Annotated in this window: 68 protein-coding genes and 3 pseudogenes; 39 read left to right on the top strand and 32 right to left on the bottom strand. The window is 74.0% G+C overall.

Going from position 1 to position 92,296, the window contains the following annotated elements:
- Positions 1-234 precede the first annotated feature (234 nt).
- Both AB0K43_RS11065 and AB0K43_RS11060 read left to right on the top strand, forming a co-directional pair.
- A complete protein-coding gene (locus AB0K43_RS11065; protein ID WP_363638184.1) occupies positions 235-381 on the top strand; it encodes a hypothetical protein in 147 nt (48 codons plus the stop codon).
- Between the two features lie 907 nt (positions 382-1,288).
- Positions 1,289-2,017, top strand: coding sequence for a GntR family transcriptional regulator (locus AB0K43_RS11060; RefSeq protein WP_363638182.1), 729 nt, complete (start codon positions 1,289-1,291; stop codon positions 2,015-2,017).
- Between the two features lie 29 nt (positions 2,018-2,046).
- Here AB0K43_RS11060 and AB0K43_RS11055 read toward each other — a convergent pair whose 3' ends face one another.
- Together AB0K43_RS11055 and AB0K43_RS11050 are read right to left on the bottom strand one after the other, a co-directional pair.
- On the bottom strand, positions 2,047-3,120 hold the full coding sequence (locus tag AB0K43_RS11055; RefSeq protein WP_363638180.1) for a zinc-binding dehydrogenase: 1,074 nt from the start codon (positions 3,118-3,120) through the stop codon (positions 2,047-2,049).
- A gap of 144 nt (positions 3,121-3,264) precedes the next feature.
- Positions 3,265-5,319 (bottom strand): alkaline phosphatase D family protein, encoded by a 2,055-nt coding sequence (locus tag AB0K43_RS11050; protein ID WP_363638178.1) that lies wholly within the window; start codon positions 5,317-5,319, stop codon positions 3,265-3,267.
- A gap of 388 nt (positions 5,320-5,707) precedes the next feature.
- On the opposite strand from AB0K43_RS11050, the gene AB0K43_RS11045 reads away from it, so the two are divergent.
- The 4 genes from AB0K43_RS11045 to AB0K43_RS11030 all read left to right on the top strand — a co-directional run bounded on the left by AB0K43_RS11045 (position 5,708) and on the right by AB0K43_RS11030 (position 10,487).
- A complete protein-coding gene (locus AB0K43_RS11045; RefSeq protein ID WP_363638176.1) occupies positions 5,708-6,622 on the top strand; it encodes a phosphate/phosphite/phosphonate ABC transporter substrate-binding protein in 915 nt (304 codons plus the stop codon).
- Positions 6,622-7,335 (top strand): ATP-binding cassette domain-containing protein, encoded by a 714-nt coding sequence (locus tag AB0K43_RS11040; RefSeq protein WP_363638174.1) that lies wholly within the window; start codon positions 6,622-6,624, stop codon positions 7,333-7,335. The genes AB0K43_RS11045 and AB0K43_RS11040 overlap by 1 nt, the downstream gene beginning before the upstream one ends.
- Positions 7,332-8,153, top strand: coding sequence for a phosphonate ABC transporter, permease protein PhnE (gene phnE / locus AB0K43_RS11035; protein ID WP_363638172.1), 822 nt, complete (start codon positions 7,332-7,334; stop codon positions 8,151-8,153). Before AB0K43_RS11040 ends, phnE begins: the two co-directional genes overlap by 4 nt.
- 1,176 nt (positions 8,154-9,329) lie before the next feature.
- Positions 9,330-10,487, top strand: coding sequence for an extracellular solute-binding protein (locus AB0K43_RS11030; protein ID WP_363638170.1), 1,158 nt, complete (start codon positions 9,330-9,332; stop codon positions 10,485-10,487).
- 595 nt (positions 10,488-11,082) lie between these two features.
- On the opposite strand, the gene AB0K43_RS11025 is transcribed toward AB0K43_RS11030, so the two are convergent.
- The 4 genes from AB0K43_RS11025 to AB0K43_RS11010 all read right to left on the bottom strand — a co-directional run bounded on the left by AB0K43_RS11025 (position 11,083) and on the right by AB0K43_RS11010 (position 14,262).
- Positions 11,083-11,469, bottom strand: a complete 387-nt coding sequence (locus AB0K43_RS11025) for an ATP-binding protein (RefSeq protein ID WP_363638168.1) — start codon at positions 11,467-11,469, stop codon at positions 11,083-11,085.
- Between the two features lie 156 nt (positions 11,470-11,625).
- Positions 11,626-12,867 (bottom strand): MFS transporter, encoded by a 1,242-nt coding sequence (locus AB0K43_RS11020; protein ID WP_363638166.1) that lies wholly within the window; start codon positions 12,865-12,867, stop codon positions 11,626-11,628.
- 121 nt (positions 12,868-12,988) lie between these two features.
- The gene (locus tag AB0K43_RS11015) at positions 12,989-13,894 is read right to left on the bottom strand and encodes a sugar phosphate isomerase/epimerase family protein (RefSeq protein WP_363638164.1); all 906 of its coding nucleotides are present in this window, start codon (positions 13,892-13,894) and stop codon (positions 12,989-12,991) included.
- Positions 13,891-14,262 carry a hypothetical protein gene (locus tag AB0K43_RS11010; protein ID WP_363638162.1) on the bottom strand — a complete coding sequence of 124 codons (372 nt, stop codon included), beginning with the start codon at positions 14,260-14,262 and terminating at the stop codon, positions 13,891-13,893. The genes AB0K43_RS11015 and AB0K43_RS11010 overlap by 4 nt, the downstream gene beginning before the upstream one ends.
- 158 nt (positions 14,263-14,420) lie before the next feature.
- On the opposite strand from AB0K43_RS11010, the gene AB0K43_RS11005 reads away from it, so the two are divergent.
- The 10 genes from AB0K43_RS11005 (at position 14,421) to AB0K43_RS10960 (ending at position 27,487) form a co-directional block, all read left to right on the top strand.
- A complete protein-coding gene (locus AB0K43_RS11005; RefSeq protein WP_363638160.1) occupies positions 14,421-15,341 on the top strand; it encodes a LysR family transcriptional regulator in 921 nt (306 codons plus the stop codon).
- A gap of 469 nt (positions 15,342-15,810) precedes the next feature.
- Positions 15,811-16,521 carry a GPR1/FUN34/YaaH family transporter gene (locus AB0K43_RS11000; RefSeq protein WP_363638158.1) on the top strand — a complete coding sequence of 237 codons (711 nt, stop codon included), beginning with the start codon at positions 15,811-15,813 and terminating at the stop codon, positions 16,519-16,521.
- Between the two features lie 22 nt (positions 16,522-16,543).
- Complete coding sequence (locus AB0K43_RS10995; RefSeq protein WP_363638156.1) at positions 16,544-18,442, top strand: amidohydrolase; 1,899 nt, start codon at positions 16,544-16,546, stop codon at positions 18,440-18,442.
- 75 nt (positions 18,443-18,517) lie between these two features.
- Positions 18,518-19,192, top strand: coding sequence for a hydrolase (locus tag AB0K43_RS10990; RefSeq protein ID WP_363638154.1), 675 nt, complete (start codon positions 18,518-18,520; stop codon positions 19,190-19,192).
- 18 nt (positions 19,193-19,210) lie between these two features.
- Positions 19,211-19,714 carry a DoxX family protein gene (locus AB0K43_RS10985; protein WP_363638152.1) on the top strand — a complete coding sequence of 168 codons (504 nt, stop codon included), beginning with the start codon at positions 19,211-19,213 and terminating at the stop codon, positions 19,712-19,714.
- 115 nt (positions 19,715-19,829) lie between these two features.
- Positions 19,830-20,651 (top strand): alpha/beta hydrolase, encoded by an 822-nt coding sequence (locus AB0K43_RS10980; protein ID WP_363638150.1) that lies wholly within the window; start codon positions 19,830-19,832, stop codon positions 20,649-20,651.
- 310 nt (positions 20,652-20,961) lie between these two features.
- Positions 20,962-23,688, top strand: a complete 2,727-nt coding sequence (locus tag AB0K43_RS10975; RefSeq protein WP_363638148.1) for a BREX system ATP-binding domain-containing protein — start codon at positions 20,962-20,964, stop codon at positions 23,686-23,688.
- Between the two features lie 209 nt (positions 23,689-23,897).
- Positions 23,898-24,863, top strand: coding sequence for a helix-turn-helix domain-containing protein (locus AB0K43_RS10970; RefSeq protein WP_363638146.1), 966 nt, complete (start codon positions 23,898-23,900; stop codon positions 24,861-24,863).
- Positions 24,864-25,125: 262 nt separating this feature from the next.
- Positions 25,126-26,115 carry an alpha/beta hydrolase gene (locus AB0K43_RS10965; RefSeq protein ID WP_363638144.1) on the top strand — a complete coding sequence of 330 codons (990 nt, stop codon included), beginning with the start codon at positions 25,126-25,128 and terminating at the stop codon, positions 26,113-26,115.
- Positions 26,116-26,479: 364 nt separating this feature from the next.
- Positions 26,480-27,487, top strand: coding sequence for a helix-turn-helix domain-containing protein (locus tag AB0K43_RS10960; protein ID WP_363638142.1), 1,008 nt, complete (start codon positions 26,480-26,482; stop codon positions 27,485-27,487).
- A 66-nt stretch (positions 27,488-27,553) separates the two neighbouring features.
- Here AB0K43_RS10960 and AB0K43_RS10955 read toward each other — a convergent pair whose 3' ends face one another.
- The 5 genes and pseudogenes from AB0K43_RS10955 to AB0K43_RS10935 all read right to left on the bottom strand — a co-directional run bounded on the left by AB0K43_RS10955 (position 27,554) and on the right by AB0K43_RS10935 (position 34,961).
- Positions 27,554-29,869 carry a helix-turn-helix domain-containing protein gene (locus tag AB0K43_RS10955; RefSeq protein ID WP_363638140.1) on the bottom strand — a complete coding sequence of 772 codons (2,316 nt, stop codon included), beginning with the start codon at positions 29,867-29,869 and terminating at the stop codon, positions 27,554-27,556.
- A gap of 192 nt (positions 29,870-30,061) precedes the next feature.
- Positions 30,062-30,283, bottom strand: a pseudogene (locus AB0K43_RS10950) (ATP-binding protein); the annotation flags it as partial.
- A gap of 306 nt (positions 30,284-30,589) precedes the next feature.
- Positions 30,590-32,308, bottom strand: coding sequence for a methyltransferase (locus AB0K43_RS10945; protein ID WP_363638138.1), 1,719 nt, complete (start codon positions 32,306-32,308; stop codon positions 30,590-30,592).
- Positions 32,309-32,402: 94 nt separating this feature from the next.
- On the bottom strand, positions 32,403-33,569 hold the full coding sequence (locus tag AB0K43_RS10940) for a 4-hydroxybenzoate 3-monooxygenase (protein ID WP_363638194.1): 1,167 nt from the start codon (positions 33,567-33,569) through the stop codon (positions 32,403-32,405).
- Positions 33,570-33,659: 90 nt separating this feature from the next.
- Positions 33,660-34,961 (bottom strand): helix-turn-helix domain-containing protein, encoded by a 1,302-nt coding sequence (locus AB0K43_RS10935; protein ID WP_363638136.1) that lies wholly within the window; start codon positions 34,959-34,961, stop codon positions 33,660-33,662.
- A 182-nt stretch (positions 34,962-35,143) separates the two neighbouring features.
- Between AB0K43_RS10935 and AB0K43_RS10930 the strand changes: the two genes are divergently transcribed.
- Positions 35,144-36,496: a lipase family protein gene (locus AB0K43_RS10930; RefSeq protein ID WP_363638134.1), complete on the top strand. Its 1,353-nt coding sequence runs from the start codon at positions 35,144-35,146 to the stop codon at positions 36,494-36,496.
- A gap of 58 nt (positions 36,497-36,554) precedes the next feature.
- Here AB0K43_RS10930 and AB0K43_RS10925 read toward each other — a convergent pair whose 3' ends face one another.
- The gene (locus AB0K43_RS10925) at positions 36,555-39,452 is read right to left on the bottom strand and encodes an AAA family ATPase (RefSeq protein ID WP_363638132.1); all 2,898 of its coding nucleotides are present in this window, start codon (positions 39,450-39,452) and stop codon (positions 36,555-36,557) included.
- A 286-nt stretch (positions 39,453-39,738) separates the two neighbouring features.
- On the opposite strand from AB0K43_RS10925, the gene AB0K43_RS10920 reads away from it, so the two are divergent.
- Positions 39,739-40,449 carry a helix-turn-helix transcriptional regulator gene (locus AB0K43_RS10920; RefSeq protein WP_363638130.1) on the top strand — a complete coding sequence of 237 codons (711 nt, stop codon included), beginning with the start codon at positions 39,739-39,741 and terminating at the stop codon, positions 40,447-40,449.
- A 29-nt stretch (positions 40,450-40,478) separates the two neighbouring features.
- On the opposite strand, the gene AB0K43_RS10915 is transcribed toward AB0K43_RS10920, so the two are convergent.
- The 8 genes from AB0K43_RS10915 to AB0K43_RS10880 form a co-directional block, all read right to left on the bottom strand.
- Positions 40,479-41,468, bottom strand: coding sequence for a lantibiotic dehydratase C-terminal domain-containing protein (locus AB0K43_RS10915; protein WP_363638128.1), 990 nt, complete (start codon positions 41,466-41,468; stop codon positions 40,479-40,481).
- Positions 41,465-42,964, bottom strand: a complete 1,500-nt coding sequence (locus AB0K43_RS10910) for a hypothetical protein (protein ID WP_363638126.1) — start codon at positions 42,962-42,964, stop codon at positions 41,465-41,467. Before AB0K43_RS10910 ends, AB0K43_RS10915 begins: the two co-directional genes overlap by 4 nt.
- A gap of 61 nt (positions 42,965-43,025) precedes the next feature.
- Complete coding sequence (locus AB0K43_RS10905; protein ID WP_363638124.1) at positions 43,026-45,008, bottom strand: YcaO-like family protein; 1,983 nt, start codon at positions 45,006-45,008, stop codon at positions 43,026-43,028.
- Positions 45,005-46,945 (bottom strand): hypothetical protein, encoded by a 1,941-nt coding sequence (locus AB0K43_RS10900; RefSeq protein ID WP_363638122.1) that lies wholly within the window; start codon positions 46,943-46,945, stop codon positions 45,005-45,007. Before AB0K43_RS10900 ends, AB0K43_RS10905 begins: the two co-directional genes overlap by 4 nt.
- Positions 46,942-49,551 carry a lantibiotic dehydratase gene (locus tag AB0K43_RS10895; protein WP_363638120.1) on the bottom strand — a complete coding sequence of 870 codons (2,610 nt, stop codon included), beginning with the start codon at positions 49,549-49,551 and terminating at the stop codon, positions 46,942-46,944. The genes AB0K43_RS10900 and AB0K43_RS10895 overlap by 4 nt, the downstream gene beginning before the upstream one ends.
- Before the next feature lie 61 nt (positions 49,552-49,612).
- Positions 49,613-50,698: an LLM class flavin-dependent oxidoreductase gene (locus AB0K43_RS10890; protein ID WP_363638118.1), complete on the bottom strand. Its 1,086-nt coding sequence runs from the start codon at positions 50,696-50,698 to the stop codon at positions 49,613-49,615.
- A 48-nt stretch (positions 50,699-50,746) separates the two neighbouring features.
- A complete protein-coding gene (locus tag AB0K43_RS10885) occupies positions 50,747-51,847 on the bottom strand; it encodes a hypothetical protein (protein WP_363638116.1) in 1,101 nt (366 codons plus the stop codon).
- Positions 51,848-51,999: 152 nt separating this feature from the next.
- Entirely contained in the window at positions 52,000-52,209 is a 210-nt protein-coding gene (locus AB0K43_RS10880) for a thiopeptide-type bacteriocin (protein ID WP_363638114.1), read from the bottom strand.
- Between the two features lie 439 nt (positions 52,210-52,648).
- Between AB0K43_RS10880 and AB0K43_RS10875 the strand changes: the two genes are divergently transcribed.
- The 6 genes from AB0K43_RS10875 (at position 52,649) to AB0K43_RS10850 (ending at position 60,052) form a co-directional block, all read left to right on the top strand.
- Positions 52,649-53,680, top strand: a complete 1,032-nt coding sequence (locus AB0K43_RS10875; RefSeq protein WP_363638112.1) for an ABC transporter ATP-binding protein — start codon at positions 52,649-52,651, stop codon at positions 53,678-53,680.
- The gene (locus tag AB0K43_RS10870) at positions 53,677-54,438 is read left to right on the top strand and encodes an ABC transporter permease (RefSeq protein ID WP_363638110.1); all 762 of its coding nucleotides are present in this window, start codon (positions 53,677-53,679) and stop codon (positions 54,436-54,438) included. Before AB0K43_RS10875 ends, AB0K43_RS10870 begins: the two co-directional genes overlap by 4 nt.
- The gene (locus AB0K43_RS10865; RefSeq protein ID WP_363638108.1) at positions 54,435-55,778 is read left to right on the top strand and encodes a pitrilysin family protein; all 1,344 of its coding nucleotides are present in this window, start codon (positions 54,435-54,437) and stop codon (positions 55,776-55,778) included. The genes AB0K43_RS10870 and AB0K43_RS10865 overlap by 4 nt, the downstream gene beginning before the upstream one ends.
- On the top strand, positions 55,775-57,142 hold the full coding sequence (locus AB0K43_RS10860) for a pitrilysin family protein (RefSeq protein WP_363638106.1): 1,368 nt from the start codon (positions 55,775-55,777) through the stop codon (positions 57,140-57,142). Before AB0K43_RS10865 ends, AB0K43_RS10860 begins: the two co-directional genes overlap by 4 nt.
- Before the next feature lie 259 nt (positions 57,143-57,401).
- Positions 57,402-57,833 carry a hypothetical protein gene (locus AB0K43_RS10855; RefSeq protein ID WP_363638104.1) on the top strand — a complete coding sequence of 144 codons (432 nt, stop codon included), beginning with the start codon at positions 57,402-57,404 and terminating at the stop codon, positions 57,831-57,833.
- Positions 57,834-57,907: 74 nt separating this feature from the next.
- A complete protein-coding gene (locus AB0K43_RS10850) occupies positions 57,908-60,052 on the top strand; it encodes a tetratricopeptide repeat protein (RefSeq protein ID WP_363638102.1) in 2,145 nt (714 codons plus the stop codon).
- Between the two features lie 298 nt (positions 60,053-60,350).
- Here the strand turns inward: AB0K43_RS10850 and AB0K43_RS10845 are convergent, their stop codons facing one another.
- Entirely contained in the window at positions 60,351-61,028 is a 678-nt protein-coding gene (locus AB0K43_RS10845) for a DUF6236 family protein (RefSeq protein ID WP_363638100.1), read from the bottom strand.
- A gap of 106 nt (positions 61,029-61,134) precedes the next feature.
- Here AB0K43_RS10845 and AB0K43_RS10840 point away from each other — a divergent pair, with 106 nt between their 5' ends.
- The 4 genes and pseudogenes from AB0K43_RS10840 (at position 61,135) to AB0K43_RS10825 (ending at position 63,992) form a co-directional block, all read left to right on the top strand.
- On the top strand, positions 61,135-61,887 hold the full coding sequence (locus tag AB0K43_RS10840) for a hypothetical protein (RefSeq protein WP_363638098.1): 753 nt from the start codon (positions 61,135-61,137) through the stop codon (positions 61,885-61,887).
- A 182-nt stretch (positions 61,888-62,069) separates the two neighbouring features.
- A complete protein-coding gene (locus AB0K43_RS10835; protein ID WP_363638096.1) occupies positions 62,070-62,804 on the top strand; it encodes a YcnI family protein in 735 nt (244 codons plus the stop codon).
- Positions 62,805-62,874: 70 nt separating this feature from the next.
- A pseudogene (locus AB0K43_RS10830) lies at positions 62,875-63,039 on the top strand (LacI family transcriptional regulator); the annotation flags it as partial.
- 254 nt (positions 63,040-63,293) lie between these two features.
- Positions 63,294-63,992 carry a polysaccharide deacetylase family protein gene (locus AB0K43_RS10825; protein WP_363638094.1) on the top strand — a complete coding sequence of 233 codons (699 nt, stop codon included), beginning with the start codon at positions 63,294-63,296 and terminating at the stop codon, positions 63,990-63,992.
- Here AB0K43_RS10825 and tsaD read toward each other — a convergent pair.
- Together tsaD and AB0K43_RS10815 are read right to left on the bottom strand one after the other, a co-directional pair.
- Positions 63,973-65,061, bottom strand: a complete 1,089-nt coding sequence (gene tsaD / locus AB0K43_RS10820) for a tRNA (adenosine(37)-N6)-threonylcarbamoyltransferase complex transferase subunit TsaD (RefSeq protein WP_363638092.1) — start codon at positions 65,059-65,061, stop codon at positions 63,973-63,975. The two genes, AB0K43_RS10825 and tsaD, sit on opposite strands and share 20 nt — an antisense overlap.
- Positions 65,062-65,261: 200 nt before the next feature.
- Positions 65,262-65,901, bottom strand: a pseudogene (locus AB0K43_RS10815) (YdeI/OmpD-associated family protein).
- Positions 65,902-66,141: 240 nt separating this feature from the next.
- Here AB0K43_RS10815 and AB0K43_RS10810 point away from each other — a divergent pair.
- Complete coding sequence (locus tag AB0K43_RS10810; protein WP_363638090.1) at positions 66,142-67,131, top strand: phospholipase; 990 nt, start codon at positions 66,142-66,144, stop codon at positions 67,129-67,131.
- 95 nt (positions 67,132-67,226) lie between these two features.
- Here AB0K43_RS10810 and pntB read toward each other — a convergent pair whose 3' ends face one another.
- The 5 genes from pntB to AB0K43_RS10785 all read right to left on the bottom strand — a co-directional run bounded on the left by pntB (position 67,227) and on the right by AB0K43_RS10785 (position 71,585).
- Positions 67,227-68,690, bottom strand: coding sequence for a Re/Si-specific NAD(P)(+) transhydrogenase subunit beta (gene pntB / locus AB0K43_RS10805; protein ID WP_363638088.1), 1,464 nt, complete (start codon positions 68,688-68,690; stop codon positions 67,227-67,229).
- A 5-nt stretch (positions 68,691-68,695) separates the two neighbouring features.
- Positions 68,696-70,264, bottom strand: coding sequence for a Re/Si-specific NAD(P)(+) transhydrogenase subunit alpha (locus tag AB0K43_RS10800; RefSeq protein ID WP_363638086.1), 1,569 nt, complete (start codon positions 70,262-70,264; stop codon positions 68,696-68,698).
- A 377-nt stretch (positions 70,265-70,641) separates the two neighbouring features.
- Positions 70,642-71,043 (bottom strand): hypothetical protein, encoded by a 402-nt coding sequence (locus AB0K43_RS10795; protein ID WP_363638084.1) that lies wholly within the window; start codon positions 71,041-71,043, stop codon positions 70,642-70,644.
- A complete protein-coding gene (locus tag AB0K43_RS10790) occupies positions 71,024-71,224 on the bottom strand; it encodes a helix-turn-helix transcriptional regulator (RefSeq protein WP_363638082.1) in 201 nt (66 codons plus the stop codon). The genes AB0K43_RS10795 and AB0K43_RS10790 overlap by 20 nt, the downstream gene beginning before the upstream one ends.
- 145 nt (positions 71,225-71,369) lie before the next feature.
- Positions 71,370-71,585, bottom strand: coding sequence for a hypothetical protein (locus AB0K43_RS10785; protein WP_363638080.1), 216 nt, complete (start codon positions 71,583-71,585; stop codon positions 71,370-71,372).
- A gap of 167 nt (positions 71,586-71,752) precedes the next feature.
- Between AB0K43_RS10785 and AB0K43_RS10780 the strand changes: the two genes are divergently transcribed.
- Entirely contained in the window at positions 71,753-72,925 is a 1,173-nt protein-coding gene (locus tag AB0K43_RS10780) for a protein kinase (RefSeq protein ID WP_363638078.1), read from the top strand.
- A 171-nt stretch (positions 72,926-73,096) separates the two neighbouring features.
- On the top strand, positions 73,097-75,316 hold the full coding sequence (locus tag AB0K43_RS10775) for a WD40 repeat domain-containing protein (RefSeq protein ID WP_363638076.1): 2,220 nt from the start codon (positions 73,097-73,099) through the stop codon (positions 75,314-75,316).
- Between the two features lie 96 nt (positions 75,317-75,412).
- On the opposite strand, the gene AB0K43_RS10770 is transcribed toward AB0K43_RS10775, so the two are convergent.
- Positions 75,413-77,215 carry a WD40 repeat domain-containing protein gene (locus AB0K43_RS10770; protein ID WP_363638074.1) on the bottom strand — a complete coding sequence of 601 codons (1,803 nt, stop codon included), beginning with the start codon at positions 77,213-77,215 and terminating at the stop codon, positions 75,413-75,415.
- Between the two features lie 384 nt (positions 77,216-77,599).
- Between AB0K43_RS10770 and lanL the strand changes: the two genes are divergently transcribed.
- From lanL to AB0K43_RS10740, 6 genes are all read left to right on the top strand, one after another.
- A complete protein-coding gene (gene lanL / locus AB0K43_RS10765; RefSeq protein ID WP_363638072.1) occupies positions 77,600-80,287 on the top strand; it encodes a class IV lanthionine synthetase LanL in 2,688 nt (895 codons plus the stop codon).
- Positions 80,281-82,119, top strand: a complete 1,839-nt coding sequence (locus tag AB0K43_RS10760; RefSeq protein WP_363638070.1) for a prolyl oligopeptidase family serine peptidase — start codon at positions 80,281-80,283, stop codon at positions 82,117-82,119. Before lanL ends, AB0K43_RS10760 begins: the two co-directional genes overlap by 7 nt.
- A 5-nt stretch (positions 82,120-82,124) precedes the next feature.
- Positions 82,125-82,250 carry an ALQxL family class IV lanthipeptide gene (locus AB0K43_RS10755; protein WP_363638068.1) on the top strand — a complete coding sequence of 42 codons (126 nt, stop codon included), beginning with the start codon at positions 82,125-82,127 and terminating at the stop codon, positions 82,248-82,250.
- 55 nt (positions 82,251-82,305) lie between these two features.
- Entirely contained in the window at positions 82,306-82,419 is a 114-nt protein-coding gene (locus tag AB0K43_RS10750) for an ALQxL family class IV lanthipeptide (RefSeq protein WP_363638066.1), read from the top strand.
- A gap of 66 nt (positions 82,420-82,485) precedes the next feature.
- The gene (locus tag AB0K43_RS10745) at positions 82,486-84,210 is read left to right on the top strand and encodes an ABC transporter ATP-binding protein (protein ID WP_363638064.1); all 1,725 of its coding nucleotides are present in this window, start codon (positions 82,486-82,488) and stop codon (positions 84,208-84,210) included.
- Entirely contained in the window at positions 84,192-85,982 is a 1,791-nt protein-coding gene (locus tag AB0K43_RS10740) for an ABC transporter ATP-binding protein (RefSeq protein ID WP_363638062.1), read from the top strand. Before AB0K43_RS10745 ends, AB0K43_RS10740 begins: the two co-directional genes overlap by 19 nt.
- 25 nt (positions 85,983-86,007) lie before the next feature.
- Here the strand turns inward: AB0K43_RS10740 and AB0K43_RS10735 are convergent, their stop codons facing one another.
- From AB0K43_RS10735 to AB0K43_RS10725, 3 genes are all read right to left on the bottom strand, one after another.
- Positions 86,008-88,896, bottom strand: coding sequence for an AAA family ATPase (locus AB0K43_RS10735; protein ID WP_363638060.1), 2,889 nt, complete (start codon positions 88,894-88,896; stop codon positions 86,008-86,010).
- Positions 88,897-89,000: 104 nt separating this feature from the next.
- Complete coding sequence (locus AB0K43_RS10730) at positions 89,001-89,312, bottom strand: transcriptional regulator (protein WP_363638058.1); 312 nt, start codon at positions 89,310-89,312, stop codon at positions 89,001-89,003.
- Positions 89,309-89,677, bottom strand: a complete 369-nt coding sequence (locus tag AB0K43_RS10725; RefSeq protein ID WP_363638056.1) for a hypothetical protein — start codon at positions 89,675-89,677, stop codon at positions 89,309-89,311. Before AB0K43_RS10725 ends, AB0K43_RS10730 begins: the two co-directional genes overlap by 4 nt.
- Before the next feature lie 231 nt (positions 89,678-89,908).
- Between AB0K43_RS10725 and AB0K43_RS10720 the strand changes: the two genes are divergently transcribed.
- Both AB0K43_RS10720 and AB0K43_RS10715 read left to right on the top strand, forming a co-directional pair.
- Positions 89,909-91,777: a protein kinase gene (locus tag AB0K43_RS10720; protein WP_363638054.1), complete on the top strand. Its 1,869-nt coding sequence runs from the start codon at positions 89,909-89,911 to the stop codon at positions 91,775-91,777.
- 110 nt (positions 91,778-91,887) lie between these two features.
- Positions 91,888-92,296 (top strand): hypothetical protein (locus AB0K43_RS10715; RefSeq protein ID WP_363638052.1); only part of this gene is annotated, 409 nt, incomplete at its 3' end.

The raw sequence follows: 92,296 nt of genomic DNA, 5'->3' as shown, positions 1-92,296 counted from the left end.
GGAGAAGCTGAAGGGACACCCGCTGTTCGCCCACATCACGCTGACCCGCTCCGAGCGCTCCCCGATCGCCGCACTCGTCACCGAGATGCTGGAGGGCCTCGAGATCTGACGGCAAGGCCTCTGCCCGCCCCCGCACCGGGGCTGCCGCGCCCTTGGCAGCGACAGTGCCACCCACTCCGGGAGGGGCCCGGCCCCGTACGTCGACCGCGTCCGACCACGCCCACCCACAACCCCATGGAGGAGGTGAGGACCGTGACGGCGGACCGCAACGCGCACATCCGCCGTGCCGGCTCTGCGTACGTCCCGTCGAGAGCCGCCGAGGAGCGGATCGTCGAGCGCCGGAACGATCTGGAGGTCTTGGAGGACGCCGAGCGCGCCTAGGTCCCGGGACATCGACCACCGGCAGATCGGCCACGGCCAGCGGGGTCCGCGCCCCGCCCGAACGTCGACGGCAGTCGCACGGGACGGCCGTGCGCCTCCAACCCTTCGAGCACGTCACCCAGCCGCACTGCTCGGCCCCTCCCCGGTACCGGGCACCTCCTCGAACGTGGCGCCAGCACATGCGCGCATCCGACATCTCTCCCGCGCCGCCGCCCGCCGCCTATCTGTGCAGTCCGCCGCAGAACCCGACGGCGGCCACACGGGACGACCCGGCGGAGACCGGCGGGCATCCCCCACAGGCACCGGACCTCTGAGGAGCACATCCGGCGGGGCACTCGCCCCGACCCGCCCTCCACCTTCGCCGGCTGATCGGGCATGGTCGCCGGTACCTCGCCGGGCCTCGGACTCCCTTTGCCGGAGCCGTTGCGGCCGACGACGGAGGGCAGAGCGCGTCGAGGGTGTCCAGCCGGGAGGGCAGGTCGGTGACGCCGTCCAGGACGTGGGTGTGGGGCACGGTGGCGAAGTCGGCGTCGCTGTGCGGTCGCGGGTGGCGGGGGGAGGGACCGGCCATGGTCTCGAGTGCGTAGGCGACGGCGGTGGTGTGGCCGGCGGTGCCCGTCGGGATGCCGACGGCGTCCAGCGTGAGAAGAGGGGTAGGAAGAGGGGTAGGAAGGGGGGCGGCAGCCGTGTCGGTCCACGGGGCCGGACTGGCCCGGTTGTGTCAGGCGCCGGGGCGACGGGTCCATACTTGTCCTTACAAGATGCCGATTGTTCACCTGGAATGCCTCGGCGCGTGGGTGGCCGTGCGGGCGGGGCGGGGTTCCTCCGCAGGTCATCTCATGTGATCGGAAGATGTCATGACAGGAGGTGGGGTGGGCGGTCCACGTCACCTGTAGGGTCAGGTCCCGTGAAGGAATCACTGCACGGTGTCGTCGCCGCCCAATTGCGCCAGCGGATCCGGAGCGGCTCGTTGAAGGTGGGTGAACTTCTGCCCTCGGAAGCCGAGTTGTGCGAGGAGTTCGCAGCCTCGCGCACTCCGGTGCGCCAGGCGCTGGCGACCCTTCGGGAGGAGGGGCTGATCAGCGGGGGGCAGGGGCGGCGGTCGGTGGTGCTGGATGCGGTGCCGTCGCAGCCGTTCGAGTCGCTGCTGTCCTTCACCACCCGGGCCCGGCTGACCGGGCACAGCCCGGGGCAGCGGTTGCAGGAGATCGCGCTGCGCAGGCCGCAGGCGGCTGTCGCGGCGGCACTGGAGGTGGACGCGGAGGCGCTGGTGGTGCAGTTGTTGCGGCTCCGGTTGCTGGACGGCCGGCCGGCGATGCTGGAGCGGATGACGTACACCGAGGCGGTGGGCCGTCCGCTGCTGGGCGCGGATCTGGACGCGGGCTCGATCTACGCGTTGCTGACCGAGAACGGGGTGGAGCTGGCCGCCGCCCGGCACACCTTCGACGCGGTCTCCGCCGACGAGGTCGACGCGCAGCTGTTGGACGTCGAGGTGGGCGCGCCGCTGCTGCGCGAGCGGCGGCTCACCAGGGACGCCCAGGGGGTGCCGGTGGAGTGGTCCGAGGACCGCTATCGGCCGGACGTGGCGAATGTGACGGTCACCAACACCCGCTCCGTGCGTTCGGCGCAGCTCTAGGCAGCGGCCGCGCCACCGGCCGGGCGTGGTCACCGCGGGTGCGGGGCGAGCGCCTGGCGCGGTGCGGTGCCGGTGCGGGCCGCTTCGATGGCCTCCTGGATCCGTTCCAGCGGGTGGGCGGCGGCGACCAGGGACGCGAACGGGTAGGTCTCGTGATGGGCCGCCAGGAAGCCGACGGCGGTGTCCAGGTCGCGGGGGTGGTAGTTGTGGACGCCGGTGACGGTGTGCAGGCCGCGCACCAGGCGTTCGGGGTCGAGGGCGACGGCGGGGCCGGGTGAGACGGAGCCGACCAGGACGGCCCGTCCGCCGACGGCCAGGGAGTCCAGGCAGCGCTGGACGGCAGCAGGATGGCCGGAGAAGTCGAGGGCGGTGTCGGCCTCGCCGGCGTCCTCGGCGGTGTCGAAGGCGGCGATCGCGCCGAACCGCAGGGCCTGGGCTCGCCGGGTGGGGTCGGGGTCGACCGCGCTCACCCGGGCACCGGCGGCGGCGGCCATCGCGGCGGCGGTCAGGCCGAGCATGCCCGCCCCGGTGATCAGGACCCGCTGCCCGGCCGGCGCGCCCGCGGCGGCGAGGGCGGCGGCGGCGGTGGCGGTGGCGCAGGAGGCGGGGCTGGCGACCTCGTCGGGCAGGTCGGCGGGCACCGCGACGACGGCGGTGCCGGGCAGCACCACGCAGTGGGTGGCGAAGCCGCCGTTCAGCGGGGCGCGGGGGGACCACGGCTCGTGGCCGTACTTACGCAGGCTCAGGCACTTGTGCGGCAGGCCGCGCCGGCACCGCTCGCACCGGCCGCACGAGGCGGCCACCGACCAGACCACCCGCATCCCCTCCTCGACCGGTGTGCCGTCCACGCACCGCACGCCGTCGGCACCCACGCCGACCACGGTGCCCACCTGCTCGTGGCCGAGCAGCGCGGGGACGGGCGAGGGGCGGCGGCCCTCGACCGTGTGCAGGTCGCTGCCGCACACGGTGGCCAGGTCGATGCGCACCAGCAGCTCGCCGCGGCCTGGGGTGCGGGCGGTGACGCCCTCCAGCAGGGAGAAGGGTCTGTCCACCCCCTCCCACCGGGCGATGCGGACCGGGATCGAGTCAAGGGAAACACTCATGCGTCGAACTTGTCATGGATATTCGCATCAATCAAGTACTTGTCATGATAAGTGAGGCGAAGATCGGGTGAACCCTGCTCCCGCGCCCATGTCCAAGGGCGGTGCGGGAACAGGGGTGCGGGAGCAAGGGCGCGGACGTGCGGATCAGGCCGGATGGCCGAGGTCGGTCGCGGTGCGGTGGACCTCGAAGAGGCGCCTGCCGTCGCGGTTGATCCAGGTCGCGGTGAGCGTGGCCGGGGAGACCGTGGTGTCCGCCACGAGCTTGAGGAACACGTACGGCTCGACGGCGCTGGCGACCAGGGCCGGATGCGGGGTGTTGAGGCTGGCGATGGTGCTGCCGTGCAGCGGGCTGATGATGAACTGCCACAGGTCGTAGCCGATCCGGGGCCCGTAGTTCAGGGCGCGGGAGACGTGGACGTCGCCGCTGACCAGGAAGCAGCCGGGGATCCGCTCGGCGGCGAGGAAGTCGAGGATCGCGTCCTTCTCGTACTGGTAGGTGGCCCAGTCGTCGGTCTCCGAGTTGCCTTTGTCGTCCCAGATCATCCCGGAGGCGATGGCCTTGAACGGGGCGGTACTGGCCCGCAGCGAGGCACGCAGCCAGTCCCACTGGACCTGGCCGAGGCAGGTGGTCTTCGTGTGGTCGGCCCAGCTGGGACCGGTGTTGCTGAACCACCGGGGATCGAGCAGGAAGACCTCCACGGGGCCACGGCGGAAGGAGGTGTAGACGGCCTGGCCGGCCGTTCTGGCGGTCAGACGGGTGCCGTCGTCGGCATGGCCGAAGGAGGCGTTGGCGCGGTAGTCGACGAAGGCGGTGCGGGTGTTGACCTTGCCGCCGAAGGAGCCGTTGACGCCGTTGCCGCCGAAGTCGTGGTCGTCCCAGGTGCCCCAGGTCGGCATGGCGGCGACCATGCGGGCGATCTCCGGCTGAGCGAGGAACGTGCGGTGCTTGGCCCGGGCCACGGCCAGGTCGCCGGAGTCGACGTAGGGAGTGTCGCCGAGCAGCACGAAGCTGTCGCAGCCCTCGTCGACGACGCGGGTCCACACCGTGTTCGGGGTGGACGGGGCGCACGAGCCCAGACCCATGGTCACCACGGCGGGCTCCCCGTCGGCCGGTGCGGTGGCGAAGGAGCCGCTCAGCGGGGTGAAGCCGGGGGCGGCGACCTTCGGGGCGAGGGTGAACTCGTAGCGGGTGCCCGGTCGAAGGCCGGGGACGTCGGCGAGCAGGGTGTTGTCGTTGGCGGTGGAGATCGACGCGTCGACACCGGTCGACCAGCCGTCGGCCCGGCGTACGGTGCAGCGCCACCCGGGGTGGACCGCCGGGTCGAGGCCGGGACGGGCCCAGAGGCGCGCAGTGGTGGTGCCGACGTGTCCGACCAGCGGGCCGACCGGGGCCTGCGGTGGCATCGGGGTGGGCGGGACGGCGGGGGCGGTGCCCGCGCGCACCCGGCCGACGTAGCCGGCCAGCGCGGTGAAGAAGGTGACGCTGTCCCGCACCGCCGCGGCGGGCTGGATCGCGACGCCGCTGCTGTTGAAGCACTTGTCAATGGTCAGGCTGCCCACCAGGAACCGGCCCGCGCCGTGCGCGCCCTCCAGCAGACAGGGATCGGCGTCGCCGGCGGTGCACGCCATCAGCACCCGCATCGAACGCCACGAGCCGACGGTCTCCCAGCTGACCCGGATGCCGGAGGCCCGCCCGGTGAACACCTTGCCGGAGCTGACCGGCAGCGCCGCGACGAGCGGGTGGTCGGCGGCGGTCGGCAGCACGGTGTCGTAGTCGGCATCGGTACGCACCGCGCCGAGTACGGGCGGCAGGTAGGTGACCGTGGCGCCGAGCTGGTCGGACTGGGCCAGGTCGAGGACCACGCCGCCGCCGGCCACGAAGTCGCGCAGCGAGGCCGCCTGCGCGGAGACGTAACCCGGGTACTGGGAACCGTTGTTGGTGAAGCTGCCGAAGGCGATCAGGTCGACGCCCTGGGCGGTCGCGGACCGGCTCACATCCAGCGGGACGACGGTGAAGCCGGCCCGGCGCAGCAGTTCGGCCAGGCCGGTGGCCCTGGTCCACCGGTCGGAGTACTCCAGTACCGCGGCGCGGGGCGACGCGGTGGTGGCGGCGTGGGCGGGAAGGGTGGCGACGGCGGTGGTCAGGGCGGCTGCGCCGCCGACCAGGAAGGACCGTCTGTGCATTCCGTCTGGGGTCATGGTGGTGTTCCTCCTTCGACGGCAACCGTCGCAGCGAGGATGGCTCATCAACAAGAACCTATAACTACAAGTCATGCAGTGTTCACCTGAACGGTTTCGGTGCCGGGTGGCTGCGATGACGCCCGCAGGTGCGCTCGTGCGGCGTCGGCGGGCCACCGGGACAGGTTCGCTGACCTGGGCGGTAGGGCGGCTGCGGCCACGTCGGCCGCCGGACGCACGAGGTCACGGGTGGGTGAACAGGAAATGACTTGTCACAACAAGTAGTTGACCTCGGCCCGCCGAAGCTGTCAGCGTTCCGGTGCCGGCCCCAGAGCGGCGCCCCGTCCGGTGATACCGGGCCGCGCACCCCGCCCCGGCTTCTCTCCCGCTGCTCACCCCGGAGCCCACCGTGCGTCCTCGTCCCCTCGCCCTCGTCGTCACCGGCGCCCTCCTCGCGCTGTCCCTCACCGCCTGCGGCAGCGACGGCGGCGCTTCCGCCGCCGGGAAGTCCGCCACCTGCCCGGGCGGAAAGATCCGCTTCGGCGTGGAGCCCTTCGAGGACCCCGCCAAGCTCACCCCGGCCGCCAAGGTCCTGGCCGACGCCCTCGGCGAACAGCTCAACTGTCCCGTCCAGCTCACCATCACCGAGGACTACTCCGCCGAGGTGCTCGCCCTGCAGAACGGCAAGCTCGACGTCGCCATGTTCGGCCCGCTCGGCTACGTCTTCGCCAGTCGGCGCGCCGGTGCCGAGGCCGTCGCCTCGTTCGGCGACAGCGGCGGCAAGGTCTCCAGCTACACCGCCGGCATCTGGGTGCCCGCCGACTCGGCCGTCCACGAGGTCAAGGACCTCGCCGGGCACTCGCTCGCGCTGTCCTCGGTCGGCTCCACCTCCGGGGACGCGCTGCCCCGCAAGGCCCTGCTCGACGCCGGCCTGAAGACCGCCGACGTCAAGGTCAACTACGCCGGCGGCCACGCCGAGTCGCTGCTCGCCCTGGCCAAGGGCACCGTCGACGCCGCCGAGATCAACTCCCAGCAGCTGGCCAGCGCCACCCAGTCCAAGGCCTTCGACCCGGCGAAGTTCCGCAAGGTGTGGGCCTCCGACGCCATCCCCAACGACCCCATCACCGTCCGCGGCAACCTCGACCCCGCGTTCAAGAAGGCCGTCGCCGACGCCCTCCTGCACCTGCCCGGCGACAAGGTCGGGCAGATCGGCGCCCTGCTCGCCGTCAAGCCCGCAGCGCCCCTGGTCGCCGTCGACAAGGCCACCTACCAGCCGCTGTTCGACCTGGCGGCCGCCCTCAACCTGACCGACAAGGACCTCTGATGCTGGTGCTCTCCGGCATCACGGTGCGGTACGGCCCGCGGGAGGTCCTGCGCGGGGTGGACGTCACCGTCCCGCGCGGCGAGTTCCTCGCGGTGCTCGGCGCCAACGGCTGCGGGAAGTCCACCCTGCTACGCGCCGCGGCCGGACTGGAACCGGTGGCGGAGGGCACGGTGACCGTCGACGGCAGGGCGGGCGACCCGCTCGCCCTCGCCATGGTCTTCCAGCAGATCCACCTGGTGCACCGGCGCACCGTCCTCGACAACGTCTGCGCCGGCGCCCTGGGGCGGTTGCCGCTGCGGCACTCGCTCCACCCCCGCCTGTTCCCGCGGGAACTGCGGGAGGAGGCGATGGCCTGTCTGGACCGGGTCGGCCTCGCCGACCGCGCCCACGACCGGGCCGACCGGCTCTCCGGCGGGCAGCAGCAGCGCGTCGCCGTCGCCCGAGCGCTCTGCCAGCGCCCCGAGGTGATCCTCGCCGACGAACCGGTCTCCGCCCTCGACCCGGCAGCGTCCGAGCAGGTGCTGGCGCTGCTCACCGAACTCGCCCACCAGGAAGGGCTGGCCGTCGTCGCCGTGCTGCACCAGCCCGTGCTCGCCGCCCGGCACGCCGACCGCGTCATCGGCCTGCGCGACGGCCGGGTGCTGCTGGACGGCCCGCCGGACCAGAACCTCGACATCCTGTACCAGCCCGCACTCGCCGAGAGCGTGTCATGACACCTGTACCCCGCGCCGTTCGCGGCCTCCCCGTCCCGCGCCGCCCCCGGCGGCCCCGCACCGTGGCCAGGGTGCTGGTCGTGGCCGCCGCCGTGGCCGCCGCACACGTGGTCGCGTGGAACACCACGGACATGTCGCTCACCGCGCTGGCCGAGGGCTGGCACGGCATGGCCGAGTTCCTCGGCGAGGCTTTCCCGCCCAAGCTCGACCGGGCCATCCTGCAGCCGAGCCTGTCCGCGGCCCTGGTCACCCTGTGGATCGGCCTGCTCGGCACCACGCTGTCGATCCCGCCGTCCCTGGCCCTGGCCCTGCTCGCCGCCCGCGAGGTGGCCCCGTCCGGCCTGGTCTACCAGGCGGCGCGCTCGCTGCTGTCCTTCCTGCGCTCCGTGCCGGACGTGGTCTTCGCGCTGATCTTCGTCACCGCTGTCGGCCTCGGCCCGTTCCCCGGCGTCCTCGCCCTCGTCTGCCACAACGTCGGTGTCATGGGCAAGTTGTGGGCCGAGGCGATCGAGGACGCGGACCCCGGCCCCTCGCAGGCGCTCAGGTCGGCGGGCGCCGGCCGCGTCCAGGTCGCCCTGCACGCCCTGCTGCCGACCGCCACCCCCCGGCTGGCCGGACTGCTGCTCTACCGCCTGGACGTGAACGTCCGCGCCTCGCTGGTCCTCGGGCTGGTCGGCGCCGGCGGCATCGGCTTCCTGATCAACCAGTCGATCAAGCTGTTCCGGTTCGACGAGATGCTCACCCACATCCTGGTGGTGCTGGTGCTGATCGTGGCGGTCGACCGTCTGTCCGCCGCCGTCCGCCGACGCCTGGCCTGAACCGCTTGCGGGGCGCTGCCTTCCACCACCCGACCGGGCACGCGAGGCGGTGCCGTACCCGGCGGAACCGCGACGCATCCTGAGCGGGGAGACGATCAGGGCCTCGGGTGGACCGGTCATCCGAATACCGGGCCGGCGTGCACAGGACTTCCAGCGGGGGTCCTGAGACCCAACGCTTCCGGTCGACCGCTCGGCCCACCGCCTACCGGGCCGCCGCAGAATGCGACCGTTCGCCGCACACCCGTGTTGGATTCCTGGCGGTGCGTGCCGGCGTGCGTTGGGATACGCCGTGGGAGCGAACCCTCTGGTGGGTGTGGGCGCCGATGGCTCGGGAGCCCCCGCGTCCGGGTGGGACCCCCGGACCGGCCGGCGCCTCGAACGAGTGCTCGGAATCCGTGCGGCCGTGACAGTCGGCCAGGCAGACACCCGCGTGAGCAGGACGCGGTCCCTGCGGGAGCTCGTCCTGGTCCGCGGCCGGCACCTGACGGATGGAGGACGCCCGGGCTGCCGCCGACGCGCTGCCCGACGACCCGACCCCCTGGGTGGTGCTGCTCGGGATCCTGCGCGAGCTGTTCGCCGTCTTCCGCGAGGTGATCTCATGTGCCACCTGGAACCGCGACGCGCACCTGCAGATGCTGCGCTACCTGTCGCCGGAGGCATGCGGTTCGCGCACCGGTCGACGAGCACGCCCGCATCACGGCGCGGGGGAGCATCGAGGCACTGCTTGTTCGCCGCCGATGGACGAACCAGCGCGCCGCCCGGGTGCTGGACGCGGCGCCGGCCGACTGGCCCCGCCCCGGCCACCTTCGCCACGCGGCCGCCCTGGCCGACCTGAACCTGCTCGCCTTCGCCCTCACCCCGGGCAGGCCTTCCCCAAGCCCCACCTGCCATCGGTCCGCCCCGCCCAGGTGTCGGGGAGTCTGCGGGCGACCGGACCGGGGCAGCAGTCGACGCTCTCGCGGAGGGCCTGGTCGGGATCGGCGCCGGGGACGCCCACGTTTCCTCACTCCGGCCACCGGCCCGCGCCGCGTACCGAGCCGCTCGTCCGCCATTCAGGCTCGCCGCCCCGACTGCATGCACCGGCCAGTAGTCTGGAAAGCCGCCAGTCCATGCAGCGAATGTTGATCCGCGGGTCCGGTCGACGGCCGCCCCCCCGGCTCCCTCCCTGGAGGCGCCATGGCGTCACTGCGAGCCCTCGCCATCGCCCTCTGCCTCGGCGTCGTGGCGCTCGGCAGCGCCGCCTGCGGGAACGAAAGTCACCCCGATCCAAAGGCACCGAACGTCGCAGCATCCGCCGCCGAGGCCGGCGGTATGGACGCGCTGGTCCGGGCGGCGCAGCAGGAGGGTGCTCTGACCGCCACCGCGCTGCTGCGGCACTGGGCGAACTACGGGGGTCTGATCGACGGGTTCGAGAAGAAATACGGGATCAAGGTCACCGTCGACAGTCCCGACAACGGCAGCCAGGACGAGATCGACGATGTGAAGCGCTACCGCGGCGAGGATCAGGCCCCCGACGTGCTTCAGCTCGGTGACTCCTTCGCGGAGGCCGCCGCCGAGGAGGGCTTGCTCGCGCCCTACCGGACCGCCACCTACGGGCAGATCCCGGCGAACCAGAAGGACCCCGAGGCCCGCTGGTACAACAGCTACGGCGGTTATGTGTCGATCGGCTGCGACGCGGCCCGCGTGAAGACCTGCCCTGTCTCCTTCGCCGAGCTGCTCGAACCGGAGTACAAGGGCATGGTCGCTCTGAACGGCATCAACCCCAACTTCGCCGGGTCGGCCTTCGCCGGTGTGTATGCCGCGGCCCTCGCGAACGACGGTTCGTTCGACGACATCCAGCCGGGCATCGACTTCTTCGGGCAGCTGGTGAAGGTGGGGAACCGGAACCCGGGCAACCCCGTGCCGGAGTCGATCGTCAAGGGTGAGACCCCGATCTCCATCAGCTGGGACTTCCTCAACCTCCAGCACGTCGACGCCCTGCGGGGCCAGGGGGTGGACTGGAAGGTCTCCATCCCCTTCGACGGCAGCTTCTCCCTGTACTACGCCCAGGCGATCAACAAGGATGCCCCTCACCCGGCGGCGGCCCGGCTGTGGGAGGAGTACCTCGCCAGCCCCGAGGGCCAGAACCTGCGGCTCGCGGGATTCGCCCGCCCGGTCCTGATGGAGGCCATGGCCAAGGACGGCACCCTCGACCAGAACCTCGCCGCCATGCTGCCCACCGTGGAAGGCGGGACACCGTCCTTCCCCACCCCGGCACAACTGAAAGAGGCGCGACAGGTCGTCAAGGAGAACTGGGACAAGGCCGTCCCGCCGCAGCCCGAGTCGCCGTCCTGACACCGCAAGCTCCCTGGCGAGCGGCGGAGGTTCCATGTCCACGGCGCGAACCCGGCGAATCACGTCCTCCGGGGCGGCCTCCGGCGGACTGACCTTGTCCGTCAGGTCCGAGAGACGAGGGCGCGACCCACACCGCCCGCCCCACGTCCTCATGGCCCCCGAATCTGCTGGTGATCCCCGGATGCCGGACGTGGCGTCCGCCGGCCTGGTGGGGCTGCGGTGACCGGCCGCCCCGCCTGGTGCGGGGCGCAGGCTACCTCCCCGAACGACACCGGAAAATCTGCGCCCGCCGAAGTAGACATTGCCGGGCGCCGAACGGCAGCACAAGAAGACATTCGGTCCTCGGCCCCGTCGTCCGCCGCTCCACATCACAGACCATGATCGCTATCGTGGTGGTGACACCGGCGGCAGGACCTCCCCGGTAAGTAGTCCTGCTGCCCTCGCCGCCAGAATCCGGCCGCCCGACCGAAGCGGTGCGCCGGCCACCTGCCCGCTGATCGTCCGTGACCACTGGTTCGATCGGAACCAGCGGTCACGTGTGGTGCCCCGTCGGGTTGCCCGCGCGGCTGACGAGGCGAGGCCGAGGAGCGGCCCGTCAACCGGCAGGCGGGAGGACACACCTCGCCCAGACCGTCTTTCCATCCGGGTGGCATTGCGCGCCCCACTCGTCGGCCAGGTGATCGACCAGGGCGAGGCCGTATCCGCCGTGTGCTCCCCGGCCGGCTGCGGGGCGCACGGCGGGGAGCGTCGCGCTGTGGTCGTCGACCTCCAGTGTCAGCACCCCGTCGTCCCAGCAAAGGCGCATCTCCATGACGCCGCCGGCGTGCCGCCAGGCGTTGGTCACCAGCTCCGAGGCGATCAGGATCGCGGCTTCCGCGCCGTCGCGGACTGCGGGGTCCGCAGCGGTGGACACCCCGAGTTCGGCCGTCACGCACCGCACCGCGGCACGGGCCCGGCGGGTGGGGGCGGCATCGCCCTCCATCCCGACACGACAGGTGGGTCTGTGGTCCTCGGCGCGCCGGGCGGGCGGCCGGGGGTGCTGAGTCCAAGACATGTGAATCACCGCTTTCGGATCCGGGCCCGGTGAGTTGGGCCGAAGGGAGAGGAAGAGGACCGGCCTACGGCATTGGCTGTGCGGCTAGGCCGGGGCCTCGTCCGTCGACAGGGGCTCGATGCGGTGTCCCCCGGCTCTGCGGTCACGCAGCCACACAGCGGTGAACACCAGTACGCAGACGGCAGGCAGCATGCTGACCGTGGCGAAGGTGCTCGCGGCACCACGTCCGTCGATCAGCCCTCCCATCCACGGCACCGTCAGCGCGGTGGCGAGCATGCCGCCGGAGCCCATGAGTGCCAGGACGAAGGAACCGCCTTCGGGGAACCGTTCGGCCACCACGCCGAGCATGGTGGGCCACAGCCGGCCGATCCCGAGGGCGAAGACCGCGGCTGCACCGTAGGCGACCGGGGCGCTGCGGGCGTGTGCCAGCAGTTGGAGTCCGACTGCGGCGAGCGCACATGAACCGGCCAGTACGGCGACCGGGCTCCGGCGGCCGATGAGTCGGCCGCCGATGGTCCGGGACGCGAACATGATGCCGTTGACGAAGGTCAGGACCAGGATCCCGGGCGCACCTGCGAGCTGGTCGAGGGTGTCGGGGATCCACTGGCCGGGCCCGAGTTCGGTGGACGCGGTGAGCAGCATGCAGCCCAGGAGGACCAGGAAGACGGGCCGGCCGGCGGTACGGAACACCTCCCTGCCGGTCACGGCGGCGGCGACCCGCTCGGTGCGGGGGAAGCGCAGGGGGAACAGGAGCGCTCCGTACGCGAGCACCAGCAGGAGGATCGCGCCGAGTTTCGCCTGCCAGCCCATGCCTGCGCGGGTGAATCCGAAGCCGACCACGCCGCCGGCGATGAGACCGGCGGCGAACCAGGCGTGGAAGGTGTTGAGCCGCGATGTCTTGTTCGCGGGGTAGAGGGTGGCGACGAGCGGGTTCGCCGCGGCCTCGATGAGTCCGTTGCCCAGCCCGACGACCAGCGTTCCGGCGAACAGGGCGCCGAACCCAGGTGCTGCGAGAGTCGCGACCAGCCCGGTGAGTTGGGCGACGAAGGCGCACGTGAGGATCTTCTTGGCGCCCAGCACGTCCACCAGCAGACCGCCGCCCAGGATGGCGCCGACGTAGCCGTAGAAGGCCGCACCGGCGATCAGGCCCAGGTGGTAGTGGTCGAGCGAGAAGTCGTGCCCCAGCGCGCCCATGATGTCCCCTCGTACGGAGAACGTCATTCCGGTGGCGGCGAGTGCGACGCAGCTGCCGGCGAACAGGCGGCGCAGGTGGAACGGGGCGGCCGTACCGGCCTCGGGTCTGGGGCCGGAATTGAGCGTGGTCATGGCAGGCTCCGGTTTCGGGGGGCGGGAGCATCAGGGCAACCGGGCGGCAGCCAGGGGGAAACGGCGCCCGGCGGAGGGGACAGCCGGGGGCGGACGACGCCCGGCGGAGAGGCGGCCGGGCTCAGTTGCCGGAGCCCGCCTGGGCGATGTGGTGCCGGAGGATCCGGGCGGACTGCGCGGTGTAGTCCTCGTAGAGCCTCTCGGGAAGCACTCCGGAGGCGTGGTCCCGCAGCCACTTGATCATGCCCTGGCTGAGGGGTTCGTCGGCGGCGTCGGCGATCTGCCGGTCGGAGACGGGCGTGCGGTCGATGGCGGGCATGAACTCCACCGACAGGTGACCGTCGTAGCCGACGGCGGCGAGTTCGGCCAGCAGGGCCGCCCAGTCGATCGCTCCCGACCCCGGTGGAAGCCGGTTGTTCTCGGCGACGTGGAAGTTCACCAACCGGTCGGCACAGCTGCGAATGGCGGATCTCCAGTCGGCTTCCTCGATGTTCATGTGGAAGATGTCCAGGCAGACGCCGCAGCCGTCCCCCACCTCCTCGGCCAGGCGCAGTGCCTGGTCGGCCCGGTTGATGAGGTAGGTCTCGTAGCGCGTCAAGGGCTCGATGGCGAGCCGGACGCCCCGGTCGCCGGCATGGTCCTGCGCCCTGCGGAGGGCCGTGACGTACCAGCCCCACTCGGAGGCCGCGTCCGCCATCGGCACCAGCTTTCCGACGGTGCAGGGTACGGTGACGAAGGTCCCGCCCAGCTCGGCGGTGAGGTCGATGGTCTCCATGAGGTAGGCCAGGCTGGCCTGCCGGATGAAGGAGTCCTCATGGACGAGGTCGCGGCCGCCCATGAAGAGCGCGAGGCCGCCCGCACAGGAGATGTCGTGTTCGGCCAGCAGCCGCCTGACCGTCGGGAGGTCCGTGCCGTGCGGGTCGGCGGAGATCTCGATGGCGTCGTAGCCGTACCGGGCCAGCCTGGGAACGGTGACCTCCAGCGGCTCCGGACGCATCCAGTTGTGCATGGACAGGCGCATGGTCATGGCGTGGCTCCTGGCGTGGTGGATGAGGAGAAGTCGTGTCCGGCGCGGTCGAGCAGCTCTACGGTCACGAAGCTGAGAGTGGTGTCGCCGTCGTTGTGCAGGTCGTGGATCACCGGCGCGTCCTTGTCGCGGGTGAAGTACTGGGTGTCGCCTACGGCGTACGAGCGGCCGTGCTGCTCCCACACACTTCCGGTGAGCCGCCACTGCCGTGCCGTGCCCGGCGCGGTGCACGTCCAGAAGTAGTCGAGGGCGTGGCAGTGGAGCGGCGCCCGGTCGCCGGGTTCGAGGCGGACCTCCCAGACGCGGACGGCGCCGTTCTCGAAGAGGAGGCGGGTGCCCACCTCGCGGTTCAGGGGTGCTGCCTCCACCTCCCGAGCGGGCGGCCCGACGGGGGCTACGGCGGGGTTCGTCGCTTCGGCGGTCTGTTGGATTCCCATACAGCGAGAATGAACCGTGCCAGGCCGTAAGTCTAAGATTTCTTTTCTATTGATTCACATAGGATTTCTCTATATGTAGCCTGGATGATGTGAGCCTCAGGCAATTCGAGTACTTTGTGGCGGTGGCCGAGGAAGGCACCCTGAGCCGTGCCGCCGCGCGGTTGTCCGTCGCCCAGCCATCCCTGTCCCAGCAGCTCAGGGCCCTCGAGCGCCGGGTCGGTGGTCCCTTGTTCGAGAGGCTGCCGCGCGGCATGCGGCTGACCCCGGCCGGCCGCGCGTTCCTTCCGCAGGCGCTCGCCACGTTGCGGGACGCCGAACGGGCCTACCGCTCCGCCCGGGCGGCGACCAGCGGCGAGACCGCAGAGCTCGAAATCGCCACCGTTTCGTCTATCGCGGCCGGCATCCTGCCGAACGTCATCCGCGCCTGGCACGACCAGCACCCCGGGTGTCCGATCCGGCTCGACGAGTTCAGCCATCGCGACCTCCTGGAACAGCAGGTGCGCAACGGCATGGGCGACCTCGCGGTGGGTCCGCGGCCCCGTGCCTGGGACGGCCCGGTGATACCGCTCGGACACGAGGAGTTCGTCGTGGTGCTTCCCCACGGCCATCCCTGCCTCGGCGACGGCCGGGCGACGCCCGCCACCGGAGTCGCGCTGCACGACCTCGCCGACCAGGAGTGGGTCCTGTTCGGCCAGGGACACGGTCTCAACGACCTGATCGCCGGATACTGCTCGACCGAGGGGTTCCGGCCGGCGGCCGCAGTACGCACCTGGCAGGTGGACGCGGCGGCGCGGCTGGCCGCTGCGGGGGTCGGACCGGCGCTCCTCCCGGACAACGCGCTGCCGGCGGGGCTCGACGCCGTCGTGGTGCCGTGCCGGCCCAAGCGCTTTCGCGCCCTCACCTGTTACCTGCGCAGCGAACCGCACGGGCTCGTGCGCCAGTTCGTCACGGCCCTCCAGGAGTCACCCCTGGGGCTGGTGCGGCACCCGGACGGCCCGGACGCCGGCTGACCGGCGAGGCCCTGCCGAGGGGCCGGCGCGGCTCGGGAGCGGGTAGGGCTCTACCAGCCGGGGTGGAAACGGCGATCGCCCGTCAGGAGTGGTTCCTCACGCCGCTGTGGCGCCCGCAGTACCTCAACCGGCGGCACCGGCCGCGCGCCCTTGTGCCACGACCTCCCACCCTGCCGGGGACTCCGGAGCAACGAGCCGATCGACAGGGCGGGACCCGTCGATCGCCACCTCCGCCTCCGGTCCCCACGGGTGCACCGGTGCCGCGCCGCCCGGCCGTGCTCCGCGGCACCGGTGCACCCGTGGGCAAGCCCGGTGCAGCCAGGGAGCACCCGGGCCCCGGCCGACTGGCTAGCGTCAGCCCTGTTCGCAGTCACTCCGGCAGACCTTGGCGACGGCCTCCCCGTGCCCCGGCGGGCCGGACCGGCACGCCCCGGACCGCACGTCTCCTCCACCCATCGGAACAGGGACCATGACGACCAGTGAGAGTTCCCCGGCCGGAGCGCCGGATGGCCGGCGCTTCGAGCCCGATCTGCGCGGCATGACCCGGATCAACCTGCGGCCGATCGCCTCGCCGATGCCGCTCGGGTTCTACACGGTCGGGATCGCCTCGGTGATGGTCGGCTGCTTCCAGCTCGGCGTCTTCGAGGACGGCGCGCGGCGGGCGGTGGGCCTGGCGATCCTGCCGGCGTTCGTCCTGCAACTGGTGGTGGCGGTGTTCGCCCTCGGTGCCCGGGACGCCTTGGCGGCCACCCTGATGGCCTGCTTCTCCGGTCTCTGGCTGGCGAGTTCGCTCGTCCTGGTGGTCGATCCGGTCGGCGGGACCAGCGTCCTGGGCGTGCTGAACGCCACCTTCGCGCTGTTCGCCCTGATGATGGCGGCGGTCGCGGGCCGCAAGCGGGCGCTCTGGCTGGTGCTGTGCACCGCGGTGCCCCGGTTCGCGGTGGCCGCGCTGTCCAACCTGACCGGCGTCGCCGGGCTGGGCACCCTCTCCGGCGCTCTCGGGCTGCTGCTCGCGGCCGTGGCCCTCTACACGGCGTTCGCGCTGATGCTGGAGGACATGCGGGGCGAGGAGGTTCTGCCGATCGGCCGCAGCGGCCCCGCCCACCACGCGGTGGAGGGCGATCTGACGGTCCAGCTGCGCGACCTCGAACGCCAGGCCGGCGTGCGCCGCACCCTCTGAACTCCTCCTGAAAGCGACGATCATGGCTGACTCCATGCCCGTCGGCGGCACTGTGCCCGCTGCCGGTCCGCCCCAGCACCCCGCCGACCTCGTCCTGCGCAACGCGAAGATCCACACCGGCGACCGGGCCCGGCCCGAGGCCTCCGCGCTCGCCGTCCGCGACGGCCGCGTCCTCGCCGTCGGGGACGAGCACGCCGTCGCGGCCCACATCGGTCCGGACACCCGGGTGGTCGACGCTCTGGGCCGGCGGGTCGTGCCCGGGCTCAACGACTCCCATCTGCACGTCATCCGCGGCGGGTTGAACTATGTGCTGGAACTGCGCTGGGACGGCGTGCGCTCGCTGCGCCAGGGTCTCGCGATGCTCCGCGAGCAGGCGGCCCGCACCCCGAAGGGCCAATGGATCCGGGTCGTCGGCGGGTGGACGGCCGAGCAGTTCGCCGAACGCCGGCTGCCCACCCCGGCGGAGCTCAACGCCGCCGCCCCGGACACCCCGGTCTTCGTCCTGCACCTCTACCAGTCGGCGATCCTGAACCGGGCCGCCGTGCGCGCGGCCGGATTCACCCGCGACACCCCTGATCCGCGCGGCGGGCAGATCGTCCGGGGCCGCGACGGCGAACCCAACGGCGTCCTGCTGGCCGCCCCCGGCGCGCTCGTGCTGTACTCGACCCTGGCGAAGGCGCCCGTGCTGGACGAGGTGGACCGCAAGACCTCCACCCGGCACTTCCTGCGCGAACTCAACCGCTTCGGCCTCACCTCGGCGGTGGACGCCGCCGGCGGCTTCCAGAACTTCCCCGACAACTACGCCACCGTCATCGAGCTGGCCCGCGAAGGGCGGCTCACGCTGCGCATCGCCTATCACCTGTTCCCGCAGACGGCCGGACAGGAGCTCGACGACCTGCGCCGCTGGGTCGAGACGGTCCGTCCCGACGAGGGCGACGAGTGGCTGCGGCTGAACGGCGCGGGGGAGAACCTCACCTGGGCCGCCGCCGACTTCGAGAACTTCAGCGAGCCCCGGCCCGAGCTCGAGGCCGGTTACGAGGGCCGGTTCGAGCAGGCCGTGCGGCTGCTGATGGAGCACGGCTGGGGCTTCCGGCTGCACGCGACGTACGACGAGACCATCCGGCGCGACCTCGCGGTCTTCGAGAAGCTCGCCGCGGACGGGCTCTTCCCGGCCGGCAACCGCTGGCTCTTCGACCACGCCGAGACCGTCTCCCCGCACAGCCTGGAGCGGATCGCCGCACTCGGCGGTGCGATCAGCGTGCAGAACCGGATGTCCTTCCAGGGCTCGGCGTTCGTCGACCGCTACGGTGCCGAGGCCGCGGCCCGGACCCCTCCGGTGACGGAGATGCTGGCGCTCGGCCTGCCGGTCGCGGCCGGCACGGACGCCACCCGGGTGTCCTCCTACAACCCCTGGGTGGCCCTGCACTGGCTGGTGACCGGGCGGACCGTGGGCGGTCGCGCGCTCTACCCGCCGCAGCGGCTGCTCTCCCGGGAGGGCGCGCTGGAGTTGTACACCCGCGGCGGCGCCCGGATCACCGGCGAGGAGGAGGTGAAGGGGCTCCTGAAGGAAGGTTTCCTCGCGGACTTCGCGGTGCTCTCCCACGACTACTTCACCGTCCCCGCCGAGGACATCCCGCACATCGAGGCCGTGCTGACCGTGGTGGGCGGCCGGCTCGTCCACGCGGTGGCCGAGTACGAGGGCCTGGACGAGGCGGCGCCGCCGATCAGCCCCGGCTGGAGCCCGGTCGCCCGCTTCGGCGGCTACCAGGCCTCCCTGCCGCCCTCGAACTCCGGCGCCCGGCAGGCCGACCGCCTGGCCGAGGTGGCGGCCGACGCCGAGGAGCAGTACCGGTGGCGGCTCGCCCGCGGCCTCGAACCGACCGGCCCGGCCGGCTTCGTCGACCCCTGCTACGGGGGCTGACCCACCGCTCCTCCGTCCGACACCACCTGACCGACAGACCGACCGACCCCGACCGTCCCTCTCAAGGAGTTGACAGTGACCGACCTCGCCTTCGACCTCGCCGACGTCTCGGCCCGGCCCAGCCCGGACCTCATTTCGCCCGACAACGCGGTGATGCTGTTCGTCGATCACCAGCCGCAGATGTTCTTCGGCGCCGCGAGCGCCGACCGGGCCGGGGTCATCAACGCGACCGTCGGCCTGGCCAAGGCCGCCCGGGTCTTCGACGTGCCGGTGGTGCTCTCCACCGTCGCGGCCGAGTCCTTCTCCGGCCCGATACTGCCGCAGCTGCGCGCCGTCTTCCCCAAGCACGAGGTCGTGGACCGCACCTCGATGAACGCCTGGGAGGACGCCGCGCTGGTCGAGGCCGTCAAGGCCACCGGACGCCGCAAGATCGTGCTCTCCGGCCTCTGGACCGAGGTCTGCCTGGTCCTGCCGGCGCTGTCCGCGCTCGCCCAGGGCTACCAGGTCTACGTGGTCGCCGACGCCTCCGCCGGTGTCACGCCGGCCGCACACGAGCACGCCCTCCAGCGGATGACCGCGGCGGGCGCGGTGCCGGTCACCTGGCTCCAGGTGCTGCTGGAGCTCCAGCGCGACTGGGCCCGCACCGAGACCTACGCGGACACCCTGGACGTGGTCAAGGAGCACGGCGGCGCGTACGGGATGGGCGTGGTCTACGCGCAGTCCATGATCGACCCGCACGCCGCGGGCTGACCGGAACGGAACGGGACCATGAACACCGGTCTGCTCATTCTCCGCCTGGTGACCGGCCTGCTGATCGCCGGCCACGGCATCCAGAAGGTCAGCTTCCGGCTCGACGGCAGCGGCCTGGCCGGCGGCACGGAGGAGTTCCGGCACGACGGCTTCCGCGGTGGGACGCTCACCGCTCTCGCGGCCGGAGCCGGCCAGATCGGCTCGGGCCTGCTGCTCGCCGCCGGTGCGCTGACCCCGCTCGCGGCGGCCGGCGCGGCAGGGGTGATGACGGTCGCCCTGACCGTGAAGTGGCCGCACGGCCTCTGGGTGCAGAAGGACGGCTACGAGTACCCGCTGGTGCTGATCGTCGTCGCCACCGTGCTCGCACTCACCGGGCCCGGCCGCTACTCCGTCGACCAGGCCTTGGGGCTGGCGCCCTGGGCCGCCTGGTGGGTCGCGGTCACCCTGCTGGGCGGCGTCGGCAGCGGACTCGCCGCGCGCGTTCTGCTGCACCGCCCCGAGCCGGTGACTGCCCGCCCCTGAGGCCGGCCTCCGCCTGCTCCATCCCCACAACGGCCCGCCCACCACACGCGGCGGGACCACCTCCCCAGGCCCGGCCCACCGGCCCGGCCGCAGCACCGACACCGAAAGGCGCACCATGCCCTTCATCACGCTCTCTGACGGTTCGCAGAAGTTCTTCAAGGACTGGGGCACCGGCCGTCCGGTCGTCCTCTCGCACGGCTGGCCGCTGAACGCCGATGCCTGGGACAGCCTCGCCGTCGCCGTCGCCGAGGCCGGCTACCGGGTTGTCGCCCACGACCGGCGCGGGCACGGCCGTTCCACCCAGACCTGGGACGGCAACCACATGGACCAGTACGCGGACGACCTGGCCGAGCTGCTGGAGCGGCTCGACCTCACCGACGCCGTCCTGGTCGGCCACTCGACCGGAGGCGGCGAGGTGGCCCGCTACCTCGGCCGCCACGGCAGCTCCCGGGTGCGCAAGGCCGTCCTGCTCGGCGCCGTCCCGCCGCTGATGCTGCGGACCGAGGCGAACCCCGAGGGCACACCGATCGAGGCCTTCGACGGCATCCGGGCCGGCGTCGCCGCCGACCGGTCGCAGTTCTACTACGACCTCAGCGAGGCCTTTTTCGGCTTCAACCGGCCCGGCGCCGAGGTCTCCGAGGGCAAGCGCCGCGAGTTCTGGCTCCAGGGCATGCAGGCCGGCCTCAAGGGGGCCCTCGACTGCGTCGAGGAGTTCTCGGAGACCGACTTCACCGAGGACCTCCAGAAGATCGACATCCCGGTCCTGGTCGCCCACGGCGACGACGACCAGATCGTTCCGATCGCCGCTTCCGCCGAGAAGGCCGTGAAGCTGCTCGCCCAGGGCGTCCTCAAGGTCTACCCGGGCGCCCCGCACGGCCTGGTCGGCGCCTACGAGGCCGCGTTCACCAAGGACCTGCTGGAGTTCGTCGGCGCCTGACCGTGCCCGAGCGCGGCCGACCGCACCGACCGCGCTCGGCCGCGCCGGTCCTGCCGGTCCACCGGTTTCATCGGCCACGCACCACCGCGGCACCGCACGCCCCGCGGTTCCCTCACCTGCGCCGACGCGCGGCTGAGGGGCCCGTGGGCGTTCCCGGCCCGGCACGTGCACGGCTGACGGGCGGTTAGCCTTGACCATTCCCGGCGACGGGTCGCCGTCGGCGACCCAGACCCGCCGGCTGCCGCGCGCAAGCGCGGGCACAACGATCTGCGGACCTTCTCCGGGAGGTCGCCGGCCCGGAGGAGCGACGGTGCAGGAGGTGTGCGGCCCGTCCCTGATCGGTCGCCGGCGGGAGACGGACCTGCTGGACGCGGCACTCACCCGGGCGGCCGACGGCGCGGGCGGTTCGGCCGTCTTGGTGCGGGGCGAGCCCGGCGTCGGCAAGACCACGCTGCTGGAGCGGACGGCCCGCGAGGCGCGTGAGCGCGGGTTCACCGTCCTGCGGGCGGTCGCCACCGAGGCGGAGACCGACTTCGCGTTCGGGGCGCTGCACCAGGCACTCTGGGCCCTGCTGAGCGGCTCCCGGACGCTGTCGGTCCATCAGCGGGCGGCGCTCGAAGCCGCCCTGGGCGTCCAGGCCGGTGCGGCGCCGAGCGGGTTCGCCGTCGGTGCCGCCGCCCTGGCCCTGCTGGCCGAGGCGTCGCTGGGCGGCCCGCTCCTGCTGCTGCTGGACGACCTGCACTGGATCGACTCCTCCAGCGCCACGGTGTTCGCGTTCGTGCGCCGGCGCTGCGCCGAGCTGCCGCTGTTGATCGTCGGCGCGAGCCGGCCGGGCGGCCCGGTGGCCCAGTCGTGGTCGGCCGAGCCCATCGAGGTGCGGGCGCTCTCCGAGCCGGACGCCGCCCTGCTGCTGCACCGGAGTTACCCGCAACTGGCGGCGACCACCGCCCGGCGGGTCCTGCGGGAGGCGGCCGGCAACCCGCTCGCGCTGGTCGAGCTGCCGCGCCAGCTGGCCGCGGAGCAGCAGCGGGGCGTCGTCCCGCTGCCGGACCACCTGCCGCTGGGGTGCCGGTTGGAGCGGGTGTTCGCCGGGCGGCTCGCCGCGGTGACCCCGGCGGCCGGACATCTGCTCCTGCTGGCGGCCCTGGCCGCCGGGCCGGACTCCTCGGGCGGGGTCTGGCTGCGGGCCGTCGCCGGCGAGGACGCCCGGGAGGCGCTGGAGCAGATCGAGGCCGGTGGCCTGGCCCGGCTGGATGCGGCCGGGCGGCTGGTCTTCCGTCACCCGCTGGTGCGCACGGCGGTGATCTCGGCGGCCTCGCCGGCCGCTCAGCGCGAGGCCCACCGCGCGCTCGCCGGCTGCCTGGCGCCGGAGGACCCGCAGCGGCTGATCCACGAGGCGTCGGCGGCGTTGTTCCCGGACGAGGACCTGGCCCGCCGCCTCCAGGAGGCCGGCAGCCGGCTGGCCCGCCGGGGCGGCGACGCGGAAGGAGCACTTCTGCTGGACCGCGCCGCCGCGCTCAGCGCCGACGCCGACGAGCGCGCCCGGCGGCTCACCTGGGCGGCCGTGATGGCGGCCCGCGGCGGGCAACTGCGGCACACCGCGGCCCTGGTGGAGGAACTGAGGAGGCGGCCGGTGCCGCCGGACATCGCCCCGCTGTTCGCCTACGCGGTGGTGTACGTCGACCAGAGCCACCGGATCGACTTCGAATCGGCCGCCGTGCTGCTGCCCGCAGCCCTGGACGCGCTGACCGCCCCCGACGCCGAGCCCTTCGACGGGCTGGCCGAGCAGGTCTTCTTCAAACTGCTGCTCACCGCGACCTACACCGACGACCCGAGGGCCTGGCAAGCGCTGGACCGCCACCGTGAGCACGTCTCCGAGCCCGCCCGGCTCTGCCACCGAGCCTGGCTCGACCCGGCCCGGACCGCCCGCGGGGTGGCCCGGGAGCTGAGCGTGATGGTCGACCGGATGAGCGAGGCGCAGGAGGCGGGCGCGGCCTGGCTGCTGCTCTGGACCGCCTCGGCGGTCGACGTGGCCGACGGAGACCTGTGGCGGCGCTTCACCGGCCTGCACGGCTACGCCACCCAGGGCTCCGTCGCGAAGGCCAAGTGCTACCAGGACTTCCTGCGCGGCCGCTGGGACCTCGCGGCCGTCTGCCTGCGCGAGGCCGAGGCGGCGGAGGAACTCGGCTACCACTGCAACGCGTTGATGTTCCGTCACTACCACGCGCACTTTCTCGCCGGTCGGGGCGACGAGGCGGGGCTGGCGGCGACGGCAGGGTTGATCCGGCCGGTGGCGGCCCGCGCCGGGATGCGGTTCGTACTGGACCGGCTGGCCCACCTGGAGGGCCTGGCCGCGCTGGCGCACGGGCGGTACGAGGATGCGTACACGCACTTCACCGGGCTGACCCCGGCCGGGCGACTGCCCGGCGGCCTGCCCTGGTTCCACCAGCTGGCCTTCGACCTGGCCGAGGCAGCCGCGCACACCGGCCGACGCGGTGAGGCCCGCGCCCTCCTCGCCGCCGGGCCGTTCGAGCGGCCCGGCGAGATCTCCGGCCACCACGCCTTCCTCTTCGCCGCGGCGGCCGCCCTGGTGGCCGAGGACGACACGGCCGACGACGCCTACCGCGCCGCGTACCGGATACCGGGCGCCGAGCAGTGGGTCTTCGAGCTGGCCCGGCTGCGGCTGGCCCACGGCTCGTGGCTGCGCCGCCGCCACCGGGCCGAGGCCCGCGAGGTGCTTCGCACGGCGCACCGGGCCTTCCGGCGGCTCCAGGCCGAGCCGTGGGCCCTGCGCTGCGAGGAGGAGCTGCGCGCCTCGGGCGGCCCGCTCGCCCCTGAGCTGCGCCGGGTGCCCGACGCGCTGACCGGTCAGGAGCTGCGCATCGCCCGGCTCGCCGCGTCCGGCCTGAGCAACAAGGAGATCGGCCACCGGCTCGGGCTCTCGCACCGCACCGTCGCGGGGCACCTGTACAAGATCTTCCCCAAGCTCGGCATCGCCTCGCGGGCGGCGCTCACCCGCGCCCTGGAGGGCCACTGAGGCTGCGTGGCCGGACGTACCCGCCCGCCCCCGCCGCCCGTCAGCCGCTGTGCCCACTGTGCTCGCCGCGCACTCCGTCGTGCCTCACGGCGCACGGCTGCCCGCGTTCGGCGGAGCGACAGTCAGATGACCTGGGTGACCCTGAGCTCCCCGGCGCAGGCTGGTCGTGCGGGGGTTCGGCCGCGCATGCCAAGAGAAGGGACTGCCCGGTGAACCTGCGGGTCACGACAGCTGCGGTGCCGGACGGGGAGAAGGCGGTGCACTGGGGCCGGGCGGTGTCGTACGCCCTGGCGCCGGTGGAGGTGGTGCCGCTCGCCGACGGCCCGTTCGACGGCCGGCTGGACTCGCACCGGCTGGGCTGCCTGCGGGTCTCCACACTGGAGGCGGACGCGACGCGGCTCTCCCGGACGCCGGGCCTGATCGCGCGCTCGCCCGGGGCGGAGGCCCAGGTGGCGGTGGGCGTCCAGGTGTCCGGCCGTGCCGTGCTGATCCAGGACGGCCGTCGGGCCGAGGTGGCGGCCGGCGACCTCGTGCTGTACGACACCGCGCGGCCCTACTCGGTGGACTACCCGCAGCGCTTCCGCTCCCACGTGTTCCACCTGCCGCACCGGCTGCTCGGTGTGCCGGAGGCCGAGATCCGTCGCGTGACCGGGCGCGCCGTCACCTCGCGGGAGAGCCTCGGGGCCGTGCTGCTCCCGTTCCTCGGCACCCTCGCCGACGCCGCGCCCAGCTACCCGGCGGCCGTCGGCGACCTGCTGGCCGGCAGCGTCGCCGACCTCTTCGTCACCCTCGTCGACGAGCTCGCAGGCCGGCCGGCCGCCGCCCCCGACGACGCGAACGCCCACCTCGTCCGGGCGGTCCGCACCCACATCGACCGCCATCTCGGCAATCCCGGGCTGACCCCGCAGAGTATCGCCGACGCCCACCGCATCTCGGTGCGGTACCTGCACCGGCTCTTCGAGGGCGAGGGGGTGACGGTGAGCCGGCTGATCCAGCGCCGCCGGCTGGAGGAGTGCGCCCGGGAGCTCAGCCGGCGCAGCCGCAGCGCGCCGACGGTCTCGGCGGTCGCCCAGCGATGGGGGTTCGCGAACCCCGCGCACTTCAGCCGGGCCTTCCGGGCCGCGTACGGCACGTCCCCGCGCGAGTGGCGGGCACGGCGCGCCGAAGAGGCCTGACGGCGGCACGCCGGGACGGCCGTGCACGGTGGGGCCGATTCCGGTTCCCTCTCGGCACCGTTGCGCAGCGGCCGCTGCCTAGCGTGGCGAGGTGCCGGGCCGGGAGCTGCGGCCCCGGGCCGGAACGGCCTCCGGCACGGTGGCAGTACCCGCCGCTCGTCCCCGGTGCCCGGAACCGTCGCGTGGCCACCGCCCGCCGCGGGGCCGGCACGGCAGACGAGCGGATTCCGGCCCGACCGGCCACTACGCCAGGAGCGCACCCGTGTCCGACAGCACCACCTCCGAAGGCCGGGGCCCGGTCCTGGACCGCAGCCTCCGGGAGTTCCTGGCCGCCCGTGTCCGCCGGTCCCAGGCGGCGACAGGCGGGAAGGCCGCGCCCGCGCCCCTGGATCTCTCCTTCCTGGCCGGCCCGCACCCGTCGGACGGTCACCAGGACACGGTCGCCACCTGGCTGGCGCTGCCGACACCGGCCGGCCATGTCCGGATCCAGGTGATCCGACCGGTCGACGCGGCGCGGCCGGCCCCGGTCGTCCTCTTCCTGCACGGCCTCGGCTGGGCGCTCGGCGACGCCGGCAGCTACCGCCATCTGCTGCGCGAGTTCGCCGTGGGCGCCGACGCCGCCGTGGTCTTCGTCGACTACGGACGGCCGCCCGCCGCGCGGTTCCCGGTCGCCGTCGAGCAGTGCTACGCCGTGGCCTGCTGGATCGCCGAACACGGGCACGAGATCGGGCTCGACGGGAGCCGGATCGCCGCCGCCGGCGACTCGGCGGGCGCCAACCTGGTCGCGGCCCTGACCCTGCTCCTGCACCGGCGCGGCGGTGCCCGGCTGCTGCACCAGGTGCTGCTCTGCCCGGTGACCGACGCGGACTTCGAGACCCCGTCCTACCGTGCCTTCCCCGAGGGGTACTTCCTCCACCGGGCGGACATGCGCCGGTTCTGGGACGCCTACCTGCCCGACCCGGCCGACCGCACGCAGGCCGCCGCCGCACCGCTGCGCGCCGGCCTGGACGAACTCGCCGGCCTGCCACCGGCCTTGGTGATCACCGCGGAGGCGGACGTGCTGCGGGACGAGGGCGAGGCCTACGCAGCCCGGCTGCGGTGGGCCGGAGTGCCGGTGGTGGCCACCCGCTACCAGGGTGTCGTGCACGGTTTTGTGCTGCTCGGCTCCCACTGCCGCACGGCCTCGGCCCGCTCCGCCCTCATCCAGGCCGTGGACACCCTGCACATCGCCCTGCACCGCCACCCCTGGTAGCGGGAGCCGCCGCTCGCCCACCGGGTCGCGGTCACCCGGCGGGCATGCGGCGCCTCCCGGCCGCGCCGAACGGCCTGACCTGCGCGCACGCCGACGAGGCCGACACCGAACCGGCTGCCTTCCCCGCCCGACAGTCGTTGGGCCCGGCGCGCCCGCAGCAGCGGGGGAAGCGAAGTTCCTCCTGTTGTTCTTCCTGGCCACGCGCCGCCCGGCACGGTGGGATGAGTTCGCGGGCCGCAGCGGCTCGCCGGCAGGCCAGGGCGACGGCCCGGGCACCCGGCCACCGCTGTCCCGCGCCCGACCCTCAGCCCGCGTCAGAACGCGACCTCCAGGACACCACCCGGCGGCCGCCGCAGGAGTACCGATGCCTGTCCTCACCCTCGCCCCGCCGTCACCCGGCGCGGTGCCCGCGCCGGCCGGCGCGCAGCAGCCGGCACCGCCCCGGGCCGTTCCCCACGCCGCGAGCATCGCCGGCCACCGGCTCGGCCCGCTGCGGATCTCCTCGATCGTGGCCGCTCCGTGGCCGGCCGCGCACGGCCGCAGCACTGTCCTGTGCGGGCAGGGCGAGCACGTCACCCTTGTCCTCCCGCACCATGGCACGGCCGCCCTGTTCCTGGACGGCGGCCGCCTGCCGCTGCGGCCGGGCGCGTTCGCTGTCGCCCGGGCCGGTCGCCCGGTCGTTCTTGAGGTGTCGGAGGACTTCTCCGGCACGGCCTTCCACTGGTCCCGGGAGGCTGCCGGACCGACCGAGGACGATCTGCTGGAGCTGTCCGGGACGGCCTTCGGGACGGACACCGGGACGGCTGCGCTGGCCGCCACCTATCTGGGGCTGTTGGCCCGTCCGGTGCTCTCGCTGGACCCGCAGGTGGCCGCCCGGCTCGTGACCACGGCCCAGGACCTGCTCACCGTCCTCGCCCACGAACACCGCCGACGGGCGGCCCGGCCGGTGCCCGAGGAGGTGCGCGCCACGATCGCCAGGACGAAGGAGTACATCCTGCGGCGGCTCGGCGACCCCGGTCTCACCCCGGAGGGGATCGCGGCCGCCCATCATTTCTCGGTGCGCTACCTCCACAAGCTCTACCAGTTCGAGGGTGTCACCGTGGGCCGCTGGATCCAGCGCCGGCGCCTGGAGATGTGCCGGCGCGACCTGGCCCGGCCGTCGGCCCGGCCGGCCACGGTGTCGGCCGTCGCCGGGCGTTGGGGGTTCGTGAGCACCAGCCACTTCAGCCGGGTCTTCCGGGCCACCTACGGAGTCACTCCGCGCGAGTGGCAGGCGGGCGCCCGGGAGCCGGGCACCTGGCCCACCGTGCTCGGCCCGGCCGATCGGTGCGACCCGGCCCGAGACGGTCCGGCCCGGCGTCACCCGCTGTGACCCGGCACCGTCCGTCCGGGTGGCCCGGGCCGCCCGGGGGGAGCCGGTCGGGCCGAGCCGGGCGGGTCAGTTTTCGACGTCAGCCAACGCGGTCAGCAGGGCGGTCGCCTCGGCCAGCCGGGCCGGGTCCCCGGCGGTCTCGGCGAACTCCCGGGCCTCCCGCGCGGCCCCGAGGGCGCGCTCCCGCTCCCCGAGCTCCGCCAGGGCCTGCGCCTGGCCGAGCGCGGCGATGGCCTGGAGCAGCGGCACCTCGACCCGCGCGCCCACCAGGCGTGCCTCCGTGTACACCTGCTCGGCCTCCCGCGGCCGGCCGAGCGCCAGCAGCGCCTTCCCTTGCTGGGCGAGCGCGTTGGTCCGGGTGAAGTCGCCGATGTGCGCGGCGGGTGCGGTGGCCGGGTCGGCGAGCAGGCCCAGGATGGCGTCGGTGGTGGCCACCGCGTCCCGGTGGCTGCCCGTGTCGGCCTGGGCGGAGGCCAGTGCCAGCAGCGCCTGCGGGTGACCCTCGCGGTCGCCCGCCGTCGCGAACAGCGCCGCCGCCCGCCGAGCCCGGCGGACCGCCTCGTCCAGCCCGCCCAGCTGGACGGCGGCCGCCGCCGCGTAGAAGTGCGCCCACGCCTCCTGGGTGACATCCCCGCCCCGGCGGGCGAGTTCGGCGGCCTGCTCCGCGATCGCCGACGACTCCCGGGGCTGGTGCGAGCAGTAGTGCACAGCCCAGGCCAGGTAGTTGGCGTGGGTGGCCGTCAGGACGTCGTCGCCCAGCGCGTGGGCCGCCGTGCGGGACAGCCCGAAGACCGTGGGCCAGTGGCCCCAGTTGGTCCAGCGGTCGGAGAACCAGTGCATGGACTCCGCCGTCCGCACCACCTCGCCGTGGCGGCCGGCCGCGGCCGCGACGCGCAGCGCGGCCAGCCAGTTGACGCTCTCGGTCTCCAGCCAGGCCTGCGCGGCCCGCGCCGAGCCGAACCCGCCGGCCGGCGTCTCCCCGTCGGTCGCCGCCCCGTCGGGCGGCGACGGGCCGGGTTGGAACCACTGGCCGGCGGCCGCCGCCGTGTCGAGCAGCCAGCGGTGCAGGGCCGCCTCGGCGGCGGCGCGATCCTGCGAGCTCTCCTCCTCCAGGAGCCGCTCGCGCGCGTAGAGCCGCAGGAGGTCGTGGAACAGCAGCCGGTCGGTGGTGGTGTGGCCGAGCAGGCCCAGGTCGAGGAGCTCGTCGAGCATCTCCTCGACGAGGTCCGGGCCCAGGCCGGTGAGGGCGGCGCCCGCCCCCGGGCCGAAGTCCGGCCCCGGGACGAGCGCCAGCCGGCGGAAGAGGCGCCGCACCGGCTCGGAGAGCTGTTCGTAGGAGAGCCGGAACGCCGAGCGGATGCGCAGATCGCCGGCGGTCAGGCGCTGGAGGCGCAGGTCCTCGTCCCCGAGCCGCTCGGCGAGGCCGCGCGCGCTCCAGGCGGGCCGGCTCAGCAGCCGGTTGCCCGCGATGCGCAGCGCCAGCGGCAGGTGACCGCACAGCTCGGCGATCCGCGCCAGCGCCGCCGGGCCGGAGCCGTCCGGGGCGGCTGACCCGTCCGCACCGGCCGCGTCGTCCTCGCGCTGCGCGAGGATGGCGGCGAGCAGCTCGGTGGCGGCGCACACGGGCAGCGGCGCCAGGACGAGCCGCCGCGCGTGCTCGATCCCGGCGAGCGTGCGGCGGCTGGTCACCCAGAGCCTGCTCGACCCCGGTCCGGGCAACAGGGCGCGCACCTGGGCCTCGTGGGCGGCGTTGTCGAGGACGACGAGGGCCTCCCGTTCCCGCATCAGGCGCCGATAGAGCACGCGGCGCTCGTCGGTCTCGGCCGGCAGGTCGCGTTCACGGACGCCCAGCGCCCGCAGCAGGCGCGCCAGGGCGTCGTGCGGCGCGACGGGTTCGGCATCCAGACCGCGCAGGTCGACGAAGAAGCAGCCGTCCGCGAACCGGCCGACCAGCTGCGTCCCGGCGTGCACGACCAGGGCGGTCTTGCCCAGACCGGGCGCGCCGGAGACGATCGAGACCGGTGGACCCGCCGGGGCGGTGATGCTCCGTCCGAGCCAGGCGGTCTCGGTCTCGCGGCCGGTGAAGTCGGTTACCGAGGGCGGCAGGTCGCAGAGGCCAGGTGCCGCGACGGCCTGCTGGCGCCGCCGGCCCGCGCGGGCCGCGTCCAGCAACTCCTCGGTGGCGGCCGGGGTGAGCCCCAGGGCGGCGGCGAGGGCCTGGACGGTGCGGGCCTGGGGGCCACGGCTGTGGCCGCGCTCCATGTCGCCGATGGCGCGGGCGCTGACGCCCGACCCCTCCGCCAGCTCCTCCAGGGTCAACCCGGCGTCGTGGCGGTGCGCGCGCAGCAGCGGCCCCAGGGCCGGCAGCTCCGACTGGATCATCTGACCCCCCGATAGGTGAGGGATCATCATACCGGTGGGTGGCTCTGACCTGGGAGGAAGCTGGCTTCGACCACGAATCCGACGCCACACCGTGGCGGGAGCGGGGTGGACGACTGAACGAGGCCAGCGGACAGCATGTGCTCGCATTGGCCGGACGGCTCGGGTGCCTCGTGTGGAAGTGGTGAGTGGTCATCAGCCGCGGTGGCCGTGCTCCCCCTCGATCTGTCCTACCCGTCGCCCGGCAACCAAGTCCCGCAACTCGGCGCGCGTCTCCGGATCTGTCGAGTACGCGACCGTGCCGATCGTTCCGCGGGTCAGCGGCACCTTGGAGGTGTTGCGGATCAGGCGGCCGACATCGGCGTCGGTGGTGGACCTACGGAGGACAGGATCCGTGGACTCCGTCCGGTCGGTGATGGACGGGCTGTCCAGCTCGACCACCTGGCAATCCAGGCCCTTCCGTCCTGGCCGATTCGATTCCTGAGTAGATCGGATGTCCCGCTGCCGGTCGCCAACCCCTTCCCGCCACCAATCCTCCCTCCATATCCAACGGTCTCGACAAGGTCGGGTACAACTACGTCGATGTCGACGACTGTTCCCGGCGGCCCGCCCCGAGGTCGTCACCGACGTCATCGTCCGGGCGGCCCGATCGGTCCACTGAGGTCCCGGCCGCGCCGCGCCTCCCGCCGTATCCGACGGCGGGAGGCGCACGGTGGGCCGGTGCTAGCGGCCGGCGGGGTGGAGGGCGGGGTGGAGGGCGGGAGTCGGGCGGGCGTGCAGCACGCTGCCGTCCAGGGGCAGCGGCGTGTGGCCGACGAGGGTGAGCCCCGCGTCGGCGAGCAGGCGGGCGTAGTGGTCGGCGCGGCGTTCGCGGCCTCCGACGTTGCAGCGCATGTGGAGGTCCCAGGCCGTGGCCAGCGAGGCCGAGTCGTCCGGGGGCAGCACGCGTTCGACGATCAGCAGGTCGGCGTCGGCGGGCATGGCGCGGGCGCAGTGGCGCAGGATCTCGCGGCACCGCTCGTCGTCCCAGTCGTGCAGGATGCGGGAGAGGATGTAGACGTCTCCGTCCGGCGGTACGTCCGCGAAGTCGCCCACCCGGTAGGCGCAGCGCCCGCCGAGGCCGGCGGCGTCCAGGGAGCGGCGCGCGGCTTCGACGACGTGCGGGCGTTCGAGCAGGACACCGTCCAGGCGCGGGTGGGCGGCGAGGATGCGGCCGAGCAGGGCCCCGTTCCCGCCCGCGACGTCGACGACGGTCCGGGGGCCGGGCACCTTGCTCGCGGCCGTGACGACGGGGTGCTCGGTGAGCGGCTCGAACATCCGTGAGCCGGCGGCCATGGACTGGTCGAAGAGCTCGGCGAGTTCGGGGTGGCGGGCGAAGTGGTCGAAGTGGTTCTCGCCGAAGAGGTGGTCGAAGGCGACCTCCCCGGTCCGCACCGTGTGACCGAGCGCGCCGAAGGACCGGTAGAACGGCCCGCCGTACAGCAGGGCCAGTGGCCGGACGGAGCCCGGGGCGTCCGCGCGGAGCAGCGCGCCGAGTTCGGTGAGGCGAAAGCCGTCCCGGTCGGTCGCCACCACGCCCACCATGGCGAGGTAGCGCAGCAGTGCCGCCAGGCTCTCCGGCTCGGCGCCGACCGCCTGCGCCAGCGTCTCGGCGCCGGCTCCCGACCCGGTGTGCATGGCGTCGGGCACCCGCAGTTCGGCGAAGACGGCCAGCGCCTGGGTCGTCCACGCTCCGGTCATCAGGCGCAGGAGCGTTTCGGCAGAGTGTCGGGCCCGGTGCTCGTCCAGGTGGGTGGCGAGCACGTCCCGGTGGTCGCCGGGCGCGTAGAGCTCCACCCGCCGGTATCCGGCCTTCGAGTCGGCGGGCGCGGTGAAGTAGAACACGGTGCCGTCCTCGTGCGGGTTGTACCCGCCGCCGTCGGCGGTCGCGCCGTGCCGCGCGAAGATCGCGCACATGCCGCGCAGGACCAGCGGATCCGGGTGCTCGATCTCGAAGGCGAGGTGCGCCTCGTGCTCCCGGACGCGTTCCTGCTCGGCGATCCCGGCGAGATCGGAGCCGGGCGGCACGGTCAGGGTGAACACCTCGACCGTCCGGTCCGTGCCGTCCGGGCCGGCCACGGGCGGGCGGAGGATCTGCACGTCGAGCGCCGCGGCGTCGCGGCGGTACCGCGCGGCGACCCGCTCCCGGACGACCACGCTGGGTCGGGGGGCCACGTCGGCGGGCAGCCCGCAGGCGGCCAGGAGGGTGCGCAGTGCCTCGGGGGCCGGCGGGAAGACCAGGAGCGCGGCGTGCGAGAGGCGGCAGCGGTCCACCAGCGCCCGCAGTTCCAGGGCGTCCAGGCCGGGCAGCAGGAGCGGCAGCAGGGCGGCGGCGTCCTGCTCCCGGACGAAGTCGACCGTCTCGGCTAAGCGGTCGGTGTCGGTCCTGAACGATGTGGTCATGGCGAAGCGTCCTCGTTTCGGTGGTCGGGTGAAGGGGGGAAGGAGGGCATTCGGGTGCGCGGGTGCGCGGGTGGGCGGTGCGGGTGGGGAGGCCTCAGACGCCGACGTAGTGCTCGGCGAACCAGTCCTGGCAGCTGCGCGAGGTGGCCAGGGAGGCGAGCCGGGAGCGGCGCAGCGCGTCGTGGAACGACGACTCGTCGGCCGGGCCGGGGGCGCCGTGCAGCAGCCGGAGCATCCACTGCGAGAACTCCTGCGCGCGCCAGATGTGGGCCAGGCACCGCGCCGAGTAGCCTGCCAGCCCCTCGGGCCGGCCGTGCCTGAGGTCGTCGATCAGGGCGCCGGCGAGGAGCTCGGCCTCCAGGACCGCGAGGTTCGCGCCTTTGGCCGCGGATGGGCTGAGCAGGCTCGCGGCGTCGCCCGCGAGCAGGAGGGCGCCGTGGCGCAGGGGTTCGAGCACATCGGATGCGAGGTCGACCACGGCGCGGTGGGCGATCCGGCCGCGGCGCAGCGGGCCGTACTCCGCGGCCCGCATCCGGAGGGCCAGTTCGTCCCAGATCCGGTCCTCGGACCACGCGTCGGGTGAGGTGCCGCGCTCGCACTGCAGGTAGTAGCGCGTGACCTCGGGGGTGCGGGCCATGTGCCCGGCGAAGCCCCGGCGGTGCACCGCGTAGGCCACCGCGTCCAGGCTCGGGGGCGCCTCGGCGAGCAGGCCGAGCCACGAGAGGCCGTGGTCGAGGTGATGGCGGCGGACCGCGCCGGGTGGGATCGAGCGCCGGGCGGCGCCGTGCCGGCCGTCGCAGCCGGCGACGTACCTGCTCCGCCAGGTGCCGGTGCGGCCGTCGGCCTCCCGCACGGTGACGGTGGGCCGTGTGCCGTCCGCGTCCCGCACGGTGAGCGCCTCGGTGCCGAAGTACGCCCGGCCGCCGCGGTCCAGGTAGTGCGTCAGCAGGTCCGTCACCAGTTCGTGCTGCGGGTGGACGGTGTGCCGTTCGCCCCGGCCCAGGCTGCCGTAGTCGAGCCGGAACCGGCCGTCCTCGGTGCGGAACTCGCAGGTCGCGTGCTCCCGGCCGCGCAGCCGGAGGCCTTCGGCCAGGCCGTGCCGCTCCAGGATCCGTACGGTGTTCGCCGCCAGGAAGCCGGCGCGGGAACGGGCCTGGACCTGCGGGCGGGTGGCGCGCTCCAGGACGACGCAGTCGATCCCGCTCGCGTGCAGCAGGTTCCCGAGCGTCAGCCCGGCCGGTCCGGCGCCGAGGATGAGCACGTCGGTCCGGTTGCGTAATGTTCTCGTGTTCTGACTGTCCGTCACGAAAATGGATCATAGACAGGGGTAAACGTCCTGAAAGGGGCAGATTCACCCGTATGGACGCCGCGGGCCTGTGGCGGCCGATCGCGGGTCACCGTGCCGGGCGGTGTCGTGGGCGGCCAGCGCGGCGCGCAGCGTCAGCTGGTCGGTGCCCCGGGCGGCGTCCAGGCCGGTGAGTTCGGTGGCTCTGCGCAGCCGGTAGTCGACCGTGTTGGGGTGCACCTGGAGCCGGGCGGCCGCCCGCCGCCGGTCGAGGCCGCAGGCGAGGAAGGCGCGCAGCGTGTCGAGCAGTTCGGGACGCCGGGCCAGTGGGGCGAGCAGGGCGCCGAGCCTGTCCCGGGCGGGGCCCGGGCGGCTCAGCTGGTACTCCAGCAGGACGTCGTCGAGCAGGTAGAGCCCGGGTCCGCGACCGGCTGCCTGCGCCACCTCCCGTACCTCGCCCACCAGTCGGGCGGCGTCCGCGACGGCGTCCGGTGCGGCGGCGGCCGCGGCCACCAGCAACTCGGCGCCGCACGCCCGGCCGAGGTGTTCGAGCAGCCGGGAGAGCCGCTCCCGCGCCGGGCCGTCGAGGTCGCCGGGGGGTGTGTCGGAGGGGATCAGCACCAGCCCGCCGTTCCCGGCCAGCACGGACAGCGGGACGCCCGTGGTCCGGCGCTGAAGCTCGTTGCGCAGCCGGCGGAGCTTGCGGCGGGCGGCGACGGCGTGGTTCACCCCGGGCAGCAGCTCGTCCGGGTGCGGCCCCATGGTGATGCCCAGGATCAGGTAGCAGGGCGGCAGTTGGAGTCCGGCGCGGTCGGCGGCGGTCCGCGGGTCGCCGCCCTCCAGCAGCCTGGACAGCAGCGACTGCCGGGCGACCTGTTCGTCGCCCAGTGCCGCCTGCCGCTCCTGGACGTACCCGGCCGCGACCGCGCAGCTCACCAGCCGGAGGTAGTCGAGCAGCCGCCGCTGGATCAGCAGCACGTCCGGCAGGTCGCCCGGCCGGGCTTCGGCGAGGACCTGCGCCGCGCACTCCTGCGCACCGAAGTGGTAGGCCCCGACGACGGCCTCCAGCGGTACGCCCTCGTCCGCGCGCCGGGCCGACGATTCGCTGATCCTCGCCAGTTCGGTCTCCTCGGGCAGCTCGCCGGTGCGCAGCACCTCGGTGAAGGCCCGGATACCGCGGTCCACCTCCCGGGTGACCTCGCCGCGCAGTTGCTCGGAGGGAAGCGCCCCGTAGGCGGGCAGCTGCTCGACGAGCCGGGCCATCACCGCGGGCGCCAGGGCCGCCGCGGCGGCCCTGAGCCGCTCGTGGACGGGGACGCCGCCGAGCTGGGGCGCCGGGTCGCGGTCCGCCGGGTTGGACGCGGTCACAATCCACCTCGCGAATCTCTGGTGTACGGCCCGGGGACACGGCGCCGTACCGCCGCCATCATGTTTTCCGGGACGTTACTTACCAGTTGGTAACACGCGTGCCGGTCGGACCACCAGAGGCACGCCCCCACCCCCACCCCCACCGGATCCCGCTGAGCCCACCCCCACGAACCGGGAGAGTCATGCGCACGAACACGTCTCGGCTGCTCGCCGCCGCCCTCACCGCCGCGATGGCCATGGCGGCCACGGCGGCCACCGCAGGCCCGGCCGCAGCGGCAGCCGAAGCCGCACCGACGGCGGCCGCGGCCGGCGACCCGTTCTACACCTACGACGGCAGCGTGCCCCTGGCCTCGCTCGCGCCGGGCACCGTCCTGCGGACCCGGACCCTGCCGTACCACCTCCTGGGGCTGCCCAGCCCGGTGAAGGCGATCCAGCTGCTCTACCGCACCACCGACGCGCAGGGCCGCCCGGCCGCCAACGTCACCACGGTGGTGCGGAGCCTGACGGGCGACGGCAGCAAGGCGGTGTCGTACCAGTCGTTCTACGACTCCCTCGACCCGCAGGACAGCCCGTCCCGGGCCGTCGCCGGCGACCTCTCGCTCGGCGGGCTGATCCCGAACGCCGAGGCCCTCTTCCTGGTGCCGCTGCTGGCGCAGGGCTACAACCTCGTGATCCCGGACACCGAGGGGCAGCGCGCCGACTTCGCGGCCGGCCCGGAGTACGCGACCAACACCCTGGACTCGATCCGCGCCGCGACCAGGTCCACGGCCACCGGCCTGAGCGCCGACACCACCTTCGGCCTGATCGGCTACTCCGGCGGTGCCATCGCGACCGACTGGGCGGCCGCACTCGCCCCGAGCTACGCACCCGAGGTCAACAGCAGGCTGGTCGGCTACACCGAGGGCGGCCTGCTGGTGGACCCGGCCCACAACCTCAAGTACGTGGACGGCTCCCTGGTGTGGAGCGGTGTCATCCCGATGGCGGTGATCGGAGTCTCCCGCTCCTTCGGCATCGACCTCAAGCCCTACCTGAGCGACTACGGCCTGGCCGTGTACCAGCAGTTGGAGCAGGGCTCGATCATCGACGCCGTGGGCCACTACCCGGGGCTGACCTGGAAGAAGATGGCGAAGCCGCAGTACGCCGACCCGAACTCGGTGCCGGCCTTCCTCGCGGCGGTGAACCGGATCAACCTCGGCTCGGCCCCCACCCCGACCGTGCCCGGCCACCTCGCCCAGGGGGACGGCGGCGTCCTGGAGGGGACGTTCGGCAACCCCCCTGGGATCGGGACCGGTGACGGGGTCATGGTCGCCGGGGACGTCCGGGCCCTCGCCCGGCAGTACTGCGCCACCGGCAACGCACCGATCAAGTTCCAGCAGTTCGACCTGCTCAGCCATGTGGGCGTCCCCGTCGTCTGGGCACCCATCGCCCTGGGCTGGCTCAACGACCGGTTCGCGGGCCGGACCGCCCCCTCCGACTGCGGCCACATCCCCGCGGGGAACTCGCTGGCCCCGGAGCAGCCGGCGCCGACCTCCTGACGACGCAGGCACCCGGCACGCCCGAGACCCCGCCGCACCCGGATCCACGCGGCGGGGCTCAGCTCCGGTGGTCGACGGCGGGGGCGCCGGGCGGCTGGGCGGCCAGCGCCGCCACCAGCGCGAGCCGCGAGGACACCCCCAGCTTGCGGTAGATCCGGGCGAGGTGGGTCTCCACCGTGCGGGGGCTCAGGAACAGCGCGCCGGCGATCTCCTTGGTCCGGGCGCCGGTGGTCAGGATGTCGGTGATCTGACGCTCCCTCGTGGTCAGCGAGGTGAGGTCGGTGCCGGGGGCGGCGGGTGCGCCGGCTCCGCTCCGGCAGCGCCCCGCCGCCTCGACCTGCTCCCTGACCCGGACGGCCCCGGTCTCGTCGGCCAGCTCGCCGGCCTCGCGCAGCCACGCCTCCCCTCGGGCCGGCTGCCCGTTGGCGGCCTGCAACGGGGCGCCCAGGGCGAGCGTCCACGCCCACTGCACCTTCATGCCGCTCGCCCGGAAGCGGTCGACGGCCGAGTCGAACAGCAGCGCCGCCTGCTCGGTGTCCGCCTGGGCGGCGAGCACCGCCGCCCGGGCCCGCTCCGCGTAGGCGTACTGGGCCGGCAGCGCGACCGCCCGGGCCGCGCACTCCGCCCGGGCGGCCCAGCCGCGCGCCGCCGAGCGGTTGCCGCCCTGGAGCGCCGCCGCCGACAGCATGGCGTACGAGGACGGCCGGTTGCCGGCGGGGACCAGCGGCAGGTCCGAGCCGCCGCCCGCCTCCAGGAGGACTCGGCTGCACCGGGAGTGCTGCCCGACCATGAGCAAGGCCTGGGCGAGCACCCCCGCCGCGACGCAGCTCCACCAGGTCGAGGGGTACGGACCGGTGTGGACGGCCCGCGACGCCAGCTCCACCGCCCGGCCCGACTCCGCCGCGCCGTTCGCCCACAGCAGGCAGCTCGCCTCCAGCGCCAGGGCCAGCCCGAGCAGGTCCTTGTTGCCCAGATCGCGGGCGGCCTCGGAAGCCTCCTCGGCCGTCCGGCCGGCCTGCGCCACGCTCCCGGTCCACAGCTGGAGGAAGCCGTGACCGAGCAGCAGGTGCGGCAGCAGATGGCTCTGCCCGCCCTGGCGCGCCAGGTCGAGACCGCGCTCCAGGTGGCGGCGTGCCTCGGGGTGGCGCTCGGTCAGCAGCTCGCCCCAGCCGAGCTGGGTCAGCGTCTCCGGGGACGAGGCCAGTTGCGCGTCGGGCAGCGCGTCCGTCCGCGCCGCGCTGCGGGCGAGTTCGCGCACGGCCCGCGGGGTGTCGCCGAGATGGGCCTGACCGAGGCCGCTCAGCGCCAGCACGCCGGCCTCGCCGACGGCGTAGCCGAGGCCGCGCGCCATCGTCAGGGCCGACTCGACCACGGGAATCGCCTGCGAGTAGTCGCCCCGCAGGATGCTCGTCGCGCCGTACTCCCGGATCAGCTCGACGGCCTCCGGTGATGCCTCGGCGGTGAGCTCGGCGAGCTCGGCCTCGACCACGGCGGTGGCCTCGGGGTAGTGGCCCAGCATCCGCTCGGTCCGGGCGCAGACCGTCACCACCTCGGCGCGGGCACGGCCGCGGTGCGGTCCGGTCGGCTTCTGCCGCAGCACCTCCTGGATGAGCGTGCGGCTCTCCGTGAGCCGTCCGGCGGTGTGCAGTGCCTGGCTGCACGTCAGCAGCAGCCGTAACCGCTGGGAGCCGGTGCCCGGATGGTCCGGTAACGCCCGTAACGCGGCCTGCAGCCAACCCGCGGCGGCCTGCGGCAGGGTGTGCAGCACCTCCAGGGCGGCCTGCTCCAGGGTGTTCGCGGCGGCCTGGTCGTGCCCGCTCAGCGAGCGCTCCACGTGGGTGGCCCGCTCGGTGGCCAGGGCGCCCCGGTCGGTGAGCTCGGCCAGGGCCCTGCGGTGCGCGCCCAGGCGCCAGACCGGGTCGCTGTGCTCGTAGACGGTGCGACCGAGCAGCGGGTGGCGGAGGCTGAAGAGGGCGGTGCTGGGGACGGCGCGCAGCAGGTCGCGGCGCACCAGGTCGGCCGCCGCGGCGAGCACCCGGTCAAGCGGGAGCTCGGACACCGCGTGGAGCGAGTCCACCGAGAACCTGTCGCCCAGCACGGCGGCCGTGGCGGCCAGCAGTGCCGCGTCCGGCCGCAGCCCGGCGATCTCGCCCAGCAGGCGGTCGGTCGGCTGCTCGAAGCCGCCGTCGGCGCCGGGCTGGTCCGCACCCGGGCGGCGGTCGGTGTCCGTCAGGGCCAGCAGGAGCAGCGGGTTCCCGCCGCACTGGAGGTACAGGTCCCTGGCGTTCGCCCGGGGCTTCACCACCGCGACCAGTTCGGCGCAGTCCTCGGCGGTCAGCGGGCGCAGCGCCAGGCGGTGCACCTCCGTGCCGGGTAAGCCACTGGCGAGCGTGCCGAGCAGCCGGGGCCGCAGCTGGCGGGGCCGATGGGAGACCACCAGGAGCAGCGGGCAGGCCAGTTGGTGCCGGATCAGATGGTCGGTGAGCTCCACCGACCTCGGGTCGGCCCAGTGCAGGTCCTCCAGCACCAGGACGGTGGGCTCGTCCTCGGCGATGCGTCGCAGCAGGTGGCCGACGGCCTGGCAGACCCGGAACCGCTCGACGTCCAGCAGCTCCGGTGATCCGGCCCGACCGTGGGGAGGGCCGGCGGCGTCCGGCGGCACGAGCGGGCCGAGCGCGTCGTCCAACCGGCCGCCCAGCGCGTCCCGGTAGACCTGGAACGGCACGTCCGACTCGAACTCGGTCGCCCGGCCGGACAGCACCCGCACGCCCCGCCGCACGGCCCGCGAGACGAACTCCGCGAGCAGCCGGGTCTTGCCGATGCCGGGCTCGCCGGCCACCTCGACGAAGCCGCCGCCGGCCGGCAGCCGGTCCAGGAGCTGCTCCCAGTAGCGCAGTTCGGGGTCGCGCCCGATCAGCGTCGTGGGCGGGATCTGTCGTGCGAAATGCTCCTGCACGTCGGCCACCCCCTTCCAGCCGCGCCGGCCAGGAGAAGAGGCACGCTCTGCTGGCCGGCGGATGACGCCCAGAGCAGGACAGAGACTATGCCCAACCAGGGATCTACGTAAGGTCGCTTCAGTAGTATTACGGATAGTAGGCCCGCCCTTGTGCCCCCTAGATTCCCTGCTTGAGCCCGGCTCGCCGGCCGGGCCGACAGGTGCCCACAGGGTGCCGACCGGAGAGAACTGCCTGCTCTGATGCGGGCGGTGGTCTCCCTGCTGTCGGCCCCTCCACGGAGGCGGTATGACGCAGATCGAGTTCGGCCGGCAGCGCTCCGGCGGATCCGGGTACAACTCGACGCTGGTGGGCCTCGCCGCGGCGCTCGACCTGCTGCGGGAGATGACGAGCGGCCACCCGGGCGAGCTGCTGTGGATGGGGTCCGGTGACTGGGCGAGCTCACCGCTGCCCGGGCTGGTCCACCGGGCGCTCTCCGGGCCCGAACATCCGGACCGCCTGCGGGCGCTGATCGACGGCACGTGCAAGGTGGCGGAGGTCGCCCCGTGGCTCGACGAGCTGGATCCCGACCGGGTCGCGGTCCGGACGGCGCGCCGGCTCCCGCACGACCTGCTGATCGTGGACCGGCACGCGGTGCTCGTCCCCGCGGGTGGCGGCCCGGACGAACCGCTGCTCGCGGTGGTCCGCGAACCCGTCAGCGTCCGCACCATGCGGGGCCTGTTCGGCACCGTCTGGGGCGGCGCGGCGGCCCGTGGCGAGCTGGGTGACCGCGCCGTGCTCACCGAGGACGACATCAAGCAGCGCATCCTGGAGCTGCTGGCCGAGGGGGCCAAGGACGCGGTCATCGCCCGCAAGCTCGGCGTGTCGCTGCGCACCTGCCGCCGCCATGTGGCGGAAATTCTGCGGGAGTTGGGCGCGGTCAGCCGATTCCAGGCCGGGGCGGTCGCCGCCTGCCTGGGCCTGGTCGCCGCGCGCCGGGCGGCCTGCGAATCGCCCTGACCGGGCGCCCCCCTCGGCATCGCGGCCGGTCAGGGCAGTTCGCTCCCGGTCAGCAGGAGCAGCAGTGCGGCCGTCCGGCCCTCCTGGCCGGCCCCCGCGCCGAGGCGGTTGGCCGTCATGTGCAGATGCGAACCGAGGATGCCGTGCGCCCGCCGCCGCCCTCCCGGCGCCGTGCTCCACACCGGTAGGGCGGCACGCAGCGGGTCGGCCCAGGTGTCCCACGGCGCACCGGGCTCGCCCATCAGCCGGAGCAACTCGGGCACCGCCGAGCGGAGTTGCTCCGCCTGGGCCCGCAGCCGATCGGCCTCCGGGCCCCCGCCGCCCGCACCGTCGTCGGCGTCGCCGCCGGGCGGCCGGGTCGGTCCGCCATCGCGGACGTACGAGCGGGCCCAGCTCTCCCAGCCGTCCCGCACCGACTCCAGGAAGGGGCGGATCTCGGCCCGGGGGAGTGCGGACGCCGTCACCGCGGTCGCGGCCAGGGTCTGGCCGAAGACCTGCTGCCGGCCGCGCGGCGCGAGGCAGGCGCGGAGGGCGACGCCGCTGGACAGGTGGAACAGCTGCTCGCTCAGGCCGAGCAGCCCGGCGCCGCCGTAGCGGTCCGTCTCCGGCTCGTACCGGGCGCGGACCACGCCCGGTGGACGCAGGGTGCCCGGATCCAGCGCGCCGGTGCCTTCACCGGTCCGCGCCAGCGCACCCACCGCGGCCGTGTACTGGTGGGGCGTCAGGCGGCGCCCGGCCGGGATCGCGGCGTCGACCGCGGCCACCGCCCGTGCCAGCTGCTGCTCGATCTGGCGGGCCTCCTCCTCGTCCGGGCCGTGGATCCGCAGGCGCAGGTGCGGGCCGCCCTGCCAGTAGCGGACGAAGAACCAGGGCCGCCGGCCGCCGGTGGCCGGCGCCACGGCGTGCCGGGAGACCACCGGCGCCACCGCCTGCGCGACGGCCCGGTCCATCACGTCCGTGCCGAAGGCGGCCAGGTGCACGTGCCAGCTCTGCCAGCCGGCAGCGGGGTCGATGGTCATGTCCGCAGGTCCAGCATGGGTTCGGCGAACCGCGAGCGCCCGCACACGGTCATGAACACCGGCACCGTCCGGCGGGGGAGAGCGGCCAGCCGCTGCACCCGGAACTCGTCGTAGGAGCGGGCGGGCCGCGCGTACAGGCCCAGCGCGGCCGCGGCCAGCTCCAGCCCGTGCGCCGTCCAGCCGCACCACAACTGGAGCAGCGACCAGGCCGCCGGCCCGAGGTCGGCGAGCAGCGCGGGCACGTCGACCGCGTAGGTCCACACCATCGACGCGTGCCGCAGCCCGCAGTCCGTCCCGGGGGAGACCGGGTAGCCGAACGCCGCCTGCAGCGAGTTCATCACCGCCGGGTCCTCCCGTACCGGCCGCAGTCCGTCCCGCGCCACCTCGTAGTAGCCGGTCAACCGGCCGCCGACGTTCTGCAGGGCGACCAGCAGTCGCACCCGCTGGCCGATCTCCGCCAGTTCGGGGCTCGGGGCCGGTACGGCCGCCCAGGCGAGGAACTCCTGCACGGCCGACTCCGGCAGCCGGACCGGCCGGCCGGAGAAGCCCGACAGCCGGTCGGGCACCCGGCCCGCCGACCTGTTCCAGAACACGCCGTCCCAGCCGGTGCCGGCGGGTGCGGCGGCGGCCGTGGCGGAAGGGATGCCGGGCGCCGGCGCGGCGAGCGGGAGCCGGGCCGCGAAGCGGTGCCGGTTGACCTGCTCGGCCTCGTCCAGCGACGGGTGCCCGGTCTCGGCGGCCAGCAACCGGTCCGGTGCCTCGAAGACGGTGGGGTCCGCCGCCGTGCCCGGAAGTGCTTGCCCGCCGATGGGTGCCACCAGGCCGGACAGCGCGACCCGCGCCGGGGCGGACCAGCGCCCGGGGCCGGCGGCGCGGATCATCCGGGCGGCGGCGGCCGAGCCGTCCCCGTCCAGCGAGAGCTGGGCCCGGACACCCGCGAGCTGGGCGGCGACCAGCAGGCTGCGGATGTTGATCCCCGTCTCCAGGTCACCCAGCGCGCAGCGCAACCGCCCGTACGGCGTCGGCAGGTCCGTGTAGCGGGCCGCGAGCACGACGTCCAGATCGCCCAGCGGCGGCGGCACTTCGGAGCTCGGCAGGTCGAGGTCGACCAGGGCGTGCCGGTAGAGGTCCAGGTAGCCGGCCCCGCGGCCGGAGACGGTGAAGACGTGCACGGGGAACTTGCTGCGCACCGAGGCGACCACCCGGTGGTCGTTGAAGCGGTTGGAGGGCTCCCGGCGCTGCAGCCCGAAGGCGGTGAGCAGGACGTGGCCCGCGCGGTCGGCGGTGGCGGTCTCGGTGCGGCCGTGCGGGTACGGGGCCGCCCGCAGCAGGGCCACCGTGCCGTGCGGCAGGGGGTGACCGGTCGCGCCCCTGGCGGCCGCCGGCGGCAGCGCGGCGGTGGTCGGTGCGGAGTCGTCGATCTCGATCGCCCCGCCGAACAGTCCCTTGCCCGGGCCCTGTCGGTAGGCGAAACGGCGCACGTCGGTCTCGGTCAACGTCGCTTCCTGTCATGGTGGTTCGGCGGCGGGACGGTGCGGGCCGGGCCCGCCGGACGGATCAGGGGAACGGGTGCGGGTCGAGCGCCTCGGCCGGGCCCGGCCCGGCACCCAGGAGACGCGGCAGCCCGCCGAAGCGCTGGTGGACCTGGCCGAAGCACATCGGGACGATGCCCGGCACGACGGCCTTGACCACCGCCAGGCCGGCGTCGCCGTGCTCCGGCGTGGACTGGTCGACGAGCACGATCTCCGCCAGGCCCGCCCGCCGGTACAGCTCCGCCACGAACTCCAGCCCGCCGTTGACGTCCCCGCCCGCGGCTTGCCGGTAGACCTCGGGCCAGCCGGGGAACGCCTCGCCCAGCGTCCGCCGGGCACCGCCCAGCACCGTCTCCACCCGGGGCAGCAGCCGCGGATCGGCGTTCCGGCGCGGATGGTCCATCAGATCCGTCACCAGCCAGGGGTCCTCCACCATCGCCTCGGTGGTCGCCGGATCCCAGGTCAGCCCGTTCTCGGTGAGCTGGGCGAGCTCCCACAGCGCGGACCGGACGGCCACCTCGGGATCGGGGTGGCAGCCGGCGGTGCTGAAGGTCGCCGGCAGCTTCCGGTCGGGCCGTACCGCGAGCGCCCACACCACCGGCAGCGGGATGTCGGCGGACGCGGCGAGCAGGTGCACCTCGTACCCGCGGGCCGCCGCCATCCGCAGCAGCAGGCGGCTCTGCGGATCGGTGACCGTGGCCGGGTCGATCACCGGCAGCGGTCGCTGCCGGTGCCAGCCGATCAGGAAGGCGTCGCGCTCGGCCAGTTCGAGCAGTGACTGGAGGGCCGCCTCCTCCGGCGAGGATCCCAGCGCGCAGCCGCTGGAGGACTCCAGGACGTGGTTCAGCCGGCGGTCGCCCGGGGAGCGCGGCGGGTAGCGGTACTGGTAGAAGCCGGCGTCGGCCGGGACGAGCAGCGGCGCCCCGTCGTGCAGCCGGTGCCCCCAGACCCAGTCCATCGGTGTGTCCGCGGTCCACGGGCGGACCCGGCTCAGCGGGTGCGCCAGCTGCTCGGCGGTGTAGGTGCCCAGCCGCGCGGGGTCGAGCGCGGTGTCGCCGAGCTCGCGCGCCGTGCGCGCGGTGACCAGCGGTGCGGCGTGCGGGTAGCCGCCCATCCGCTCGTACGCCTCCAGGTAGGCGACCGCCTCGGCCTCGCGGTAGGTCCGGGCCCTGCCGTGACCGGCCGGCGCGCCGCCGAGCAGCTGGACCTCGGACATCGCGAACGGCACGTGCGCGTCCCGGCCGACCCGGACGGCCGGCCCGAACCGGGAGTCGGCGAGGGCGTGCCACATCCGGTCCGGGTCCATGCCGTAGGGCGAACCTGCGCGGGTGGGGACGGCGGCGTCGGTGGGGCGCGGGTGCCGGGTCGGTGCCGGCGGCGGCGCGGCCGGAGCCCCGGGGGCGGCGCGCGGGGTGCCGCAGACGGGGCAGCGGTAGCTGCGGCGCACCCGGTGGCGCCGGACGGTGCCGTCGCCACGCAGCACCACGAGCTCCCCCGGGCCCAGCGGCGCGGCGCCGACCACCTGCCCGTACGCGCCGACGGCCTGTGCCAGCCAGGGGGATCCGGGGCGCCGGGCCGGCCGGTGCCGGGTGGCGGCCGGGCCCCGCGCCGAGCCGCCCACGGCCGAGCCGCCCGCGGCGGCCGCACTCGCGGCGGCCGCGAAGTCCACCAGGGCCTCGCCCTCCGGACGGTGCCGGTGCGAGAGCCGGGTGACCACGCAGCCCGCGCACGAGACCGGGGTGCCGTCCTGGGGGAGCGGGCCCCAGAGCGGACCCACCACCACGGCGTCGTCGGCGACCCGGACCGACAGCAGCCCGACCCCGAGCAGCCGCGCCTCGGCCAGCGCCTCGGACTCCCAGCGCTGATCCCAGCCGCCGCTGACGGCGAGCAGGCCGACCGAGGGGTGGGCCGCCCAGCCGTCCCAGTCCCAGCCGTCGGGGGCGCCCGGGCCGAGCAGCGTGCGGGCGGGCGCGTCGGTCGACGGCGCCGCCCGGTGCGGCGCGCTCATCGCCACTCCAGCAGGCCGCAGACCAGCGGGAGCCGGTCGAGCACACCGTCGCTGAGCAGCCGGTGCGCCCGCACCCGGCGGCCCGGTCGGTCCAGCAGCTCGACCGCCCGGGAGGCCAGCGCCGCCACCCGGGGCGCGGGGAGCGCGTGCAGCACCCAACTGCCGGTCTCGGCGGCCCGGGTGGGGCTCCGGAACACCTCGGTCTGCACCCTCGCGCAGGCCTCCACCAGCGCGGCGTGCACCGCCGACTGGGTGCCCGGGCCCCACTGGCGGCCCAGGACCGCCCCGTCCGTGGTCCGGACCGCGGTCGCCACCGAGCCGCCGAGCTCCGGCATCGGCTCGGTCCGCAGGGCCACCGGCACGTCGAAGTGGTCGAGCAGCGCGCCCCACAGCGACTGGATCTCCGGGTGGGTGGCGTCCTGCCAGTCGATCTCGATGACGCCGGACGGGTCCGGTGACTGCTCGGCGAGCAGCCGCAACAGGCCGTCCAGCACCCAGAGTTGCTCCGTGACACCGGCGCAGGACACCAGCCGGCCGTCGGCGGGCGGCTGGGCGTGGTGCGCCAGGGCGTCCAGGGTCACGGGGTCGCGCAGCCCGGTGAGCAGGGCGTCGACCCCGGCGACCGCCCGGGTGGGGCCCCAGCCGAGGAACTCGCCCCCGCCGTCGAGGAAGCGGGTGGAGGCGGTCGCGACGGGAATCTGCGGCAGGTCCAGATCCCGTTCGAGCCGGGCCGGTCCCGTCCAGCGGGCGGTCAGGGCGGCGGCCGTACGGAACACCGACAGGGCGTCCGGGCCGCTGCCCCGCCCGGCGCCGGTCGAGGCCAGCGACGCCGCCACGTCCGGGCCGTCCCACCGGGCCGCCGCCGGGGCGGTGTGCAGCCGGGGGGCCGGGAGCCGGCGGGATTCCAGGGTGTGGCCCCAGACGAGCGTGAGGTGGTGCGGCGCCAGGCCCTCCGGCGCGTCGGTGCCAGTGCGAGTGCCAGTGCGAGTGCCGGCGTCGGCGTCGGCGCCGGTGCCGGCGATCCGGCCGGTCACCTGGTCGGCCACCGGGGCCGGGCCGTCGGCGGTCTCCGGCAGCGGGGTGGTCAACCCGGTCAACGCCTCGAAGCAGGCCCGGGCGGCCAGCGCCCCCGCGAGTACGGCGCTCATCGTGGGCGGCGCCGCCGCGCCGGGCTCCAGCCCCGCCCAGGCCCGGGCCCGGTCCACCGCCGCGGGGAGGCCGGCGAACGAGCCCGGCGCACCGGGCCCGGCGACCACGGCGACGTCGTCCAGGGTGAGCAGCGGAAGCACGGCGCGCCCGGGCGGGGGAGCGGCGAGCCGGACGGCGAAGTCCTCCGCCAGGACGAGGACGACGAGGTCCGGGTCCGACCCGCCCCGGGAGCCCGGTTCGGTCACGCCGACCTGCTCGATCCCGTACGCCGCGAGCCCGCGGACCAGACCGGGCACGGCCGGGCCGGAGCCGTGGATCTCGACGGTCGAGGCGCGCAGCCGGGCGAAGACCGCGTACGGGTCGTCGCTGTGGTCCTCCAGGTGGGCGAGCACATCGGCGTACCGGGCGGCGGTGTCCTGGTCCGGCTCGCCGACGGTCAGTGCCGCCAGGTCCAGCAGGACGCCCTGGTCGAGCAGGGTGCGCACCACGTGGTCCAGGACCGGGCGGGCGGACTCCGAGCCACCGGCCGCCACCAGTTCGTCGACCGAGGTGCCGTCGGCCAGCCGCCCCAGCTGACCGTCGATCAGCGGGTACAGCGCGGGCGGCCCGGAGAGCACGAACGAGCGCCGCACGTGCGAGACGTGCACCCCGCGGGAGACCGGCGCGAAGTGCGTGCCGGGGCGGAGCTTCACCCGGGCCGCCGGGTCGCGCCGGGTCGGTGCCGACCGCGCGGCGGACGCCGGCGCGGCCGTCGCGGGCGGGGGCGCGGGTGCGGTGGCCTGGCTCATCGGACGGTCTCCTCGGAGTGCGGGGTGGAGCGCGGATCGGCGGCGCCGGGCAGGTCGAACTCCACCGCCCACTCGACGGCGTGCCGGGCGGCCCGGACGCCGGGCAGCGCCTCCTCCAGGTAGCCGCGGCCGCGCCGGTCCATCAGCCGGGGCAGGGCGCGGGCCATCAGCGCGCTGCCCAGGTCGAGGTACTGCGGCTTGTCCCGGCGGCGGGACTTGACGTAGGCGCTGACGCCCTCGGCTCCCTGGCGGGAGGGCAGACCGCCGAGCGGTGTCTTGGCGACGACCTCCTCCGGCACCCCGTGGGCCGCCCGCCAGGTGGTCAGCGCGATCAGGTGTTCGGCCTCGGTCCTGCTCTCCGCCGCCTCCGGGAAGTCCGTCCCGGCGTACCAGCGGCGGCGCTGGAGCACGACCTGACCGGCAGCCAGCCGGGGCAGGCGCATGGTGGCCGGCCGGTCGCCGTCCGCACGCAGCCGGGCGGAGCGCACGGCGGCGAGCGGGTCGAGGGTGACCCGACCGCTGTCGGCCAGCCACATCGCGACACGCAGCGGTTCGGGCAGCAGCTCCGACCACTTCATCCCGCAGGACACCGGGGTGATCCGCCGGCCGGCGCGGTCGCGCAGGGTCAGCGCCCCGGTGGCCGGGTCGTGGGCGACCCGTACGCCGGCCCAGTCCTCCGGGGTGATGGTCCCGGGCAGCAGGGCGACCCGGTGGTTGATGTTGGACCCGTGCAGGCCCCGGTCCTCCAGGACGGCACTGCCGTCGCCGCCCAGCAGCCGCAGCGTCCGGGCGGCCGTCCGCTCGGCCGCGTCGCCGCCGAGCTCCCGGTCCGAGCCGAGGAAACGGCTGCCGAGCAGCCCCCTGCCGCCGTAGCAGTCGTTGACGACCAGTCGGCCGTCCACGGGCTGGACCAGCAGGGCGTACGAGGACGCCGAGCGGCGGAAGAAGCCCGGCAGGCGGCGGGCGAACGACCCGAGCACCGCCGGGTCCAGCCCCACCTGCGCCACGTCCCCCGCGTCCTCGACGGCCGTGGTGATGTGGGCGAGCGCCTCGGCGCGCAGCTCCAGCAGCTCCAGCAGGGCGCCGTCCTCGGGGCCGAACTCGGCGGCGTTGCCGACGCCCAGCGCGCTCTCCCGGCGGTAGACCATGGCGACCAGGTCGGGGGCGGCCGCCAGCAGGCCGACCTCGGCGCCGGGGCCGAAGCGGTCGGCGAAGGCGGTGCCGAGCAGGGCCCGGACCTCGTGGTGCCGGTCGAAGACGGAGAGGAACGAGGTCACTTCGGCCAGGTCGGCCAGGGCCTGTTCGTACCCGCGGGCGCAGACCGGGGTCGGCGGCAGCACCAGGTCCTCGTTGACGTGCAGCCGGGCGGGCCGCCAGGACAGCGCGTTCAGCCCGGTCCCGGCCTCCTCCAGGCGGGCCAGCGCCGACCTGCGCCCGGCCACGCCGCTCCCGGCGATCTCGGCCAGGCTCCGGGCGACGGAGTCCAGCGCCGGTACGGCCTGCGGCGCCCGCTCGGCCAGCACGGCGAGTGCGGCGGGCAGCGGGTCCACCAGCTGCTCGGCGACGGCCGGCCCGGGGAGCAGCAGCTGCGCCGCCAGCGCGTTGGCGACGAAGCGCAGGGCGGCCGGGCGGGGCACGTCCAGCTCACGCGCGAGTTCCGCGACCAGGACGGTGGTGCGGATCGGCCCGAGGCCGGCGAGCGCCAGCAGCACCGTCAGCGGGCGGGTCAGCGGCGTACTCGCCAGTGCTGCCGTGCCCCGGCCGCGACGGACGAACCGCACCTCGAAGTCGCTCGGCCGCAGGGTGGGGTTCTGGTCCACCACCGGCGGCAGGGCGGTCCGGGGGCCCTCGGCCCAGGGGTCTTCGCCGATACCGCTGACCAGCGAGGAGAACAGCGCCCGGTCGACGGAGACGTACGCCCGGGCCGCCTGCCGGTCGAAGCCGACGGCGTCCAGCGCGGAGCCGTCCTCGGCCCAGTGCGCGAAGCCCACGGCGGTGAACCGGGACAGCGGGCTGGTGCGGACCATCGCCCTGGTGAGGTGCTGCAGGATGCCGCGCTCGGACTTGCGCAGCCGGGCCGAGGGCGCGCTCACGCCCGAGCGGTAGCGGCGCACCGCGTCCAACACCTGGGGCGAGTTGAGGGCGAGGGAGAGCTGGAAGGGTTCGGCCGCGCACAGCTCCGCGAGCACCGCCCGCTCGTGGGCCACCAGGTCCTGGTGCCCCGCGGTGAGGGCGGTGCGGGCCAGCAGGCTGCGCTGCTGGGCGTCGAGCCAGGCCGTGACCGCCTCGGGCCACGGACCGGGCAGCAGCGCCGCCTCGGGGTCGCGGTGGTTGTGGATGTCGCGGCGCAGCTGGAGCGCGCGGTGGCGCTCCCGCCCGGCCGGGCCGCCCGCCAGCACGTACAGCTCCGCGCAGGCCGCCTCGGCGACCTGGAAGCGCGCGGTCTCGGCGGCGGCGAGCGCCCGCAGGGCCACGCCCAGGGTGGGCGAGGCGAGCCGACGGCCGGGCAGCGGGTTGATCCGCAGCAGCGCCGTGTCGGCGAGCACCGGCCGGGCGGCGCCGTCGTCGTCCCGCGCCTGCGGTGGGTGGATCAGCTCGACGGTCATGACGTGGGGAGCACCTTCCTCGGCAGGGTGCGCGGGCGCGCTGCGGGCATCGGCGCGGCCCTCACCGGGCGGCGGCGGAGGTGGCCGGGGTCCGGTCGCCGGCGAGCGCCGGCATCACCTCGGAGGCGAACAGCTCCAGGCTGCGCAGGGCGTCCGGGCCGCCGAGCCCGCCGAAGTCGGTCTGCCAGAGCAGCACATCGGCCGCCATCCGCTCCTGGAACCGTCCGATCTGGTCGATGACGTGCTCGGGCGAGCCGACGAACGCGGTGCCGGAGGAGCGCAGGTCCTTCGCGGTCAGCGTCCGGGCGATCCGGTTGAAGCCGGTGTACCCCTGGTAGTCGCGGGAGGCGGTGTCGTCCCAGCGGGTCAGCGCCGCCGTCCACACCTTGAGGTACTCGGTCAGGTGCGGGTCGGCGATCCGGCGCGCCTCCTGGTCGGTGGCGGCCACGTACAGCGGCAGGCTGGCGGCGACCCGGGGCGCGGCGGCCGGCCCGTGGGTGCGCTCGAAGCTCTGCCGGTACGAGCCGACCAGCGCGTCGTCGAACGAGGTGCCCGACGGCGTGATCAGCAGCCCGTGCCCCAGCTCCCCGATCCGGACGAAGCTCTCCGGCGAGCGCACCGCGGCGATCCAGAACGGCGGGCGCGGGTCCTGGGTGGGCCGGGGCAGGACCGTCGCGTCCTTGAAGGAGAAGAACGGGGTGTCCTCGGTGACGCCCTCCTCGGTCAGCAGCCGCCGCACCGCCTCGATGGTCGCCTCGAACCGGGCCCGGCTGCCGTCCATCGGCACGCCCAGCGCCTCGAACTCGTACGGCAGGTAGGCGCGGGCGAAGCCGATCTCGAGGCGGCCGCCGCTCAGCGCGTCCACCATCGCGATGTCCGAGGCCAGTTGGACCGGGTGGTGGAAGACCGGCAGCACGCAGCCCGTCATCAGCCGGATCGAGCGGGTCTGCGCGGCGACGGCGGCCAGGAACGTCAGGGGGCTGGGACAGTAGCCGCCGTACGGGTTCAGGTAGTGCTCGGTCATCTTGACGTAGTCCAGGCCGGCTTCGTCGGCGAGCCGTGACATCCGCAGGACCTCGTCGAAGTAGTCGACCGGGGACTTCGTGGCGGGGGAGGAATCGGGCAGGAACGACACGCCGAATCGCATGGTTCTCCAATCGTGGAAGGTCTGGGGAGCCGGGCCGCCGGACAAGCCCTAGCGCCCCGAGGTGGCCTCGGCGGCCGTCCTGACGTGGTCCGGGAGCTCCCGGTCGGCGAAGCCGGCGAGGCGCTCCAGCCAGCTCTCGCCGAGCAGTTCGTCGGCGGCCTCGCTCAGTCCGAAGCACAGGTAGTAGCGCTGCAGGGGGCTGATGCCGAAGCAGGTGAGCGCGGTGTACAGGGTGTTGAGAACCAGGCGGTGCGCGATCTGCCAGTACGGCTCCTGCGCGGTGAGGCCCGAATGGTGGGCGGCCGAGTGGAACGGGCTCGGCACCGGGCGGTCGTCCGTCGGCGCGGTGACCGCCCCGACGGCCGCCAGGACGGCCTCGTCCACCAGGCCGGCGGCGGTCATCGCCTCCGCCGCACCCCAGCAGCGGGCGAACCCGAGCCGCCAGGCGTCCAGGACGGCGGCCTCGTCCTCCGGGCGCTCGCCCGTCACGGCCGCGGCGAAGAATCCGGCGTCCTGCGCGTACCGGGACCTGAACACCGTGCGCAGATCGGTGCGCGCACCGACGGCGGACATCACGCCCTCCACGTGCGAGCGGTAGGGCAGCGTGCCGACGCCGACACCGTACGGATGCGAGCGGGCCAGCAGCGCCAGCACCCGGGCCAGGTGCCGGAGCACGTCGGTGCCCTCCAGCGCCGCGCTGCCCAGCACCGGCTCCAGCAGATGCGCCGACAGCTGGTCGCGGGCCTGGACGAGCGCCGGGGCCCAGCCCGGGTGCGGGTCCTGGTCGGACACCTCGACGTGCCCCTGCGGCCGGACGGGCGGGAACGGCGGCTCCACGTTCTCCCAGCGGCCGAGCTCGGCGGCCCGGGCTTGGTACGCGGCCTCGTCCGGCGGGGCGGCCGGCAGCGCGCCCGCCAACTCGGCGGCGAGCGCGGCGAACCCGTCCGGACGCAGGGTGTTGCTCTGCAGCGGCCTGAGCACCACCTGGAGGTGGGAGCCGCCGAGCCAGCCGCGCCGGACGTGCACCAGCGGCACCCACTGCTCGGCCTTCAGCCGCCGCAACGGCTCCGCCAGCAGCCGCAGCAGCGGGCGCGGATCACGCGAGTGGTCGTAGATCCGGATGACGCCGGGCCGGCCGGGCAGATCCACGGGGAGACACCTCCGGGGTGGCGCGGGGGAACCTCGATGGGACGAGGTCCCCCCGCTGCGGTGATCGGTCAGGATGACGCCGGCGTCCGGGCCGGCGTGGTGCTGCGGCCCGGGTCTGAGGACCGGACCGGCCGTGCCACGGGGCTACCGGATCAGCAGCAGCAGCAGGACGAGGAGGAGGAGATGGAGACGGTGTCGACCATCGACATCTGGGTCTCGTCGACCATGCCCTCGGCGTCGTCCACGAAGTTGTTGATGATGATCGACGCGCCCATCTCCGGCAGGGCCACCGCGTCGTTGATGTCGAGGACCAGCAGGTCCTCGATGTCGAACGCGGCGAAATCGACCGAGGTCTCGCTCATCTGAGTTTCCTTCCGTGAGTCCTGCGGCCGGTGGAATCACCGGCCGCCTCTCCTACGTCGCAGTCCGTCGGGGGCGGCGGAATCCGTCACCCGAATTGCGTCGAACGGAATCCGTCGCACTCGATGAGGACGAATTCCACCGACCCCCTACTCCGACGGCCCTCATCGTCGTCACCTGCGCCGGACCGCGGCAAGACCAGGCACGCGGCAGCAAGGTGCGACCTGCGGCCGGCCGGCTGCAGCTTGCTGCCAATGCGCTGCGGGTACGCCGACAACACTGGACCGGCGGGCCCGATTTCGACATCGTCGCTTTCCGCACCACGCCTTTCGTGCCACCGCTGCACCGCCCGGTGCGCGGCGAAATGCGCGGCACGCGCCGGAAGTACGTCGAAAGGGGAAGGGGCACTATGACCGAGGGCCACAAGGGACGGGTGCGCGGATGATCGCCGCCCGCGGACTCGCCCGCTCCTTCCGGGCGAGGTCCGGCGAAGTCGCCGCCGTCCGGGGCATCGACCTGGAGGTCGGCGCCGGACAGGTGGTCGGCCTGCTCGGCCCCAACGGCGCCGGGAAGACCACCACCGTGCGGATGCTCACCACGCTCCTCGACCCGAGCTCCGGCAGCGCCCGGATCGCCGGCTTCGACGTCGTGACCGAGCGGGAGGAGGTCCGGCGCAGGATCGGCCTGGTCGGCCAGGGCGGCTCGGCCGGCGCGGACCACCGGGTCATCGACGAACTGCGCACCCAGGCCCGGCTGCACGGCCTCGACAAGCGCCGGGCCGCCGACCGCGCCGCCCGCCTGTGCGCGGACTTCGGGCTGGAGGGGCTGGAGACGCGCCTGTCCAAGACCCTCTCCGGCGGTCAGCTGCGGCGCGTCGACATCGCCCTCGGTCTGGTCGCCCGGCCCAAGGTGCTCTTCCTCGACGAACCCACCGCAGGGCTCGACCCGCAGACCCGCGTCGCCCTGTGGGACCACGTCCGGGCGCTGCGCACCGAGCACGGCGTCACCGTCCTGATCACCACGCACCACCTCGACGAGGCGGACCAGGTCTGCGACCGCATCGCCATCGTCGACCGGGGCCGGATCGTCGCCGACGACACCCCCGAAGCCCTGAAGGACGCCTCCGCCGGCGACACCGTCGTGCTCAGCACCGACCAGGTCGGCGACGCCGCCCGAGCGGTCGCCAGGGTGGTCCCCGAGGGGCGCCTGGACACCTCCGCCGGCACCGTCCAACTGCGGGTGGTGGAGGCCCGGAGCGTGCTCGCCGCCCTGCTGCGCGAGCTCGACCGCGACGGCGTCGAACTGACCTCCGTCACGGTCAAGCGCCCGTCCCTGGAGGACGTCTTCCTCGCCCTCACCGGACGCTCGGTCGGCGAGGACCCCACCGCCCGGAGCCCGGTCGGCGAGGACCCCACCGCCGGGCCGACCGCGGACCCCGAGCCCGAGCGCGCACCCGCCCTGGAGGAACGGTGAAAACGATCACCGACTCGCTGGCCATCTTCCAGCGGTCCGTCAACTACACCCTGCGCAACCCCGTCTGGGTCGCCGTCGGCCTGATCCAACCGGTGCTCTACCTGCTGCTGTTCGGACCGCTGTTGGTGAAGCTCTCCGCCGGGCCGGGCTTTCGCACCCAGAACTCCTGGAGCGTGTTCGTCCCCGGACTCCTGGTCCAGCAGGCGATGTTCAGCTGCATCTTCGTGGGGATGGGCATCCTGTCCGAGCAGCGCTCCGGGGTCCTGGACCGGCTGCGCATCACCCCGGCGTCCAAGACCGCCCTGCTGGCCGGCCGGGTCGCCCGGGACGTCCTGGTGATCCTCACCCAGGTGCTCATCCTGGTCCTCGGCGCGGTCCTCGCCGGGCTGCGGGCCCGGCCCGCCGGGGTGCTGCTCGCCGTCCTGCTGATCGGCGTGCTCGCCGTCGGACTGTCCTCGCTGTCGTACGGGCTCGCCCTGAGGCTGCGCCAGGAGGAGGCCTTCAGCGGGCTGCTCAACGCCGTCGGCCTGCCCGTGCTGCTGCTCTCGGGCATCCTGCTGCCGATGTCGCTGGCCCCGACCTGGCTGGCGTACCTGTCCAAGGCCAACCCGCTCACGCACATCGTCGAGGCGGAACGGCACCTGTTCGCCGGGGACATCGGCAGTGGCCCGGTCGCCCTGGGGGCGGGGCTCGCCGTGCTCCTGGTGGCCGCCGCCGGTCGGCTGGCCGTCCGCGCCATGCAGGACACCGCCCGGTGACCCGCCCCTCGGCCCGCCAGGTCACCCGGCCGGCGGACGCGGCGCCGGTGCTCGCCGGCGTCGAACGGATGCGCCTGGACAACGGGCTGCGCGTCGTCCTCGCCGCGGACCGCAACGCGAGCGCGGTCTGCGTCGCGGTCCACTACGACGTCGGCTTCCGCTCCGAGCCCGCCGGACGCAGCGGCTTCGCCCACCTCTTCGAGCACCTGATGTTCGAAGGCAGCGCGCGGGTCGGCGCGGGCCTGCACGGGCGCCATGTGCAGGCGGCGGGCGGCACGTTCAACGGCACCACCTACCGGGACCACACCGTCTACTACCAGGTCGTGCCGCCCGAGGCCCTGGAGCGGATGCTGTTCCTGGAAGCCGACCGGATGCGGGGCCCCCGGCTCACCGAGGCGACGCTCGCCCGCCAGCGCGCGGTCGTCAAGGAGGAGATCCTCCGCAACATCACCGCCCAGCCCTACGGCGGCTTCCCCTGGATCCCGCTGCCGCCCGCCCTGTTCACCACCTTCGCCAACACCCACAACGGCTACGGCGACCTGGCCGACCTGGCGGCCGGCACGCTCGCCGACTGCACCGCCTTCTTCGACACCTACTACGCGCCGGCCAACGCCGTGCTCACCGTCTGCGGCGACATCGACCCGGCGGCCTGCGCCGAGCTGGTCCGCCGCCACTTCGACGACGTACCGGCCCGCCCGGTGCCCGTCCGCCCCTCGGCCGCCGAAGCCCGGCCCACCGAGGACCGGCAGGACGAACACCTCGTCCCCGGGCTGCCGATGTCCGCCCTGGCCCTCGGCTACCGGCTGCCCGACCCGGTCGCCGAGACCGACCGCTACCTGGCCGCCGCCGTCGTCGGCGCCCTGATCGGCGGCGGCGAGAACTCGCTGCTGCACCGCAGCACCGTCCGCGACGCGGGCACCGCCGTCAGCGTCCACGCGGGCGCCGGGCTCACCGGCGTGCCGCTGGAGGCACGGGATCCGGACGTCTTCGTGATCCGCGCCATGATGCCCTCGCCCGGCTCGGCGCAGGCCGTCACCGAGGCCGCCGCGGACGCCCTGCACTCCCTGGCACAGAGCGGACCCGACCCGGCGGCACTGGCGCGCGCCACCGCGCGGATGGCGGTCGAGCGCCACCGCCGCCTGGACCGCCTCGGCGCGCGGGCCCAGCAGTACGGCCGGTTCGAGCTGCACCACGGCGACGCCGGCCTGGCCGCCGACCTGCCCGGCCGGATCCGCCGGATCACCCCGGCGGCGGTCGCCGCCGCCGCCGCGGATCTGGGCCGGCAGCGGCGCCGCGGCGTCCTGCTCGCACCCGCGCCCACCCCGGGAGGCCCACGATGACCGCACCCGCCACCACCGGCCGTCCCGCCGCCCTGCCGACCGACCAACTGCCCCCGCTCGCGGCCCCGCGCCCGGCCGCGCCGCTGGAGGTCGTCACCGTGCTGATGGCCAACGGGCTGCGCGTGGTGGCGGCCCGCAGCGCCACCGTCCCGCTGGTGGAGCTGCGCCTGCTGGTCCCCTTCGACGGCGGGCCAGCCCCCCTCGGTGCCACCGCCGAACTGCTCGCCGCCACACTGCTCGGCGGCACCCGCGAGCACGGTCGGGCCGCCCTCGACGACCGGCTGGCCGACATCGGGGCGCAGCTCACCGCCCGCGTCGACCCCGAGCGGATGGTGCTCGCCGGCAGCGCCTCGGCCGACGGGCTGCCGCGCCTGCTCGACGTCCTCGCCGACTGCCTCACGGAGCCCGCCTTCGCGCCGCAGGACGTCGCCGAGCAGCGGGACCGCCTGCGCCAACGTATCGACGCCGCCCGGCGGATGCCCAAGAACACGGTCCGCGAGGCGCTGCTGCGCCGGTGCTACGGAGACCACCCGCTCAGCCGCGAGACCCCCGAGTCGGCGCTCCTGGCACCCCTCGACGCGGACGCGGTCCGGCGACTGGCCCGGGAGCGGCTGGTGCCCCGCGGCGCCACCCTGGTCGTCGTCGGCTGCGCGGAGCCGCAGCGGACGGCGGACCTGGTGTGCGGGGCGCTCGCCCGGTGGCGCTCGGAGCGGACGGTGACCGCGGCCGCCGCACCCGCCCCGGTCGACGGCGGTGACCTCGACTTCCTGCCCCGGCCCGGCGCCCGGCAGGCGCAGGTCCGGCTCGCCGCGACCGCGCTGCCCCGCACCGACGCCCGCTACGAGGCGCTGCTGGTGGCCAACCTGGTGCTGGGCGGGTACTTCTCCTCGCGCCTGGTCGCGGAGCTGCGCGAGAACCTCGGCTACGTCTACCACGCCCAGTCGACGATCGAGGAGCGCGCGGCCGGCAGCGCCCTGACCGTCATCGGCTTCGACACCGACACCCGCACGGCCGCCGCCGCACTCCGGGCCGCCCGGGACGAACTCACCCGGATCGCCGACACCGCCCCGCCCACGGACGAGGAGGTGATCGCCGCCCGCTCCTACGCCGTCGGCATCACCGCTCTGTCCTGGTCCGGGCAGAGCGGGCTCGCCCACCTCCTGCTCACCCTCGCCTCCGCCGGCCTCGACCACACCTGGCTCCCCGGCCACCTCCACCGCCTCCGCACGGTCACCCCGGACGCCGTCCGCGCCGCCGCGGCCCACCACCTCGCCCCCCACCACTTCACCGGCGTCCTCGCCGGCGCCCCCGACACCCTGCTCCCCGAACTGGAGACCCTGGGCGGCATCCGCCCACCCACCTGACCACCCCGGCCGCCCCGGCGGCAGGGACGAGGTCGGGGCCCGCGAGGCGGCGGAGCGAGGGCGATTCGGACTCCTGCCAGACCCTCGAGGCGGTCGGTTCCTCCCGTATGACGATCCCTCAGGTCGAGCCGGCTTGTTGGCGAATCCCGCTGTGCGGGCGCCGCCCAGAGGCTACGGTCGCAGACAACAGACGCGAACGAGGGGCAGCGGGATGCTGGAAGAGGCATTGACCGTGCTGGCGACCGCGGGTGGCACTGCGGTGGTGCAGGCCGCGGGCACGGATGCGTGGACCGGGTTCCGAGAGCGGGTGGCCCAGTGGTTCGGCCGGGGGGATGGGCAGCGCGAGCAGACCGAGCTGGCACGCCTCGACCGGACGGCCATCGCCTTGGAGACCGTCGGTCCGGATGAGCGGGAACGGGTGCGGATCCGCCAGGAGGCCTCCTGGCAGGCCCGCTTCGAGACCGTGTTGGAGGGTCTGGAGGATGACGAGCGGGTACAGGTCGCCGCCCGACTCCGGGCGCTGCTGGAGGCGCAGGCCGAGATCGCGGGCAGGTTGTCGGCCGGGGCGGGAAGTTTGGTCGTGGCCGGGGGCCTGGACATCCGCGCCGACCAGGGTTCGATCGCGGCCGGGGTGATCCACGGAGGCGCGAACATCAGTACCCCTTCCGAGCCGGCTCCGTCCCAGGGCTGAACGGACCGGCATCCACCAGCCCTGACGTCACCGCAAGCCCCGCTGGTACCGGCACGTCCTTCGCGGGCGGAGTCATGGCCAACGACCACAGCCTTGCCGTCGGCCATGCCGACTTCGTCGCCCACTACGCGGCGCCCCGTGCACCCGTGCCCTGGCCCCACCAGATCGGCGTCATCCCGCGTCAGGCACAGTGCTTCCAGCACCGCCACGCCGTCGAGCAACTGCAGGCGGCCATCGACGCCGAAGCCCCTGCCGTGCTCTGCCAGGTGCTGGTCGGCACCGGCGGCGTCGGCAAGACCCAGCTCGCCGCGCACCACGCCCGCCGGGCATGGGCCGCCGGCCGCCTCGACCTGCTGGTGTGGATCACCGCCACCACCCGCGAGTCGATCACCGATGCCTATGCCCAAGCCGCTGTCGAGGTGCTCGGCGCCGATCCCGCCGACCGCCGGAGGGCCGTACAGGCACTCCTGGCCTGGCTGGAGCACAAGCCATCGGCCGCGCCCTGCCGCTGGCTCGTCGTCCTCGACGACATCGCCGACCTCGCCGACTTGCGTGGCCTGTGGCCCCCCGACAATCCCCACGGCCGCACCTTGGCCACGACCCGCCGAAGGGATGCCGCCTTGACCGGGAACGACCGCCACGTGGCGCAGATCGGCTTCTTCACCCCCGACGAAGCCGCCGCCTACCTCACCAGTTCGCTCGCTGCCCATCACCGCCACGATCACCCCGAGCAGATCCGGGCGCTGGCCGCGGACCTGGGCAACCTGCCGCTGGCCCTGTCCCAGGCTGCCGCCTATCTCATCGACGCCGACCTGGACTGCGCCACCTACCGCCAACTGCTGGCCGACCGGGCCCGTACCCTGCCCGATCTGCTGCCCGACCCCTCCGGCCTGCCGGACGATCAGGTCACCACAGTGGCTGCCGCCTGGAGCCTGTCCCTGGAGCGCGCAGACCGGCTTCGCCCCTACGGTCTGGCACGCCCCATGCTGGAACTCGCCTCGATGCTCGACCCCAACGGCATCCCGGCACCCGTGCTGACCGGCCCACCCGCTCTGGCCTACCTCACCGGCAGCCTGATCCGCGCCGGCCGGGAACAGCCGGAGGTCACGGCCGAGCAAGCAGTCGCCTCGCTGCGGGCCCTGCATCGCTTGAGCTTGGTCGAGCACAATCCCGCCGCCTCCCCACAGGCCGTACGCGTCCACCAACTCATCCAGCGCGCAGTGCGCGACACCCTGGCTCCGGACCGGTACGACCGCCTCGTCCGCGCCGCTGCCGACGCCCTCATCGCGGCCTGGCCCGACATCGAACGCGATACCGCTCTCGCCCGGAGCCTGCGGGCCAACAGTGACGCCATCACCAGCCACACCGGGGACGCCCTGTGGCGGTCCGACGCCCACCTCCTGCTCCTCCGCGCCGGTCGAAGCCTCGGCGAAGCCGGCCAGGTCACCGCTGCCGCGGCCTACCTCCACAACCTGGCGGATGCCGCCCACCGTCACCTCGGCCCGGACCACCCCCATACCCTGGCCGCCCGCCACGAGCTCGCCCGGTGGCAGGGTGAGGCGGGGGACGCGGCCGGCGCCGCGGCCGCCTACACCGAGCTGCTGGTCGACCAGGAGCGGGTGCTGGGCCCGGACGACCCCGATGTCCTGGACACCCGCCACAACCTGTCCTACTGGCAGGGGCGGGCGGGGGAGGCGGCCCGCGCCGTGGCCGGCTTCGCCGAGCTGCTGGCCGACCGGCAGCGAGTGCTGGGCACGGATGATCCCGCCGCCCTGGCCGCCCGCCACGAGCTCGCCCGGTGGCAGGGTGAGGCGGGGGATGCGCCAGGCGCCGTGGCCGGCTTCGCCGAGCTGCTGGCGATCCAGGAGCGGGTGCTCGGTCCGGATGACCCCGATGTCCTGAACACCCGCCACAGCCTCGCCTGGTGGCGGGGGGAGGCGGGGGATGCGGCGGGCGCCGTGGCCGGCTTCGCCGAGCTGCTGGCCGACCGGCAGCGGGTGCAGGGCCCCGACCACCCCCACACCCTGACCACCCGCCACGACCTCGCCCGCTGGCAGGGGGAGGCGGGGGATGCGGCCGGCGCCGCGACCGCGCTCACCGAACTGCTGGCCGACGAACTGCGCCTGCTGGGTCCGGACCACCCCCGCACCCTGACCACCCGCCACGACCTCGCCCGCTGGCAGGGGGAGGCGAACGGACCGCGCAGGAGCGGCCGGTAACAGCCGAATCGGCGGCCACGCCGCTCGTCCGACAGCTCGATCGGGTACGGGACACGCCCTGCCATGAGCGCCTTCGCAGGCGTGCGGCTCGACGTACCGCGCTACCTCGGGGAGTCGGTGCCGACGATGCGCCTGAGGTGGTGCAGGGAGTTCTCCACGACGGTCTTGGGCAGGAGGGCGTCACCGATGTGAAGGAGGAAGCTGGCAGCCGGATCGGAGCGGAGGGCCACCTCTCGCCCTTCCCGGACGCTGCGGCGGGTGCCGATGAGCCCGATCGCCGCAGAGGCTGTCGCTGCAATCACCGGGTGCCCGGCAAGTGGTGCGCTGCCGCCCAGGACGGCAACCCCGGCAGGGATCTCGGTCTTGACGTTGACAGCCATGGTCGCCGCATCGAGCCCGAGCGCCTTGAGTGCTTCCTCAGCTCGTCCCGTGGCCGGGCGAACCGCTCGGCGACCACGCTCTCGAGGTAGCGGGTGAGCACGGCGGTGTCGCGAACGTCGATGAGATCCCGCAGCTCGGCAGCAACCTGGTCGACCGTCGCGCCGAATGCCATGAACTCCGCGCCGTGGCGTTGCCGAATCCTGATGATCTTCTCGACCGGGACCTCGGCGAGATCCCTGGGAACGACCAGATCGAGGGCCAGACAGGCCAGTGCTCCCGCGATCTCACCCTGGCTCGTCGGTCGGCCGTCAGGGGACGCGTTGAGCAGCGCGGCTTCGATCCGATCGGCGTCCCAGCCGCCCGACGCCGGGTGGGCCGGGCCTTGATCGGTGGTCGGCTGCATTCTGTTCGCCCGGGCGAAGTCCGCCGCCAGCACACTCTTGTAGACCCTCGCCAGGCGCTCGTCGACCGCGGCCCAGTCGCGGGACCCCGGACACCAACCATCCGTCGAAGGGCTCTCCGCCACGAAGGTGGCCCTCATGTTCTGCGTGGCCAGCATCGCCGCGTCCGGCTGCATGGCCAGCCCCAGCTCCACCAACCGGGCCCGTAGCCGGTGTGGGACACAGCCACCGGCCCGAGGTTCGAGGTTTGACGAATCCTTGCCCCGGTCGGGGGTGGGTCGGTGGCATGATGTGGCGGCCATGACTGCGACCTCGGCCCCCGGGCCCGCCCGCCGGACGGCCGCGCCGGACGTGCGGCTGGTGCGGGCGTCCGCGTTCGCGACCGTGAGCGTGGCGCTGGCGGCGGGTGCGCACGGGGCCGCGGGTGGGGCGGCGGTCGGGCTCGGGCCGGTGGCGCTGGGGTGGTTGCTGGTCTGTGCGGTGGCGGCCGCGGCTGCCGGGCGGCGCCGGTCGATGCCGGGGATCACCGCGGGTGTGCTGGCCGGTCAGCTCGGCCTGCACCTGCTGTTCCGGACCGGGCACGCGATGGCCGCGCCGCCGTCCGTCCGGACCTCGATGCCGGGGATGACGGGGATGTCCGGCATGTCAGGGAGCGCCGGTCGGCCGGGTGGGCGTGCCGGGCAGAGCCCGGTGCCGCCTTCCGGGCACCTGCACCACGCGGTGGCCGCCGCCCACGGCGGTGTCCTCGGCCTGTCGCCCGGCATGCTGGCCGGCCACGCCGCGGCCGCCCTCGCGACGGGCTGGCTGCTGCACCGGGTCGAGGCGGCGCTGTGGCACCTCCTCGACCTGGCACGGACCGTCCGGGCGGCCGCGCGCCGCTGGAGCGCGCGGATCCGGCGGGCGCTCGCGCTCCTCACCCGTACCCCCGCCCCGCCCGCCGCACCCCGCCACCCCGCGCGCCCTCGCCACGACGCCACCGCCGGGCACGGCCGGTCGGCACTGCTGCGCCACAGCCTGATCCGCCGGGGACCACCCGGGGCGGTGCGCGCCTAGGACCGGACGGGGCTGCGCTCCGCCCGCCGTCTTCGTGTTGCCGCAGGTGGCCGCACGCCCCGCTCGGGGACGGCCGCCGCACCTCCCCGTCAGCGTTCCCGCACCGCGCCGTGACGGCGCGTCGACCCGCCAGGTCGGCGCGCGGCCGCGTGGTGCCGATCTCCCGGATGGAGACCACACCCATGCGTTCCCCCCTCTCCCGCCGTCTGGCCGCCGCGTCGGTGCTGGCCGGTGCGACCCTGCTCGCCTCGGCGGCTCCCGCGTTCGCCCACGTGACCGTGCAACCGGGCACCGCCGCCCAGGGCGCGTACACCGCGGTCGCCTTCCGCGTCCCGGACGAGAGCGACACGGCGTCCACCACGAAGCTGGAGGTGACCCTGCCCGCCGACCACCCGGTGGCCTCGGTCGCGACCCGGCCGCTGCCCGGCTGGACCGCCACCGTGGAGAAGACCAGGCTCGCCACGCCGCTGAAGACCGACGACGGGGACGAGATCACCGAGGCGGTCTCGAAGATCACCTGGGCGGCCGACCCGAACGCGAAGGTCGCGCCCGGCCAGTTCCAGGACTTCGAGGTCTCGCTCGGCCCGCTGCCCACCGACACCGACAGGATCGTCTTCAAGGCCCTGCAGACCTACGACGACGGCACCGTGGTCCGCTGGATCGAGGAGGGCAAGGACGGTCAGCCCGAACCCGAGCACCCCGCGCCCACCCTGACCCTCACCAAGGCGGCGGCCGACGGCGATGCTCATGGCATGACCGCCGCCGGCCAGGCCGCCCCGCCGGCCGCCGCGAGTTCGTCATCCTCGTCCGACTCCGCCGCGCGCACCCTCGGTGTGGTGGGCATCGTGGTCGGCGTGTTCGGGGCCGCGCTCGGCGTCCTCGGCCTGCGCCGCCGCAACGAGGGCCCGAAGGCCTGAACCCTCCGAGGGCCCTGACGCTGCGTCGGCCCGGCCGGATCCTCCGGCCGGGCCGACGTCGTCCCGCGGTGCCCGCAGAGTGCGCCGCTCCAGCGCGGGGGCGATCGGTCTGCACCTGCCGCGGGCGGGCCCCCGGCTCGACCACTCCCTGAACCTGGCGTTCGGCGCGGTGGAGCGGGCCAGGGAGGACGGGCTGGACCTCGTGCTGCTGGCCCCCGGGACGGCGGCCGGCGGGTCTGACCCGGATCGGGTCGGATCGGGTCCTTCCGAGTGGTGATGTGCACCCGCAGGAGTTGTCCTCGGAGCGGACGGCCCGTGGCGGGGGACACGTTCATCATGCCGTCATATCGTCAGACTGTTTCGCGAAGACTGGTGCTGGTCGCGGCCGGACTGTCGCTCCTCAGCGACGCCGGATGCCACGGAAGGCGCGGGGGCGCCGAGCCCGCCACCGAGCCGGCCCGAGAAGTCGCGGGAGCGGCCCCGCCGGGGGTGCAAGCGCCTGCCGCACCGGCTGGCCCCGCCGCCCCCGCGGCCGCCCCCGCGGCCGCCCCCGCGGCCGCCCCCGCAGCTGCCCCGCGGGTGCTGACGGCGGCCGAGAGCCGGCCGCTGAACGAGCTCGACGCCGGCCGCAAGCGGGTGGCCATCACCGTCGACGACGGCCCCCACCCGCGCTACACACCCGCCGTCCTGGACCTCCTGGAGAAGTACTCCATCCGGGCGACGTTCTTCGTGATCGGGGAGAACGCGGCCGCACAGCCCGGCCTGATCCGGGAGATCGCGAGCCGGGGCCACCTCATCGCCAACCACACCTGGAGCCACCCGGACCTGCGCAGCCTCCCCGAGGCGAAGGTGCGCGAGGAGCTGACCCGCACGTCCGAGTCGCTGGCCGGTATCACCGGCAAGGCACCCACCTGGTTCCGGGCCCCTGGCGGCGACTGGGCCCCGACCACGCTCAAGGTCGGCGCCGAGCTCGGGATGCGGCCGATGGGCTGGTCGGTGGACCCGCAGGACTGGGCGCAGCCCGGCACGGACGTGATCGCCGGTCGGCTGATGAAGGGGCTGCGGCCGGGCGCGATCGTGCTCACCCACGACGGGGGTGGCGACCGTTCGCAGACGGTGGCGGCGCTGACCACCTTCCTGCCGGCGCTGCTCGACTCGGGCTACCGCTTCACCGCCCCGCCGGGGTGAGCGCGGCGGCGCGGGTGGCGGCACGCGGCGTGAGGGCGGCGTACTCCAGCGGGGCCGAGGGGTCGATGGAGAGGTCCATCGGCGCGGGTTCGACGCCGGAGCGCACCAGCAGGTCGCCGATGGCGGCGATCATGGCGCCGTTGTCGGTGCACAGGCGCAGCGCCGGGACGCGCAGGGTGATGCCGGCGGTGGCGCAGCGCTGCTCGGTGAGGGCCCGGACGCGGGAGTTGGCGGCGACGCCGCCGACCACGACCAGGGTGTCGGTGCCGTGGTCGGTGCAGGCCCGGACGGCCTTGCGGGTGAGCGTGTCGGCGATCGCCTCCTGGAGTGCGGCGGCGACGTCCGGGACGTGCGGTTCGCCGCCGGCGGCGCGTCGGCCCTCGACCCAGCGGGCGGCGGCGGTCTTGAGGCCGGAGAAGGAGAAGGCGTACGGCGGGTCGTCGGGCCCGCTGAGCGGGCGGGGCAGGCGGACGGCCTTCGGGTCGCCGGTGCGGGCGGCGCGGTCGATCGCGGGCCCGCCGGGGTAGGGCAGGTGGAGGATGCGGGCGACCTTGTCGAAGCACTCGCCGGCCGCGTCGTCCAGGGTGTCGCCCAGGTGGACGATCGGGTCGCGGGCCAGGTCGCGGACCAGCAGCAGGGAGGTGTGCCCGCCGGAGACGATCAACACGACGCAGGGGTTCGGCAGCGGCCCGCCGTCGAGGGTGGCGGCGGCGACGTGCCCGGCGAGATGGTGCACCCCGTACAGCGGGACGCCGAGCGAGAAGGCGTAGCTCTTGGCGGCCGCCACCCCCACCTGGAGCGCCCCGGAGAGTCCCGGGCCGGCCGTGACCGCGACGGCGCCGACGTCGGCGAGGGTGAGACCGGCCAGCCCCAGGGCTTCCTGGACGACGGGGGCCATGGCGTGAACGTGGGCGCGGGCGGCGATCTCGGGGACCACACCGCCGTAGCGGGCGTGCTCGTCCATGGACGACGCCACCGCGTGCCCCAGCAGGACGCCGTCGCGCACCAGCCCGGCCCCGGTCTCGTCGCACGACGACTCGATCCCGAGCACCACCGACGGTCCCGCCATCCCCCGACTCCTTATTGCTGAGAGTTCGCAACTACGACTGCTGTGCAATAAGGATAGTGGAGTCCCGGCCCGCCGGCGGCGGGGGCTGCCCCGGCCCGCCGGTTTCGGGGCAGCCGTGCAGGTCGCGGTCGCTCAGGCCGCAGTGAGCGGGCCGTACAGCTCGGGGCGGCGGGTCCGCAGGAGGCCGAACTCCGCGGCCCCTACCCGGCCGAGGTCGCCGGGTCGCCCGGCGTGCCGCGATCCTCTGCGGCGAGCTGCCGGACGGTGCGCTCCAGCCGGGCCTGCCGGACCTGGGGCGTGGGTGCCTGGAGCAGGGGAAGGGCGGCGAGGTAGCGGCCGGTGCGGTCGAGGGCCCGGAAGGCGCGTTCGGCGGCGGGGTCGGCCGCGAGCGCGGCGGCGAGGTCGTCGGGGACGGTCGCGGTGCGCTGGGACGCGTAGGCGCGCGCCCACCGGCCGTCGGCCTGCGCGGCGGACTTCGGCGAGGCCCGGTTCGCGCATCCGGCCCTCGGCGGTGAGCACCGCGACCTTCTCGACGTTGACCTGCGACCACAGGCTCCCCGGTCGCCGCGGGACGTACTTCTGCAGGTAGTACCGCTCGTCGAGGCCGCGCCGCCGGCCGGAGATCCAGCCGTGGCACAGGCCCACGTCGACCGCCTGGTCGCTCGTCAGGGACGGGATCCCGCTGCCCTTCCTGGCCAGCTTCAGCCACACGCCCTCGTGCCTGGTGTGATGGACGGCCAGCCGGCTCGCGAACGCCTGCTCGTCGGCGAAGGGCAGGACCTCGACCCCGTCGATCGACTCCGTGTTCTCCATCCGGCCAGGCTGGCCCCGCGCCTTCATGGCAAAGGTTGTCCGGACACCTCGGTCCGGTTCACGTCGACTTCGGGACGCGGGGCCGTACGCCCGGAATCCCCGCACGCCCGGTGCCGTGGCCTGATCGCCGCTCATGACAGGCCCTTCGAACGGTGGTTGGACGCGGGCGCGGCTGGCCGAGATCCGACCATGGGCCTCGTCCGGCCCCCGCGCCCGGGGCAGAGTGGGCACGACCGGTCATCCGTTCGACATGAAGGAGCGCGATCCTTGACCACTCACCTCAGGCACGGCGCCCGCCCGCGGATGCTGCCGGCGCTGCTGGCCGCCCTGTGCGCGATGATCGGGGTGACCCTGACGGGCACCACCCCGGCGGCAGCGGCCGATCAGCATCAGGCGATCTACGCCATCGCGCACCGGGTCGACACCCTGGACGGCGTGGACGCCGCGCTCGGCCATGGTGCCAACGGCATCGAGATCGACGTGTGTGCCTGGTGGAACCCCAACGAATGGCGTGCCTACCACGACTGTTCCTCGGCCGGTGACAACCGGCTGGGCCCCAGCTTCGACAGCATGATCGACCGCATCGTCGCCAACGCCAACGCGGGGCGCCGGCTGGCGCTGGTCTGGCTGGACATCAAGGACCCCAACTACTGCGGGGAGGAGCAGAACCGCGGGTGCAGCGTCGCCGGACTGCGCGACAAGGCGCAGCGGCTGACGGCGGCCGGGATCCAGGTGCTCTACGGCTTCTACGAGTACCACGGCGGCAGCACCCCGGACGTGGGCGGCCGGGGCTGGAAGAGCCTGGAAGGCAGGCTCGGCGGCCTGGAGGGCATCACGACGACGGGGGCCCGCGATCAGGTCCGCAGCGCCTTCAACCGGTCCGGCGCCGGATTCCCGGTCGGGCACCGGGTGATGGACTACGGGGACAGCGACATCGCCAACGGCTTCGGCAACTGCACGGAGGCCACCTACAACACCTGCGCGGAACTGAAGAAGGGTGCCGGGGACCGCGCCGCCGGCCAGCTCGCGGCCACGCTCTCCTGGACGACCACCTACAACGATCCGTGGTACGTCGACAAGCTGCTGGGCGATGCCCGGGTGGACGGCATCATCGCGGGCTACGGCGCCTTCACCGGAGTGCGCGAGTACGACAACAGCTGGCAGTGCGCCAATGCCGTCAACCTCGTCCGTGACTGGGTCAACCGCCACAGCGCCACCCACCGGATGGCCACCGCCGGCGACCGGATGTTCAGGTGACGGACGGCCCGGGACGGGACGCGTCGCCGTCCTGATGCCGGGAGCGGACCGCCCGGGCCGTGGTGCTCGGGCGGTCCGCTCGGTGGGCTTCCGCGCTAGCCGGCCGTCGTCGGCTGGCGCACGGGCCGGACGGGGGCGGGCTCGGCCCGGCCGGGGAGGGACTGGAGGATCGCCTCCACGCTCTGCTTGGCGTCGCCGAAGAGCATGCTGCTGTTCTCGCGGAAGAACAGCGGGTTCTGCACACCCGCGTAGCCGGACGCCATCGAGCGCTTGAAGACGATCACCTGCTCCGCCTCCCACACCCGCAGCACCGGCATCCCGGCGATCGGGCTGGCCGGGTCGTCGGTGGCGGCCGGGTTGACGGTGTCGTTGGCGCCGATGACCAGGACGACGGAGGTCTTGGCGAAGTCGTCGTTGATCTCGTCCATCTCCAGGACGATGTCGTACGGCACCTTCGCCTCGGCCAGCAGCACGTTCATGTGCCCCGGCAGGCGTCCGGCCACCGGGTGCACGCCGAAGCGGACGTCGACGCCGCGTTCGCGCAGCCGGCGGGTCAGCTCCGCCACCGGGTGCTGCGCCTGGGCCACCGCCATCCCGTAGCCGGGGGTGATGACCACCGACCGGGCCTGTGCGAGCAGCACCGCGGTCTCCTCGGAGCGGATCTCGCGGTGCTCCCCCTGCTCCTCGTCCCCGCCCGACGGGGCCTCGATGCCGAAGCCGCCGGCGATGACCGAGAGGAAGGAGCGGTTCATCGCCCGGCACATGATGTACGACAGGTAGGCGCCGGAGGAGCCGACCAGTGCCCCGGTGACGATCAGCAGGTTGTTGTCGAGCAGGAAGCCCGCGGCGGCCGCGGCCCAGCCCGAGTAGCTGTTCAGCATGGAGACGACGACGGGCATGTCGCCGCCGCCGATCGAGGCGACCAGGTGCCAGCCGAGGGCCAGTGCCAGGACGGTCACCGCGACCATCAGCCCCAGGCCCGGGCTCGCGGTGAACCAGCCGGTGAGGCCCGCGAAGGCGGCCAGCGCGCCCAGGTTGAGGGCGTTCTTGCCGGGCAGTGTCAGCGGGCGCGAGGCGATCCGGCCGGACAGCTTGAGGAAGGCCACGACGGAGCCGGTGAAGGTGACCCCGCCGATGAAGATGCCGATGAAGACCTCGGCGTGGTGGATGCCCAGCAGATCGCCGGCGACCAGCGTCTGGGCCGAGCCGTGCGCCTCGACCTCCAGGTAGCCGTTCCAGCCGACCAGGACGGCGGCCAGACCGACGAAACTGTGCAGCACGGCGATGAGTTCGGGCATCTGCGTCATCTCGACCCGGCGCGCGCGCCACAGGCCCGCCGCACCGCCGAGCACCATCGCGAGGACGATCAGGGCGACCGCGCCGGCGGTGATGCTCTGCGCCGCCAGCACGACGGTGGCGACCAGGGCGAGGGCCATCCCGGCGATGCCGTAGACGACGCCGGCGCGCGAGGTCCGGTGCTGGGACAGCCCGGCCAGGCTGAGGATGAACAGCAGGGCGGCGACCAGGTCCGCGGCGTGGGAGGCCGTGGTGGAAGTCATCGGGCTCAGCGCCTTTCGGTGGCGGTCGAGAACATGCTCAGCATGCGGCGGGTCACGGCGAAGCCTCCGAAGATGTTCACGCTGGTCAGCAGCACCGCCACGAACGACAGCGCGGTCACCACCCAGCTCTGGTGCCCGATCTGCACCAGGGCGCCGATCACCACGATCCCGGAGATCGCGTTGGTCACCGACATCAGCGGGGTGTGCAACGCGTGGTGCACCTTGCCGATGACGTAGTAGCCGATGACCACCGCCAGCGCGAACACCGTGAAGTTCTCGGCGAGTTGGGAGGGCGCGAAGGCGATCAGCAGGAAGACCGCCAGCATCCCCAGGCCGATCAGGCCGAACCGCACCGCGGGGGAGAGCCGGGTCTCCTTCGCGCCCACCGGCGCCGCCGGGGCCGCGGGCGCCGTACTCGGGGCCGCCGACACGGACACCGGCGGTGGCGGCCAGGTGACCTCGCCGGCCCGGACCACCGTCACGGCCCGCTGGACCACGTCGTCGAAGTCGACGACCAGCCGGCCGTCCCGACCGGGGGTCAGCAGCTTCACCAGGTTCACCAGGTTGGTGCCGAACAGCTGGGACGCCTGGGTGGCCAGCCGGCCCGCCAGGTCGGTGTAGCCGATGATGGTGACACCGTTGTCGGTGACCACCGCCCGGCCGGGCACGGTGCCTTCGACGTTGCCGCCCTGGGCGGCGGCCATGTCCACGATGACACTGCCCGGCTTCATCGCCGCCACGTCCTCGGCGGTGACCAGCCGCGGCGCGGGCCGGCCGGGGATCAGCGCCGTGGTGACGATGATGTCCACGTCCTCGGCCTGCTGGTGGTAGAGCGCGGCGGCGGCGCGGTCGTAGTCGGTGGAGGTCGCCTTGGCGTAGCCGTCCGTGCTCGCCTCCTGGACCACGTCCACGGCCAGGTACTCGCCGCCCAGCGAGCGGACCTGGTCCGCGACCTCCGGCCGCGGGTCGGTGGCGCGCACGATCGCGCCCAGACTGGACGCCGCGCCGATGGCGGCGAGCCCGGCCACGCCGGCCCCCGCCACCAGGACCTTCGCGGGCGGCACCTTGCCCGCGGCGGTGACCTGGCCGGTGAAGAAGCGCCCGAACACGTGCGCCGCCTCGATCACCGCCCGGTACCCCGCGATGTTCGCCATCGAGCTGAGCACGTCCATCGACTGGGCCCGCGAGATCCGCGGGACGGCGTCCAGGGCGAGCGCCGTGACACCCCGCGCGGACAACTCCCGTACCAGCTCGGGGCGCTGCGCCGGGGCGAGCAGGCCGATCACGGTGGCCTCCGCGCGCAGCCGGGCGATCTCGTCGCCCGACGGTGCGTTGACCTTGAGGACCACCTCGGCCGCCCAGGCGTCGCCGATGCTCGCGCCGGCCTCGGTGTAGGCCCGGTCGGTGAATCCGGAGGCCGCACCTGCCTCCGACTCGACGACGACCTGGTAGCCCAGGTCGAGCAGCTGCCGAACCGTCGCGGGCGTCGCCGCGACGCGGGTCTCCCCGGAGGTCGACTCGGCGACCACGCCGATGCGCTGGGGTGGGTGATGGGTCGGGACCTGTGCAGACATGTCTGGTGTCTCTCTCGTCGGAGGCGCTGCTGACCGGGCATCTGCGACAGCGGGGAGTGCTCCACCCACTGGTCGCAGGAACGTACACCGCCGAGGTGTCCCGGGCCGAGACCGCGAGGCAGTGATTAGCCTCACTGGGTGAGCCGGCACGGAGGACGGTCGACGGTGCCGCCGGGCCGCGGCGAGAGGACGACCGAGAGGACTACCGAGGTGAGGACCGGTGGGAGGGCCGGACGCGGGTCGGTTGTCGGTCGCGAGGACGGCTCGTTCGGACCGCTGTGGGTCAGCTGTCCTCCGTACCGTTCGTTACCGCTCCGACGCGCGGCCCGCGGGAGGACCTGTCGGCCGCCGTCCACCCGGCCGAGCGTGCCGGGAGCTCAGTTCCGGCTCCGGTGCCACATCAGCGCGGCGGCGTAGCTGGCCTGGGCGAGGAGGAGCAGCGCCAGATAGGGCTGGGCCGCGGAAACCCCGTGGCGGGCGAACTCCCAGGCCCACATGGCGGTGAGGCCGGTGGACGTGACGGTCCAGGAGAGGGACCGGGCCCGGCTGTCGTGGACCTGGGCCCGTTCGTCCGTCGCCACCCGGTCGGCGCGCCCTCGAAGGTATCCGACCGCGGAGACGCCGAGGCCGGCGCCCAGTACGGCGATGAGGGCCGCGTCGACCGGCGGGAGTCCGGCGACCGTTGCGGTGATGCCGGTGGCGGCGCCGGAGAGGAGCGGACCCGCCACCGTCCAGCCGGTCCGGAGGTGGCGTGCGGTGTCAGTGAGTGGTGTCGGCATGGAAGATCTCCTCGACTGGTTGGGAGAAGAAGCCGGCCAGCGCGATCGCCAGCGGCAGGGAGGGGGTGTAGCGGCCGGTCTCGATGGAGTTGATGGTCTGTCGCGAAACGCCCATGGCGAGGGCCAGTTGACCCTGCGAGAGGTCGCGTGCCATCCGGAGGCGGCGTACGTCGTTCTTCATCGCTGCCGTTCTGAGGTCGGCGGGCTCCGTTGCAGTGGAAAGCTAGCTTGACAGCCTCAGCCTGTCAAGCGTACTTGTCAGGCCGGCCCGCTGCGCTCAACTCGACCTCTGCGAACGAAAACTGACTGCCGGACTCGGAGTGGGATCAGCGCTTCACGGCCATGATCCACGCGGTAGTGATCGACTTGACGGCCTGGCGACTCAGCGGCGAATCCACTCCGACCTGGCGGGTCGCCTGAGCCGCGATCCGGATCCACGATGGCGCATGCGATCCGTGGACGGCGCAGCAGATGATCAGGGCGGGCGCCGCGGCGAGAACGCCCGCCGTCAGGAGCGCCTGCCAGCGCAAGCGGTGGTCCAAGGGGGCCAAGCACCCTCTCTCGTAACGCGCGTGGACGACGGATGCGTCGCACGATAGCGAGAAGTTTCCCATATGGAAACTAGTTTCTACTGAGGTATGTTGTGCCCGGTTGCACCGTGACCCGGACCATGGGGTGAGCGGTGCACGGCGCGGCCGGGAGAGAGGCGATGGCGATGGACATCAGGGAGACCGTGCAGCTGAACGCAGGTGCGTCGCCCCGCGTGGTCGGAGCTCGCTACGTGCTCCGAAGGTCGCTCGGTGAGGGTGGCATGGCGTCGGTGCTCCAAGCTCATGATTCGGTGCTGGGCCGCAGCGTCGCGGTGAAGATCCTGCATGCGAAGCTGGCCCGTGACCCGTCCTTCCGCGAGCGGTTCCGCCGCGAGGCGAAGGCGGCCGCCGCGCTCAACCATCCCAACATCGTGGCGGTCCACGACAGCGGTGAGGACGCGGATGACGCCGGGGTCGTTCAGTACATCGTCATGGAGTATGTCCAGGGACGTTCGCTGGCCGAACTCATCAGGGGCCCCGCCGCGGAGTCCGGTGGCGGCGTGATCGCGCTGGACAGGGCGCTGGAGATCACCGAGTCCGTGCTGGAGGCGCTGGCCTGCAGTCACCGCAGCGGCCTGGTCCACCGGGACATCAAGCCCGCCAATGTCATGGTGACGGACGACGGCATCGTCAAGGTGATGGACTTCGGCATCGCCCTCGCCCTGCAGACCGGTGCCACCTCGATGACCCAGGCAGGCACTGTGCTCGGCACGCCGCAGTACCTCTCGCCGGAGCAGGCACTGGGAAGGCCCGCCGACACCCGGTCCGACCTCTACTCGGTCGGCTGCATGCTTTTCGAACTGCTCACCGGCGCAACGCCGTTCGACGGCGATTCCACCATGAGCGTGCTCCACCAACACGTCCGGCAGACCCCGCCGGTCCCGTCCATGCTCAACCCGTCGCTCCCCGCGGCCGTCGACGCGATCGTCGCCCGCGCCCTGGACAAGGACCCTGCCCAGCGCCACCCGAACGCCAACGCCATGGCGGACGAGATCCGCTGGGTCAGGACGGGTGGGGCTGCCGGAGGGCAGCTGCCCCCGCGGGAGCTCCCCACTGTGGGGGACGACCCGGCCCGCGCCCGCCGGATGCCCTCACGGGTCCCCTTCGCCGCCGTAGACGTCCAGGTCGGACTGTCCCCGCGATGGGATGTCAACGATCCCCGCTGGCGGCGGGTGCAGCGTTTCGCGACGATCTTCATCGTCCTCATCGGAGCGCTCGCGATCGCCGCTCTCTGTGTGGGTGCTGCGGTATTCCTGCGGCACATCCACTCCGGACTTTCGGGTGGATGGTGACAGCCCCCCGCAGCCAGAACGTCACGACAGGTGGGATTTTGGCAGCACCATCGGGATCCGGGTCTCGGCGGGCGACCCTTGAGCACGGGCGGGGCACACCGGGGGCGACCGCTGCGGCGGGCCCGCAGGAGACAGGCTGGCCGTCACACAGACCGAGGAGAGGTATCAGTCATGTCCGGTGAGATGAGGTCCCAGGGTAGTGGCATCGGCGAGGTCACAGCAGAAGCGATGTTGACCGATCCGGATTACCTGGTGAGCGCGGATCCCAGGGAGGCTGCGGTGCTGCTGGACGGGGCCTCAGGTCGTGGGGCGCAGGTGGCGGCCGCGGTGTACCGGGCCTCGGCTCACCTGCATCGTGACAGCACCGCGGATGTTCGACGGCAGTTGCTTGCGCTGGACGCGGCCCGTTACCAGGACCGGGAGCTGTCCGGACGGATCACCGCGGTAGTGGTGGAGGGGCAGGCCGACGCATGGTGGGCGGTCGACTGGGCCACCGGCTCCCAGGTCGATCACCGCTTCATGCACGCCCTCACGGGCCACACCGGCTGGGTGAAGGCGGTGGCGACAGCCGTGGTCGACGGCCGGCCCGTGGCCGTCACGGCCGGCGGTCTCGGCGACGGCACGGCGCGGGTATGGGACCTGGCTGCCGGGCAACAGGTGGGCGAGCCCCTTGCCGTTCGCTCGCACGAGATGCTGGCGGTCGTGACGGTGACGGTCGACGGGAGCACGCTCGCCGTCACCGGTAGTGGCCTGGGCGACGAGGGGAGGGTGCGGGCGTGGGACCTGGCCACGGGGCAGCAGGTCGGCGAACCGCTCACCGGCCACGACGGCTGGGCGGGTGCGATAACGACGACGGTGGTCGACGGTCGAACCCTCGCCGTCACCGGCGGCTACAACGACGCCATGGTGCGGGTGTGGGACCTGGCCACCCGTGAGCAGTTCGGGGAGCCCCTCGCCGGCCACGACCGGGCGGTGTGTGCGGTGGCAACGGCGACGGTGGACGGACGAGCGGTGGCCGTCACCGGCAGCGACGACGGGACCGTGCGGCTGTGGGACCTGACCACCGGCCGACAGGTCGGCCCACCCCTCACCGGGCACCCGGATCGGGTGACCGCGGTGGCAACGGCAGTGGTCGACGGACGCTTCGTGGCCGTCACCGGAGGAGCCCGTGACAGCACGGTCCGGGTGTGGGACGTGACTGCCGGGCAGCAGGTCGGCGAACTCATCGGCCATCGCGGCTGGGTGTTCGCGGTGGTGACAGCGACCTTGCACGGTCGCGCGGTGGCCGTCACCGGCGGCGAGGACGGTGTGGTGCGGGTGTGGGACCTCGCCACGGGGCGACAGGCCGCCCGTCCCCTTGTCGGACACGGCGGCGGCGTATGGGCGGTGGGGTCGGTGACGGTGGAGGGCCGCACCTTGGCCGTCGCCGGCAGCGAGGACGGGGCGCTGCGGGTGTGGGACCTGACCGCCGGGCACGAGGCCGGCGCGCCCGTCAGCGACCATGAATGCTCGGTGGAGGCGCTGGCGACAGCGGTGGTCGACGGACGCACCGTGGCTGTCATCGGCAGCTGGGACACGACGGTATCGCTGCGGGATCTTGACACCGGTGAGCCGGTGGGCGAACCCCTCATGGGGCACACCGACGTGGTGTGCGCGGTGGCGACGGCGGTGGTCGACGGACGAGCGTTGGCCGTCACCGGCAGCAGGGACAAGACCGTGCGGGTGTGGGACTTGGCCACCGGCCGGCAGCTCGGCCGACCCCTGACCGGGCACACGGGCTGGGTGAACGCGGTGGCGACGGCGGTGGTCGACGGACGAGCGTTGGCCGTCACCGGCAGCGCGGACAAGACCGTGCGGGTGTGGGACTTGGCCACCGGCCGGCAGCTCGGCCGACCCCTGACCGGGCACACGGGCTGGGTGAACGCGGTGGCGACAGGGGTGGTGGACGGACGCACCGTGGCCGTCACCGGCGGCTACGGACAGGAGGTGCGGGTGTGGGACGTGCTCGCTCGGGAGGCGATCGGCCGGCCTCTCACCGGTCACAACGGGATGTCCTCGGTGGCGACCGTGGTGGTCGGCGGTCGGACGGTGGCCGTCACCGGAGGCGGTGACGGAATGGCTCGGGTGTGGGACCTGGCCACCGGCGAGCAGGTCGGCGAGCCTTTCGCCGGCCATGGCAGTGTGGGTGCGGTGGCCACGGCGGTGGTCGACGGTCGCGCACTCGCCGTCGTGGGCAGTGGCTTGACGGTGCGGGTGTGGGATCTGGTCACCCGTGAGCAGGTCGGACCGGACCTGGTGTTCCCGCTGGCCGTAGGTGCGCTTGCCGTGGTGCCGGGCGGCCGCTTGCTGGTGGGTTTCGGGGATGTCGCGGTGCTGAGCCGGCACGTCTGACCGGACCGCCCGGCAGGCATGCCGGGCGGTACCGTCGCCGCACAGGATCGCCGGGCGGAAGCCGATCGAGGTCGGTCCCGCTCGTCGGCCGGGCCGTCATCGCCGGGTCAGTACCGCGATCTCCCGGCCGAAGGCCACCACCAGCTCGCCGTCCGGCGTCACCGTCAGCGCACCCACCGGCGCGGGGAACACCAGAGCCGGCTCGGCCTCCTCGCAGATGCCGAGGTCCCATACCTGCAGCGTCCCCCGGTCGTCCTCGTGCGGGTCGCCGGTGACGGTCAGGACTCGGCCATCCACCACCACCGTCGCCCCCTCACCCGTCGCGTGGTCCGGGAAGGGCGGGCTGACGTGCTCCTCGCCGGTGTCGCGGTCCCGTACCCGCACCCTCCGGTCCCTGCCGCTGCTGATGTCCAGGGTGCTGCCGTCCACCACCACGGTGACGGTGCCGTCCTGGTCGCTGCGGGACCGGCCGACCTGCCGTCCGGTGGCAAGATCCCACAAGCGCACCGTGCCGTCATGGCTGCACGTGACAGCCAGACTTCGACGGTCCACCACCACCGTCACCACCGCGTACACGGTGTCGTCGTGGCCGGCGAGGGGTTCGCCGACCTCCGCGCCGGCGGTGAGGTCCCACACCCGAACACCCCCGTCGTAGCCCCCGATGACGGCAAGCACCCGGCCGTCGACCACCGTCGCCGCCACCGCGTACACCCAGCCGCCGTAGTCGCAGGCAAGGGGTCGGCGCGCTTCCTCGCGGGTGGCGATGTCCCACACCCGCACCGTCGGGCCCTCACCGCCGGTCACCGCCAGGGTGCGGCCGTCAACCGCCACGGTCGTCACCGCACACACCCGCCCCGAGTGTCCGTCGGCCGGCGCACCGATCTGCGCGCCGGTGGCCAGGTCCCACACCCCCACCGTCCCGTCCTCGCCACCGGTCAGCGTGAGGACGCGGCCGTCAACCACCGCCGAGGCCACCGCGTGCACCCCGTCGTCGTGGCGGATGAGGGGTTCGCCGGCGGCCTCACCCGTGGCCAGGTCCCACCTCCTCACCGTGCCGTCATGGCCACCGGTGACCGCCAGGATGCGGCCGTCCGGCGCCACGACATCCACCGAACACAACGACGCGTCGTGGCCGATGAGGGGCTGACCGACAGGCTCACCGGTGGCGAGGTCCCACACGCGCACCGTGCGATCGCGGCCGGCGCCGACGATCAGGGTGCGACCTCTCACAACTGCGGTCGCCACCGCGTTCACCCCGCCGTCGTGGCCGGTGAGCGGCTCGCGGACCTGTTGCCACGTGGCGAGGTCCCACACGCGCACCGTGCCGTCCCAGCCGGCGGTCACCATCAGGCTACGGCTGTTCGCCACCATCGCCGCCGCCACCACCGGCCCGGTGTGGCCGGTGAGGGGCTCGCGGAACTGCCGTCCCGTGGCGAGGTCCCACGCCCGCACCGTGCCGTCGCTGCCGCCCGTGAGCGCGAGGGTGCGGCCGTCCACCAGCGCCGTTGTCACCGCCGACACCGGGCCGCAATGCCCGCTGAGGGTGTGCCGGATCCGGTGGTCGACCTGCGAGCCGGTGGCCCAGTCCGTTCCCCACCTCGCCGCGGCCTCGCCCTGCACCGTGACCGCAGTGATCCGAGCGGAGAGCTCCCGGTCCCCGTAACGGGCCGCATCCAGGGCGAGCAACTGCCGACGCACACGCGCGGTCGCATCACGGTGCACATGGGCCGAAGCCCGGTACACCGCCGCCGCCCGTCGCCCGCTCGTGCTCCTCGCGCCGTCCAGCATCGCCAGAACCTCGTCCGGGTCCGCGTGCACAAGAAAAGCCGGGTCGCCCAACAGGGCGTCCACCCGGTCGGGACCAGCGCTTGCGTTGCCGTGCCGGACATCGTCGAACATGGCCTGGACCCTAGTCACCGACACGGCCGATGGCCACCGCGTTCCCGCGCTGCCCGATCGATCGCCGCCTGATCGACTGCCGCCGGAACCGGCTGCGGCCAGGGGTCGGGTGGCCCCCGCCGCCGCACCCCCCGGTGGTCACGGCCCGGGGGGGAGAAGCGGAATCACCCCGATGTTGGGCGGTGGCTCCGGGAACTAGCTTCCATCACGTGAACCACCGCACCAGAGACAGAGGAACCCCAGGTGACTGCACACCCGATACCCCGGACGTCCCTGCCATCGGAGTCGGCGAACGTATCCGGTGACCACGGGACGCCCCGGCCCGAGAGTCGTGGCGGATCCGTCGGCGAGTCCACCACCCTGCTCCCGGATCTCGTCGAGGCGGTGATCCGCCGTCAGGGTGCCTGTGGCTGGACGGTCAGGGCGGACGAGTTCTGGTGCCTGGCCGAGCCCGCAGGCCGGCAGATCCGCCAGCAGGGATGGAAGCTGCACGTTTCCGCCACGCCCCTGTCGGCGGCGGTGGTGCTCGCCCGGGCCGCCGAGGTGCTCGTCACAGCGGAGGCGTTCTTCAAGTTCGCGGGCACGCTCGACCGGGTGACGGAACTGGTCTCGGCCCGGTGCGACCGCGGATCGGGCGGCAAGTTCATCACCGTCTACCCCGACGACGACGATCACTTCCGGCTGCTCGCCGAGAAGCTGGACCGCGCCACTCGTGGGCTCCCCGGCCCGGCTGTCCTCTCCGACCGCCCGTACCGGCCGCACAGTCTGGTGCACTACCGCTACGGGGTGTTCAGCGGCGTCAGCCGGCTCGGCAACGACGGTGGCGCCGAGTCGATGCTGGAGACACCGGACGGCCGCCTCGTACGGGACGTCCGACCTGCCCGGTTCAGCCCTCCCGACTGGGCGAAGAACCCGCTGCCGCTGCCCGGGGCGCAGGACGACGGCAAGCCCTCCGCCGTCCTGCTCGACGGCAGGTTCGTCGTGCGACGGGCGATCCGGCACGCCTACAAGGGCGGCGTCTACCTCGGCACCGAACAGGGCACCGGCCGACGGGTGGTCATCAAGGAGGCCCGAAGGCACGTCGGAGGAGATCTGGAGGGGACGGACGCCACCCACCTCCTCCATCACGAGGCCGCCATGCAGGCCGCCCTGGCTCCGTTGGGCGTGTGCCCGCAGGTCCTCGGCGTCTTCACCCAAGGGGGACACCACTACCTCGCCCAGGAGCAGGTCGAGGGCCGGACACTCAGGAGCTGGGTGGCCGAAACGCCCGGACCCGCCGAGGCGGACCTGGTCGATCTGGCCGGGCAGCTCCTGGCGCTGGTCGACCGGGTCCACGGGGCCGGCCACGTGCTGCGGGACCTCAACCCCAATAACATCATGGTCAGGCCCGACGGCACCCTCCTGCTGATCGATCTGGAGCTGGTCGCCCGGCCGGGTGACCGGGTGCGGCGCGCCTACACACCCGGCTACGCGGCGCCCGAGGTCGTCGCCTCCGACCCCGTCGGCGCCGCTCCCGCCCAGAGCTCCGACCTCTTCAGCCTCGGGGCGGTCCTCTTCCACCTCGCCACCGGTGCGGACCTCGTGTTCGCCGCGGACCAGCCGCGGACCCGCCCGCCGGACGCGCGCATCGCGGCTCTGGTGGAGGCGGCTCTCGCGACCAGCACGGTGGGACGGATCCTCACCCCGCTCGTGCTCGCCCTGACCCGCGACGCCCCCGGCGAGCGCTGGAGCCCGGCAACCGCACGGCAGTTCCTGACCGAGGCGTCGACGGCACGGCATTCACCTCTCGAGCGCGCCGCCGGCGTGCGGTCCGCCGCCGACGGCGCCCCCGGCCCGCTGGCAGGCGAGATCGCGGAGCGGCTCATCGCCGACGGCCTCGCCCACCTGCTGCACACCATGACCACCGATCACCCGCAACGCCTGTGGCCTGCCGAAGGGTTCGGCGCGCTCAGCGACCCCCTGAACGTGCAGTACGGCGCCGCCGGTGTCCTGGCGGTCCTCACGGCGGCCGGAGCGGTGCGCGAGGATGCCCGGCTCCGCGCCGGGATCGCGGACGCCGCCCGGTGGATCGCCGCCAGGATCGGGCCGGACGGGCGAACCCTGCCCGGACTCTACTTCGGCAGATCCGGCACCGCCTGGGCCCTGTTGGACGCCGCCGCACTCCTGGGCGACGACCGGCTGGAAGCCGCCGCGCTGCGTCTCGCCCGGCAGATCCCCGTGCGCTGGCCCAATCCCGACATCTGCCACGGTGCGGCCGGCGCTGGCCTGGCACAGCTGCACTTCTGGCGCACGACCGGTGAACCCGACTTCCGGGAGCGCGTGATCGAGACCGGCGAGAGCCTGCTGACCGCTGCCGAACAGCGTCGCACCGGCCTGCTGTGGCCCATCCCGCACGACTTCGACTCCGCACTGGCGGGACTGACCCACCTCGGATTCGGGCACGGCGTCGCCGGCATCGGCACCTTCCTGCTCCTGGCCGGACTCGCCACCGGCCGCGACGACTTCCTGGCCACCGCCCGACAGGCCGGCGACACCCTGGTCACCACGGCCCGCACCGAGGGCGACGGCGCATGGTGGCCGGCCTCCGACCCCGGTGCCGGACCCACCGGAACCGCACGCCAACTTCCCTACTGGTGCAGCGGGTCGGCCGGCGTCGGGACCTTCCTGGTCCGGCTCTGGCAGGCCACCGCCGATCAGCGCTACCTCGCACTCGCATCGAAGGCCGCCACCGAGGCGTACCGCACGAGATGGCAGATGTCGGCGGCCGCCTGCCACGGCCTGGCGGGCAACGCCGAGTTCCTGCTGGACCTCGCCGACGCCCTCGACGATCCGACGCACCGGCGCCGGGCCGAGGAACTCGCCCGGTGCGCCCAACTGCGCCACACCCTGCAGAACGGCCTGATGCTCATCCCGGACGAGTCGATGACCGGCCTGACCGTCGGCTACAACACGGGGATGTCGGGCGCAGTCGCCCTCCTGCTGAGGCTGCGCCACGGCGGAGGCCGGCTGTGGTTGCCCAAGACGCCGGAACTCCCGGTACGGCCCGCCGAACCGGCGGCCCGGGCATGCTGACCGACGGCCCCGCGCGGGTCAGCTTCCGCTTCACACTTGCCGCCGACGCGGCCGTCTGCCTCACGACCGGCCGCAAGGGCGGCCTGCTACCGGAGTACTGGTCCTTCGGCGCTCCGAGCCCCGAACGGCGGGTCCTCCCGCTGGCCGAGTCGACCTCGACCCAGCCGCTGCCCACCGAGGACGGACGGCTGCTCCTCCTGCGCAGCACCGGGACCGGACGGCAACAGATCCTCCTGGCCGATCCACCCACCGGCAGAGTGGCCGAGAGCATCGTCGTCGAGGGACGAGGGCTGCGCCTGCTGCCGACCCCCGAACCGGGCACGGTGGCGCTCGCGGTCGGCGCCCACGGTGCGAACCGTTCGACCCTGTACCGGGTCGCCGAGCGGCCGCTGCGGTTGGAACCGCTCGCGGAACTGCCCGGCCAGGTCGGACGCACCTGCTGGCTCGATCCGGACGGACGGCTGCTGGCCGCCGGACTTCGCTCGGGCGGCGACGTCCGGACCGTCGTGGTCGACCTCGCCGGCGGTGCCCACCGTCAGCTCTTCGACTCGGCCGGCCCGGCCCAGGCGCTGCTCCTCGCCGCTCCGCGGTCCGGTCTGCTGCTGGTGGTCGCGAGGACACCGCGCGGCCCTCGCCTCGGCTGGACGACGGTCGATCGCGCCGACTCCGTCTGCTTCCCCGACCGGCTCAACTCCGTCAACGGCACCGTCCTCCCACTCGCACTCGACCCTGCGGGCCGGCGGGTCGCGCTCCGGGCCGTCAACGGCGCCCGATCCCGGCTGCTGATCCACGACCTGGACACGGACACCCTGGCGACAGCGCCCCTGGAGGAGGGGGCGATCCACCCGGTGGCCGGCTGGGGCCGCGCCGGCCTGCTGGTGCCCTGCTCCACCCGGGAGCACCCGCCCGAGGTGGCGGTCCTCTCGCCGGACGCCACCGAGCTGACCTCCCGGGCCGGGCGGCGCCGGGCCCGGCATTGCCGGGTGGAGCGCTTCGACGGCCCAGGAGGAGAGTTCGACGCGGTCTGCCAGGGGGACTGGCGGACCGGCCGGGCCGTCGCCGTGGCGCTCCACGGCGGCCCCGAAGCCGCGTGGGATCTCGGCTTCGACCCCGTCCTGCAACAGCTGGCCGCCCTCGGGGTCGCCGTCGTCGCGCCGAACCAACGAGGGAGCACCGGCTACGGCGCGGCCCATTCCGCAGCGATCCACGGCGCCTGGGGCGGACCGGACCTCGCGGACATCCGAAGCCTCGCCGCGACGCTGACCGCGGGACGACCCGGAGCCCCGGGCGGCCTTCTGGCGTACGGCACCAGTTACGGCGCGTACCTGGCGCTGCTCGCCGCCGCCGCCGATCCGCAGCTGTGGTCGCGGTGCGCCGTCGTCGCACCGTTCCTGTCGGCAGCCCGGCTGTACCCCCAGGCGTCCCCCGCGGTCCGGGCGCTCATCGACCGGCTCGGCGGGCGCACGGACCTCGCCGACGCGACCGGCCCGCGCGACCTCTGGACCCTGGCGCCGCGGATCCGGGCCCGGCTGCTGGTGGTCCACGGAGCGGACGACCGGATCGTCCCGGTCGACCAGGCGCGGCAGCTGCGGCGCCGGTTGCTGGACGCCGGGCACTGCGAGAAGACCGACCTCACCTACCTGGAAGTGCCGGGCGCGGGCCACTCCGCACTGGACGATCCCGCCGGCGCCGAGGCGTCCCGGCTGCTGATCGACTTCCTCGCCCGACCTTCCCACCCAGAACCCACGGCCGGCCACCCCCACACCGCGCCGAGGCCGGCCGTGCGGCGCCCGATCGACCGGCGCCGCGCGCACCAAGGCGGAGGGAGGTGATTGACATGACGATCGACGTCGAGGCCCTGCAGGAGCTGGAGGGCGAGGAGCCGACGGCGCTGCGCATCTGCGCGGTGACCTGCGGTCCGCGGAGCACCGGCTCCGCGACCTGCCACATGACCGACAACTGAGCCGCTCCCCGAGCGGGTCAGGGCCGAAGGAACCGAAGGAGAGGAGGTGATTGACATGACGATCGACGTCGAGGCCCTGCAGGAGCTGGAGGGCGAGGAGCAGACCGGTCCGATGCTGCGCACGTGCGAGGACACCTGCAGCATCACGCACTACCGGACCACCTTCTGATCCACCCACCGCGGGTGGCCGGACACCCTCCGGCCACCCGTGCCCGCCGGCCCCACGGAAGAACGAATGACTGCGCCGATCACCCCCGCCACCCGCCTGCTGGCAGCAGCCACGCTCCACAGCCCGGCGTGCTTCACCGCCGCCGCGCTGGCGTCCGTCGTCGGCGGCGCGAGCAGCCTGGCGATCCCCCGACTTCTGGCCGATCTCCTGGACGGCCTTCTGGCGCACCGTTCCCAGAGCGGCCGGTTGGCCGTCCTCGCGCTCGTCCTCGCGGTGTCCGCGTCCGCCGCCGCCCTCGGGACGCTGGCCGGTACCGCCGGCGGGGCCGCTGCCGTGGGGTGGCTGCGCCGCGGTGTGGTCCGACGGGTACTGGACGCCGGACTCGCCGGACAGCGACGGTACAGCGCGCCGGATGCCACCGGCCGCCTGGTCGGCAGCTGCGAGGAGGCCGGCTACGCGGGCATCGCGGTGCTCGACACCCTCGTCTCGGTGGCCACCGCGGCGGCCGGCGTCGTCGCGCTCTGGCTCATCGACTGGCGGCCGGCAGCGGCGTTCCTGCTCGGCGTGCCGCTCGTGCACCTGACGGTGCGGCTCTTCTTCCGGCGGACCTCCGCGGCCTTCTCCCGCTACCAGGAGATCCAGGCGGACATCGCTGCCCGGCTGGTGGACGCGCTCGCCGGGGTGCGGAGCATCCGGGCCGGCGGCACCGAGGCGGTGGAGCGGGACCGGGTCCTGGCCCCGCTGGCCGCGCTCAGCCGGGCCGGCGCGCAGATCTGGCATCTGCAACGCTCCACGGCATGGCAGCTGGGCCTGCTGCTGCCGGCGATCGAGATCCTCGTGCTCGCCGTGACCGGGCACGGGGTGATCGTCGGCCGGATCTCCCCGGGCCAACTGCTCGCGGCGGGTGGCTACACCGCGCTCGCACTCGGCCTGTTCCGCCAGGTCGACGCGATCCTCGGCCTGGCCGGGGCCGCGGCCGCGGCCCGCCGCACGGCCGAGGTCCTCGGGCAGCCCGTACCCACCCGGGGCGAGCGCGTCCTGAGCGGTTCCCCGGTAGGTTGCGCCGTCGTCCTGCGCGGCGTCACGACGAGCATCGAGGGACGTACGGTGCTCGACCGGATCGACCTGTCCGTCCCGGCGGGAACGTCCTTGGCCGTGGTCGGCCGCTCGGGACACGGCAAGAGCAATCTCGCCGCACTGATCGGACGCCTCCACGACCCCGACACCGGAGAGGTGCTGCTCGACGGTGTGCCCGTCGGTGAACTCGGCGACGAGCAGCTCGCCCGCTGCGTCGCGTACGCGTTCGAGCGGCCCGCGCTGCTCGGCCGCACGATCCGTGGCACCATCGGCCTCGGCCGGCCCGGCGCAGGCGAGGCGGTGATCGAGCGGGCCGCCCGTGCCGCCCGCGCGCACGAGTTCGTCCGGCGGCTGCCGGACGGCTACGACACCGAACCGGCTCGGGCGCCGCTGTCCGGCGGCGAGACCCAGCGGCTCGGCCTGGCAAGGGCGTTCGCCCAGGACGCCCGAGTGGTCGTGCTCGACGATGCCACCTCCAGCCTCGACACCGCGACCGAGGCCGAGGTCGGCGAGGCGCTCGCGACCGCCTTCGCCGACCGCACCAGGATCGTGGTCGCCCACCGCGCCTCGACGGCCGCCGGAGCCGACCGGGTGGCCTGGCTGGTGGACGGGCGGATCAGAGCAGTGGCACCGCACGCCCGCCTCTGGCAGGACCAGGACTACCGTGCGCTGTTCGGCGTCCGGACGGAGGACCCGTGCCCGCAGCTGCCCTGACCCACCCCGCAGTGCGGATGGCGCGGGGGTTCCTGCGGGCCCACCGCCGGTCGGTCGCCGTCGTACTGGCCCTCTCGGCACTCGAATCGCTGCCCGTCCTGCTCTCCGGCGTTCTGCTGGCGCGCGCCCTCGACCAGGGCTTCCTGGCGGGCCGGCTGCTCGTCGGGCTGGCCTGGCTGGGCGCCCTGGGCGCCGTCATGGTCCTGCGAGCGGTGGTGACCCGCGGGCTGATTCCCGGACTCGGGGCGATCGTCGAGCCGCTGCGGGACGCCCTCGTGACCTCGGTGGTCACCGAGACCCTCCGCCGGGCCGTCGCGGACACCGCACGGCCGGACGGCGCCGGCGTGGCCCGGCTCACCCGGCAGGTCGAGACCGTACGCTCGCTGGCCGCCGCGTTGCTGCGCTCGGCCCGGCAACTCGGACTGTCGCTGGTGATGGCACTGGTGGGGCTGGCGGCGCTGGCCCCGGTGCTCGCGCTCCTCGGCGCGGTACCGATCGTGCTCGCGCTGGCCGGCTGCGTACCACTGCTGAGAACCCTGGGCAGACGTCAACAGGTCCTGGTGACAGCCGAGGAGGCGCTCGCCGGGGAGGCCGGCGACCTCCTGGCCGGCCTCCGGGACGTGCTCGCCTGCGGAGCACGGGAGCGCGCGTACCGGCAGCTCGACGTCCTGATCGCCGACGCGGAGTCCGCGGCCCGGCGCATCGCGGCCACCAACGCGCTCATCGGGCTGATCGTCTCGGGGGGTGGGAAGCTCCCGGCGCTGGCCGTGCTGGTGGCGGCCCCGGGCCTGTCGGCCGGCCACGGGCTGACGACCGGCGCACTGGTCGGCGCGGTGACCTATCTGCTGACCACCGTCGATCCCGCGCTCCGGTCGATGGTGGAGGTGCTCGGCTCCTGGGGCGTCGAACTCGCCGCCGTGCTGGACCGATTGGCCCGGGCCGGCATGCTCGCCGAGCCCCCGGGCCCCGCCGGCGCCACCACCGCCGTCGACCGGCCCGCCCCCGCACCGCACGGCCGCCGCCCCCTCGGCCACGGGCTGACGGTCGACTCGGTGACGTTCGCGTACGGCCCGCACGCCGAGCCGGTGATCCGGGCGCTCACCCTCGACATACCGGAAGGAACCCGGCTGGCAGTCGTCGGTGCCAGCGGAATCGGCAAGTCCACCCTGGTCGAACTGCTCGCCGGCCTGGCGGTGGCCGACCGCGGGGAGATCCGGCTCGACACCGTTCCCCTGCGCGAACTCGACCCGGACGCACTTCGGGAGAGTGTCCGGCTCCTCCCGCAGGAGGGCTACGTCTTCTCCGGCACGCTGCGGGAGAACCTCCGCCAGCTGCGGCCGGACGCCTCCGACGGCGAACTCGTCCGTTCGGCCGCGATCGTCGGCATGGCTGCACTGATCGATCGGCTCGGTGGGCTGGACGCCCGGGTCGGCGCCGGCGGCCACCCGCTGTCGGCGGGGGAGCGGCAACTCGTCGCTCTGGTCCGGGCCCACGTCTGCACCGCCCGGGTGATCCTCCTGGACGAGGCGACCTGCCACCTCGACCCGAGCGCCGAGGACCGGGCGGAAGCGGCCTTCGCGCAGCGGGGCGGCACCGTGGTCGTCGTCGCCCACCGGATCAGCTCGGCCCTGCGCGCCGACCGGATCCTGCTCATGGACGGTGACCGCACCATGGCCGGGACCCACGCGGAACTGCTCGTGGCCTCGCCGCACTACGCCGATCTCGTCGGACACTGGAACGGTACGCCGACCACGGGCCCAGGGGAGGACTGATGGTCGCGCAGGGTCGACCGTCCGGCTACCGCGGACCGTGCCCCAGGCGTCCCACCAGCCCGACCCGGGTGGAAACGCCGAACTTGGCGAAGACCCGCGTGAGGTGCGACTCGACCGTGCGCGGGCTGAGGTACAGCTGCTCGCCGATCTGCCGGTTCGTCATGCCTTCCCCCACCAGCTCGACTATCTGCCGCTCCCGCGCCGAGAGCAGGTCGAACGCGCTGCCCGTCCTACGGCCGCGTCCCGCCGGCCGGGGCTGCCGGGAACCCAGACACCGCTGCTCCTGGGTGACGGCGGCCACCGACCAGGTGGCGCCCTGACTCCGCAGCAGGTTCTTGGCGATGCCGAGTTCTTCGTAGGCGCGACGGATCTGCCCGCACCGGGACAGGGCCAGCGCCGCGCGCCGGCGGGCCTGCGCCTCGTCAAGGCCCGAGCCGGCTGCCACGGAGATTCCCACGGCCTCCTCGCACGCGGCCACGGCGGCGTCCGGCTCGCCGGTCGCCAGCAGGACCGCCGCCCGTGCCTGGTGTGCCTGGGAGAGCGCCGACGGGAGGCCGAGCAGGGCTGCGGCGTCGCGGGCCCGGTCGGCCAGGACGGCGGCCCGCGCCGGCTCGTCCCTGGCGATCTCGGCCTCGGTGAGCAGCAGCAACCCGCGCGGCCGGGCCGCCGCGTCAACCGTTTCGAGCACGTCCTCGGCGCCGCCGCCCGCCAGCACGTCCAGACAGCCCTCAGGGTCGCCGCGGCGCAGACGTGCCTCGGCCAGTGTCCCGAGGGCGACCCCCCGCCACCAGGACGGTGGTACGGCGGTGTCCGCCAGGGCCCGTTCGGCGAGCCGTTCCGCCGCCGGCGGACCTTCCCGGTGCAGCACCGGGAGCGCACGCAGGGCCAGCGCCACGCGTGCGGCCGTGCGGTCCCCGACCAGCGCGGCGTGCTCCTCGGCATGCCGTCCGTGCGAGAGGGCCAGATCGAGGCGGCCGAGGCGGGAGTTGGCCTGGCAGGCGGCGAGGTGCAGGGACGGCAGCAGGTGGGCCCGTCCGGCACGCCGCGCGATGTGCAGGCCGCGGCCCAGATGCCGCACGGCGTCCGGGTACCGGTCCAGAAAGAGCTCCGTGCACGACAGCTGGATCACGGCGTCGAGGAGGTCCGTGAGTCGCCCGTCGGGCAGACTGTCGGCCAGCCAGCAGACACGGTCGCACAGTTGGAGTGCCGCGGCGGTGTCCCCCGAGAGGACGGCCCCGAGCCCCAACGCGGCCGAGGCCCTGATCTCCACAGCGGTGTCGCCGCACTCCCGCGCGCGTCGTCGGATGCCGGCGAGGCTCGGCGTGATCTGCGGGCCGCGCCCGCGGACCAGCTCGATGCAGGCGAGTTCGATCCGGAGCGGAACGGCGGCCGGCGCGTCGATGTCGTCGAAGCATTCCAGCTCCGACTCCACCAGGGCTGCCGCCTCCTGCAGCCGGCCCAGCAGCCGGCCCACGGTCGCACTGAACTCGACCAGACCGGTCCGGAACTCCGACGACAGCGAGCCGCGCCGGGCGAGCAGTGGCTGGAGCAGTTCTCGGCTCTCCGCGAGCCTCCCGGCTCTGCCGAGCGCACGAGCCAGTTCGAACCGGAGGTCCCCGGTGGCCTCCGTGCCGTCGGGCACCAGCCGCAGGGCTGCCCGCAGGAAGTGGACGGTGAGCTCGGACGAGGGAGGGTCCTCGGCCCGGGCCGCGCGAACGAGCACCTCGGCGGCGGCGCGGTCGCCATGCTGTGCCGAGCAGGCGAGATGCAGGGCGCGCAGGGAGCAGGGCACGCCGTCCTGTTCCAGGTGCTCGGCGGCTCGCCGGTGCGAGGCCTGCCGCCAGGCGTGGCCGGTCGAGTGGTAGACCGATCCGGCCAGCAGCGGGTGGCGGAAGCGCAGGGTCCCGGCCTCGGGACGCAGCAGATCGAAGGAGACCAGTACGTCGAGCGCGGCCGCCACCGAGGGTTCCGGCAGGCCCGTGACGTGGGCCAGCACACCGGTGCCGGCGACGGTGCCGGTGACTGCGGCTGCGGCGGCGACCAGCCGCTCCGGCTCGGACAGCACGTCGAGTTCGGCCAGCAGGGAGGCACGGACGCCGTGCGGGATCGCCCCCGCGTCGATCAGCGCCGGCGCCGCTGCCATCGCGGCGAGGTCGGCGTCCGACATCGCGGACAGTGCCCCGAGGTAGAAGGGGTTGTTGCCGCTGTCCCTGGCGAGCCGTTCGCGTCGCTGCGCGCTCACGGCGTCGCCGATGAGCCGGGCCGTCTGGCCCGGGCTCAGCGCGCCCAACTGCAGCCGGGTGACGTAGGGTTCGCCGCCGGCGGTGCGGGCGGTGTCCAGCGCGGCGGCCAGCCGACGGCAGACCTGGCGCGGGCGGTAGGCCAGGACGAGCAGCAGCGGTGCGTGCGGAGGGCGGTGCACCAGTTGGGTCAGCAGGTCGAGCGAGGTGTCGTCCGCGGCATGGACGTCGTCGAGGAGGAGGGCCAGCCCCGGCCGGGTCACCGGACCCTCCAGCAGCGTCCTGACGGAGCGGTGCAGGTCGCGGCGGTCGTACGCCGCCACCGCCGGCCCGACCGGCGCCCCGGCTGCCTTCTCCGTCCCACTTCCCGGGGCGGGTGTGCCGGAACCGGGCACCACCCGCTCCGAGTCCGGGCGCCAGGGTGGTCCGGCGGGGTCGGCCAAGGCGTCCAGGGCCTCGGCCAGGAGCCCGAACTGCACCGAGCGGGCCGCGGCGTTCGCGCGGGAGCCGATGACCCGTAGGCCCTGGCCACGGGCTGCTCTGGCGGTCTCGGCCAGCAGCCAGGTCTTGCCGATGCCGGGATCCCCGGCTATCGCCAGGACCTGGCCCGTCCCCTCGGACGTCCGTTCCAGCGCCTTCCGGCAGAGCGCCAGCTCCTCGCTCCTGCTCAGCATGATGTGTGTCTCCGTCTCTGTTCCTGAGGGTGCTGCGGCGAGCGCCCCGGACCTGGCCGCCCCGGACGGTGCCGCTGCCCTCGGCTCGCAGCGCCGACGACCCGTCATGGCCCCTGCGCGCCATCGACGATGGCCCGCAGCACGGTCAAGTACCGACTCAGCGCGGCATGTCCGGCCGCGGTCAGCGACAGCCAGGTGCGCGGCTGCTTCCCGACATGTCCCTTGGTGACTTCCACGAAGCCGACCGCCTCCAGCAGCGCCACCTGCTTGGACAGGGTCGCCGCCCGGACGACCAGGGCTTCCCGGACGAAACGGAACTCCGCCCTGTCGACCTTGGCCAGGCAGGCCATGACGGACAGCCTGACCGGAGAGTGGACGACGCCGTCCAGCCGATGGCGAGGGTGCTCCTCGGTCACCCGGAGGTCTTCCAGGCGCCGATGGCGTACACCGCGAACTGCGCGAGAGCGGCCGTCACCCAGATCCACCAGTGCCCCGGACGGGCCGCGGCGGCCAGCCCGAACAGGGCCGCCTGCCCGACGACCAAGGCGGACACCAGGAGCCTGGACGGTCGGGAGCGGACCGGTTGGCGCAGGGCCCACGCCCGGAGCAGCAGGGTGAACGCCGAGTAGGGCACGAACCACACCCACGCGGGCAGGTGCGCCCGTTGCACGGCCAGGCCGGTGAGCAGGGTGGACAGTGCGGTGAGCGAGCCGGTCGCCAGCAGGAGGCGCCTGCCGAACGGCGGCGCGGCGGACTCGGTGGGCTCGAAGCCGTCTGTCATGAGGTCCGTACCTCTTTCGGTGCGTCGTCGGAGTGTGTGTGATGCACCGTAGCAACTAGTTTCCAAGATGGAAACTAGTTGTCAATTCGATACTGTATGCTCGGCTGGCCGACCGGCCCCGGCAGGCCGACCGTCCATGATCATGCGTCAGAAGCGGCTCCTCGAGGGCGATCGGGATGCCGGGTTCCGACGGTGCACGGTGGCGCGCGATGTGATGGAGAGGCGAAGGCGATGGACACCGACAGGACCGAGCGACTGCGGGCAGGGTCAGCGCCCCGCACCGTCGGGCAGGGGCGATACCTGCTCCAGGATCCCCTCGGCAGCGGAGGCATGGCCTCCGTCCACCGTGCGCACGACTCGGTGCTGGGCCGCACGGTCGCGGTGAAGACGCTGCATCCGGACCTGGCGCGCGACCCGGCCGCCCGCGAGCGCTTCCGCCGTGAGGCCCGTGCGGTCGCCACGCTCAACCACCCCAACATCGTGGCGGTCCACGACAGCGGTGAGGACGTGGTCGAGGGCGAGGTCGTGCAGTACATCGTCATGGAGTACGTGGACGGCCGCGCGCTGCCCGACCTGATCCGGGCCGGCGGCGGTGGCGCGATGGACCTGCACCGGGCGCTGGACCTGACGGCCCGCGTCCTGGACGCGCTCGCCTACAGCCACCAGCAGGGCCTGGTCCACCGGGACGTCAAGCCGGCCAATGTGATGGTGGCGCAGGACGGCACGGTCAAGGTCATGGACTTCGGCATCGCCCAGGCCGTGCAGTCGGGCCTCGGCTCGATCACCCGGACCGGCACGGTGCTCGGCACCCCGCAGTACCTGTCGCCCGAGCAGGCGATGGGCAAGCCCGTCGACGCCCGGTCGGACCTCTACTCGGTCGGCTGCATGCTCTTCGAACTGGTCACCGGGGCGCCGCCGTTCACCGGCGACACCTCGATGAGCGTGCTCTACCAGCACGTCCAGCAGGCCCCACCGGTGCCGTCCGCACTCGACCCGTCGCTCGGCCCGGCCGTCGACACCGTCGTGGCCCGGGCGCTGGAGAAGGACCCGGCCCGCCGGCACCCCACCGCCGAGGCGATGGCGGACGACATCCGCCGGATCGCGGCGGGCCAGGAGCCCACCAGGCACCTGGCTCCGCAGCCCGCCCCCGCCGACGGGTGGGCCCGGGCCACCCAACTCCCGGACATCGACGCGATCACCGCCCGCTGGCGACGGGTGCGGCTCGCCGTGTTCTGGGGCGCCGCCGCCCCGGCGACCGTGTTCGCTGTCGTCTGGGCCCTGTTCATCGCGCCGAACGAGCTCAAGGCGCTCTCGCCGGACGTGGCGGCCGGCCCTGCGGACCCACGCGCCACCGGCGCCCTCCAGGGCTGCCGCCCCGCCGCCCGCGGCATGAGCACCGTCCCCAGCTTCACGGACAAGTCGCCGGCGGAGGCGAGGAGTTGCGCCGAGATCGCCGGGGTGAAACTCGAGGAGAACTCGACCCCCGGCCGCAAGTCCGACAAGGACACGGTGGTCAGGCAGGAGCCGGAGTCGTACGAGTCGGTGAAGGCCGGCAGTACGGTGCGGATCTGGATATCGGCGGGCGGTGATCCCCGTGCGGTGGGGGACCTCGCGGCCTGCGAGGTGGAGGACGTCCACGGGAAGGTGCGGCCGCCCTCGCTCGTGGGCATGACGGCCGCCAAGGCCCAGGTCTGTGCGGAGATCGCGCACCTGACGCTGCAGCAGGCCGGCCCCGTCCGTGACAAGCACACGGCCGCCGGCCAGGTGTCGAAGCAGCAGCCCTCGCCGATGGACGAACCGACGTCGGACGGCACCGTCAAGGTGTGGATCTCGTCCGGAGGTGATCCCCGGGCCGTCGGCACCGTCGCGAGCTGCGACGACGACACGGCCAGTGACCGGCCCAGAGTGCCGAGCCTCCTGTTCATGACCGCCGCCGAGGCCCGTACCTGCGCGGACATCGCCGGACTGCACCTGGACGAACGCAGCGCCCCCGACCAGCTGTCGAGTCCCGGCAAGGTCGTGAAGCAGGAACCGGGCAGCCTCATCGCCAGCGAACCGGGCAGCACCGTCACGATCTGGATCTCCTCGGGCCGGCCCTGATCCCGCAACGTTCGGCACCGTCACCGCCTGTCCGCCGCCGGCTCGGACACCACACGGACACCACCTGCCGGAGAGCCGGCGAACCATCGAGAGAATCGAGATCGGCTGCGATGTCCGACATCCCGCAGACCGGGCGCGCCCGGACCGAACCCGGTCACCACGAGCGACGGTTGACCGACCCGCACTTCCTGGTCCACGCGGATCCGGCGGAGGTCCTGGCACTCCTGGACAGCGCCCGCGGCCCCGAGGAACAGCTGGCGGCGGCGGTGTACCGCGCCTCGGCCCACCTCCACCGGCACTCCGGCGCTGCCCGCAGGCAGTTGCTGGCTCTGGATGCGGCGAGATTCGGCGATCGGGGCCTGTCCGAGCGGATCACCGCGGTGTTGTTGGAGGGCGAACCCGGCGGATCCGCCGCACGCTGGTACGTGGACTGGGCCACCGGGGCCCCCGACCATCGTTTCCGACACCGCCTCAGCAGGCACGCGCTGTGGGTGGGCGCCGTGGCGACGGCGGTGGTCG

It is taken from the genome of Kitasatospora sp. NPDC049258 (assembly GCF_040678895.1).
In the GTDB taxonomy this organism is placed as follows: Bacteria; Actinomycetota; Actinomycetes; order Streptomycetales; family Streptomycetaceae; genus Kitasatospora.
This window is presented reverse-complemented; position numbering and strand designations above follow the sequence as displayed.

Excerpts from the sequence above, each read along its gene's own strand:
- AB0K43_RS11065 (WP_363638184.1), top strand. The coding sequence starts at position 235 with ATGGAGGAGGTGAGGACCGTGACGGCGGACCGCAACGCGCACATCCGC.
- AB0K43_RS11055 (WP_363638180.1), bottom strand. The coding sequence starts at position 3,120 with ATGAGTGTTTCCCTTGACTCGATCCCGGTCCGCATCGCCCGGTGGGAG.
- AB0K43_RS11050 (WP_363638178.1), bottom strand. The coding sequence starts at position 5,319 with ATGACCCCAGACGGAATGCACAGACGGTCCTTCCTGGTCGGCGGCGCA.
- AB0K43_RS11040 (WP_363638174.1), top strand. The coding sequence starts at position 6,622 with ATGCTGGTGCTCTCCGGCATCACGGTGCGGTACGGCCCGCGGGAGGTC.
- phnE (WP_363638172.1), top strand. The coding sequence starts at position 7,332 with ATGACACCTGTACCCCGCGCCGTTCGCGGCCTCCCCGTCCCGCGCCGC.
- AB0K43_RS11030 (WP_363638170.1), top strand. The coding sequence starts at position 9,330 with ATGGCGTCACTGCGAGCCCTCGCCATCGCCCTCTGCCTCGGCGTCGTG.
- AB0K43_RS11025 (WP_363638168.1), bottom strand. The coding sequence starts at position 11,469 with ATGGAGGGCGATGCCGCCCCCACCCGCCGGGCCCGTGCCGCGGTGCGG.
- AB0K43_RS11020 (WP_363638166.1), bottom strand. The coding sequence starts at position 12,867 with ATGACCACGCTCAATTCCGGCCCCAGACCCGAGGCCGGTACGGCCGCC.
- AB0K43_RS11015 (WP_363638164.1), bottom strand. The coding sequence starts at position 13,894 with ATGACCATGCGCCTGTCCATGCACAACTGGATGCGTCCGGAGCCGCTG.
- AB0K43_RS11000 (WP_363638158.1), top strand. The coding sequence starts at position 15,811 with ATGACGACCAGTGAGAGTTCCCCGGCCGGAGCGCCGGATGGCCGGCGC.
- AB0K43_RS10995 (WP_363638156.1), top strand. The coding sequence starts at position 16,544 with ATGGCTGACTCCATGCCCGTCGGCGGCACTGTGCCCGCTGCCGGTCCG.
- AB0K43_RS10985 (WP_363638152.1), top strand. The coding sequence starts at position 19,211 with ATGAACACCGGTCTGCTCATTCTCCGCCTGGTGACCGGCCTGCTGATC.
- AB0K43_RS10980 (WP_363638150.1), top strand. The coding sequence starts at position 19,830 with ATGCCCTTCATCACGCTCTCTGACGGTTCGCAGAAGTTCTTCAAGGAC.
- AB0K43_RS10960 (WP_363638142.1), top strand. The coding sequence starts at position 26,480 with ATGCCTGTCCTCACCCTCGCCCCGCCGTCACCCGGCGCGGTGCCCGCG.
- AB0K43_RS10955 (WP_363638140.1), bottom strand. The coding sequence starts at position 29,869 with ATGATCCAGTCGGAGCTGCCGGCCCTGGGGCCGCTGCTGCGCGCGCAC.
- AB0K43_RS10945 (WP_363638138.1), bottom strand. The coding sequence starts at position 32,308 with ATGACCACATCGTTCAGGACCGACACCGACCGCTTAGCCGAGACGGTC.
- AB0K43_RS10930 (WP_363638134.1), top strand. The coding sequence starts at position 35,144 with ATGCGCACGAACACGTCTCGGCTGCTCGCCGCCGCCCTCACCGCCGCG.
- AB0K43_RS10920 (WP_363638130.1), top strand. The coding sequence starts at position 39,739 with ATGACGCAGATCGAGTTCGGCCGGCAGCGCTCCGGCGGATCCGGGTAC.
- AB0K43_RS10915 (WP_363638128.1), bottom strand. The coding sequence starts at position 41,468 with ATGACCATCGACCCCGCTGCCGGCTGGCAGAGCTGGCACGTGCACCTG.
- AB0K43_RS10905 (WP_363638124.1), bottom strand. The coding sequence starts at position 45,008 with ATGAGCGCGCCGCACCGGGCGGCGCCGTCGACCGACGCGCCCGCCCGC.
- AB0K43_RS10900 (WP_363638122.1), bottom strand. The coding sequence starts at position 46,945 with ATGAGCCAGGCCACCGCACCCGCGCCCCCGCCCGCGACGGCCGCGCCG.
- AB0K43_RS10895 (WP_363638120.1), bottom strand. The coding sequence starts at position 49,551 with ATGACCGTCGAGCTGATCCACCCACCGCAGGCGCGGGACGACGACGGC.
- AB0K43_RS10890 (WP_363638118.1), bottom strand. The coding sequence starts at position 50,698 with ATGCGATTCGGCGTGTCGTTCCTGCCCGATTCCTCCCCCGCCACGAAG.
- AB0K43_RS10880 (WP_363638114.1), bottom strand. The coding sequence starts at position 52,209 with ATGAGCGAGACCTCGGTCGATTTCGCCGCGTTCGACATCGAGGACCTG.
- AB0K43_RS10875 (WP_363638112.1), top strand. The coding sequence starts at position 52,649 with ATGATCGCCGCCCGCGGACTCGCCCGCTCCTTCCGGGCGAGGTCCGGC.
- AB0K43_RS10860 (WP_363638106.1), top strand. The coding sequence starts at position 55,775 with ATGACCGCACCCGCCACCACCGGCCGTCCCGCCGCCCTGCCGACCGAC.
- AB0K43_RS10850 (WP_363638102.1), top strand. The coding sequence starts at position 57,908 with ATGGCCAACGACCACAGCCTTGCCGTCGGCCATGCCGACTTCGTCGCC.
- AB0K43_RS10840 (WP_363638098.1), top strand. The coding sequence starts at position 61,135 with ATGACTGCGACCTCGGCCCCCGGGCCCGCCCGCCGGACGGCCGCGCCG.
- AB0K43_RS10835 (WP_363638096.1), top strand. The coding sequence starts at position 62,070 with ATGCGTTCCCCCCTCTCCCGCCGTCTGGCCGCCGCGTCGGTGCTGGCC.
- tsaD (WP_363638092.1), bottom strand. The coding sequence starts at position 65,061 with ATGGCGGGACCGTCGGTGGTGCTCGGGATCGAGTCGTCGTGCGACGAG.
- pntB (WP_363638088.1), bottom strand. The coding sequence starts at position 68,690 with ATGACTTCCACCACGGCCTCCCACGCCGCGGACCTGGTCGCCGCCCTG.
- AB0K43_RS10800 (WP_363638086.1), bottom strand. The coding sequence starts at position 70,264 with ATGTCTGCACAGGTCCCGACCCATCACCCACCCCAGCGCATCGGCGTG.
- AB0K43_RS10795 (WP_363638084.1), bottom strand. The coding sequence starts at position 71,043 with ATGCCGACACCACTCACTGACACCGCACGCCACCTCCGGACCGGCTGG.
- AB0K43_RS10790 (WP_363638082.1), bottom strand. The coding sequence starts at position 71,224 with ATGAAGAACGACGTACGCCGCCTCCGGATGGCACGCGACCTCTCGCAG.
- AB0K43_RS10780 (WP_363638078.1), top strand. The coding sequence starts at position 71,753 with ATGGCGATGGACATCAGGGAGACCGTGCAGCTGAACGCAGGTGCGTCG.
- AB0K43_RS10775 (WP_363638076.1), top strand. The coding sequence starts at position 73,097 with ATGTCCGGTGAGATGAGGTCCCAGGGTAGTGGCATCGGCGAGGTCACA.
- AB0K43_RS10770 (WP_363638074.1), bottom strand. The coding sequence starts at position 77,215 with ATGTTCGACGATGTCCGGCACGGCAACGCAAGCGCTGGTCCCGACCGG.
- AB0K43_RS10760 (WP_363638070.1), top strand. The coding sequence starts at position 80,281 with ATGCTGACCGACGGCCCCGCGCGGGTCAGCTTCCGCTTCACACTTGCC.
- AB0K43_RS10755 (WP_363638068.1), top strand. The coding sequence starts at position 82,125 with ATGACGATCGACGTCGAGGCCCTGCAGGAGCTGGAGGGCGAGGAGCCG.
- AB0K43_RS10750 (WP_363638066.1), top strand. The coding sequence starts at position 82,306 with ATGACGATCGACGTCGAGGCCCTGCAGGAGCTGGAGGGCGAGGAGCAG.
- AB0K43_RS10745 (WP_363638064.1), top strand. The coding sequence starts at position 82,486 with ATGACTGCGCCGATCACCCCCGCCACCCGCCTGCTGGCAGCAGCCACG.
- AB0K43_RS10735 (WP_363638060.1), bottom strand. The coding sequence starts at position 88,896 with ATGCTGAGCAGGAGCGAGGAGCTGGCGCTCTGCCGGAAGGCGCTGGAA.
- AB0K43_RS10725 (WP_363638056.1), bottom strand. The coding sequence starts at position 89,677 with ATGACAGACGGCTTCGAGCCCACCGAGTCCGCCGCGCCGCCGTTCGGC.
- AB0K43_RS10720 (WP_363638054.1), top strand. The coding sequence starts at position 89,909 with ATGGACACCGACAGGACCGAGCGACTGCGGGCAGGGTCAGCGCCCCGC.